Origin of the sequence: Pantoea sp. B65 (genome assembly GCF_047308185.1) — a bacterium.
Lineage (GTDB): Bacteria > Pseudomonadota > Gammaproteobacteria > Enterobacterales > Enterobacteriaceae > Erwinia.
Map to the genome: position 1 here is coordinate 308740 of NZ_JAHXPU010000036.1, position 115343 is coordinate 424082.

The window sequence follows — 115343 nt, forward strand, 5'->3', positions numbered from 1 at the left end:
AATAGTGGCGAAAGGATATTTTCAGCCGGCCAAATAGCTACTCATGATAATTATCACCCCAGGTCACGAAACTGCGCAAAATATTATATCGATTAACGCCAGATGAAAAATTTCAGCCATTGCTGACGGAAAGTTCGTCACTGACGCTGCATTCCCCAGCGTCGCACTGTGGCTTTCTCCAGCGTGGCAAAAACCACCCCCTCCACCAGTAACCCAATCGCAATCACCGTTAGCAATCCGGCAAATACCCGGTCGGTAAATAACTCATTACGGTTCTGGAAAATATACCACCCCAACCCTCCCTGGCCGCTTGAGGCGCCAAACACCAGCTCAGCCGCAATCAGCGTACGCCAGGCGAAGGCCCAGCCAATTTTTAGCCCGGCAAGGATCGACGGCAGCGATGCCGGGATCAGAATCATCAGCACATAGCGCGGGCCTCTCAGCCCATAGTTTTGCCCCGCCATGCGCAGCGTGTCCGGTACGCTACTGAAGCCGGACCAGGTATTTAGCGCAATCGGCCACATCACTGAATGCACCAGCACAAAAATCAGGCTGACGTTGCCCAGTCCAAACCACAAGAGCGCCAGCGGCAGCAGTGCAATTGCCGGCAGCGGATTCAGCATTGCGGTCAGCGTGCTAAGCAAATCGCGCCCGAAGCGGGTGGAAATCGCCAGCGCGCTGGCGACCAGCGCCAGAAGGCTGCCGATAACATAGCCCTTCAGCAAGGTACTCAGTGAGTTAACCACTTTTTCCGGCAGTTCGCCCCTGCGCATATCTTCTACAAATGCGCGGAAGGTTTGTAACACCCCCGGCAGCATTAAATCGTTCTGCTGGATGCGCGCCGCCGCTTCCCAGGCGATCAGCACCAGCAGTACGATCAGTGTTTTGCGTAGCCAGGTCTGATTCCACAGACGCTGTCGCAACGGCAGCGGCACCTCCAGCGGCAAATCGCGCAGGGGAGCCAGTTGATGTTCATATTCAGGACGAATGAAGGGTTGCCGGGACATAAACGCGCTCCTGTGTCTGATGATGGCCGTCCGCAGGCAGCGCCGCCGGGAACAGTAAATGGTGAATATGCCGGGCGGCGTGCTGAAATTCCGCGCTGCCAAAATCATTATGGCTGTACTGATGGCAATTAAGCTCGGCCCGCACCCGTCCGGGATGCGGAGAGAGCACCAGAATGCGGCTACCCACCACCAGCGCTTCCTCAATGGAGTGGGTGACAAACAGCAGAGTAAAATGCTCCTCATGCCATAATGTCAGCAACTCCTCCTGCATGGTGCGCCGCGTCAGGGCATCCAGGGCGGCAAAAGGTTCATCCATTAATAAGATGCGCGGTTTCATCGCCAGCGCGCGGGCGATCGCTACGCGCTGTTTCATGCCGCCGGAGAGCGTATGCGGCATTGCATCGGCAAAACCCGCGAGCCCCACTTTATTGAGAAAATGCAGCGCCCGCTCACGCGCCCCGGCTTTATCTGCTTTGCGACTGGCCAGCAGCGGGAACATAACGTTCTCCAGCACGGTTTTCCACGGCGGTAACTGATCAAACTCCTGAAACACCATCATACGTTCCGGGCCAGGCCCCCTGATGGTGACGCCATCCAGGGTAATATCACCGCTGCGCGGAGTGAGAAATCCACCGGCCGCTTTGAGCAGGCTTGATTTGCCACACCCCGACGGCCCGAGCAAAATAAAGCGATCGCCGGGCCAGACATCAAAACTGACATCGTGCGTGGCGCGCACCCGCCGCTGATGAGTGCGATATTCGATATCCACCGTTCTGACCTGCAACAATGGCGCCACTGGCGTTGTCTGTTCCATTTTCTTCTCCTTCGCTGCGGATTCAGCTGCCGGGATTTTCCCAGGCTTCATTGAAGAAATAGTCTTTCCATGACTGCGCTTTATTTTTCAGCACGCCAAGTTCATGCAGCTGATCGGCATAAACCCAGGTACGTTCGGGTGACACGGTAAAACTGATTTCCGCATCGTTAACAATTTTCTGCACCAGCGGTAACGGCAGGCGCGATTTTTCCACCCGCAGATAGGTTTCTGCCGCCTGGTTTTTATCAGCATTAATTATTTTTGCCGCTTCACTTAACGCGCGATAAAACGCGCGATAGGTTTTCGGATTCTCATCATGAAATTTTTGCGTGGTATACAGCACATTAAACGTGGCCTGACCGCCCAGCACGTCATAGGAGCTGAGAATTTTATGCACGTTGCTGTGCTCCAGCGCCTGATACTGGAAAGGCGGGCTGGAAAAATGCGTGGTAATCTCCGAACCGCCGGCGATCAACGCCGCGCTGGCGTCCGGGTGCGGCAGACTGACGCTGATATTATCAAAGCGTTTGTAGTCGTCTTTGCCGTACAGTTTCGCGGTTTCAATCTGCAACGTACGTGACTGGAAACCGACGCCAGCAGCAGGCACGGCAATACGGTCTTTTTCGCTGAGGTCTTTTACGCTTTTCACCGCCGGATTATTGCTCAACAGGTAATTCGGCATTGAGCCGAGCGCGGCAATCGCCTTCACATTCTGTCGTCCACGGGTGCGATCCCACAGAGTGAGCATCGGCGGCACCCCGGCGGAGGCGACATCCAGCGCATTGGAGAGCAGTGCTTCATTCATCGCGGTAGCGCCTGACAGGGTGCGCCAGTCCACTTCAATATCCAGCCCCTCTTTTTTGCCCTCTTTTTCGATTAGCTGCTGGTCACGCACCACATCAAGAATCAAATAACCAATGCCAAACTGCTGCGCAATACTGATTTTTCCTTCGGCCTGGACCGTTTGACTTAAACCGGCAACTACCAGCGCGATAATACCGCGCCCCAGTATGTTATTTAATTGTTTCACTTATTTTCCCCGGAGATAATCTATTTTCGTCTAAGCAAAAGCTTGTTCGTCCACTGACTAAAAAAGAAATGATTTAATTTGCTTTGCTTATGCAAAAAACAGCAATCACAGCGCAATAGTTTATTCACGCCGTGATTATTGGATGCTTATTCACTCCGCAGTAAAGCTAAGTTATTTTTTATCGTTCTGTTAATAAAACGACGGGACTATAGTCGCTGCGCTCAGTTATTCCCATATTAACCACAGGGTTAATAGTGACGCTAAGGATCCTTATGCCGCTGGTCAGCCATCAAACTATACGCAATCTGCTACCAACCCACCTGATCGATGCCAATACCGCGCCGGAGATAACCCGACAGGTGGCGGATAATGTGGTGGAAGCGTCGCTTAAAGGTCATGATTCTCATGGCGTAACCCTGTTGCCGCGCTACTTAAAGGCCATCCAGAAAGGCCATCCAGGCTGGCGAACTGAATCCACACGGAGAGTTGCGGATCCTGCGTGATGAAGGGCCGTTACTCTCCTTTCACGGTGAGCATGGCTTTGGCCAGCATATCGGTTATCAGGCGATGGTCGCCGGGATCGCCCGCGCGCAGCAGTATGGCGTAGCGATTGTCGGTGTTGCCGAATCACACCATCCGGGACGTATTGGCGCCAGGGCGGAACAGGTCGCGGCGGCGGGACTGGTCTCCCTCCACTTTGCTAACGTCTGCGCCGCGCCGCTGGCATTATGATTGACGATAACAGCTGGCAGCAGTTCCGCGAGCTGGAAAAAAACCGTCCCGGCATTTAGCCCGCTTCAGCATGACGCTGTTGTTGCCAGATGGCCGCGCACTGGCGCGCGAGGGCGTCGGTCGGATCGATAGCATCCTGCAGTAACGGTGAGCGGATGGACTGCAGCGCAACCGGTACTTCAGTACAGGCCAGAATCAGCAGTTCTGCTCCTCGGGCTTTCAGCGCCAGGCCAGCTTCGGTTAGCAATTGCGCGGCTAACGCCATTTCACCGCGTTTCACCGCATAGCATCCGGGGACAAACAGCTGCTGTAGTTCCTGCGGCGTCGGCAATACCGCCGCAATATTGCGCTGCTGCAACCGCTGCTGGAACCATCCTCCGTCCAGCGTGCCCTGAGTGGCGATAACGCCGGCCCGTCGTGGCGGCACGTCGCGCTGCAGCAGCGCCGCTAAGCTGGCATCAGCAATATGCAGGATCGGCGCGGCGCTGGCAGCGGACAGCGCCGCAAACCAGTGATGCGCGGTATTGCAGGCGATCACAATATGTGACGCCCCCGCCTGATTCAGCCGTGCAATTCCCTGCAGCAACTGCGGTAACGGCGAGCGCCCACCCCCTGCCAGCGCTTGCTGGCGATCGGCCACCTGCGGCACGTTCCAGACCACCATCGGCATCTGCTGCTGGTCACTGTCCGCCGGCGTAGCCGCCAGCAGTTTATACATCAGATCGACCGTCGCCAGCGGCCCCATCCCGCCGAGGATCCCCAGCAGGAACCGCTTACTCATGGCTGAGGGCCGACGCCAGTAGCTGGCGGTAGCCAAACAGCCCCGCCGCCCCGCCGGTATGAATAAACACCACATTTTCATCCGGACGGAAGTGGCCTCTGCGGATCAGATCGATCAGCCCGGCCATCCCTTTGCCGGAATAGACCGGGTCCAGCAAAATCCCCTCATGCCGGGCCAGCAGCGTTAATGCTTCCAGCATGGTTTCCGTCGGCAAACCATAGCCGTCGCCGACATAGTCACTGTTCGCCACCACCGCTTCCCGCGGCAACTCACCCGCCACGCCGAGTAATTCACGGGTGCGCGACGCCAGATTCCAGACATTTTCCTCCTGCTGCGCTTTTGGCGCGCGCACGCTGATGCCGAGCACCGGAACCTGGCTATTGGCGGCAGTGAAACCGGCAACCAGCCCGGCCTGAGTACCGGTGCTGCCGGTGGCATGCACCACATGATCGAGCCGTAAACGCCGCTGCGCCGACTGCCACAGCAGCTCTTGCGCGCAGGCAACGTAGCCCAGCGCACCGATCGGGTTCGACCCGCCGCCGGGAATGATATAAGGGCGCAACCCCTGTTCACGCAACCCGCTGGCATACTGTTCCATCGCCTGCTGCATATCACTGCCGGCCGGCAAATGCGCGACAATCTCGCCGCCGAGTAATTGATCCAATAACACGTTGCCGGAGCGCTGATAGTCTTCGCCAAAATCCGTCACGCGCTGTTCCAGTAACACTTTACTGGCCAGACCCAGCCTGGCGGCGCCAGCAATGGTCTGGCGCACATGGTTCGACTGGGTCGCGCCCTGGGTAATAATCACGTCGGCTTTTTTTTCCAGCGCATCCGCCAGTAAAAACTCCAGTTTGCGGGTTTTATTTCCGCCGGTGGCCAACCCGGTGGCATCATCACGTTTAATCCAGATGTGAGGGCCGCCTAATAAACGCGAAAGATTTTCCAGCGGTTCAATCGGGGTGGGGAAATGGCCAAGATGAACGCGGGGAAAACGGGCAAGATGCATAATGACTCCTTAATATAAATAATATCGACCACGGAAATAAGGTGATAGTCCCCCAGTCGTGCTATTAATTAAAAACCGATTTCGCCCACTATAACGCTGCGACAAAAATTGCTAACCACAAAAAACGAAATAGCATTGCCATAAATAACATAAGTTATTTACGTCAGTAATCGGCGTAATAATTCCTTATTTTCGATCAATGATACCCATTTCCGCTTATGCTTTTTATGGCGTTATTTCTGCGTCGGCACGGGTGACCGATGATGATGAATTCCGCTGGCAATAGGCGCAACGAGGATGTGGCGCTATTTCTGTCCAGGCAAACAGCAGCGGAAGCCTCGCCGCCCTTCAGCCCGGATGCGCTGGGGTATAAAGTGATGGGCAAATGTTTGCCACCACCAGTATACAGGCGAAGGCGATCATGCCCTCGATACTGAACAAATAGGGAAATGAACGGTGAGCGCGCGGCCAGTTCCGGCTAACCAAAAACACCCCGGCCAGCAATATCAGCGGCAACAGATAACGCAGCAGGTTTCCAACGCCTCAGCGCCGGGAGGAATGCCTGGCTGCTGATTGGCCGCCTGCAGCACTTGTGCCCCATCACCTAATGACCAGTGGCATAGCAGGCGGATCGCGCTGCTATTGAGTTTAAAATAGTGACCGCTAATGGCATCTGCCAGCATCCATTGCGGCGACCCCTCCAGCGCTGGTGCGGCAGCGGAGATCTGCAGATTCAGCCAGCTGGGCTGAATGACATTGCTCTTCCCGGCATGCTGGCCGGTGATCAGCTGTTTCGCCGCGCGTTCAATAAACAAAGCGATTTGAGCGGTTTTTATTGGCGGATAAAACCGTCGCCATGAGTCCTGGCGATCAAATACAATCGGTTAGGCCGTTCGATAAATAACAGGCGGGTAATAGCATCGAAAGAATAAATCGTGAGGTTAACTCTGGGTCGGCTGGCAGATAATCCGCGCCGCGGCGCGGATGAGTTAATGCAGACAATTAAGGTCGTGCCGCTGAACCATCCGGCAGACGTGCATTGGTCCAGTCCGGCAGACCACCGATAACCGGATAGCGCCGCGCTTTTTCTTCATCAATATCCACGCCCAGCCCCGGGCGGTCGCTGAGATAAGCGTAACCACGATCGATTTCAGGACAACCCGGGAACACTTCCATTAGCGCATCATTAACCGGCGTGTATTCCTGAATACCAAAGTTAGTCACACTCATATCCAGATGCATATTTGCCGCCACCCCTACCGGTGAGATATCCCCCGGGCCATGCCATGCGGTGCGCACGCCGTGGATTTCGGCATAGGTCGCCAGTTTCTTCGCCGGCGTGATGCCGCCGATAGTACTGACATGGCAACGAATATAATCGATCAGTTGCTGCTGAATCAGCGGTTTCCATTCGTTAACGTGGGTAAACAGCTCACCCATTGAAATCGGCGTGCTGCTTTGCGCCCGGATCATTTTTAACCAGTCGAGATTTTCCGGCGCCACCGGATCCTCAAGGAAAAATAGCTGATAGGCTTCCAGACTTTTCGCCAGCTGTACCGATGCCACCGGGGTAATACGTTCATGTACATCGTGAATAAACTCCACGCCAAAGCCGAGCTTATTACGTAAGTGATCAAACAGCCGTGGCACCGCACGCGCATAGGCGTCAGGGTCAAAATAGATACCCGGGGTCTGGTGGCGCGGCGACACCTTTGGCTGAATATTGCGCGCCCGCGCCAGTTTACCGGCAATCAGTTTCAGATCCTCGGTGCCGGCACCGCCATACATTCCCATCTGACAACGTACATACTGGTAGCCCTCTTCCATGCGCGCGCGAATATTATCTTCCACTTCCACTTCATCGGCGCCGTCGCAATGACGATAGAGGGCAATACCGTCACGGCACTTACCGCCCAGCAGCTGATACACCGGCAGGCCAGCGACTTTGCCTTTAATATCCCACAACGCCATATCAATGCCTGACAAGGCGTTGTTCATCACCGGTCCGCTACGCCAGTAACCGCTGACCGCCGCCGACTGCCAGATATCTTCATTGCGTAAGGGATCTTTCCCCAGCAGAAACGGTTTCATATAGTTTTCAATCGCCGCTTCTACCGCGAAGATACGCTGGGTAAAAGTTGCGCATCCCAGCCCATACAGCCCGGGCTGATTAGTTTCCACTTTTACCACCACCAGGTCGATGCCGCCTGGCGCAGTAAGCAGCGCTTTTACATTGGTGATTTTCAACGTTTCCATAGCGATCTCCGGATAAACAGAATCATGTATGATGTCCTACAAGTTCAGAGCAAATAAAAGCCTTTTTACAAGGCTTTTACGAGGAATTATTTATCAATCCGTTTCGCTTCTCCGATAGCATCCAGATTATGTGCCATCGCGCGATTCAGGGTTTCACGGGCGGTGCTTGCATCACGGTTTTTCAACGACATAAACACTTTAATATGCGCTTCCACGCTCTCCAGCGTGATCCCCAGCACCCGGTTGAGCTCTTCAAGGTAGTGAATATAAATATTTTTTAGCGACTCCATCACATGGATAAACACTTTGTTATGGGAGGCTTTAACAATCGCCAGGTGAAAATCGTAGTCAGCCTGCGAGTATTTTTTATAGTCATCTTTACTCACCAGCATACGATTCAGCGCCTGCTCCAGCTGCCTGATATCAGCATCGGTCGCGTTATTTACCGCCAGCTCCATACAGCGGAACTCCACCGTCTGGCGAAACACCCGCATATCTTCAAACTCTTCCTGTGACAGATGCAAAATCGGCTGGTTATCGTTAAAGGCGTCATAACGGGCAATATCGCGCGTCACCCAGGTGCCCTTCCCCTGATGGGTGATCACCACCCCAAGGTCACGCAGTTTCTGAACCGCGCTGCGCACACTCACCCGACTGACATTAAACGTGGCTGCCAGCTCTGCCTCGGACGGCAACTTACAGCCCGGATCCCAGACACTATTCTGGATATTTTGCTTCATTTGTTCATAGATAACGTCTACGACGTTATGCTTTTGCACGCTTTCCAGAGTCACGTTATTCCTTAATCTGCGGTCAGGCTGGCTGTTATCTTACCGCTTTGCCCGTGTTTTGCTTACTGTAAAGCATAAATGGCAGCGGGAGTAAGTAGACTATTCAGACCCTGTCCTACAAGTAAGCGCTATTTTTAGCATTGTCATTTACCCGTTGGCAAGGCTTTATTACAGCCATTTTTATTTTGTGAAGAACGTCACACTTAACAGTTAAGTTAATGTTTTAAAGGAATTAATTTAAGTTACCCGCATAACATACAGTGGATATTTGTGACCTGTGCGACATTTTTTTTATCTTCATATTGCTCATTATCCTTTCATCACGTAAATCTAAATACCACAACTTGTTAGTCATGTTACATGATTACTATCTGGAGCCATTATGCCTTCCCTCTTCTCTCTTGCCGGTAAAACCGCGCTGATTACCGGTTCAACACGCGGCCTTGGATTCGCCTACGCCCGGGGCCTGGCGCAGGCCGGTGCTGCGGTCATTATTAACGGCACTCAGGCGGAACATATGCAAAGCGCGCTGGCCGCACTGGAAACCCAGGGAGCCAGCGCACGCGGCTTTCTGTTTAACGTTGCCGATGAAGCGGCGGTCGAAGCCGTGTTTAAGCAACTTGATGAAGAAAATGTGCACGTGGACATTGTGATTAATAATGCCGGGATCCAGTTCCGCAAACCGATGCTGGAACTGGCGCTCAGCGACTGGCAACGGGTACTGGACGTTAACCTGACCAGCGCTTTTCTGATTGCCCGCACCGCGGCGCGACGCATGGTGGCGCGGCAGCGTGGCGGCAAAATCATTAATATTGGTTCTCTGACCAGCGAGGCCGCCCGGGCCACGGTGGCGCCGTACACCGCCGCGAAAGGGGGAATTAAGCTGCTGACCAAATCCATGGCGGCAGAGTGGGCGCAATACAATATTCAGTCTAACGCCATCGGTCCGGGCTATATCCTGACCGATATGAATCAGGCGCTGGTGGATAACCGCGAGTTTGATCAGTGGGTCCGCAACAGCAATCCATCAGGTCGCTGGGGTAAACCCGAAGAGCTAATCGGCACCGCCATCTACCTGGCATCAGAAGCGTCAAATTATGTGAACGGCCAGATTATTTACGTCGATGGCGGCTGGCTGGCCACGCTGTAACCGGTTTCGGCGGCTGATAACCACAAAGCACTAATGCCGCCTGAAACGCCGACCCTTACCCGCAGCTGAGCGCTAAGACTCGGCTTCGTACCCTACATACTGAGAAATCAGAGGTAAGCCCAATGAACCACACCATTGCAGGCAAATTACCGGCTATCCGCTGGGGGAAACTGATTCCCATCGCCTTTATTACTTACAGTCTTGCCTATCTCGATCGCGCCAACTACGGTTTTGGCGCGGCGGCCGGGCTGGCCGAAGATCTGAATATCACCCCGGCGATCTCCTCGCTGTTAGGCGCGCTATTTTTTCTCGGCTACTTCTTTTTCCAGGTCCCTGGCGGCATTTACGCGGAAAAACATTCGGCCAGGAAACTGATTTTCTACAGTCTGATCCTCTGGGGATTACTGGCGGCCGCGACCGGCATGGTGCATAACATTGCATTGCTGGCGCTGATTCGCTTCCTGCTCGGCGTGGCCGAAAGCGTCGTCATGCCCGCGATGCTGATCTTTCTCAGCCACTGGTTTACCCGTGAGGAGCGCTCCAAAGCCAACACCTTTCTGTTTCTCGGTAATCCGATCACCGTATTGTGGATGTCGATTCTCTCCGGCTATCTGGTACAGGCGCTTGGCTGGCGCGGCATGTTTATTGTTGAAGGTGCGCCAGCCATTCTCTGGGCAGTGATTTGGTGGCTGGTGTATGCCGATCGTCCCCGCGATGCAAACTGGCTGACAGCGGCTGAAAAGGATCAGATCGAAACGGCGCTGGCCGCCGAGCAGCAGAGTATTAAACCGGTCAAAAACTACCGCGAAGCCTTTCGATCCGCCAAAGTGCTGGCGCTGGCCTTTATCCACTTCTTCTGGAATATCGGCATGTACGGTTTCATTATGTGGCTGCCCTCGATGCTGAAGACCGCGTCAGGTCTCGGCATTGTCGCCACCGGCTGGCTCTCCGCCGCGCCCTATTTGCTGGCGGTTCCTCTGATGCTGGCTGCCTCATGGTTTTCCGATAAGTATCAGCAAAGGAAGCTGATTGTGCTGTTGTTCCTCGGCCTTGGCGCGGTGTGCTTTATTGCCTCATTTAGCCTCGGCGCAACCCACTTCTGGCTCTCCTGGGGGCTGCTGGTGATTGCCGGCGGCGCGATGTACACCCCATACGGCCCGTTCTTTGCGGCCATTCCTGAAATGATCCCCCGTAACGTAGTCGCCGGCGCCATGTCGTTTGTTGTCTGCTTCGGCGCATTGGGATCATTCGTCGGCGCCTGGATTGTTGGTTACCTTAACGGACTGACCGGCAGTCCGGCAGCGTCGTATATCTTTATGGGCGGCTCTCTGGTGTTGGCGGTGCTACTGACGGCACTGACCGCTTTTACCAGCCCGCAGTCGGCGGCCCGTACACCTGACACCATTACAGCCTGGAAATGATCATGACGATAAAACCTACGCGTTCCCGCCTGACCATCCTGTTGATGCTGTTTGTGGTGACGGCAATCAATTATATGGACCGCGCCAATCTGGCCGTGGCGGGCTCACATATTCAGGGACAGTTTGAACTGTCGCCTACGCAACTGGGTCTGCTGTTTTCGATGTTTACCTGGTTCTACGCCATGAGCCAGATCCCGGTCGGTTATATTCTCGACCGGGTCGGCTCGCGCATTCTGTACGGTAGCGCCATTGTTCTCTGGAGCATCTTCACCTTTGCGATGGGGTTTTCCTCCCATCATCTGTTCGCGACCGCGACCTCCTCCTTTATTATGCTGCTGGTCTGTCGGGCGCTGATTGGTGTGGCGGAAGCCCCCTCTTTTCCTTCTAACACCAAAATTATTGCGAACTGGTTCCCGGACCACGAGCGCGCACGCGCCACGGCATTTTACTCCAGTGCGCAGTATATTGGTCTGGCGTTACTGACGCCGCTCCTGTCATTTATCGTGGCGGAATATGGCTGGGAGATGTCGTTTTATCTCTCCGGCGGCGTGGGCATTGTGTTTGGCATCTACTGGCTGATTGCCTATCGGGATCCGCAACACAGTAAAACCGCCAATGAAGCCGAACTGACATATATCCGCGAAGGCGGTGGTTACGGCTCAGCCAACCAGCAAGGTTTCAGCAGCCGAGTCAACTGGATCGATGTGAAACACGTGCTGCGTCAGCGCACCATCTGGGGGCTGTTTATCGCGCAGTTCGCCGCCTCTTCTACCCTCTACTTCTTCCTGACCTGGTTTATTGTCTATCTGGAAAAAGGACTTGGCCTGTCGATCGCCAAAGCCGGTATCGGCGCCATGTTCCCATACCTGATGGCGATGGCCGGGGTGCTGTGTGGCGGCACGCTAAGCGATATGCTGCTGAAAAAAGGCCGCTCGCGTACCTTTGCACGCAAACTGCCGGTAATGTCGGGTCTGCTGGTCACCACCTCTATTGCGCTGGTGAACTTTTTCCAGCAGAGCCCAACCATCGCGATTGCGATCCTTTCTGTCGCCTTCTTTGCCAATGCCTTCTCCAACCTCGGCTGGGTGGTGTGCAGTGATGTTATCCCACGTCATATGATTGGCACCCTCGGCGGCTTCCTGAATATTTTCGGTAACCTGTCGGGCATTATCAGTCCGATTGTTATCGGCGTGATCCTCCAGCATACCAACAACTTCCAGTACGCGATGTGGTATATCGCCGCCGTCGCGTTAATCGGTTTCCTCGCCTATCTGTTCCTCGTTGGCAAGATTGAAGTAATTGCCCTGCCGCATAGCAACAGCGCGGAAAAGAACCCGCAGGAACAGTTTAAAACACCGTCGAAAGCATAAGGATTTTCCATGAATCAGAGTAAAGAAATTATCGCCAGTGTCGTCAGCGCCGCCCATGAGGTGCGCAATGAACAGCGGACGCTGGAGTACAGCGATCAACAGGTGCTGGTTAAAGTTGAACGCGGTGGTATCTGTGGTTCCGATATCCATTATTTTCAGCACGGTCGCGCCGGGATGTCGGTACTAAAGCAGCCAATGATTATCGGCCATGAATTTGTCGGGCGCATTGCCGGGGCGCCAGCCGGCAGTGGGCTGCGGGTGGGCCAGGCGGTCGCCGTCAATCCTTCGCAACCCTGTAACCACTGTCAGCTCTGCCTCGAAGGGAAACAGAACCTGTGTCGTGAAATGCGCTTTATGGGCAGCGCGCAATTTTTCCCACATGTCAATGGCGGGTTTGCTAACTATGTCGCGGTCAATGCCTTTCAGTGCGTGCCCTACGCCGACGATGCGGACGCCAGGGTTATCGCCTTTGCCGAACCGCTGGCGGTAGCGATTCATGCTATTCGGCAGGCGGGCGATCTGGTCGGGAAAAAGGTGCTGGTCACCGGCTCCGGACCGATTGGTTGCCTGGTGATTGCTGCCGCCCTGGCGGCCGGTGCGGCGGAAATCGTGGCCACCGATATGAGTGAGCGTTGTCGTAAACTGGCACAGCAAATGGGCGCCACTGCGGCGGTCGATCCCACTGACCAGCAGATCACGGCAAAATGGCAGGAAAACGGCGGTTATTTTGATATCTGCTTTGAAGCTTCCGGCGCGGCGGCGGCGATCGCCTCAACCGTTGGTTTTACCCGGCCAAAAGGACGGATTGTACAACTCGGCATGGGCGCCGCCTCCACCGAGTTTCCGCTGGGCCCGCTGCTGGTGAAGGAGATCGAACTGGCCGGTTCATTCCGCTTTATCCACGAGTTTGAAACCGCTGTACGCTGGCTGGAAAGCGGACGTATTAATCCACTGCCGCTGCTGTCTGCCGAGTTTCCTCAGCAACAGTTGGTAGAAGCGCTGGAGACCGCCAGCGATAAAAATCTGGCGGCGAAAGTGCAGCTGGTATTTGCATAACAGGAAATCCGGCGAACGCAGTGCGCGCTGCGGCAGGGGAATATCATGACTCCCCTGCCGATAGCGGCCGTTACTGCGGCAACGCCACTAATGACTGCCGGCCAATCTCGCTAATTGATTTGGCGCCGGTCAGCGTCATTGCCACGCGCATCTCTTTTTCAAACAGCTCCAGCAGATTAATCACCCCGGCCTCACCGGCGGTGGCCAGCGCATAGACAAATGCCCGCCCCAGCAGCACGCTATCGGCGCCGAGGGCGATCATCCGGACCACATCCAGCCCGCTACGAATACCGGAATCAGCCAGAATGGTGATATCACCTTTTACCGCATCGGCAATAGCCGGCAAAGCGCGCGCAGTCGACAGCACGCCATCCAGCTGACGGCCGCCATGGTTAGAGACCACAATGCCGTCGGCGCCGAATTTCACCGCATCTTTCGCATCTTCTGCATCCAGAATCCCTTTGATAATCATCGGTCCTTTCCAGAACTCGCGGATCCACTCCAGATCCTGCCAGGATATTGACGGATCAAAGTTAGCGCCCAGCCAGCCAATATAATCTTCCAGGGTGGTCGGTTTACCGTGCCAGGCCGAGACATTGCCCAGATCGTGTGGTTTGCCATGCAGCCCAACATCCCATGCCCATTGCGGGTGCATCAGCGCCTGCAACATCCGCCGCGTAGCGGCACCCGGCCCGCTCATACCGGAGTGCGCATCACGATAGCGCGCGCCCGGCACCGGCATATCGACGGTAAAGACCAGCGTGGTAACCCCGGCGGCCTGGGCGCGCTCCAGCGCATGGCGCATAAAACCGCGATCCTTCAGCACATACAGCTGGAACCACATCGGACGACTGATAGCCGGGGCCACTTCCTCAATCGGACAGACGGATACCGTTGACAGGGTAAAGGGGATGCCTTTTGTCGCCGCGGCACGGGCAGCCTGCACCTCCCCGCGTCGTGCATACATGCCGGTCAGTCCGACCGGCCCCAGCACTACCGGCATCGCCAGCAGCTCGCCAAATAGCGTGGTTTCGAGGCTGAGATCCGCCATATTTTTCAGTACGCGCTGGCGTAGGGCGATATCGGCTAAATCGGCGGTATTACGTCTGAGGGTATGTTCGCTGTAGGCGCCGCCGTCAATATAATGAAACAAAAAAGGCGGCAGCCTGCGCTGCGCTGCCGCCCGGTAATCTGTTGATGCAGATATGATCATCGACTCTCCTGCGGTTAAGGGTGCGCTCGCTGGCGGAGGGCATAAGCAGCACCACCGCGAAACAGCATAAAGGTAAAGCACAGGCCGCCGGCAGCGTGGCCGGACGCACATGCCCCATTAGCCAGGTACTGAAAAAACGCCCGACCATAAAGCAAAACATCCCGACCGACCACAGGTAGGAGGCATTCTGACTGGAGAGGTGTTGCCAGTGCTCAGTAGTGTAGTTGATAAAAAAGACGCCGACGCCGACCTGCGCCGCAACATAAAAAAATTGCGCGATCACCCCATCGGTGAAATATCCATGTTGTCAAAGGTTTTTTTCATCGCCACGGCTCTGTTGCGCTTCCTGATCGCGGATATCCGTCTTTATCATCGCGCACCTGCCCGGTCATTGCTATGGCAGCATGTTCAGTAATCTGCATTACACGCCGCAGGCTATGCCGCACCGTTCGGAAACTGAGCATCTGGCGATTCTTAACGCGCTGGAGTCGCGCAATCCACGCGCCGCAAAAAAGGCAATGAAAGATCATCTGGATGCGGTAATTGAGATTTTTGCCCGCGGTGAGTAAACCGCCAGCGATCTGAACGACAAGGGAGCACGCTTTACCGTGCCACTCATTCGTGCGCAATATCAATAAATGTAATCATTCTCCGGTGATGTCTGCCTTTTTTAACTTTATTCGGCTAACCTTAATCAGTTGATAAGCAAAAGACTGTTGCCGATAAAAACCTACCAGCCGGGAATAACAGTATGCATGCCACCCATAGTGAAGCTTCGCGTTTCCGACTGTTTTCTGTCGTCTTGCTGCCCCTTGCCGTACTGCTGGCAGGAACCCTGCTCTCAGCGATCGCCGCGCTGACGCTGTACAATAATATTAAGATTAATGCGGAAACCGAGTTTAACCGCACGGTTGAACGGGTAGCAGGCGAGGTGAAATACCGCTTTACCCAGCCGGTATATGGTCTGAACGGCGCCCGGGGCACTTATGCTGCCGAACAAAATCTGACCCGCAGCCAGTTTAATGCCTATGTCGCCTCACGCAATCTGCCCGTTGAGTTTCCCGGCGTCAGAGGATTTGGTTTTATTCAGCGGGTTCAACGCAGTGATTTACCCGCGTTTCTGGCGGCAACCCGCGCCGATAATGCCCCGGCCTACCAACTGCGTCAGCTGCAGGATACCGACCATGATGATCTGTATTTGATCAAATATATCCAGCCGGTGATCGATAACCAGACGGCCGAAGGGCTGGATATTGGTTCCGAAAAGGTACGCCGCGAGGGGATCGAACGCGCCATTGATAGCGGTAAAGCCACCCTCTCCGGTACTATTCAGCTGGTGCAGAACAAGGCAAAAACCCCGGGAATGCTGCTGTTTGTGCCGGTCTATGATCACGGCGCGCGCCCGACAACCGTGGCCGAAAGGCGCAGCAAATTAGTCGGGGCGCTGTATGCGCCGTTAGTAATAGCCGATCTGCTGAAAGATATTCCGGAGTTTCTCTCCGGACTGGTGGATGTCGAATTATTTGACAGTCCAACGCTACATAATCTCCAGACATTGATTTTCGATGCCGATAACAGCATGTTATCCGGTGATGATCTGACGAAAAAGCATGACGACACCAGGCTGTCCGCGCGGGTATTTCACAGTAATCAGCAGATAGAAGTGCCGGGCCGGGTGATGACGCTGCGCGTCAGCAGTACCCCGCTGTTCGAAAATTTACTGAACTATTACTCGCCGTGGCTGCTGTTTGCTTTTGGAGTGTTACTGAGTGCCGCACTCGCGCTGCTGATCCGTCAGCAGGGCACCGGCCGCTACCGGGCCGAGTTGCTGGCATTAAATATGACTGCCGACCTGGAGCGTCTGGCGCTGGTGGCGCGCAATACCTCGAATGTGGTGATTATTACCGACGTCAGACGCCGGATTATCTGGGTGAATGAAGCCTTCGAACGGGTCACCGGCTACAGCGAGGAGCAGGCGCTGGGCGTCTCACCGGGGAAATTGCTGCAATGCGCGCAAACCGATCAACAGCAGGTGCTGGCGATGCGCCGCGCGCTGGATAAAGGCCAGGCCTTTAAAGGGGAAATCCTCAATCAGACGCGGTCGGGCCAGCAATACTGGGTGGAAATGGAAATTCAGCCGCGCTATGACCAGCAACAGACGCTGGTCGGCTTTATGGCGGTTGAGTCTGATATTACCCAGGCCAAAAATCTGCAGGCCAGCCTGACTATCGCCCGCAATCAGCTGATCAGGGCCGCGGATGTGGCGGAGCTGGGGATTTGGCTGTGGGATATCAAAGAGAACAGTATCACCTTCGATGAACGGATGAATGAGATCTATGATATCCCGGCCGAACTGCGGGCAGCGCCGGTCGCCTATGACTACTGGCGCAGCAAGATCCATCCGGAAGATATCGCCAGTGTCCATGAGCAATTCAATGCAGCCGTGCAGGGCAGCGGCGTGTTCCGTCAGATTTTCCGCATCGTGATCCGCGATAAAATCCATTTTATCGAATCTGCCGGTATGGTGGAGCATGATGAACTGGGCGAAGCCACTATCATGACCGGCATCAATCGTGATATCACGCAACAGCGTGAAGATGAGGAAACCTTAAGACAGGCCAGGCAGAGCGCCGACGAAGCGAACCAGGCGAAATCCGCCTTTCTCGCCAATATGAGCCATGAGTTGCGTACGCCAATGAACGCCATTCTTGGTATGCTGACCCTGCTGCGCAAAACCGATCTCACCCCCCGCCAGGCTGACTACGCGCAAAAAAGCGAGGCCGCCAGCCGCACGTTATTACACCTGCTGAACGATATTCTCGACTTTTCGAAAATTGAAGCCGGGAAGATGGAACTGGACCCGCATCCGTTCGATATCAATGAAATGCTGCGTGATCTGTCGGTGATCCTCTCGGGTAATGTCAAAGTGAAACCGGTGGAAATCCTGTTTGATATTGACCCGATCCTGCCGCAATACCTGCTTGGGGATAGTTTGTGCCTGCAGCAGATTCTGACCAATTTGACCAGCAATGCCCTTAAATTTACCGAACAGGGAGAAATCGTGCTGTTTATCGAGGTACTGCACTACGATAAACAGCAGGTCAGCTTACATATTGGCGTCAGGGATACCGGTATTGGTATTCTGCCGGAGCAACAGGGACGGATCTTTAAAGCGTTCGGCCAGGCGGAAGGTTCGATTACCCGACGTTTTGGCGGCACCGGACTGGGGCTGGTAATTAGCCAGCGTCTGGTGGCGCTGATGGGCGGCGAGCTGGCGATGGAAAGTCGGCCAGGCAAAGGCAGTCTGTTCCATTTTACCATCACTTTCCCGGTAGCTCCCCGCCCGGTCGGCAGCAGCGTGACGCTCACCTCACCGGCCCTGCACAGCGCTATCGCCTCGCTGCATTTACTGGTGATCGATGATAATCCGACGGCGGGCAAGTTAATTAAGAGAATGGGCGAATCCTTTGGCTGGGCGGTCGATGTGGCGTTGGACAATCAGCAGGCGCTGCAACTGCTGCAACAACAGAGCACCCAGGATCGGCATTACGGGGCGGTATTAATTGACTGGCAGATGCCATCCCTCGCCGGCGTGGAGACCATCAGGCAGATACGCCACTGGTTACCCGCCGCACTCGCTCCGTTGCTGGTGATGGTTGCCGCTCATAATCAGGAGACGCTGATGGAGCTGGATGCACAACTGCCGTCGCTGCTGGATGGTTTTCTGGTAAAACCGGTTACCGCATCAATGCTGCTTGACGCGATTTCGGATGCCTATAGCCAGCGCCAGCAGCCCGATAAACAGGCGATCGCAACCTCCGGGGTTAAACTGCTGCAGAGCGTAAAAATTCTGGTGGTGGAAGATAATCTCAACAACCAGCAGATTGCCTGCGAATTGCTGGAAGGCGAAGGGGCAATAATGACCATTGCCGGCGATGGTCAGCAGGCGATTAATCTGCTGACAGAAACGCCAGATGCTTTTGATGTGGTGCTGATGGATCTGCAAATGCCGGTAATGGATGGTCTGAGCGCAACCCGTTACATTCGCGAAACCCTGAATATCCAGGCATTGCCAATTATCGCCATGACGGCGAATGCCATGGCGGCGGATCGCGATGCCTGTCTGGCTGCCGGAATGAATGCTCATATCGGCAAACCGTTCGATGTGCGCCATCTGATCCAAACCCTGTGCAAATATACCGGCAGATCGCGTCCGGAGCCGGTCCAGGAACCGGTTATTGCCGCGCTTCCCGTCAGTCCGCTGAGCCGTTTTTCCGCCGAAACCAGTATTGATATCGACAGCGCCTTACGGCGGCTGGATGGCGATCGGGCACTGTATCAACAGATGTCCGGATTATTTCTTAAGGATCTGACCGATTTTCCCCAACGGCTACAGACGCTGACGGATAATGACGACCGGCAGGCGGCGGCGCGGCTATTACACAATATTAAAGGTATGGCTGCGCAGCTGGGGGCTAATCCACTCGCGCTTGCCGCCGCCAACGGTGAGCTGCAATTACTGACCTCCCCGCCGGTCACCGCAGAGGAGGTCCGCCAGTTAACCGTTAATATCAGTCAGCTGATGGCTACAGTCCATGCTCAGTTTGTTATACTGCTGGAGATGCTGGCGGAAACCCCCATAGCAGCCGCCCCTGCTGAACCACCTGACCGTAATCGCTTATCCCTGATCAAGCCGGTTAAATAAGCGGGAGTAACGAGGGCTGATTCTGATCTGACAGCGTTCCCCACCAGCGCCAGTGCGGGAATAAATTTCGCCCGGCAACCGGAGACCCCGCTGATGCGTGAGGATTTTGCCGCAGGAGCAACACTCCTGACGCAACATAGCGATAAACGCACCTTGCTGATTGTGGATGATCAACCGATCAACATCCAGCTGTTGTCCCGGGCCTTTTCTGCCGATTATCACCTGATCATGGCCGCCAGCGGCCAGCAGGCGCTGCATATCTGCCATACGCACCCGCCGGATCTGATTCTGCTGGATATTGAAATGCCGGAGATGAATGGTTTTGAAGTATGCCGTCATCTGAAAGCGCATGCCGATACACGAAATATTCCGGTTATTTTTGTTACCGCACATATTGATGAACAAACGGAAACCCGTGGTTTGCAGGCTGGCGCGGTGGATTTTATTACCCGGCCGATTAACTTTAATATTGTCAGAGCCCGCGTCAACACGCATCTGACGTTAAAGATCCAGTCCGATTTTTTGCGGCAACTGGCCTGGCGGGATGGCTTAACCGGTGCGTATAACCGCCGTTACTTTGACGAGCATCTGGCGCTTGAGTGGCATAAGGCCTGCCAGCAGCACATCCCGCTCAGCCTGGTGATACTCGATGTCGATGTCTTTAAAAACTATAACGACCGCTATGGCCACCAGCAGGGGGATGAGTGCCTGCGGAAAGTGGCGGCGGCGATTAACCCGGTGCTGAAAAGGCCGGGCGATATGCTGGCACGCTACGGCGGCGAAGAGTTTGTCTGTCTGCTACCCAATACCGTATTGAGTGGGGCGCTGAGTGTCGCGGAGTCGATCCGCAACACTATCCTGGCCTTACAGATCGAACATCATGGTTCTCCCGTCACGTCGTTTGTCACCGTTAGCGCCGGCGTGTGCTGTAAAGAGGCCGCCAGCGCGGGTAATTGTGCCGAACTGTTCCGGCAGGCCGATGAACAACTCTATCTGGCTAAGCAGCATGGCCGGAATCAATGTTTCGCCACCCCGCTGACGCCAGCGGCCACCCCGCCAAAATCACGCGGCGTCTAAGCGCCTGGTTAAGATCAGCGTATTACGCCCATGTTCCGAACGGTACTGCACATTATCCATCAGGGCATAAATCAGCTGTAACCCCATCCCCCCCTCAGGCCAGCTGTCGCTAATCCGCGGATCGGGCACCAGCGTCAAATTTTTTGCGGTCGCAGTCAATACCTCGGGGGGGATCGGCGTACCGGTATCGCTCAGCGCCAGGGTCAGACATTCAGGGCTATAGCTCAGAGTAATCTCTGCGTAACGCTGGTGATCAAGCTGTAATGCATGGCGGATAATATTGCTTAATGCCTCACAGGAGGCGAGATCAACCTGATACAGCAGCGACGGGGCAATAGCATACGGCGCCACAAAGTTATGCAAGGCAGTACTTAGTTGCGCCAGACTTTCCAGCGTGGCGGGTAACGATAAGCTGGTCGTCACACTTTCCATAACGGTTCGCCGGCTGTCGGGGTCAGTGACGCATACTGTGCAGAGCCGCCTGACGATCGCTGTCGATAGTAAAAATCCGGTCCATGCGCGTCAGTTTAAACATACCGCGGATATTATCGTTCAGACCACACAGCGCCAGTTCGCCACGGCCATTCAGGTTCTTCAGGATCGACACCAGCGCCCCAAGACAGCTGCTGTCGATAAAGTCGATATGACTAAAATCCAGCAGAACCCGGCTGTTCCCCTGCTCAATCGCCGACAGAACTTTCTGCTTAAACACCATCGCCACCGCGGCATCCAGACGACGTGCCAGCGGTGCAATAATGACTACCCCATCGCGCGATTCTGTCTCAAAGTTCATATTTGCTCCTTGTTCAGATGAGCACCGGCAGGTAAATCGAGATGTTCGATTACCATCAGTGAAATATCGTCAGCGAAAAGTGACGGTTTATGCCCCCCGCCGTGACGGAGTGTCTCAGGCACCTGACAACGCCACTGGTTCAGCGCCTCCTCCAGCAGCTCAAATAACTGCGACTTGGTTAACCGTCGCTGTTCACACAGCAGGCGCTGTAATCGTTGCTCGCCATACAGTAACTGCAGATGGTTTTCGCATTCGCTGATGCCGTCACTGTATAAATAGAGACGATCGCCGCCGGTCAGGATAAAGTCGCTATCCTGATAGTCCGCATCGACCAGTAACCCGACCGGCATTCCGCCATCGCCAACCACCGTCAGTTCACCATCAGCGCGCACAATAAACGGTGTGGGATGGCCGGCCTGACACAGCACCCCCTTGCCTGTCGCACTCTCTATCACCCCGTAAATCAGCGTGAAGTAGCTGAAAATCTCGTCATTATCCAGACAAAAGCGCTTATTCAGTTCACTCACCACCCGGTGGGGCGCCACCGGAAACAGCGTGCCGTCATCCTGAGGAGCCCGCAACAGGTGACTACTGATGCGCCCGGTAAGAAACTCCCGCGCCACCGCCAGTGAATGCATGGCGGCGCTGACGCCGTGCCCGGCCACATCGAGACTGAAAAACGCGATATGGCGGTCATCAAGCGGAAAGTAATTCAGTAAATCCCCGGACACATAAGCCGAAGGTAAAAACATCCAGTCTGCCTGGAAGCCAGCCAGATCGAGATTATGCGGCGGCAAAACACTGTGCTGCAGTTTTGCCGCCGCCTGCATATCGGCCTCAATCTGCTGATAAGCATAGGTCAGTTTCTCATTACGCGCGGCAAGGGTACTCTCCAGCGACAATACCCGCTCCGCCGCATGCAGACGGGCACGCAACTGGCTCTGATTCACCGGTTTTGACAGAAAATCATCCGCGCCCGACTCCATGCCGATCACCATATCTTCAATCGACTGGCGCGCCGTCACCAGAATCAGATAAATATAGTGGCCAAAATCAGTACTGCGAATGGTTTGACAGAGGGCCAGACCGTCCATCACCGGCATTTCCCAGTCGCTGATCACAATATGAATCTGATGCTGATGAATCAGCTGCAGCGCCTGCTGACCATCTTCCGCTTCCCTGACATCGAATCCACTTTTTGCCAGCATACTGGCCATAAGAAAGCGATAACTCTGTGAATCATCGACAATCAATACGGTCACTGACGCTGCGGGATCAGACTGGCGATCGCCGGACGATTCCATTGACGTTCCTCGGTTATCCACAAGGCGGTTTCCGGCACAGCCGCGGTCAGATCCGCAGTCCCCATATTTCCCTGGCGTAACCGGAAATAGTACGGTCACTGGAGAATGTTCCCATATTACAGATATTTAACAGGGCTCGCCGGTGCCACTCGGCCGGGCGGCTAAAATCTGCCGTCACCCGCTGCTGCTGAGCGCAATAGCTGTCAAAATCGAGCAAATGGCAATAGTGGTCGGCAGCGGTCAGCATATAGAAGATCGGCTGATACAGTGTCCGGTTGCGGTTAAACCGGCCGGAGACCAGGCTTTCCAGCACCCGTTTGCTGGCGTGATGGTGACGCTGATAAATAGCGTTATTCGCCCCGCTATGGCGACTGGCATTAATCTCTGCCGCGCTGGCGCCAAACAGATAGAAGTTGTCTTCTCCGACCGCCTCAAGGATTTCAATATTGGCGCCATCAAGCGTGCCAATAGTTAAGGCGCCATTCAGGGCAAATTTCATATTACTGGTACCAGAGGCCTCGGTACCCGCCGTCGAGATCTGCTCAGAAACATCGGTGGCCGGAATAATATGCTCCGCCAGCGAGACTTTATAGTCTTCAAGAAATACGACTTTCAGTTGCCCCTGCACGCGCGCATCCTGATTAATGGTGACGGCGACATCATTAATCAGCTGGATAATTAATTTTGCCATTGCATACCCCGGCGCGGCTTTCCCGGCAAACAGATGCACGCGTGGCGGCAGCGTCTGACCAGAGTCGACCAGGTTGAGATAGAGATGGATCACATGCAAAATATTCAGCAACTGGCGTTTATACTCATGAATGCGTTTGACCTGACTGTCAAACATTGCGTGTGGATCCAGCTTAATCGCCTGACGTGCCGCAATCAGCTGGCAGAGGCGCTTTTTATTGTCGAATTTAATGGTGCGGATTTCATCAATTATCCCGGCATCGCTGGCCAGCCCGCGCAAATCAGTGAGTTGATTGAGATCGGTGATCCATCCGCGGCCAAGGTGGCGCGTCAGCATCGCCGATAAGCCGAGATTGGCCTGGTGAAGCCAGCGCCGTGGAGTGATGCCATTGGTCTGATTGGTGAATTTTTCCGGGCTGATAAAATAAAAATCAGGTACCAGCTGCTGCTTAATCAATGCCGAATGCAGTTTCGCCACGCCGTTAACTTTATGGCTGCCAATAATCGCCAGATTGGCCATACGTATTTTACGCTCTTCACCTTCGCTAAAAATCGACAGCGAATTGAGCAGATGCGGCTTGCCCGGCCAGGTCTTCGCCACCTGCGACAGAAAGCGGTGATTAATTTCATAGATAATCTGCAAATGACGCGGCAGTAATTTTTTAAACAGCATTACCGACCAGGTTTCCAGCGCTTCCGGCATCAGCGTGTGGTTGGTAAAGGCACAGCACTGCTGGGTGATGATCCAGGCTTTATCCCACTCAACACGGTGTTCATCCACCAACATGCGCATCAACTCGACAATCGCCAGCGCCGGGTGCGTATCATTGAGCTGAATCGCGACATATTGCGGCATCTGGCTAATATCACGATGTAATGCGTTGAAATCACGAAAAATATCGCGCAAGGTACAGGCCACCAGAAAATACTCCTGCGTCAGTCGCAGCTCTTTCCCCGACGCTATCTCATCTGCCGGATAAAGAATTTTCGAGATATTTTCCGAAGCGATTTTCTCTTTCACCGCGCGGATATAATCGCCGTGATTAAAAATATGCACATCAAAAGAGTCGGAGGCGCTGGCGCTGTACAGGCGCAGCGTATTTACCGTTTCACCGCCATAGCCGGTGACAAGGTAATCATGGGGGACACCGACAATGACTTTCCAGTCCAGCCACATCGGATTGTAATTCCCTTCGCTATCTTCGCACTCTTCTATATGACCGCCGAGCGGGATCGACATTAATTGCGAGCGGTGTTCGGTCAGCCATGGCGAATGCATCGCATGCCAGTCATCAGGTTGTTCAACCTGCTGGCTGTGCTGGATGGACTGTTTAAACAGGCCATACTCGTACTTAATTCCATGCCCCGAAGCCGCGATGCCAAGTGTCGCCATGGAATCAATAAAACAGGCTGCCAGACGTCCTAAACCGCCATTGCCCAGCGCCGCATCGGGTTCCTCGTCAAGGATCGGGTCTAAGTCGAAGCCCAGTTGATGCAACACTTGCTGGGCCAGCGACAACATGCCCATATTCATCAAATTGTTACGAAGAGACTGGCCGAGCAAAAACTCCATCGACAGATAATATACCCGCTTGGATTTACTCCTGCGCTGTACAGCCTGCGTATGGATAAATCTGTCCTGCTGGTAGTGACGCACCGCCAGCGCCAGCGCATTAAAGATATCCCCCCGCGAGGCCTGATCTAATTCAACACATAAATTATATCTGAGCTGATTAATCACTCCCTCTTTTAATTCATCGATATCCGGTGTCCCTGCACTGGCAAACTCTGTTTTCATTTCAATTCCCGATATGTTGTTGCCCGGAAGCGCACAACCCGCTGACCCTATGCTTCGTGGGCAATGAAGTTTAAGTACCAGACTTTTTTAAAGTGTAGACGGGTTTTTATTAATTTCTGTTTAATTATCCGGGAGTGAAAAACTATTTTTATTGTTAATATTTGCCATAAATCAAAAACAATATTAGCGCCTTTATCAGCAACAGGCGGGGGGGTACGCAACGCCGGACACAAGGTCACGGCGGTACTGAGGGGGGACCGACGGCGGGAGAAGATGCGCGGATAAAACCTGGCCCCTCCGCCGCGCTAACGGCTGCCGGAGAGACGCCTTAGCCGATTAATATCAGCTAAGGCCGGGTTGCCGGGGATGTGAAACCGGCCAGTGGTTAATCTAAATCCGCACCATTACTGGCAATCACTTTTTTATACCACCAGAACGACTTCTTGCGGGTGCGGGTTAAACTGCCCTGCCCGCGATCGTCGCGATCGACATAGACAAAACCATAGCGTTTACTCATTTCGCCGGTAGACGCGGAGACCAGATCGATACATCCCCAGGAGGTGTAGCCGATCACCGGGATGCCGTCATCAATCGCGTCCGCCATCGCTTTAATATGCTCGCGCAGATAGCTGATACGGTAGTCGTCATTGATTTCGCCCTGCGGATTGATTTCATCCTTTGCGCCCAGTCCGTTTTCTACCAGAAACAGCGGTTTCTGATAGCGGTCATACATCATATTCATGGTAATGCGCAAACCGAGCGGGTCGATACCCCACCCCCATTCACTGGCCTGGATATGCGGGTTTTTTAATGATTTGACGATATTGGCGGCACTGCTGTTATCTTCGTTCATCTCCGCCGAGGCGCAGCGGGAGGCGTAATAGCTGAAAGAGACAAAATCCACACTGTTTTTCAATATCTCGCCGTCACCCGGCTCCATCGCCAGCGTGACCCCTTTCTCGCGGAACAGTCGCCGGGTATAGCCCGGATAAGCGCCGCGGGCCTGGACATCAATAAAGAACAGGTTTTCGCGATCCTTTTCCAGCGCGGCCCATACATCCTCTGGCTTACAGGACCAGGGATAGAAGTTGCCGCCTGCCAGCATGCAGCCTACCTGATTATGCGGGTTCACCTCATGCGCAATTTTAGTGGCTAATGCGCTGGCAACCAGTTCGTGATGCGCCGCCTGATATTTTACCTGCTGCTGATTTTCGCCCTCTTCAAATACCAGGCCGGCGCCGGAAAATGGGCTGTGCAGCAGGATATTAATCTCGTTAAAGGTCAGCCAGTATTTCACCAGCCCGTCAAAGGCTTCAAAGCAGGTGCGGGCATAGCGGGCAAAAAACTCCACCATCTTACGGTTACGCCATGAACCATATTCCGTGACCAGATGCATCGGCACATCAAAGTGGCACAACGTGACCAGCGGCTCAATATGGTATTTTTTACATTCGCTGAACAGATCGCGGTAAAAGGCGATCCCTTCGGCGTTTGGCGTCATTTCGTCGCCGTTCGGATAGATCCGGCTCCATGCAATCGAGGTGCGGAACACCGTAAAGCCCATTTCCGCCATTAAGGCGATGTCTTCTTTATAACGGTGGTAGAAATCGATCGCCTGATGGCTGGGATAAAATTCATCCGCCTGCAACGCAGTGCGCTTCTGCAGACCCAGTTTAACCGCCAGACGTTGCGGCCCGTGAGGGATCATATCAACCGTGGTCAGCCCTTTGCCAGCGGCAAAAGCGGCACCTTCGGCCTGGTTTGCGGCAATGGCGCCGCCCCATAAAAATCCTGCGGGAAATGTTGATGCTGACATACGCGTCCTCTTGTCTTAGTTAACTTTTACTGCGCCCGGCAGCACATCGCCGGATGGGGTCGCCACGCTGTCGCTTTCCGTCTTCTCCAGCGGAATATCCTCAAAGCCCAGCAGCAAGGTGGTAAAGAAAGAGATCACCACCGCCAGTACCATCACGGCAAATACCCAGACAATGCTCATCGGGTTGGCCGGATCGAAGAACTGAACACTGGTAAACAGGCCCGGCGAGGCCATGGAGTGGCTTGCCAGCCCGCCAATCCCGGCGATAGCGCCGCAAATAAACCCGCTAATCAGACAGGCGATAAGCGGACGTTTCAGACGCAGCGCCACGCCGTACAGCGCCGGTTCCGAGATACCGGCAATAATAGCGGAGGCCGCCGCAGCCAGCGCCGTCTGGCGCAGTTCCGGGTTTTTCGTCCGCCATGCCACCGCCAGGGAAGATCCACCCAGCGACAGGTTGGCGCCGATTTCAGATGGCATCACCATCCCTTCTTTACCGGTTTCCGCAATTGTCTGAATAATGGTGGGGGTAAATACCCGGTGCATACCGGTCATCACCAGCAATGGCCAGATAGCGCCCATAATGGCAACCGACAGCCAGCCAAGATAACTGTGCACGGTATAAACCAGCGCCGAGATGCCGCTACCGATCCAGATCCCCAACGGGCCGATAAACATAATGGCGATCGGCGCGGCAATCAGCACGATTAACATCGGTTTCAGGAAGTTTTTGGTTACCGCTGGCGTAATCTGGTCCACCCACTTTTCGATATACGACAGCAGCCAGGTCATACACAGTGCCGGAATAACGGTATAGGTATATTTAACCGCGGTAATGCCGAAACCGATAAATTCAACCTGCTGGCCCTGTGCCGCTTTCGCCATCAGATCAATAAAGTTGGGATGTACCAGCACCCCGGCGATGGCGATGGCCAGCGACATATTGGTCCGGAACTTCACCGCCGCAGAGGCCGCCACCATTACCGGCAGGAAGAAGAACGCACCGTCGCCGATAACATTCAGGATAATTAACGTCGTGGCGCCAGGCGCAAAAATACCGGTCATATTCAGGATCATCGCCAGCAGTTTCACCATTGAGCCACCGATAATCGCCGGGATCAACGGTGACATGGTGCCAATTAAGGCGTCAAGAATACCGGCGCCAATCTGTTTCAGGCTGATGCGCGCCTTCCCGGTCGGGCTAGCGCCCTGGGCGGCGGCGATGCCGGCCGGCAGCAGCTTCAGTACCTCGGCGTAGGCCCGCGAAACATTATTGCCAATAATCACCTGGCACTGATTCTCATTGCGCACCACGCCCATCACGCCTTTGATCGACTTTAGCCGGACACTATCTACGACACTGTCATCATTAAGCACAAAGCGTAAACGCGTCATACAGTGAGTGACGGCAGCGACGTTTCCGGGTCCGCCGATGGCCTCAACTATCGATTTTGATACTGCCATAAAGTTCTGTGACATCAGTTACGACTCTCTGGTTATGACGCGCTTAACGCATAATTATCATAAATTGCATATGGTTATAAAAACCCCGCGCCGGAAGACCGCTGAAATCTGACAGGTTGCAGAAAAATAGGTAACCGGTTCCACACGAGAATGTTCACATATGATAGGGAGTTCAAGAGATCCAATAATTTAATTTTAATTTTGTGATAATGATCGCTATAAGCGCCATTCAGGCGGCGCAGCAGAACTTTTCACCGCCCAGGCGCGGCCGGGTAACTTGACTTATTCTGACTATTTTGTATTTTCAGGACATGAAAACATTCCTGATTATCGTCCCCGAAGGGGGCATGCTATTTGAAGCGGCGGGCATCGCCGATATCCTGACGCAAGCCAACCGCTTACATGCGCAGGATGACGCCCGCCCCCTTTATCAGTTAACTATTGCCACCACTCAGCCGCACCATGTGATTCACGGCCAGTCGGGATTAAATCTGCTGGCGGACTATCGTCTGTTAGATCTCGATCCTAAACAGCCGCGTGACACCATTATGGTCACCGGCAGAGGTGTCAGCGAGGAGGAAGCTGAACAGGTGGTCGACTGGCTACGCTGCGCCGCGCCCTATGCTCGCCGCGTAGTCTCCATCTGCGGCGGCGCGATGCTGCTGGCGCAAAGCGGACTGCTTGACGGGCGTAGCGCCACCACCCACTGGCGTCTGCTGGAAACATTGCAGACGCGTTTCCCTAAAGTGAAAGTCGCCAGCGGTCCGCTGTATGTTCAGGATGGCGCATTCTGGACCTCGGGCGGCGTCAGTTCCGGTTTTGACCTGACGCTTGCGCTGGTGGAAGATGATTACGGCTTTAGTCTGGCGCGCACTGTGGCGCAAGACCTGGTGATGTATCTGCGCAGGCCAGGCGGTCAGGCCCAGTTCAGCCGCTTTCTGCTCAACCAGGCGAAGAGCCCTGGCCCGATCAGCGATCTGCAGAGTTGGATCCTCAGCAATCTCGCAACCGATCTCTCGGTTGAGAAGCTGGCGGAACGGGTCGCCATGAGTCCACGCAATTTTACCCGCGTCTTTACCCGGGAGACCGGCGCGACGCCTGCCCGCTATGTGGCCGAAGCACGTCTTGCCAGCGCGCGCCAGCGGCTGGAGCAGAGTAATGAAGGGCTTGAGCAGGTGGCCAGCGCCAGCGGTTTTGGCAACAGCCTTAACCTGCGTCGGGTGTTCGAACGTAATCTGCAGCTGACTCCGGGCGAGTACCGTGAACGCTTCAGCGCCCGCGCGTTGGCGTAAATTGATAGTTTTTTGTCATTTACGCCACTTCTCTGTCAGCCTAAATTTACATCAGACAGCTAACAAAGGAGTTCATCATGGTAAAGGTAGGCATTAATGGCTTTGGCCGTATCGGCCGTAATGTACTGCGCGCCGCACTCGGCCGCAGCGATTTCCAGGTGGTGGCGATTAACGACCTGACCGACAGCAAAACCCTCGCCCATCTGCTGAAATATGATTCGCTACTCGGCAAACTGCCCGCGGATGTCGAAGCGGCTGAAGGTCAGCTGGTGGTTGACGGCAACAGCATCCGGGTGTTCTCCGAGCGCGATCCGGCCCAAATCCCCTGGAGCAGCGTCGGTGCAGATATCGTTATTGAAGCCACCGGCTTTTTTACCGAGCGGGCAAAGGCTGAGGTGCATATCAGCAAAGGAGGGGCTAAACGCGTCATTATCTCCGCCCCAGGCAAAGACGACGATATTACGGTGGTGATCGGCGTTAACCATGATCGCTACGATCCGACAAAACACCAGGTGGTCAGCAATGGTAGCTGTACCACCAACGGCCTTGCCCCCGCCGCCCAGGTCCTGCATCAGGCATTCGGCATCGAACACGGATTGATGAATACCACCCACGCCTATACCAACAGCCAGGCACTGCACGATCAGCCGGAAAAAGATCTGCGCGGCGCCCGTGCCGCTGCGCTGTCGATTGTTCCCTACTCCAGCGGCGCAGCCAAAGCGCTTGGCAAAGTTATCCCTGAGCTGGATGGACGCCTGACCGGCTATTCATTGCGCGTACCGGTGCCGGTGGTGTCGATTGTTGATTTGACCGTCACCCTGAAGCGGGATGTCACGGTGGATGAAGTGAATGCCGCGTTCCGTCAGGCCGCCGAATCCGGCCCACTGCAGGGTATTCTTGGTTACAGCGATGAGCCACTGGTATCGAGCGACTACCGTGGCGATCCGCGCTCATCAATTATCGATGGTCTGTCGACGCTGGTGATCGGCGGGCGGATGGTAAAAATTCTCGCCTGGTACGATAACGAATGGGGTTTCTCCAACCGTCTGGTCGATCTGGCGTTGTTAATGGAAAAACGCGGGTTGTAAGCGGCTATCCGGCGGCAGAGATTGCCGCCGGTGAAAAACGGCGGCGTATGCCGCCCTTTGCCGTGCCGAAATGTGTAGAATAGCGATAAGGTGAAAAAATTCAGGAAGTAGCGATGTCTACCATGCAAGAAGTGGCAAAGAAAGCTGGCGTATCAAAAGCCACGGTCTCCCGTGTGCTGTCCGGAAAGGGCTACGTCAGTGACGCGACTAAACAGCAGGTTTTCAAAGCTATTGCCGACGCCGGCTACCGCCCAAATTTGCTGGCGCGCAATCTCGCCAGCAATAAATCCCAGTGTATCGGTCTGGTGGTAACCAATACCCTGTATAACGGCAGCTACTTTAATGAGTTGCTCTCGCAGGCGGCACGCAAGTTAGAGGCCAATGGTCGCCAGCTGATTTTAGTGGATGGCAAGCATAGCGCTGAGGAAGAGCAGCAGGCTATTCAGTTTTTGCTGGATTTACGTTGTGATGCCATCATCCTCTACCCGCGCTTTCTCAGCGTCGATGCGCTGGATCAGATTATTGAACAACATAAACAGCCGATTATGGTGGTCAACCGTCAACTGCGAAAGCATCAGAGCCACTGTATCTGCTGCGATCATAAAGGCTCCAGTTACCAGGCCACGCGCTACCTGCTGGAACACGGCCACCGGCAGATTGCCTTTATCAGCGGCTCACTGGATTCACCCACCGCGATTGAACGATTGTCAGGCTACAAAGAAGCGCTCAGCGATGGCGCGGTGAGACTGCAACCGCAACTGGTGGTGGAAGGTAAATGGACTGCCGCCAGCGGTGCTGCGGCCGCGGCCGCCTTGCTGGCGCGTGGCCAGGTTTTCAGCGCCCTGATTGCCAGTAATGATGATATGGCGATCGGGGCGATCAAAGCGCTGGGTGAAGCCGGGTTAAAGGTACCGCAACAGGTTTCCGTTCTGGGATTCGACAATATCCCTAACGGCCCGTTTCTTAATCCGCCATTATCCAGCGTCAAAGATCCGGTTAGCGAGATGATTAATGAGGTCATTAACCGCCTGATCTCGATGCTGGATGGCGGCTATCTGTCAAAAGAAAATATCTTTATCTCCGATCTGATCGTCAGGGAGTCGGTGGGCAACGGCCCTTTTGGTCAGATGCACGCCATTGAACACCCCGCCGAATGATAACCCAATTGCGGCAATCTGTTAGCAGATTCGTTATCATGCCGCTTAACAACCGATTACAGGTTCTGAGCCGGCAACGCCTGGAAAGCTATTGCCTGTACAGGGCATATTTTGCGTCCGGAGATCGTGATGACCGCTGTGTTTACCCCTTCTGCTACTACGGCAGGTTCCGCCGTTTACCGTAAAATCACCTGGCGGCTTATCCCGTTCCTCTGCTTATGCTATCTGGCCGCCTACCTCGACCGCATCAATGTCGGCCTCGCCAAATTACAGATGGCCAGCCAGTTGCAGATGAGTGAAGCCGCCTTTGGCCTTGGCGCCGGGCTGTTCTTTGTTGGCTATATCCTGTTTGAAGTCCCCAGCAACCTGATTCTGCAACGGGTCGGCGCGCGACTATGGATTGCGCGCATTATGATCAGCTGGGGATTGCTGTCGGCGGCGACGCTGTTTGTCGCCAGCGCGGCGCAATTCTATCTGCTGCGTTTCCTGCTCGGTCTCGCCGAAGCGGGATTTCTGCCCGGGGTACTGTTTTACCTGACCAAATGGTTCCCCTCGTGGCGTCGCGGCCGCATCATTTCACTGTTTATGATCGGCCTGCCGCTCTCCAGCGTGATCGGTGGCCCGCTCTCCGGCTGGATTATCACTCACTTCGATCGACTGCACGGCCTGCACGGCTGGCAGTGGATGTTTCTGCTGGAAGGCCTGCCGAGCGTGCTGCTGGGACTGATGGCGATCCGCCTGCTGCCGGACAGCGTACAGCAGGCGCGCTGGCTGAGCGCCGACGAAAAAGCGCTGGTCAGCGCGCAGCTGCACGCCGATGACGCGCAGGCCAGCGGCGTCAGAGAACGCTTTCGCGATGGTTTCTTTAACCTGAAAGTGTGGATGCTGGGCGGTATTGATTTTTCCATTCTGCTCAGCGCCTACGCCATGGGCTTTTGGCTGCCGACGTTTATTCGCAATACCGGTGTCAGTAACCTTGCCGATATTGGCGTGCTGACCGCCATCCCCAGCGTTGCCGCATTGTTTGGCATGCTGCTGATCGGCGCCAGTTCAGACCGCTATCGCGAACGCCGCTGGCATATTATTGTGCCTTTTATTATTGGCGCAGCGGCAATGGCGGGCACCACCCACTATGCTGATAACCTGCTGGCGACAGTGTTGCTGTTTTCGGTTGCCCAGGCGGCGATTATCGGTGCGGTTCCGGTGTTCTTCAGCCTGCCGGCCACTTTTCTGAAAGGGACCGCGGCGGCGACCGGCTTCGCGCTTGCCTGTTCGCTGGCTAATATCGCCGGGCTGGTCAGCAACTCAGTCATGGGGCTGGCGCTCGATCTGACCGGCAGCAGTAGCGGCGCCATGTGGTTTTTCGCTGTCTGCCTGCTGTTAAGTAGTTTACTGGTGGTGGCATTACCGGCAAAACTGGTGAATCGGTGAACCTACATTCGATGACGGGAAGGAGGCCGGCATTGTCAGGCATATAGCTGCCCCATCAGCAAAGCGCAGTTTTTCCGCAGGCAGCAAAAAGGGGCGAACATCCGCCCCGTGACTTACCACACCCTGACTGAACTCGAATTCAGAAGAAACCAAGCGGTTGCACGCTATAGCTCACCAGCAGGTTTTTCGTTTGCTGGTAATGATCAAGCATTATTTTATGGGTTTCACGCCCAATACCGGATTTTTTGTAGCCGCCAAATGCGGCATGCGCCGGATAGAGATGATAACAGTTGGTCCAGACGCGCCCGGCTTTAATTGCCCGGCCAACGCGATAGGCGCGGTTGATATCGCGCGTCCAGACGCCAGCACCGAGGCCATAAATCGAATCGTTGGCAATGGCAATCGCCTCCGCTTCATCTTTAAAAGTGGTAATCCCGATGACCGGTCCAAAAATCTCTTCCTGAAACACGCGCATGCTGTTGTTGCCCTTCAGCAGGGTCGGCTGAATGTAGTAGCCGGTCGCCAGATCGCCTTCCAGCGTCTCAATACCGCCGCCGGTTAACACTTCAGCGCCTTCTTTCCGGGCGATATCCAGATAAGAGAGGATCTTATCGAACTGCTGCTGCGACGCCTGGGCGCCAATCATGGTGTCGCTGTCCATCGGGTCACCGCGTTTAATGGTTTTAACGCGTTTCAGCACGGCGGCCATAAAGGGTTCATAGATCGATTCCTGTACCAGTGCGCGTGACGGACAGGTACAAATTTCACCCTGATTCAGGAAACCCAGCACGACCCCTTCCGCTGCTTTCTCAATAAATGACGGTTCGGCCTGCATAATATCTTCAAAGAAGATATTCGGCGATTTCCCCCCCAGTTCAACGGTGGAAGGAATCAAACTTTTCGCCGCCAGTTGCAGAATATGGGCGCCGGTAGCGGTCGATCCGGTAAAGGCGACCTTCGCAATACGCGGATGTGACGCCAGCGCTTCACCCGCTTCACGGCCTAAACCATGTACGATATTCAGCACGCCAGGCGGCAGCAAATCATTAATCAGTTCAGCAAACAGCGTAATTGACAGTGGCGTCTGTTCCGCGGGTTTCAGTACCACGCAGTTACCCGCCGCCAGCGCCGGCGCCAGTTTCCATGCCGCCATCAACAGCGGAAAATTCCACGGGATAATTTGCGCCACCACCCCCAGTGGCTCATGAAAGTGATAGGCCGCGGTAAATTCATCAATCTCCGCCACGCTGCCTTCCTGCGCACGCAGACAACCGGCAAAGTAACGGAAATGATCTACTGCCAGAGGCAGGTCGGCCGCGAGGGTTTCACGTACCGGCTTACCGTTGTCCCAGGTTTCATTGACCGCCATTCTTTCCAGATTTTCTTCCAGACGATCGGCAATTTTCAACAGGGTCAGCGAGCGCACCTGCACCGAGGTTTTACCCCAGGCTTCCGCGGCAGCATGCGCGGCATCCACCGCGTTATCAACATCTGCCTGACCTGAACGCGGGAACTCGCCAATATTTGAACCATTAATCGGTGACGTGTTGCTGAAGTACTCACCATTCACCGGCGGGACGAATTCGCCGTTGATAAAGTTTCCATAATGTTGCTGGAGGGTAATCAGCGAATCTTTGTATCCGGGATATGCATAACGCATGATCTTCTCCTGTCATTCGACCGGCAGTGCGCAACATTTAAATAACGCACCATTAACATCTCACCCGTGCAGAATCTCAGATTGTTAGCAGCGAAACTGTGAGCCAGGCTAAAATATTGTCGAGTAAAAAAGCAATTTTTGCTGAAATCACAGTAATTTGGGATAAGTAGCGCCAGAAGAAAATGAGCACGCGTGCGACGTGCTCAGGCATCAATACGCGGGGTGAAATGTTAAAAAAGAGATCGGCGACGCATCGCTATTACGTCAGACAGCCTGCACCTGATGCGACTGCAGGTTATGGTAAAATGCTGCCAGCAGGCTGCGTGCCCAGTCGGGTCCCTGCAGTGTGCTACTGACATCCCTGCTCTCTTCGGGCATACAGGCTGCCATAATTTGCGCATCAAACTCCGGATGAAACTGCACTGACAGCGCCAGCGGCGAGTAGCGAATAATCTGGCACTCATCAAGGGCCGATCGCGCCAGCACCTGTGCCCCCGCGGGGGGACGCAGTACCGACTGACGATGGGAGAGCCAGGCGTCAAATTGCACAGGCAGCGCGGAGAGCAGTTCGTCAGCCGGCGCCAGATTTTGCACCGGCTTTAATCCACGCTCCCAGCCACATGGGTTATCGCCAACCTCGCCGCCAAGCGCATACGACATCAGCTGATGACCGTAGCAGACCCCCAGCAGGGGTAACTGATGATCGATGGCGCCACGGATCCACGCAGCGGTGCGTTCACTCCAGTCGGCATGGTCGGTGACCATCGCCCAGGAGCCACTGAGAATGGCGGCGGAAATATGGGTAAAATCGGGGAGTTGTTCACCCAGATGCGGGCGCACCACCCGATAATCTTCCGGCTGTAACTGCAGTGCCTGCACAAACCAGCGGGTCTGATCGCCAACGCGGTCGCTGACGGCAGCGGGAGGAACTTCCAGTTGAATAATCGCTAAACGGGCTATAGAGGAACAGGTCATACCGAATCAGAATCCTTGTTGGTTAACACAATATTCAGTGCCCTGATCGAATCAGGTTTCGGACTGACAGTTTGACATTGACTGCGCCGCCCGTCTCATAACATTTTCTGAGGACCTTATACGGCGTGGCTAAAAAATTACTGTGCCGTTTACTTCGCAAAACGAATATTCGTGTCATGATTAGCGGTGAGTTAACAACGCAAAACTAAGGACTGCGTCGTGGCATTGCGTCATTTTTTTCTGGTTTTACTGGTGGTGTTTCTCTGGGCCTTTAATAACGTGGCGATTAAATGGGGGCTGCTGGATCTCCCGCCGCTGTTTATGACCTGTATGCGGTTTGTGGTGGTGGCGATTCTGCTGATCCCCTTTACCCGTGTGACCCGTGAACAGCTGCGCTATCTGTTGCCGCTGGCGTTTACCTTTGGCTTTCTGCATTTCTCCCTGCTGTTTGTCGGCATTAACTATACCGACGCCGGCACCGGGGCGATTGTGGTACAGCTCGGCACCCCTTTCGCCATGTTGCTGGCGATGGTGGTGCTAAAAGAGAAGCTGACGCTGATCCAGATTCTCGGCATTACCCTCTCGCTGACCGGGGTGGTGGTGCTGACCGGTAGCCCGACCATCCCCAGCGGGTGGGTACTCTGTCTGCTATTAAGCAGCGCCGCGGGCTGGGCGATAAGTAATATGATCGTTAAAAAATCGCCGCCGATTAAACCCCTGGCCATGACCGGCTGGATCTCATTTCTCGCCATCCCGATTGTCGGTCTGGCGTCGTTTCTGATGGAGTCGCACCAGCTCAGCGCCCTGACTCACTCCAGCTGGCGCGGCTGGTTCGGCATTCTCTACAGCGCGATTGGCTCGTCGATTGTCGCCTATTCACTGTGGTATGCCCTGCTGCAAAAATACAATGTCAACCTGATTATGCCCTACTCGCTGCTGACGCCGGTACTGGCGGTGATCATGGGGGTGGTGGTACTGGGCGACAGCATGAATCTGTTTAAAGTGGCAGGGGCATTGCTGGTGATTGCGGGCACGGCGATTTCGGTGATCAATATACGCAACCTGCGGATGCATGCCCGTTTTCCCCGGCTGGCGCGCCGCCGCAGGTCGTAATAACTCCGGGCTGAACCACAGCTTCAGGAAAATCGCGCGATCTGTTGCTACCTTTAATACGGCGTGAACCGAGGGAGAAGGCAATGGATCAGGGCATGGCAGCAGATTTCTGGCAGCAAATGTGGCACAGCTTACGCACTGCCGATACCGCGCTACCGGCAGCGAGTTTTCACGGCGATCAGGCTTTCAGCTCAGCGTATCCGGTAACCGAACTGGCGGCGAGCAGTATCGCCCTCGCCATGCAGGCCTGTGCGGCACTGGTCGACAACCCGCAGCCGGTGGCGGTCGATGTACGCCTGGCGTCACGCTGGTTTCAACAATCTCTGCGCCCGCTCAACCGCGCAGCCCCCGCTCTGTGGGATGCTTTTGCCGGTGACTATGCCACCGCCGATGGCTGGATACGTCTGCATACCAATGCTCCCCATCATCGTCAGGCGCTGGAAAAGGTGCTCGGCCGCCAGCGCGATCGGCAGGCGCTCGCCAGTCAGGTACGCGGCTGGAAAAAGCAGACGCTGGAGGAGGCCATCGTCAGCGCGGGCGGTTGTGCGGCGCAAATGCGCAGCCTCAGAGCATGGCAGCAGCATCCGCAGGGACAAAGCGTGGCGCGTGAACCATTAATTGCCCAAACCCGGCTGGCAGAGGCCAGCGCTCCATCCTGGCGGCTTCCGCCTGCGCGGCCGTTACACGGGATGCGGGTGTTGGATCTTACCCGCATTATTGCCGGCCCGGTGGCGACGCGCTTTCTTGCCGGACTGGGCGCCGAGGTGCTGCGTATTGATGCGCCGGGGTGGGATGAGCCAACGCTGGCGGAAGAGATCACCCTCGGTAAACGTTGCGCACGACTGGATCTGAAATCCAGCGCCGGACGTCAGCAGTTTGAATCGCTGCTCGCTACGGCTGACGTGCTGGTGCATGGCTACCGTGCCGATGCGCTTGAAAATCTCGGTTATGACAGCGAAAAACGCCAGCAGCTGGCGCCGGGATTAGTTGATGTTACGCTTAACGCCTGGGGCTGGAGCGGTCCGTGGCGCAATCGCCGCGGCTTTGACAGTCTGGTACAGATGGGCTGCGGCATCGCCGAAAGAGGACGCCAGTGGCAAGGCGCGCAACAGCCGATCCCGTTACCGGTACAGGCGCTGGATCACGCCACCGGTTATCTGATGGCCGCGGCGGTACTCGAAGGATTGCGTCAGCGCCGACTGCTGCACTGTGGTTTCAGCGCGCGTTTATCCCTCGCGCGCACCGCCTGCCTGCTAAGCGATAATCCTTACCCTGGCCAGGCGCAGCGCGCTGACGCGCTGACGCCACAGCCAGCGGACGAGTCGGACGTGATTGAGTTTTCGCCCTGGGGCATCGGTTACCGCCTGCGTCCGCCGGTCTGGCTGCCCGGCACTGCGCTGATCTGGTCACGTCCACCGGCACCGCTGGGCTCAGAGCCGGCAAAATGGCTGAATGGAGAGCATTAATGCCCGCGCGGCGCGACCGATGACGATAAATATGATCACCATCATCATTTGCCTGTCCGCTCTCCCTTAGTCTCCTGTTGATATGTTCAAAAAACCATCGATAACTCTACGGAGACAGAACCATGATTATTTGTGATAGCAAGGATTGGGCACGGGAACAATACGCCTTTCATCCGGTGATCAATCAGGCTATTAACTGGATTGCCGAAACTGATCTCAGCGCCTTAGCCACCGGCAGATATGAAATTTTACCGGACAATAAAATGTTCTGCCTGCTGCAGGAGATGAATACCGAACCCGCTGCCGACCGGCCCGCCGAGTCGCATTTTAACTATGTTGATATTCAGTATCTGTTGCAAGGCCAGGAGAGTATCGGCGTCGCACGCATCCATGCGGATAATCGGATAACGGAAGACTTTGCTGAAGAACGCGATATTGTGTTCTATGAAAACGCCGTTAATGAGTCGATGATTGCACTTGAACCCGGTATGTTTGCCGTCTTCTTCCCACATGATGTGCATCGTCCCTGCTGTCAGACCCATGGCACATCCGCCATCCGCAAACTGGTGTTCAAGATTCACCTCAGCTTATTTAGCTAAATTTTCGGGCGGGCCAGCTCTCGCCCCTGCGCTTTTTCCTGTCCCTGCCCTCCACATGTGATCAACCCCACATTTTCCTCACCTGGTTTCATTTTTGTTTCCTTCCGTTTTTCACCGCCACATATGATCGCAGTCACTTTTTACCAACAGGCGCTCCCTTAGGCTTTTACTAACTTGCTGAGGTGACAATGTTTCTTGAAGAACGACGCGAAAAAATTATTGATTATCTGGACGATATGGAACGCGTCAGTGTGGCGTGGCTCGCCACCACCTTTGACGTCACCAAAGAGACCATCCGCAGTGATTTAGCGGCGCTGGCGCGCCAGGGACTGGTTCAGCGTTGCCACGGCGGGGCAATTATTGTGCGTCGCAATTTACAGGCGAAGTTAATTACGGAAACCGGTGGCAATTTCGAGGTGCTGCTAAAACGGCTGGAAAGTCAGCGCCATAAAAACCAGCATCAGCGGAAACGGAGTAAAAATATGAAGGGTAAAGTCTGTATTCTGGGCTCATTTAATGTCGATATCGTGGCGAAAGTCGCGCGCTTTCCCAAAGGCGGTGAGTCACTGCTGGCACTCGGCAGTACTTTAGGCCCGGGCGGCAAAGGGGCAAATCAGGCGATGGCCGCCAGCCATGCCGGCGCACGCGTGCACTTTGTCTCAAAGGTTGGCACAGACCAGTTCAGTCAGTTCGCTTTCGACCATTTGTCAGCGTCCGATATTCATTCGTTTAAGCTCTATCAGACCGATATCGAGCCGACCGGCAACGCGATTATTTATGTCTCACAGGAGAATGGCGAAAATATGATTGCCATCTACTCCGGAGCCAATAAAACCATTACCGACGATGAGGTCGCGGAACTGACCCACGAACTGTCGACCTCCGATGTGTTGCTGTTGCAGCTGGAGAATAACTTCTCTGCCACGCTGAATGCGATGAAGCTGGCGAATACCCTTGGGGTGCCGGTGATTATGAATCCGGCGCCGTTTTCCAGCGATATTATTTCCTGCCTGCAATATGCCGATGTGGTGACGCCGAATGAAACCGAAGCCTCGCTGCTCTCCGGCATTGAAGTGACCGATCTGGAGAGTGCCAAAGAAGCGGCGCTGGCGATTGTGCGTAAAGGCGCGCGCCGGGTGATTATCACCATGGGCTCACGCGGGGCGCTGATTTGTGACAACCAACAGTTCCAGCATATTGCCGCCTTCCCGGCTCTGAGCGTCGATACCACCGGCGCCGGCGATGCCTTTAACGGCGCCTTCGCGGCGGCGATTGCCTCCGGTGACAGTATTGCGCAGGCGGCAACCTACGCCTCCGCCTTTGCTTCGCTGGCGGTAGAGCGCGAGGGCGCATCCAATATGCCTGACCATCAGCAGGTCGCGGCACGTCTTGCTCAACGCTAATGCCACGACCATTTAACCATTAGCGACAGTGACACTGTCGCCAGGAGATAAGAATGAAACAAATTGAAGGCATTGTGCCGGTTATGTTGACGCCTTTTACCGATGATAACCAGATTGATTATCCCGGACTGGGGCGCCTGATTGACTGGTATTTACACCAGGGTGTGGACGCGCTATTCGCAGTCTGTCAGTCAAGCGAGATGCAATTTCTCAGTCTGCAGGAACGCGTTGAGCTGGCGCAGTTTGTGGTGAAAAAGGTCGCCGGACGCGTACCGGTTATCGCCTCCGGTCATATCAGTGATGCTATCGACCTGCAGATTGAGGAGCTGACGGCGATGGCCAACAGCGGCATCGATGCGCTGGTGCTGGTGACGAACCACCTTGATGCGAAAAATGAAGGCAGCGAGGTGTTCTTTAACACGCTTAATCAGCTACTGAACGCGCTGCCATCTTCGATGCCGCTCGGCCTGTACGAATGCCCGGCGCCTTACCGCCGCCTGCTGAGTGATGAAGAGTTCAGCTTCTGCGCCAATAGCGGCCGCTTTGTGGTGCTGAAGGACGTCAGCTGCGACCTGCCTACGGTGGTTAAACGCGTCCGTCTGGCGGAAGGCACGCCGCTGAATATTATTAACGCCAATGCGGCGATTGCCTGGCCGGCAATCCAGGCTGGCTCGAAAGGCTTCAGTGGGGTGTTTACGAACTTCCATCCGGAGCTTTATCACTGGCTCTATCATCATGGCGCAGAACAGCCTGAACTGGCCAATGAGCTTTCGCTGTTCCTGTCACTTGGCGCGGTTACCGAAACACTTGGCTACCCGAAAAACGCCAAGATCTACCACCAGCGTCTCGGCACGTTCAACAGTGAGTTCTGCCGGGTAAATAAAGATAACGTGCTGGAAAAATTCTGGGGCCTTGGCGTCTTGCTGGATCAAATCCATCAGGGCACGGCGCTGTGGCAAAAGAAAATCGCGGGCTAACCCTGTGGAAGGATGGCGTAGCGATGCGCCATCCGCTGTACCTGAATACCCGCTAACAATAACGATACGGGAATAAAACCATGATTATTTGCGATCGCCAGGATTGGGCGAGGGAAAAACACGCCCTTCACCCGGTCATCAGCCAGGCCATTGGCTGGATTGCCGACACCGATCTAAGCGCTTTACCTACCGGGAAATATGACATTTTACCGGACAATAAAATGTTCTGCCTGCTGCAGGAGATGAACACCGTCCCGGCCGCGGAAATGCGCGCCGAGTCGCATTTCCGCTATGTGGATATTCAGTATCTGTTACAGGGTGAGGAGAGCATTGGCGTCGCCCGTGCTCATCCGGATCACCGGGTAACGGAAGATCGCGCTGAGCAGCACGATATTGTGTTTTATCAGCACACCATTAATGAATCGATGATTGCTCTTGAGCCCGGCATGTTTGCCGTGTTCTTTCCGCATGATGTTCATCGTCCCTGCTGTCAAACCCACGGCGAATCGGCGATCCGCAAAGCGGTAATCAAAATTCACCTGAGCTTGTTCACCCACGAGAACCCATGATGAAAAACGGTCAATCTACGCTGGCTGCGGAGAATATCGCCTCCGCTGCCGTGGCGGGCACGCCACTGGTCTCGCGCTTGCGCTGGGGCATCATTCTGATTCTGCTGACGGCGGCGGTGGTCAATTACCTTGATCGCGCCAATCTCAGTATCGCCAATACCACTATCGCTGCCGAGTTTGGTTTCTCGCAGACGGAGATGGGTCTGCTGCTGTCGGCATTTCTCTGGCCGTATGCGCTGGCTAACCTGCCCGCCGGCTGGCTGGTGGATAAGTTCGGCCCGCGGCGTATGTTCTCCTGGGCGCTGGGCTTATGGTCCACCTTCACCGTGCTGGCGAGCTTTGTTAACAGCTATTCGATGTTTTACGGCCTGCGAATGATGCTTGGCATCTCCGAATCGCCATTCTTTACCTCCGGTATCAAGATCACCCACCGCTGGTTTGGCGAGAAAGAGCGTGGTCTACCGACGGCCATTATTAATACCGGTTCGCAAATTGCCAACGCCATTGCCCCGCCGATCCTCACCGTTCTGCTGTTGACGCTGGGCTGGCGCGGGATGTTTATCGCCATCGGCCTGATGGGTATTCCGCTGATTGTGGCGTGGCTGAAGTTCTATCGCGATCCTGACGCGCGTGAAGATGCGCTGATCCATGCCGGACACCGTACTGTCGCCAGCGCGGACAGTCGTCGCAAAGTCAGCTGGGGCACCCTGTTTAAGCAGAGAACCACCTGGTTTATGGTGCTTGGTAACTTCTCGATTATGTTTACCATCTGGGTTTACCTGACCTGGCTGCCAAGCTATCTGGAAAAATCACTCGGCTTCAGCCTGAAAGCGACCGGCTGGATCGCTTCAATTCCGTTCCTCGCGGGTATTCTCGGGGTGCTGGTGGGCGGTATGCTCTCCGATCGTCTGGTCCGTCGCGGCATGAAAGCGATTGGCGCACGTAAAATCCCGATCGTAATGGGTGCGGCGCTGGCAGCCTGCTTTGTCGCGCCGATTCCATTTGTCAGCAGTACGCCACTGGCGATTACGCTGCTGTCGCTGGGCTACTTCTGCTCGCAGATGCCGCAAGGGGCGATCTGGACGCTGGCAACGGATATCGCGCCAAAAGAGCAGGTGGCGTCACTGGGGGCAATTCAGAACTTTGGTGGTTTCCTCGGCGCGGCGATGGCGCCGATTGTAACCGGCATTATTCTTGATATGACCGGCAAGTTTACCAACGTGTTCCTGTTGGGGGCGGCGCTGCTGATGCTGGGCGCCATCAGCTACGGTATGTTTGTTAAGAAACCGATTAAGCTGGGTGATTAAACGGTGTTCAGGGCGACATAATGTCGCCCTGATTTTATTCTTCGGCTAACTCATCACGCATTGCCTGTACGGCTTCACGGCTGATGGCCGCCAGCGTACGGTAAAAAGCCGTGCCGGCATGAGCTTCTACTTTGCCAAGAAACTGGCCGCACCAGGGCATCAGGTAGTCATCAAACAACGCAATTTGCGCCTCAATCTCATCCTCTTCGGACTGATCTTCCAGCCAGGACGCCGCCAGCAACAAAGCCCCGAAATGGTCAGCCGGGCCGTCACTTAACGGCATACCGCGCTGCTGTAAAAAGGCGCGGACCGCAACTTCCTGCGGACCGTTTTCCCACTGCGAGCCATACGGCGGCACCTTGCAGTCACTGCCGACAAACAGCGCGTTGTAATCCGCCGCCAGCGCTTGCGGATCGCTGTTCTGCTGCAGACGGGTTAATAACTCATCCTGCTCCAGCGGCCAGTGCTGCTGCAGCTTGCCTTCACGTAGCATGGTAAATAGCGGCACCAGCAACGGATCCTGCGGCTGCCGGTTAAACAGCGAGCCGAGAATACGGCAGATGATGGAAAACTCATTCATTAATATCAATCCATTCAGAGGTTAAGTGTGACAACGTCACAAGTTAGCAAATTCTTCTATTCGCGCGCGTCCACGCATCTCCAGAAAATCCAGCAGACGGCGCGGCGTGACATTTAACACCCGATCTTGCGGAAAATCCACTTCCTGCATAATGCGCAGGCAGTGCTCAAAATTACCGAGGGTGAACGCGGTGTGGGAGTCAGACCCCAACGCAAGACGGCCACCGGCATCACGCACCGCCGCGGCAATCGCGCGACAGTTAGGTTCACTGCCTGCCCGCGAGGTAGTAAATGAGGAGTTATTCAGTTCCAGCGCCACATCATATTTTGCGGCGGCGGCGGCAATCGCCGGAATATCAACCGGGAACTTGGGATTACCGGGGTGCGAGATAATATGCACATCGCCATTGGCCATCGCGGCAATCATCGCCTCGGTATGGGTGGCTTTATCCTGCGGTGGAAATACCGGTTCATGAAAACCGGCAACCACCAGGTCGACCGCATCCAGCATCGGACCGGTACAGTCGATATCACCGCGGGTATTTTTAATATTGGCTTCAATGCCGCGCAAAATACCGATGCCATCCACCACCCGCGGCCAGATACGCATATTAATAAAATGCCAGGCATGCGGCGCATCGGCCATATCGGGGCCGTGGTCAGTAATGGCGAACAGTTTGATATTGCTGGTTTTAGCTTGCACCACGTAATCGTGCAGGGTGCTGTAGGCGTGGGTGCTGGCAACGGTGTGCATGTGAAGATCAACCGGGTACATGATAATTTTCTCCTGACCGAATAAGGCAAGGATAGCATCCCCTGCCCGTTCGGTGATTAGTAACCGCGCGTGATATCGACCTGTCCTTCCGGCATCGCGCCCGCTTCGCGCTGTAAAATCGACTTAGCAATATAGTCCATCGCTTCATCCGGTAAGGTCACCGCCGCATTGTGCGGCGTGATTGTGACACGCGGATGTGACCAGAAGGGGCTCTGCTCCGCCAGCGGCTCGGTAGCAAAAACATCCAGAGCGGCGGCTTTGATCTCCCCGGCATCCAGTGCCGCCAGCAGATCCTCCTCCACCAAATGCGCGCCACGGGCGAGGTTCAGGACAAAGGCGCCGTGGTTAAGCTGACTCAACAGCTGGCGATTGATAATGCCCACGGTTTGCGGGGTATTTGGCAGCAGGTTAATTAATACCTGGGTACCGTGGAGGAAATCACTGAGTTGATCGGCTCCGTGGTAGCTGGTAACCCCCTCGATCTGTTTGGCAGAGCGGCTCCAGCAGCGAATCGGGAAGCCCCAGACCTTCAGACTTTGCGCGACGCTGCTACCCAGCACTCCTGCGCCGAGAATGCCGACAGTAAAGTGGTCACGATGATAATTTTCCAGCCACTGCCACAGTGCCTGCTGCTTTTGCAGATTATAGTCATCAAAGCGCCGGAACCAGCCGAGCACGGTATAGACCGCATACTCCTGCATCTGCCGGCCCATCCCCGTATCTTCGAGGCGGAACAGCGGCACGCCGGGCGGCAGCATTTCAGGATGCTGTTTAAGTTGCGAAAGAATGTCATCAACTCCGGCGCCAAGGGCAAATACCCCTTTCAGCGCGCTGCGCCCCTGCAACATCGCCAGCGGCGGAGTACGGACTAATGCGTAGTCAGCAGGGGAATTATCGCCGGGCAACCATTTACGCACGGTTGCCTGCGGCAGACGCTGCTGTAACCCGTTGATCCAGGTGGTAGCGTCAAACGTTGGGTGATAAAAAATAATGTCCATTTTGGCTCCTGTTTTTTTCTCAAGGCTCGGGGAAAACCGGCGTGCTGGCAAGTGAAAATTTATCAGGGAGCGATTTTCTGCGGTCGAAAATGCGGATGGCCAATGCGATCAATTCATTTTTTGCGCCATTCGCTGGGTTTCGCAGCAAAATGCTGCAAAACTGTCTGTTCGCATGAGAAGATGATGAAAGAATATTGACGCGATACGTGGAAATCCCTACATTAGCGCCCGTCGACAAGCGAGTTGCCGGCAATAATATGGTGAGGTGTCCGAGTGGCTGAAGGAGCACGCCTGGAAAGTGTGTATACGGCAACGTATCGAGGGTTCGAACCCCTCCCTCACCGCCATTTTCTGCATCAGAGCCCGAACTCAGGTTCGGGCTTTTTTATTAAACAGTCGGAAGTGGTCGCCAGCGCGCAAAGCCAGCGCTGAGATTCTGCTAAATATCCATCTGGCAGAACTGCGCGAACATATGAATCTCACCCAGAGCGATATCGCTGCTGCTGGCATCAGGCAACCTACGGATTACTTAATCCCCATCGCCGCGCGCATGGTATAGAACAGATCGGTCTGGTCGGTCAGGCCAACCACATTAGCCGCATGCGGACCATAAGCAGCGATACGCAACTGCGTACCCGTATGCCCCTGCGACTCCTCTTCTGAGTTACCGTAGCTGATGGTCATCAGGCCACCCTCTTTGGTGTTCAGCGTCTGCGTCAGCCCCGGCGCCTTGCTGTCATTGGCGATAATCTGGCTGGAATGCGCATGGTCAGCAGTGACAATCACCAGAGTGTTGCCATCTTTACGCGCAAACTCCAGTGCCTTCTGTACTGCTTCATCCAGATCGACAGTCTCGCCAATCTGCCCGCACGGGTTAGCGGCATGATCCTGTTTATCAATTGAGGCGCCTTCCACCTGCAGGAAGAAACCGTTCTGATTTTTACTTAATAACGCGATAGCTTTATCCGTCATCTGGGCCAGCGTTGGCGTGCCAGCCGGACGCTCAGCATTGACTTCGCAACTGATCGGCTTGCCATCCAGATTGCCGTGATAGCTGGCTTTCGGCCCCTTCCAGCGCACCGGCATATTGCCGTCAGCAAACAGCCCCAGCAGCGGCTTATCCTGACTGACTTCAGTGATGCCATTCAGCGCGTCAAGATCGCTCACCAGTTGCCAGCCACGCAGCTTAGCCTGTTCTTGCAAGGTCTTCCCCTGCCATTCTCCGGCTTTCGCCGTTTCGCTGAAGGTTTTACCGCCACCGCCGAGCGTAACGTCGGCACGGGCATTCAGCAGCTGTTCAGCGATCGAGCCTTTGCCGCCTTTCTCCAGCGCATTGGTCGCGCAGAGTTCACTGGTTTTTTCCGGGCCGTAGCATTTACGGGAAGTGACATGCGCAATCTGCGCCGCCGGGGTCGCATCTTCCAGCTCGGCGGTGGAGACGTTGCCGGTCCCCTTTCCTGCCGCTTTGGCTATTTCCAGAATCGTCGGGTGATCTTTGCCGTTAACATCAACCCCAATGGCGCCGTTATAAGATTTCACCCCGGTGCTCCAGGCGGTTGCCGAAGCAGCGGAATCGGTTACGTAATCAGGTTTGTGGGTTTTTTTATCCAGGGCGTAATGGGTGTACTGACCGGTGAGCGGCAGCGCATCAATCCCCTTAAAGAAGCCGCCCGCGCCTTCAGCATAATTACGCGCGGCAGTAATTTCGGAGTCACCCATGCCATCGCCAATCAGCAGAATGACGTTTTTCGCGGTAGTGTTGGTTAGCGACGCTTTTAATGCTGCGGTTTGATCTTCTGTCAGACGACGCGCGCCGCCGGGCTGAGTGAGGTCGCCCTGCGCAGCACGGCTGTAAGCGGCGATATCAGCATAACCGTGGGCGGAAAACAGCGTGGCGATCAGTGACAGGGTGAACAGGGTGGTCTTTTGCATTAAGTCGTATCTCCGTGAAAAAACTTTGCCAAATATTTCAGGGAGTCAGTCTGCGACACAACCATGACATTTTTGTGTCATGGCTGTGTCATTCAGATGGCAGTGTCATCACTGACCGCTGAGTTACAGAGGTTTATGTGCGGTCTCTTTGGCTTTCCACAGGGCGAAAAAGGTAATCAGCAGCGCCAGTACCACATACAGCGAAACCCACAGCGTACTCCCCAGCTCTTTATACAGGCTGGTAATAATCAGCGGCGCGAAACCACCGCCAATAATTCCCGCCAGGGTATAGGCCAGTGATGAACCGGCGTAGCGGACATGGGTCGGGAACTGTTCCGTAACAAACGCCGCCTGCGGCCCGTACATCATGGCGTGGATCAGTAATCCCCCGATCACCCCAAGGCAGATTAACCACGGCTGAGCGCTATCGAGCAGGGCAAAGAAGGCAAACGCCCAGATCATCGCCAGCAGTGCGCCGGTCATATACACCGGACGCCGGCCAATGCGGTCCGACAGCGCGCCAAACATGGGTACGGTAAGCGCATTCCCCACGGCGCCCAACATAGTGGCCAGCAGCGCCAGCGGACGCGGCAGATTCAGCACCGTAGTGACATAGGTCAGGGTAAATACCACCACCAGCGCATACAACACATCGGAACCGATGCGCGAACCACCGGCAATCAGCAGTGCGCGCGGATGTTGCGTGAATACTTCCTTCAGCGGCGTATGGGTGGTTTTTTTACTTTTCTCCAGTTTAAGGAACGCCGGCGTTTCCCCCACGCCGCTGCGTAGCCAGAGCCCAAAGACCACCAGCAGCAGACTGAGCAGAAAAGGAATACGCCAGCCCCACAGCTGAAATTGTTCGGCCGTCATCAGCAGCGTAATCAGGGTGATCAGACCGGTTCCCAGCAAAGTGCCACAGGAAGGCCCGACCTGAGCAAACGAAGCGTTACGCCCGCGCTGATTCGGTTTACCGTGCTCCATGGACAGTAGCACGGCGCCCGCCCACTCACCGCCAAGGGCGATCCCCTGCATAAAGCGCAACGTCACCAGCAACACCGGGCTCCAGATGCCCCAACTGGCGTAACCTGGCAGCAGCCCCATCAGAGCGGTGGTGACCCCCATAATCACCAGCGTGGTGACAAGCACAAAACGACGACCAAGCACATCGCCCAAATGTCCAAACAACATGCCGCCAATCGGGCGCGACACATAGCCAACCGCGTAGGTCGAAAATGCCAGGATGGTCCCCACCAGCGGATCAAACGACGGGAAAAAAACGTGGTTAAAAATCAGCGCCGCCATAATGTTATAAACGGTAAAATCATACCATTCGAGCGCGGTACCGATAGAGCTGGCTGCCGCCAGACGACCGGTTTTCGGTGGATTATGCTGCGTATTTTGCGCTTGCTGCCGCGGATTATCAGTATTTAACAGCGTCATGATGGCATCTCCTGGCGGGTTAACTGCCAGCTCAGGGCATAAAAACTGGCGCGGGCATCAAGTGACTGACTGGCGAATGCGGCCAGACGCTGACTGGCGTCCAGACTGCTGCTCTCAATCAGCATCATCGGTAACAACTGGCGATTTTCACGCGCCTCTTTCGGTAGCGGCGTACTGAGCTCCGTGTCGGGAACCAGCATGCTGGAGCAGATAAACCCCGCTTCGGCAAACAGGCGTTCTCCCAGATGGCGCACCGTGGCGGCAGAGTGATGCGCCGTCAGCGTCAGAATGGCCAGATGGCTGCCGCTGCCCAATCCCACTTGCGCCTCGATAGCGCATACCCGACGCATCGGGTCGACCATTTTATGCAGATTACTCACCGACCACGCCGTCTGACGGGTAAAGGCGGCATGGTAAGCCGGGCGGGTAAAATCGGCCAGCGCAGTGGTTTTATACAAGCCGAGATATTTACGACTGTCGTCAAGTGCCTGATAGCGCGTACCGCTTAAGAAACCGTCGATCGCCACGCGCTCTGCCACATGCTCACGGTCGTACCATTGGTTAAAATCGGCTTCATCAGCCGGGTTAACGTCGGTCGCAACCAACAGCATTCCCTGGGTGGAACTATTCATCGATTTTCTCCTGCAAGGTGTCCGGTAAATAACACGTTATGCCCGCTTCAGGGCCTGCTCGATACTTAGCGCCCAGCCAATCAGTTGATTGTCCTGCATCGCTAAGGCGGAAATCATCAGCCCAACGGGCGCGCTGCCCGCCAGCTGACAAGGTAGGGAAATGGCGCAACCATCAAGGAAATTGATGATCGCCGGGTTACGCAGCATGGCGCCGTTCACGCGGAAATAGTGTTCTTCGTCCGCTTCAAGTTCAGCGATAGTCGGCGCAATGGTGGGCACCGTCGGCATTAATAACGCGTGATAGCCAGTCAGCCGGGCGCTGACGCGCTGCTGCCAGTCGGCACGCTGCTGTTCAAGGGCGATACGGTCGGAGGCGGTGAGTTCGGCGCCGCGGCGGATACGGGACAGTACCCGCGGGTCATAGTTTTCCGCCTGGCTGGCAATCAACGACTGATGCCACTGCCACGACTCCAGCGCGGTAAACCCGCCGCGCGCATTGATCGCTGCCAGCCCGGCAAATTCGGTAAGCGGCAGGCTATCAACGCGGGCGCCCTGCGATTGCAGCCGCTCAATCGCCTGATAAAATGCGCTGGCTACCGCCTGATCGAGGCCATCCAGCACCAGGGTTTGCGGCACGGCGAAACGCGCAGCGGCTAAATCCTGCGCCACTGGCTGCAACGGCTGGTCGGCGATCACCGCGTCCAGCAGCAGGCAACTGCTGACGTCATGCGCCAGTACGCCAATCGAGTCCAGCGACGGAGATAATGGCTGCATACCGGCGGCATTAATGCGCCGCGCCGTCGGTTTAAAACCGGTCAAACCGCACAGCGCCGCCGGGATACGTACCGAGCCGCCGGTATCGCTGCCAATCGATCCCAGACACATACCATCCGTCAAGGCCACCGCGGCGCCGGAAGAGGAGCCGCCGGGAATACGGCGGCTGGGGCGATCGAAGGCATTGGCTGGGGTGCCGTAATGCGGATTGATACCAAGACCCGAGTAGGCAAACTCGGTCATATTGGTTTTGCCAACTATCACCGCGCCCGCCTGCAGCAGACGATCCACCACCGCCGCATTCGCCGTGGCGGCGTCTGCCGTCGCCAGTACGGTTGAACCGCCGGTCGTCGCCTCGCCAGCAACGTCAAACAGATCTTTAATCGCTACCGGGATGCCATCGAGCGGGCCGAGCGCCTGCTGCCGTGCACGACGGCTGGCGGCAGCCAGCGCCTGCTGACGGGCGCTGGCGTGATACACTCGGGTAAAAGTGCGGGCACCTTCGCCGTCGGCGGCGTCGATCGCACTTAATGCCGGTTCCAGTAATTCACCCGGCTGACAGATACCTGCGGCCAGTTGTTCACTGGCTTGCTGAAGAGTGACGGTTTTCATTGGCGACTCCTCAGGCGACAACCGGCAGCTCAATGCTGCGGTATTGATGAGTAATACTGCGGCCGAGGGTTTCATCCACCAGCTCCATACGGAACTCGCTGGCCGGGCGGATCCCGCCAATCGCCGCCATGGTGCCGCAACTCATTGCCAGACCATTATCAGGCATCGCCCCTGACGCCTCGCCGCTAATATAGCGGTCCAGCAGATCCAGCGGCGTACGCAGACTGGCCAGCGTCCCCTGCTGATAAAGCGTCCATTCCCCCTGCTCGCGGATCCATGAACGTAAAATCAGGCTATCCCAGTGCCCGAGTACCTGTTTCATTGCCCATGCCTGGCGCGCCACCGGTTTGACGCATACCTGCTTTGACAGGGCTACGCTGTAGGTTTCCAGCTGGCGATCGGTATGATCTGAAGCCAGCGACACATAAAGCTCACCTTCAGCGGTAAAGATAAATGGCTCGACTTCGCCAGAGGTCTGGCTGCCCACCACTTCGATGTTTTCACTTTGCGTCAGCTGGTTGGCCGCCACCCGATAAAAGAGCGGAACCGCACCAGGACGGGGCACGCCAATCGCCTCAAGCTCACTGATGTGGTGCAGTACCGCCTGATAATCCCTGCCGGCCCACCCGGCAATAACCAGTTGATTTACGTCGATATTGATAATATCCGCCGTCGCACAGGGTAAGCTAAAGCTCAGTTTCATCACTTTAAATCCTTATTTGAAATTACTGTGAAATTTCACACTAACTCTAAATAAGCGATTTTCGTGCCAGCTTTTTGTGTAGAATGTGGATCAGTTCAAATCGCCGGAGAGAAAAGTGAGCCACGACGCCAGAGAAACGGATGAAAAAACCACGGGTCATCCGCGCGCATTATCGTTGAATGAACTGGCTTATTTGCGTTTTAAGCAGGCGTTAATCACCCTCAGCTACAAACCCGGTGATTATCTGAATACCGCGCAGGTAATGGACGATCTGGAGATGGGCCGTACGCCGATCAACCAGGCGATTCATCGTTTAGCCGGTGAAGGGCTGTTACAGGTGATCCCGCGTAAAGGAGTGATGGTCGCGCCATTGTCGATTGATGATGCGCTGGAACTGATTGAAGTACGCCTGGCAAATGAATCGTTGTGTATCTCCCTCGCCTGCCAGCGCGTTACCGAAAGTGACATTGTGGCACTGCGTACGCTCAATCAGCAGATTGCCGCCGCCAGTGAACAGCGCGATCGTATCAATATGATGCAGCTGGATCGTCAGTTTCATCATTTACTGGCCAGCATTGCCGGCAACAGTCGGCTGATTGATATTCTTAGCGTGATTCATGCTCAGGCACAGCGCTTTTGGGCCACCACCCTGTCGCGAGAAAGCCATATGCAGGAAGTGATTGCCGAGCATGAGGCGATTATTGCTGCGCTGGCGCGCCAGGATCGCCAGGCCGCAGAGGCGGCAAGTCGTGAGCATGTGCTGTCGTTTAAACGCGCTTTACTGGCGGGCTAGAGCGATAATCAGGGCCAGTCACCCTGGCCCTGGGCTTTACTGTTCTGATGGCTAAATTCATTAGCTGCCTCACAATTTAAACCCTGTTTACAGCCAGTCGGCTAAATCTCGTCTAAAGTTTTTCGAATGGTCAATTACTTACAGACCATGTCTGGTCTGGACAAGGAGAACTGCCGATGATGAAACGAGCTGATAGCCAGCAATGGAAAGAGGCATTAATCGTGCCACTGATATTAAGTGGCGCGCTGTTTGGTGTGACTCTGCCTGCCCATGCGGAAGAGACTCAGCGCATGTTAAGCAATGTGCCGCAGCCTCCCGATGTGCGACTGGGGCCACTGTATCATGCCGTGCAATCGGCCAAATTCTTTCCCGATCAAAAAACTTTTGCTGATGCGGTCCCGAAATATAATCCCTCCTCGATCCTCGCTGACTGGCAGATGCAAAAGAGCCAGCGTAATTTCGACCTGCGCCATTTTGTCAGCGCTAACTTTATTCTGCCCGCCGAAGGTGAAAAGTATATTCCGCCGGCCGGACAAAGTTTACGTGAACATATTAACGGGTTGTGGCCAGTACTGACGCGTACCACGGATAAAGCCAGTCAGTATGACTCTCTGCTGCCATTGCCAAAACCGTATGTGGTGCCCGGCGGCCGTTTCCGCGAAGTCTACTACTGGGATAGCTACTTCACGATGCTCGGACTGGCCGAAAGCGGCCACTGGGATCGCGTGCAGGATATGGTGGATAACTTCGCTTATGAACTGGACAAATATGGCCATATCCCCAACGGCAACCGCAGCTACTACCTCAGCCGCTCGCAGCCGCCATTTTTCAGCCTGATGGTCGAGTTACTGGCAAAACATGGCGGCGAACAGGTCTACAGCAAATATCTGCCGCAGTTGCAGAAAGAGTACAGCTACTGGATGGCGGAAGCGGATACGCTGAAAGCCGGTGAAGCCAGGATGCGCGTGGTAAAACTCAACGATGGCACCCTGCTTAATCGCTACTGGGATGCACGCGATGTGCCGCGCAGCGAATCTTATATGGATGATATTGCCACCGCCAACAAAGCGCCGGAACGCAATAAAGCCGAACTGTACCGCGATCTGCGCTCAGGTGCGGCCTCAGGCTGGGATTTCAGCTCACGCTGGTTTGATAAACCTGATGATCTGTCAACCATTCATACCACGCAGATTGTGCCGGTTGACCTCAACGCACTGCTGTTTCATCTGGAAAATACCCTCGCCCATGCCAGCAAAGTGGCGAAGCAGGAGGATGCCAGCCAGCGCTTTAGCGATCTGGCGAAAAAACGCCAACAGGCGATTAACCGCTATCTGTGGGATGAACAGGATGGCTGGTACGCCGACTATGACTGGAAGAAAAATAGCGTACGTAAACAGCTCACTGCGGCAACGCTGTTCCCGCTCTTTTTGCAGGCCGCGACCGATGATAAGGCCAGTCGCACGGCCGCTGCCGTGGAGAAACAACTGGTGAAAGAGGGCGGACTGGCGACTACTAATGTAAATAATGGCCAGCAGTGGGATGCGCCCAATGGCTGGGCCCCGCTACAGTGGGTGGCGGTGGAAGGCCTGAATCACTACGATAAACAGACGCTGGCGAAAGATATCGGCATGCGTTTCCTGAATAATGTACAGAGCACCTATGACCGGCAGCATAAACTGGTAGAGAAATATGTGGTTGAAGGTAAAGGTCTTGGCGGCGGCGGCGGCGGCGAATACCCGTTGCAGGACGGTTTTGGCTGGACTAACGGCGTAACGCTGAAACTGATGGATATGTATTGCCCGAAAAATATCACCTGTAATAACGTGGGGGATATCACGACAACCCACCCCTAAGCGCTAAAGTGATCCCGGGAGCCATGCTCAATGGCTCCCATGGCATCAACCAGCTTGCCGATAGATAAATTATTTTGATATAGCACCTCATCGCCTCCCTTTATCTCTCCTGATCCTTGCTGGTGCCGCATCAGCGTGACCTTTTGACACACTCCTGACGCTTTTTTCACGCCGAAATGCTAATTCCACGCTTTTATTGGGTTAATTCATTAATAAAATCAATGCTTGAAAGCGTAAACGAGAAAGATAATAATTATCATTAGAATTATTACAGTGTGTTTTATCTCACCAGTTATCTGCTCTCTGCCACGATTCACCTGCGACATTGTGGCTTTATAACAATGAAATAAAGGATCGGAAATAATGAGAATGTCTTTTACTTTGAAGCGTTCTGCTCTGCTATGTTCATTTGCCCTCTGCGTTCCAGGCGTCTCTTTTGCACAAGAGACGATGATCGTCAATGCTCAACCCGCAGAAACGGCTGATTCTCCTACCTCTGGCTATACTGCCACGACCAGTAAAGGGGCGACGAAAACCGATCGGCCGCTGATCACCACCGCTCAGTCAGTCTCCGTCGTGACACGACAGCAGATTGAAGATCAGGGCGCGACCAATCTTAATCAGGCGCTGAACTATACCCCGGGAGTCTTCACCAACTTCGCCGGGGCAGCGTCCCGCTTTGATACTGTCTCCCTGCGCGGTTTCCACGGTGGCGATACCGATAACACCTTTTTTGACGGGCTCCGGGTGATGAGTGATGGCGGCAGCCACAACGTCCTGCAGGTGGATCCGTGGTTCCTCGAACGCATCGATATTATTAAAGGCCCCTCTTCGGCTCTGTATGGTCAAACCGTACCGGGGGGGCTGGTCAATATGACCTCGAAGCGTCCGCAGTTCACAGAAGCGGGGCATTTTCGTCTGTCCGCCGGCACGCAGAACACCAAAGGCGGCGCCTTTGACTACACCAATGCGCTTAACGACCAGTGGGCATTTCGTATTACCGGTATGACCCGCAGCAGTGATACCCAGTACGATCATACCCGCGAAGAGCGCTATGCCATTTCACCCGCGCTGTTATGGCAACCCAGCGAAGACACATCATTATTACTGAAGGCTTATCTGCAGAAAGATCCTTCCGGCGGCTATCACGGTTCCGTGCCACTGGATGGCACCACCTATCCGCACAATGGCAAGACCCTCAGCCGCAGCTTCTATGAAGGTGAGAGTTCTCTCGACCAGTACAAACGTACTGAGCAGATTTATAGCTATGAGTTTGCCCATCGTTTTAACGAGACCTGGGCCTTCCGCTCCAACGCCAGCTATACCCATTCCAATATAAAGCTGGATCAGGTCTATCAGGGCGGCTGGCTCAGCGCGACCAGTGATGAGATGGCCCGTTACTATTCCGGTAACCGTTCCAGCCTGAATGCGATGGCGATTGATAACCAGCTGGAAGCCGATTTCGCTACCGCTAATCTGGAACATAAAGTGGTGCTCGGCGCCGAGTATCATCAGTATAAAAATGATATGTGGGATGGTCAGGCAACCGCCAGCAATCTGAATCCCTTTACCGGCGTTTCCGGCGGCACCGCACTGAATTTCTACAACGACGATGATGTCACCCGCCGCTATTACCAGACCGGCCTGTACCTGCAGGATGAGATGAAGCTGGATAAGTGGCATGTTGATTTATCAGGCCGCTATGACCGTATTGTTTCAAAGCAGGTAAATGATACCGATCAGACCTCACGCCGTCGCTCTGACGACCATGTCAGTGGTCGCGCATCGTTACTCTATGCGTTTGATAACGGTATTTCCCCTTACTTCAGCTACAGTCAGGCGATCACGCCGACCTCGCTGGAAGGGCCGGACGGCAACCTGCTGAAACCGACCACCGCCCGGCAGTATGAAGCGGGGGTGAAATATCAGCCAGTGGGTAGCGCGGATCTGTACACCTTCGCCGCTTATGATCTGACGCAAAAAGACGTTGCCAATCGCGACGTGGTGCAGGCGATTTATGTGCCCTCAGGCAAAGTCCATTCGCAGGGCATTGAGCTGGAAGCGCGCAACCAGATTACCCCACGCCTGAGCACCGTTGCCGGTTATACGCTGAACCATGTGCGCTTTAAAGATTCGGTTGATGGTAATAATGGCCATACGCCATACCTGACCCCCAATCAGATGGTTTCCGCCTGGGCGCATTATCAGTTTGATAGCGGGATTAGTGTCGGTACTGGCGTGCGTTACCTTGGCAGGCAGTGGGCGGATAATGAAAATACGACCCGGTTGCCTTCGGTTACACTGTTTGATGCTGCGGTACGCGCCGATCTCGGGGCGTGGGATAACCAGCTGAAAGGCGCCTGGCTGCAGGTAAATGCGAATAACCTGACCGATCGCGAATATGTCGCGGCCTGTTATGGCACCGGTTACTGCTATAAGGGTGCGGAGCGTACTATTGTGGCCACCGTCGGTTATGATTTCTGAGTATTAATCTGCCAGACAAAAGGGAGACATTGCGTCTCCCCTTTTTATCTCGCTGACAGTTAGCTTTTTACTTTACGGTAGATCCACAGCACCACAATGGCGCCAATCACCGCCACCACGAAGCTGCCGAAATTAAAGCCGTCAACCCGGCCAAAACCGAAGAAGGTACTGATCCAGCCGCCGACCACCGCGCCGACCACACCCAGTACCACCGTAATAATCAAACCGCCGCCGTCTCTACCTGGCATAATCCATTTCGCAATAATACCGGCGATCAGACCAAAAATGATCCATGAAAGAATTCCCATTTCCTGCTCCTTATTTTTTACTGATTAATACACCAACTACCAGGCCCAACGCCGCACCGATGCCAACGCCAGCCCATGGATTTTTTTTCAGATAATCACAGGACTCGCCGGCGACACTTTTCAGTTCATCACAGAGTTCACTGCCCAGCTCGCGGGAGCGTTCCTGCACCTGCTCAAGGTTGTTACGGGCTTCACGCTTTGAAAACATTACTCTCTCCTTCATACCGGCTTGCGGATATCCCGTGGCCATTTTCGCCAATAAGTATAGGCGAGATTTCTAACACTGTGATTTGAATCTAAAGTTTGAATAAAAAAACCCACCCCCTCACTTCAGCCACACTAAAGTATGTTGACTTAACGCCGATATTCCTCCCATAAGCGCAATTACCTGTGATTGAGCAACCGTATCGGAGCAGGATGTGAAACTGGAAGATAAAGAGCAATATCTTAAACGAGGCACCCTGGCGGTACTTGGCGTACTGCGTGACCTTGAGAAGCAGCAAACGCCGGTTCGCATTGCCAGTGCACGCGGACAGTTTATTAGTCGCTTGCTGTTTGTCGATCAGGAACAAATAGTGGTCGATTACGGCAGCAATCACTATGACAATCAACTGATGTTGCAATCGGAAGATCTGCATATTTCGGCTGAAACCCATGGCGCCAAAGTGGAATTCTCCCTGCCGGTGCTGACGGCAACCGAGTATGAGGGCTTACCGGCTTTTGCCGCACCGTTGCCAGAATTACTGTGGATGCTGCAGCGCCGCGAGTTTTTTCGCGTCAACGCGCCGCTGGAGCCGGTATTCTTCTGTGAAACACGCTGGCCCGACGGCGGCAAGGCGCGTTTTCGCCTGCAGGATGTCTCTCTCGGGGGTATCGGTGTGCTGGTGGATGATGTACTGCCTGAAGATCTTCACACCGGCGATATTCTGCACAACCTGCGGGTGGAACTGGGAAAATATGGCCGTTTTGAAGTAGATGCCCAGTTGCTGAATATCAGCCAGCGCACCAGTATCAGCAGTAAGAATGAAACGGTGATCACCCCGCGTCTGAGCTTTCGTTTTGTCGCCCTCACGGCGGTGCAGGAGCGCGAGCTACAGCAAGCGATTTTTGCCCTTGAGCGACTGGCACGCGATAAGGCCACCCGTTTTCAGTAACGGCCCGCTACCCGGCGATACCGGGTCAGTACCGCCTGCGTTAACGATAATTTTCATGGGTAAAGAGCATAAACTCGACTTTACCGTCAGCGTAGATCTCCGGCTCGGCAGCGCTGTCGAGATGCTTCAGCATCAGATCGGTAGCCAGCTGGGCATGCTGGCGGGTATTCTGGTCGATGGTCAGAGAAAGCGCTTTTTTCGCCAGGAGTTCACGCGTAGAAGTGTAGAGTTCATGGGTAATAAACACGCACTCATCCAGAATACGGTGGCGCGCCAGCGCCTCACTGATTTCCCGGTTACCCAGTCCGGTATTATAGATGCCACTGACCTTACCCGCCTGAGCGAGTTGCTGTTCCAGTAGTTTACTGATGGTCTCCCGTCGTTCCTGTCCGGCCAGCACTTCGCGCAGACGAACATGCGGGAAATCCTGCTGCAGCACCTCGCGAAATCCCTGAATGCGTAAGCGGTGCGCAGTGTAATCAAAGCGGCCGCTAATCATTACTACCTCGCCGGGGGAATGCAGCATTCTGCCCATCAGCAGCCCGGCGGTGCGCCCGGCCTGCAGTTGATTAATACCAACATGGCACAGCCGCTCGGCGCCGGGCAGATCGCTGACAATCGTGATCACCGGTACGCCACGCTGTTTACACAGCGCCAGCGCCTCATAGATGGCGGCATACTCGTGGGCAAAGACAATCAACCCGTCGCGCGTGGCGCTACAGGCGGCAATATGCGCGGCCAGCTTGTCGGGGCGGGACTCAGGAATAAAGGTACGGTGCAATCTGAGACGCCGGTAGCCGAGTCCATCCGCCACCTCGCTAAAATCCCCTGCCAGTTGCTTAAAGAAAAACGAGTCGTTACCGCTCAGGATCACTTCCAGCTGCCAGGGATGGCGATGCTCCTCCGGCAGAATACGGTTCAGCCCCGCCTGGCGCGCCGCCTCAAGTACTTTACGACTGGTTTGCGGTGATACGCCGCCCCGCTCATTCAGCACCCGATCGACAGTTGCCGCCCCCACCCCGGCGATTTTTGCCAGCGCTTCCAGGGTGACTTTTTTCATTCTGCACTCCGTTGAGGGAATTCCATCAAAAACCACGTTCATCAAGTGTATGCGCTAAAGGTATTTTGGCAATCCACGCTAATCGATAGCGCATACCTTCTTCCCTTTCCGGAGTCAAAAAATGGCAACGAAGCAACGATTTGCCCTGCTGGGCAGCGGTTTTATTGGTCAGGTTCATGCACAAAACCTCGCCGCACACCCTCTGGTCGAGCTGGCCCTGGTCGCCGATCCTGATACTGCGCGCGCGCAAGCCGTCGCCGACCGCTTTGGCGCGCAGGTGGCAACGGTCGCGCAGGCGCTTAACAGCGATGCCATTGATGCAGTATTGATCGCCAGCGCCACGCCGACCCATGCAGAACTGCTGGAGGCCGCCGCACGGGCCGGGAAAGCGATCTATTGCGAGAAACCCATCGACCTGTCGCTTGAGCGGGCGAAACGGGTGGTGGAAAAAGTGCTGCGGTTTAATCTGCCGGTTACCGTTGGCTTTAACCGGCGTTTTGACGCCAGCCATCAGCAACTGAAGCAGCATCTGCAACAGGGCGCCATTGGCCGCGCGGAACTGATTCAGATGGTGTGCCGCTCTTCGGCAATGCCCCCCGTCAGCTATCTGCAATCCTCCGGCGGACAGATGCGCGACCAGGCGATTCACTTTTTCGATCTGCTGCGCTGGCTGACGGAAGATGAAGTCAACACCATTGGCGCGCTGGGCGCTGCGCTGGCACTGCCGGAAATCGCCACATTTGGCGATGTTGATACGTCGGTACTGATTATGCAGATGAACAGCGGTGCGCTGGCGCAGCTGGATAATACCCGGCGTACCGGTTACGGTTACGACGAGCGCATCAGCGTGGTGGGCGCGGGCGGTATGGCGGAGTCCGCCAGCCAGTGCCCGCCGGGGGCCAGCCTGTGGCAGGGATCCAGTGTGACGCGTCCGGGACTGTGGCCGGACTGGTTTAATCGGGTGAAACAGACTTACTATCAGCATCTGGATGCCTTTGTACGCCAGCTCAACGGCGAGCCAGTGTCGGGGCTGCCGGGATTAATCGATGGCCTGCAGGCACAGGCGATTGCCGAAGCCGCCGTACTGTCACTGGCAGAGCGGCGTTTTTATCAGGTGGAAGCGGTCCTGCTGTAATGTCATAAAAAAACCACCCCGCCAGAGGTGGTTGATCAAAAAAAAACCACAATCACCGCTCTTCGTTAAACACAATCCCCATCTGACGACGGGCTTCATCCATCACGGCCAGGGTCTGTAACGATGTATCCAGCGAACGGATCGGCGAATCGGTTATGCCCTGCCCAACGCACCAGGCGAAATGCTCAGCTTCGTGGCTCAGTTGCGCATAACGATTTGTCGGTTCTTCCCAGCGCAACGTCTTACCCCCCTGACTTGCGGTCAACGTAAAGGCGCCAGGGGCGTAAAATTGTCCATCCAGCAGCAGAGTGGCGTCGCGCCCGGCGATCACCGCCGTACCCGGCGTATTGCTGAACAAGGTGGTGTTTAACAGCGAGTGCATACCGTTATCATGGGTCAGCAACATCGAAGCCTGCCCGTTAACCCCAGCGGGGGCAGGCTGACCGCTGGCGATAATGGTCTTTGCGGCACCGCCAATTTTCATACTTAGTCCGATCAGATAGCTGCCGAGATCGAGCATCGGCCCCCCCGCCAGATCCGCATTAAAAATACGGTGATCGGCGGTAAAAAACTCGCCGTGATCGGCAATCAGGGTGTGTAAATCACCCAGCGCGCCATCTGCCAGCAACTGGCCCAGCACATCATATTTCGGCGTAAAATCGCACCACATGGCTTCCATACACAATACGCCCTGCTGTCGGGCGCGCGCCTGCAGCCCGGCGCCTTCACGCGCATTCAGCGCCAGCGGTTTTTCAATCAGCGTATGTTTACCGGCGCTCAGCGCTTTCAGGCCGTCCGGATAGTGGTGGTTATGCGGCGTGGCAATATATACCGCATCAAGATCGGCCAGCGCCAGCATCTCGTCGACACTGCTAAACGCATGGGAAGCCCCCCACCTGGCGGCAAAAGCGTCGGCTTTCTGCTGGCTGCGCGCGGCAACCGCCAGCAGTTGCTGCGAAGTATGCTCACGCAGCGCGTTGGCAAAATGCGCGGCAATCCAGCCGGGACCAATAATACCCCAGCGTAATAGCGGAATGCTGCCGGCCACCGGGCGCCGTGGTACCGGTAATGAGGAAGGAAACATAGTCTCTCCTGTCGTCAGGATAAAAATGAGTCGCCGCTGGCAACCCGGGTCCAGCTGTGTGATACCATTGATTGTTCAATGGCGGTGAGAATCAGCTGATTTTGCAGGCCAAAAGCGAAGTTTGGGTAGCAATCGTGGTCGCTGCAAATGCCCTGTACCAGGTCATGAACTTCAATCACTTTGACATCAAAATAGCCCAACCCGCCGCCGCCAAAATCGAAGCCGAAGAAGCCGGAGTAGGCCGGAATCTGGCTACCGGCGTAGAGCGTTTTAAAACCACGGTCGTGTTTATCGTCGTTGAAGCGATACACCTGCAACTCGTTAAAACGCTCACCGTTCATATACAGGGTGCCTTCCGTACCGGAAACTTCCCAGAAAACGCCAAAGATACGCCCGGCGGCGATACGCGAAGCTTCAATCACCCCCGCAGCACCGCTGTCGAAGTTAACCAGACACTGCACCTGGTCGTCATTTTCCACCGCGCGCATCTCCGCATTCGCATCGATACGGCTGGCGTAACCGGCATCCACCTGCGGCAGCGGGCGCTGACGCAAATAGGTCTGGGCGCTGGCGGCGACCTCACGGATCCCCCCCAGCAAAAACTGTGCGACTGACAACGTATGCGCGCCGAGATCGCCAAGTGAACCGCTGCCGCCGAGGGTTTTCGAACAGCGCCATGACCATGGCAGGGTCGGATCATTGTAGAAGCCCTGATCGAAGGTGCCACGAAAACGTATTGGCGTACCGATATCACCGCGTTCAATGATTTGCTTCGCCAGCAGCGCGGCGGGAGTTTTGATATTGTTAAACGCCACCATGGTTTTCACTCCGGCACGACGTGCGGCGTCAGTCATCTCCTGCGCCTGCCGCGCGGTCACCGCCAGCGGCTTCTCGCAGTAAACGTGCTTACCGGCAGCAATGGCGGCAATCGCCATCTCAAAATGCAGATGATTCGGCGCGGTAATATCCACCACATCCACTTCACTGTCGTTGACCAGCTCACGCCAGTCGCCATAGGCTTTCTGCGCGCCAAAACGCGCTGCCGAACTTTCCGCCATTGGCTGATCCTGATCGGCCAGCGCATACAGTAGCGGACGTTTTGGCAGGTCGGGATAGATCATTGCCGCCCGCCGGTAAGCATCAGCATGGGCCTGCCCCATAAAGCCTGAACCAATCAGACCAATATTCAGTGTATTACGCATTATGCCGTCTCCTTAGCCCGCTGCGGCAAACGGAACTGCTGGCAGACCCAGTGTGCGGCGCGGGTCGCGGTCGCAAGTGGCGGGGCGTGGCGTGGATCCTGCTCCGCTTCAACAATCAGCCAGCCCTGATAGCCGCTGTGCTGCACAAAGGCAATGATCGGCGCGTAATCAATGCAGCCCTCGCCCGGCACGGTAAATATTCCGGCGCGCACCGCCTCGTTGAAACTCAGGTCTTCGTCATAGACACGTTTCAGGATCGCCGGGCGTACATCCTTCAGATGGATATGCACAATGCGCTGACCATATTTCTCCAGCACCCGGGCATAATCCACGCCAGCGGCATAGCCGTGGCCGCTATCCAGCACCAGACCGACGTGATGGCTGGTGTGCTGCATAAAGGCCTCCAGTTCATCGTCATGCTCTACCAGCATCATCAAATGATGGTGATAGGCGATCTGCAGGCCATAATCACGCAGCAGTACATCGGCAAAGGCATTCACCCTGGCGGCATAGTGTGCAAGATCGATACTGCTCAGTGCCGGGGAACGCGATATCGGTTCATCCAGCGGTGAGCTGCCCGGCATCTGACCGCATTCGCCATACACCAGCACGTTGGCGCCCAACTGACGCAGTAAATTAGCGTGATCGCGTACCGCTGCGACCTCCTCATCCACGCTGCGATCGGCGAGAAAACCGCTGTGCCAGCCCGAGGCCAGCTGCAGGCCGACCGCAGATAGCAAAGGCGCCAGTTCAGCCGCGCTGCGTGGAAATTTGCGCCCCAGCTCAATCCCCTGATACCCGGCCGCTGCCGCCTGCTGCAGGCAGGTCTGCAGCGGAATATCGTCGCCGAGATCCACCAATACGTCGTTGGTCCAGCACAATGGGCTCACCCCGAGTTTTACGCCTGTTGCCGCCATCTGATTGCTCCTGACTGGTGATGTTGGCGACAACTATAATCAGCAGCCTGCGAACTTCGGTATCGCTTTAATGATGGAAAACCATCAATAGCCGGCTTCACCGGAAAATGCTGATCAGGCCGGCGGGTTCAGGCAAACTGACGCTATCGGCTATTACCGCACTTTTTATTCAGGATACTGCGCCATGAAAACCCTTCCCGTCGTGACTATTACCTACTGTTCCCAGTGCAACTGGCTACTGCGTGCGGCCTGGATGGCGCAAGAGCTGCTGAACACCTTCAGTACCGATCTGGCCCAGGTCACGCTGATCCCGGCCAGCGGCGGGATTTATCAGATTACCGTCGACGATCGGTTAATCTGGGACCGCAAAAGTATGGGGGGTTTCCCGGATGCGGCGGAGATTAAAAGGCGCCTGCGGGCGCAGTGTTTTCCGGATCGCGATCTTGGACATAACGAGAAAAAAAGCCCCGCCAGCGATGGCGAGGCTTAAGCAAAAAAAAGCCGCGCAGTGCGCGGCTTAGACATGGACCTGCGGCAATCAGAAGTCGACATTGACCCCTAACTGGAAGGTACGGCCCGGCATAACCGCCAGCGCCTGATCGTTAGCATCCTGATTGGTGGAGTCCGTCAGCTCGCGGCTGCTCAGGTAGTCCCGGTATTTGCGGTCGGTGATATTATACAGCCCACCGCTCAGCCTGACGTTTTTGGTTGCCTGCCAGTAAGCGGTCATATCCAGCAGGCCATAGCCCGGCACGCGCAGATATTCGCTACTGGCATCGGTCAGCGCGCTGCCGCTGTTACTGTAGCTTTCGCGATTGGTTTCGGTAGATTGTTTACCTTTGACGAAGGTCGCGGTTAGCGCGGTGCCATATTGCTTCGCCGGGGCATCCCAGGCCAGCCCGACCACCGCTTTCATCGGTGCGACACTGTCGAGATCAACATATTTGTCACCGGAGTATTCCGACTTAGACTCACCTTTGCTATAGCCCAGCGCCAGCCCGGCGCTGAAACCCTCCGCCCGGGCGAACCAGCTGCCGAAGTTGAGGCGGGCGCTGACTTCCCCGCCATAGATAAACGCCTTATCGCGATTCTCCGCCTGATAGGTGGTGTAAATATTTGATGGCACATTGGTGAATCGTTCCGGGTTGCCGGAGCGGGTATAACGGGTATAAGCAATAAAGTTTTTGTAGGTGTTATAGAACAGAGCGGTACGTACCGTCAGACCGTCGGTCACCTCTCCCTTCATTCCCCACTCAAGGTTATTGCTGGTCTCGGTTTTCAAATCGGTATTACCAATCAGCGCATACTGCTGGCTACCGGCATAACTGGAGCCAAGGTTCCATGAACCATACAGCTGACTGGCATTTGGGAATTGCGCGCCACGCTTATACTGAATATATGTCATCAGTTTTGGCGTCAGATCGTAATTAAAGCTGATGGATGGCAGCACCTCAGTATCGGTATTGCTGTCGCCATACAACGTCTCCAGCGCCGATTCAGTCAGCACGCTGCTGCCGCTGGTCAGGCTGCTAAGGTTTTCTGCCCGGGTACTCTGATGCGCGACGCGCACCCCCGGCACCACAGCAAAACCGTGCCCGTTCAGATCAAACTGGATTTTATCCTGCATAAAAGCGCCCAGCGTATAGCTGCGGCTGTCCGCTTCCGGTTGCATAATGGTGCTGTAGATACTCTGCACCGGTTCCTGGCGGAAGGGGCGCGCGGTATCGCTGAGGCGGGCATTGACCCCACCCGTCAACTGGTGACGGCCAAGGGTTTTCGCCAGTTGCGCTTCGAAACCGTAAGTGTCGACATCGTAATCAGAGTAGACGCGCTTCATGCTGCTGCTGTCGGCCGGCATCCAGGTATTATCGTGCGCCTGGGTTTGCTGATAAAACACTTTGGTCAGCAGGCTGTCGATCAAGTCGTTATACGGCGTCCACTCATCCTTCAGGCTGAGGCCCCAGCGACGGGTATTACTCTGTTGCTCTGCAGTACCCAGCACCGCACTGCCGGCGGTATCCCAGCTGTCATAATGGCTGTGGTTAGTTTTATCGTAATAATCCAGCGTAGTGGTCAGTTTATGCGCATCGTTTGGCTGCCAGATAGCGGAACCCTGCAACGCATTGGAGTGCCAGTTAGCCGGGTACGCCGCGACCGTCCCGCTGTTATTGCGGGTTTGCTGACCATCGCGCCGGCTGTAGACCAGCACGCCGCGCAGGATCTCATCGCCAGCCGCGGTGGTAATTCCCTGATGCCAGCTACGGTTGGAAGAGTCGTAGTCGCTCTGGTAACCAAAGTAAGTGGATTTGGTCGGAGAAAGGTAATCATCCGCAGATTTCGGCAGAAACGACACGGCCCCGCCAATCGCGGTATTCGCACGTGAAGTCGCAGTGGCGCCGGATTCAATCTCCACCTGACCATACATATAGGGGTCGAGATAATCCCTGCCGATACCGAAAGTATTCAGACCGGCACGGCTGACATAGCTGCGGCCGGTTGCGTCTGGCTGCGGAATACCGTCAACATCGATACCCACGCGGTTGCTTTCCAGGCCGCGAATATTAAAACCGGTATAGCCACTGCGATCGAAGCCGCTTTTACCTGCCGATGACCCACCCTGGACGCCGGTGGCGCTGACCAGCGTCTCATAACGCATCACCGAACCGAAATCACTGGCGCCTTTCTTCTGCAGCTCTGCCGCACTGTAGCTAACCTTGCTGCCGGCCTCTTTTTCCGGTTCCCGTGCGGTAACGGTCATCACCGTTTCACTCTGCCGCTGGGTGGAAATTTTCAAGACGGGTTTTTTATTACTGTTGCTGACGTTTTGTTGATCGGACGTCGTATTAGTGGTTTTTTCGTCAGCGCGGGCGATATTGACGTTAAAGGTGGCCGTCAAAAATACCCCGGTTAATAACGATGTTTTTATCAGCATCTGGTGCGGTGAAAATGTGCGCATAGCAATACCCTGCTTAATTATTGGTATCTGCTCAGCGACTGCTTCCCTGGAAAAAAGACAAATAAAATGCGCCTTCTGCGCGATGGTGCAGAAAGTTAACCCTGACGATCTGTTTTTATGAGCGCTATCATATCCAAATGATAATGATTATCAATACATTTATAAGCGTGATAAACATCCTTTACACAAAACGGTAAAACACCCGGAATGATGGAGAAATTCGGCAGAGAGAAGATGGCGCTGGCAGCGGGTATGCCGCCGGCGGGAGCGGGCGTCAGATTAGATGGTGCGGTAAGCGCTGGTCACTTTCCACAAATAGCGTGGCGCCTGGGCTGCCGGATGTTTTGCCTGTACATGCTGGTAAAACTCCTGCGGCGTCATCTGATTGATCATGGCAATCGCCCGGTCGCGGTTGCGTGAAAAGGTACGCAGCAAAGCCCCGGAACCATTGGCGTAAGAGACGATTGTGGCATAGCGTAAGGTTTCCGGATCACGAATACCGGCCAGTTCCTGTGACTGCAGGATACGTAAATAGGCGGTGCCGATATCAATATTACGCGCCGGGTCGCGCAGTTCCGAACCGCTCGGCTGGCCGTGCTGTCCGCGGGCGCGCCAGACTTCGCGACCGGCGGTAGAGGCTTTGATTTGCATTAAACCAATGGCATTCGAACGGCTCACTGCCGTTGGATTGCCACCGGACTCGACGCTAATAATGGCATTAATCAGTCGTTCATCAACACCATAGTGGCTGGCGGCATCCTCGGTGAACATTGACCAGGCCTGAGAGATTTTTTGCGGCGGCGCCTGAGTTAATGGCGTTTGGCGCTCGGGTGGTGCTTGTTTCGGCGGTTTACTGGCGCATCCCGCCAGTAACAGCACACATAACATCAGCGATCGGGTTTTCACGCTATTCTTTTCCTCGCAGCCACTTGTTCGCGCTCAATCATACTGACTGGCCTAAAGTTAAAAATTGCCGTTTATCTGAATTACCGCTAAATTCCGGCCCGGAGGTGACTTCATGTCAACTTTTCGTCATCATCAGTTGGTTAGGACACCATGGATAGGGAAATGATTCAAAATTCATTGACTAAAAAACCGACACCGATCACACATCGTTGATCGAAAAACGCTCTGCTATGGCGTATGTATTCAAACCGTTGGTCGTCATTGACCGCTTAGAGGGAGATAACTGAGCATGAGGTCTGCAACTTCCCGACTTTTTCATCTGGTTGCGCCATCAGGTTATTGCCATAACCAGGCTGCCGCCCAACGCGGTATTGAGCGGCTGTCGGCTGCCGGGCATCGCGTGGAAAATCAGACGGTTATTTCGCGCCGTTACCAGCGCTTCGCCGGTAGCGACAGTGAGCGGCTGCACGATATTAATGCGCTCGCCAGTCTGCACCCGCTGCCGGATATCGTGCTGGCGGTACGTGGCGGCTACGGCGCCAGCCGGTTACTCGACCAGATCGATTATCCGGCGCTGCAGCAACTGGCCGGAAAGCCGCTGGCGATCTGTGGTCACAGTGATTTCACCGCCCTGCAGCTGGCGCTGCTGTCGCAAAGCGGCCTGATAACCTTTAGTGGCCCGATGCTGTGCGGTAATTTTGGCGCTGAGCAATTGTCTGATTTTACTGCCGAACATTTCTGGCGGGCAATCACTCAGTCTGAATTCAGCGTAACATGGCAGACAATGGCCGCAGATGCGCAAGTCAGCGGTACGCTGTGGGGCGGCAATCTGGCGATGATTGCATCACTGGTGGGAACGCCATGGTTGCCAGCCGTCGATGACGGTATTCTGGTGATTGAAGATGTCAATGAGCATCCGTTCCGCACTGAACGCATGCTGCTGCAACTGCATCAGTCCGGGATTCTGGCCCGCCAGCGTGCGATTATCACCGGTAGTTTTACCGGCGCGGCGCTGACCGATTACGATAATGGTTTCGATTTTTCCTGCGTCTGGCAGCGGATCCGCGAACTGACCGGTGTGCCGGTGATTACCGATCTGGCATTTGGCCATGATCAGGACACCGTCACCCTGCCCATCGGGGCACAGGCCAGATTACAGGTCACTCAGGGCCGTAGTCAGCTGAGTATCAAGGGACACCCGACGCTCAAATAATTTTTTACGCATCAGGAAAATGATGATGAAGCCGCTGTACGAGGATCTCTGGATCTCCACCCCTGAATTTCCCGCGGCTGAAGACCAGCCTGAACTGATGATGCATGGTTTTTTGCTGAAGCATCCGCGCGGTAACCTGCTGATCTCGCGGGTAGAACATCCGGCCGATCAACAGGCGCTGGTCGACCTGGGGGGAGTGATGCGTCACTATCTTACCCACTGGCACGATGCCGCTCCCGGCGCGGTGGCGATTCAGCAGCGTTTTAATAGCGCGCTCTATTGCCATAGCCGGGCGCTCGGACCGGTGAGCCGGATCCTCGAACCGGATGCCACCTTTAATAGCCTTGAGAGCCACTTTGGGGATTTCCATATCCTCCCCTCACCCGGCCATACCCCCGGTAGCTGTAGTTTTTTCTATCATTCGCCGTATGGCAAAAGCTACCTTTTTGTCGGCGATACGCTAACCCAGGATAAAGGCCGCTGGATCACCGTCACCGTTGCGGACAGCAACAGCGGTGATTTACAGCGTACCCTGGCGCACTATCGCACCCTGCGCCCGGATGTGGTGTTAATGAGTACCACCCGTGGTCACCTTTCATGGCAGGAAGTTAACGGCCGCCAGTGGCAGGCGGCCATTGACCAGGCGCAGTATTCGCCGCTGGATATGCGTGAAGCAGTGATTTACTGATAGCGGCGGTAGTGTGGCGCTAATGAACGCTACAGGGATTTCGTCAGATAGTGACGCTGATGCTCACGCGGATAATTATCCAGCGAGAAACGTAGCTGATAGCCCAGTTTTTCATAGAAGGGACGCGCCTGAAAACTGGCAGTATCCACCTGCGCATAGATACAACCACGGTCGCGCGCTTCCTGTTCCGCCGCCCGGATTAACTGGCTACCCACCCCCTGGGCGCGCAACGCCTCACTGACCCACAGCATATCGATTCGTAGCCAATTTCCGGTGGTAGAACCGGTTAAACCCGCCAGCTTTTTACCCTGATTATCACTGACAAATACCGCCAGCGATTTCACTTCATTGATATCAATATATTGCGCATTAAACGCCATCAGCCCCGCTTTTACTTCATCCAGATCCTGATGCGTCGGCGTGGCAGTAATGATCAGTTCCATTTAATACTCCATAACGTCAGGGAAAACCGCTCTGATTATTAATCACTACGCTATCACGCGTTGCAGCGAAATAGCGAGGCGGTAAACAACAAAATAAAAGACATCATTCTCATCTCTTGCCGCCAATGCTTTCATATTGAATTTATTCAATATTTTACTAAAAATCAGATCATAAGCAAAAAATATCTCAGGAAATTCCTAAAAGCGAAAAATAAGCTAGAATTAATGAGCAAAAATTGATCGGTGTTAAGACATTGAGCCGCGCAAGGTCACAGGATCAAAGCATGGCAAATTACAAGGAGGAAAATGTATGAAACGGCGTAATGTTAATTCATCTAAAATTCATACTGTTGGCTACGATATGGATAATAAGCTGTTGGAAATAGAATTCCAGCAGCGAGAAGTCTATCGTTATCAACAGGTCCCGCTGACGGTTTTCCATTTACTGATGGCGGCACGGTCAAAAGGACAATATTTTGATGAAAATATTAAAAATCAGTATCCGTTCAGGAAGGTTGCCTGATCAGCATATAACCGACCGATGGCTGCTGACGCGGACGGGTAAAGCAGCGTGATAATCTTTGCCCGCCTCCGGTAGCGGAAAGCGTCGCCAGGCCTCTCCGCTACCCTTCTCTTCTGCTCTGCTCTGCACGCCGCGGCTGACGACTTCTCTGACCGTCATTTAACTAGCTTACTGACAATATTATTTATTCTGCCGTTTGCTTTTCCGCAGGCTTAACTGTTGGTAAAAGCGCCTGAAGAAAGCTTTTCGCACCGAAATGACATTTTTCTGTTGCTGCAATGGTCACAATGTTTCACGTTATCGAGCGTGACTTCTCTGCCCGGCGCCAGGAGTGATGGCCCACTTCTGCCCCGGCGGCATAGATAAAATGGCATTGATGACTTCAGGAGCAGTTTTTGATGGCGAAGGATTCAGAAATAGTTCTGCAGTTGCGTCGCATACTGGCAAGTGACCAGGTGCTGACCCGTGAGGACGACAAGGCATATTACACAAAAGGTTTTCGTGTCGGTAAAGGACAGGCGCTGGCAGTGGCGATCCCGCAAACGCTGCTGCAACTCTGGCAGGTGCTACAGGCCTGTGTCGCCTGCGACAAAATCATTTTAATGCAGGCCGCCAATACCGGCGTAACCGGCGGATCAACCCCGGACGGCAACGATTATGACCGTGAGGTGGTGATTGTCAGCACCCGGCGAATTAAAGGCGTACAGGTAATCGATAATGCACAGCAAGTGATCGCCTTCGCCGGCAGCACCCTGACCGAACTGGAAAATGCGCTCAGGCCACACCATAAAGAGCCACACTCGGTGATTGGTGCATCCTGTATCGGCGCTTCGGTAGTGGGGGGCGTGTGTAATAACTCCGGTGGTTCGTTAATTCGTCGTGGTCCGGCATTTACCGAAAAATCACTGTTCGCACAAATTAACCATGATGGCAGCCTGTCACTGGTTAACCATTTAGGTGTCGAACTGGGGGATACGCCGGAAGAGATGATTAGCCGGCTGGAGCAGCAACAGTACGTCACCGGCGGGGCCGCCGACTGGCAGGGGAAAATCTGGGCGGATGATTATGCCGCGGTTCTGCGTGACGTCAGCGCGAACACCCCCACCCGTTATAACGGTAATCCGCAGTACCTGCATGACAGTTCCGGCAGCGCCGGGAAGATAGCGGTATTTGCCGTACGACTCTCCACCTTTGATGCCAGCGATACCACCGCGACTTTTTATATCGGTACCAACCAGGAGAGTGAACTGGTGGCGTTGCGTCGCTATCTGCTGGAGCATCTTCACGAGCTGCCACTGCAGGCGGAGTATATCCACCGCAACGCTTTCGATCTCACCGTCACCTATGCCAAGCATATGTACTGGGCGATTAAACGACTGGGTCCGGAAGCATTGCCGTCATTAATGGCCGGTAAGGCAAAATGGGATCTGCGGGTGAAAAGGATGCGTATCCTGCCGCTGAATTTTGTCGATAAGCTGCTACAGCTGGCGAATAATCTGACGCCGAAATTAGTGGCCAAACGCATTCTCGACTATCGCCATCGTTACGAACATCACCTGATGATTAAAGCTGAAGCCCCCCATGCCGCACAACTTCAGCAGCTGTTGACCCACTTTTTCGCTACCCGGTCCGGGGCGTTTTTCCGCTGCGACCCGCGCGAGGAGAAGGATGCCTTTCTGGTACGTTTTGGCGTCGGCGGCTGCACCATCTCCTACTGTGACTATTACGGTATTAACACTGACGAACGGCTGATCGCCTTTGATGTCGCACTGCGCCGCAATGACAGCCAATGGCGCATTGATCTGCCGCCGCATCTGCAAGCACAGGTGCAGGAAGAGTCATGCTGCGGCCATTTCTTCTGCTTTGTTAATCATCAGGACTATATTCTGAAACCGGGAGTGGATGCGCAGGCATTTAAACATCAGGTACTGGAGTATCTCGACCAGCGCGGGGCGCGCTACCCGGCCGAGCATAATGTCGGTCATCTGTACCATGCTTCCGCCGAATATGAACAGCATATGCGCCATCTTGACCCGACTAATAGCTGTAATCCGGGGATTGGTAAAACCAGTAAGAAGAAATTCTGGCAGTAACGGGGTTGCCTGGCAGTAAGCCGGCTACCCGCCGTCAGCGGCGGGTAGCCGGCCCCGGTATTTCATCCAGGTTACCGCAGGCGATGGCAGATTACTCTGAAAGCGGTAACAGCCAGGCAAACTGATACACAGATGGCAACAACGGATAATACAATTAAAGTCAGATACAGGGCGACCGATAACCTGACAAAGTCGACAAAACGAGGCATCGGTGAGAGAAATGAATCATAAAATAGAGGTGGCGCTGATCGCGCTGTTACTTTCTGGTTGCGCTTTAAAGCAGTATCCGGAATCGGTGAAAGTCAGTGCGGTAGAGACCAGTTCACTGGATTGTCCGGCGATTGAACGCGAGATTGCCGCCTCACATAACGTTCAGCAGAAAATAGCCCACACCGGCTCATTCGATGTGTTAACCGTTCTGGGATTTGTCGGTGATCTTGGTATCGGCAATGGTATTGCCAAATACCGCGCAACAAGCAAAGCTCAGGAAAGGCTGGATCAGCTGGAGGCACTCAAGGCGGCCAGATGTCCGGTGGTGGGCTAAATCTGACGTTACTCTGCCGCCACTTCCGCTGCAATCAACATCAGGGCAATACCGGCATCTTCAGGGTCGTACTGCCCCATCACATCACGAATAGCACTGATGCAGCCGGTCACCCGCTGCTGTTGATCTTCTGGTAATGACGCCACGGCATTACGGATTATCATCAAACTTGCTTCTTCTTCTTTCATGCGGTCGCTCCCTATAAAACACCCGGCACAGAACCCTGCCAGCATACCGTTTCCGGCTGCTGTTCGTCATCATTTATCCGCGCCAATCTTTACTCGTTTTTACCGTTCTGCGGCGAAATAACATCGGGATCTGGTGTGGCAAGATTTATCCGCTACGCTATACATGAGAGGGTATATATTCTGATGTTGTTTTGCGTTAAAGGAAGAGATCATGAAGCTGTTGCAGATAACCCTTGTCGTCGGAACCCTGGCGCTGACAGCTTGCTCCGCAGATTATCAGGGCAGAGAGTGTGTCGGAAAGGTACAAAGCTTATCAGGGCAGCCGCTGGGACAGACCCAGGCGCTGGTTATTGACCGCTTTGACTCATTTACCGTCACGACTGCAGATAAGAGTATTCACAGCGGCCCGCTGCAAACCGCCGATCGGCGTTTATATTTGCCCTCAGCGGTTACCCGTGAAGGCTATCTCGCCCAGCGTCTGTCGGATAACAGTTTCTGTCTGATCGACTCACCGAAAAACCAGATGGTGACCTATATATGTCATTGATCAAGCCCATCGTTAGCCGTCTGCTGCGCAGTGATCCCGATAACAAACGCTGCTTTAACGCCTTCTGTTGCGCCCCGCCTTAGCGCTGCGCATGGCTGCCCGAGACATGCCGCCGCGCAGTAGCACAAAATGATCAAGTAAAAATTGTACATAATTGGTTTTACTGTATAAGTTCATTGCGCATTACCAATTCACCTTCTGACAAACTTTACTGTTCTCATCTTTTATTGAGATGTCATGAATTAATGCCTGCTCAGGCTGTTTTACCGCTGCTTTAAACTTGTGGATCTGCCCTGCGCTTCGCAGTGGAATCGGAACCCTGTTGCCCAAAACAATATTTCAGAGGCTCTACACATGCACAATATGACCACCACCGCATCGAACATCGCCGAGTACTTCACGCAGCAGCATGAGCTGATGAAAAATGGGGCGGATGTTATCACGGCAGTTGTGGGGGAACTTTCGGCCAGCCAGCAATTCGTAAACAATAAAGCGATTATTCTGAAGTTGCTGGAGAAGCTGGAGAGCGAAACCGATGAGGTTAAACTGGATATCTATCGTCAGGCTTTAGAAGCAGTAGTGCAGCGCACGCCTGACGATATTATCTCCTGAAACATGGCCGTAGCGCCGGCGACAGACCGCGATTTACGCCGATCATTAGCCACCGGCCGTGGCTAATGACTCCCCTGCACACCCGCTGCGCGACCTTCCGGCCCTTACTCTGGCAACCGCTATTCGTCCGTTTTAGGGGGAATATGAATTTCATGTCCGCAATTACCGGTATGGGTGATGGCGGGAAAAACCGAGCTGTTGGCGCGCTCTGGTGCAACATGCTCAACGGGAGTGAGTCCCGACGGAGGTGTGGTTCTTTCGATAGAGGTCATAACAAGCTCCATTTGTTATTGATAACAGGTCAGATAAATTAAGGCCTTACTGGCTAATGTTTTGCCTTATGCCACGCATTTTTGCCGCTATTAGCGTGAGTGTCTTATGGCATGCCTGCATCGGGCATCGGAAACCATCAGTACGGAAAAATGCGGCCGGCTTTTCCGGCGTAATATTCATGCTCTGCAGATAAATAACCGGGCTGGATAGTCGCGGGAGATTTTAGCAAGCCGCCGCCACAGGCGATATCAATTTCCGCTCAATACGCGCCTCAAAGAGGCGCGCCGGTAACAATATTAGTTGTCCAGATGGTACTCAAGGGTAATTTCCGCCTTCAGCAATTTTGACACCGGACAGTTGGCTTTAGCCTGATTGATAATCTTGTCAAAGCTGCCGTGATCAATGCCCGGCAGTTTAACCTGGCTTTTTAGCGCCACTTTGGTGATAGCAAAGCCGCCGTCAACTTTATCGAGCGACACATCGGCCGTGGTATCAATACTCGTGACAACAAAACCGGCATCTCCCAGCATCAGTGACAACGCCATCGAAAAGCAGGCCGAGTGTGCGGCCGCAATCAGTTCTTCAGGGTTGGTGCCGGTTTTACCCTCAAAACGGGTGTTAAAACCGTAGGGCTGCTGCTCCAGCGCCCCGCTCTCCGTCGAAATATAACCTTTGCCTTGTTTGATATCGCCTTCCCAGTGAGCCTGTCCCTTTTTATGAATGGTCATCTGATCCTCCGGTTGCTACTGAATGAACTTTCAGTATAGATAGTTCTCAGCATAATGATGGCGTCAGCGGGAAAGCGCCCAGGCCTGACTGCGGTAACACTACGCCATCACCGGTCTGGGCCGCAGTGCGACGAAAATGGTCACAGCAGCAATCAGCAGCGCCAGCGCACTGGCAATAAAAACGCCTTTCGCGCCGCCAAGATTAAATATTGCGCCGCCGGCAGCCGCACCGACAGTAATCGCCAGCTGCACCGCCGCCACCATCAATCCGCCACCACTTTCAGCATCATCCGGCATGGTACGCGTTAGCCAGGTTGACCAGCCGACGGGTACCGCGCCGAACGCCATGCCCCAGAGCGCAATCAGCAGCGCGTCGACAAACGGGGCAAATCCCAGCAGCACCAGCGCCAGCGCCATGACGCCCATCACCAGCGGCGTCATCATCAACGTCAGGTGCAGATTACGCTCCAGCAGGACCCCGGCGAGCAGCGTGCCGGCGAAATTGGCGACGCCAAAACCGAGCAGGATCGCCGATAGCCCATTGACGCCGATGCCGGCGACATTTTCGAGGAATGGTCGCAGATAAGTGAAAAAGGCGAAATGTCCGGAGAACACCAGGATAACGGCAAACATCGCCGTCTGAATGCCGGGACGTTTTAACACGGTAAAAATATTACCTGCCGTTCCGCTGGCCAGCGGCGCCATTTTCGGCAGGCTGGCGATCTGCCAGATCAACGCCAGCACGCCAATCGCGGCGGCGGCGATAAACACATTCCGCCAGCCAATCAATTCGCCGAAATAGCTTCCCAGCGGCGCAGCCGCGATGGTCGCCACGGAGACGCCGCTAAAAATAATTGATAATGCCCGCGGGATTAATGCCGCAGGCACCAGCCGCATCGCCGTGGCGGCAGAGAGCGTCCAGAATCCACCAATCGCAACCCCCAGCAGCACCCGTCCGATAAAAATAAATGACAGCTGTGTGGCGAAAGCCACCAGCAAATTTGAGGCGATTAGCATCACCGAGAACGCCAGTAAAACCCAGCGGCGGTCAATATTTCTGGTTACGCTGACGCTGACGATGCTGCTTAGTAATGCCACTGCGGCGGTAATGGTGACCGCCTGTCCGGTTAATGCTTCACCAACGCCAAGGCTGGTCGCCATCGGCGTTAGCAGGCTGGCAGGGAGAAATTCAGCGGTAACCAGGCCAAAAACCCCCAGCGTCATGGAGAACACCGCTCCCCAGGCTGGCTTCTGCCCGGTCGCCGCAGTTGCACTCAGGTGATTTGCACGGTTCATTGGTCATATCCCATCTGGTTTAGATTAAGCCACAGCGTAAAAGGCTGGCGCCGGATGGTCTATGATGTAAAATCCGTAATTATTGATTATTCGTCCGGAATAAGTGAGCGCGCGATGTCAGAGATAACCGATAGCCATGATCTGGCCAGTGAACTGCTGCTGGGCATGCGCCTGCTGGGGGTGCAGTACAAACGCATTGAGATGGCCGGGCCGTTTGGCATGCACTTTGCCAATGCGCCGGGGCGTGCACAATTTCATTTTATCAGTCGTGGTCCGGTATTGCTGCGTACCGGCAGTGGCAAACTGTGGACGTTGAACAGCGGTGATGCCGTGCTGTTACCACAGGGGGTCGATCACCTGCTGCTCTCTTCCCCGGATGTTCCGGCGACTGATATCACCGCCTTCGATGCGATAGCGATATGCAGTAATGTCTGCTGTATCAACGCCTGTGCAGAAAAATCCGCCAGCGCGCCAGCCAGCCTGATTTTCAGCGGTTGCATGGAGTTTGATTTAGGCGGTATGCAGCCGCTGATCAGGGCGATGCCGGAATTGATGCTGGTGAGTACCCTGATACATCAATACCCCGAAGTCCAGCCGATGCTTGACGCCATGGAGCGCGAGTCGCAGGCCAGACGTGCGGGTTATGCTGGTATTCTTTCCCGGCTGGCGGATGTGGTAGCGGCTTTTATCGTGCGTGGATGGGTAGAGAATGGCTGTGGCAACACCGCCGGCTGGCTGCAGGCGCTGCGCGACCCGCGGCTGGGGAAAGCGCTGGTGGCGCTCCATCGCGACCCGGGGAGAAACTGGACGGTGGCGCAACTGGCAGCGGAAATGGGTAGTTCACGCAGCGTGTTCGCGGAAAGGTTTTTAACCGTCACCGGTATGACGCCACTGCGCTATCTGACTGAACTGCGTATGCAACTGGCGGTACAGTGGATTAGTCAGGATGGCGAAGCGATTGACACGGTAGCCTGGCGTCTGGGCTACGGTTCGCTGGCCGCTTTTAGCCGTGCGTTTAAACGTATCAACGGTAAAAACCCTGGCGCCTTACGGACGAAGTCAGCGGCCCCGCAGTTCTGACCGGCGCCATGCAATGCTACAGGGGTTTTCGGTTAATCAACTCGATGCCAAGGCCAATGGCGTTGGCATAATATTGCGCGTCAATGATGGCGCCATGGTTGCCACTTCGGACAAATTCCATCCCGCGCTGTTGATAAATATTCTGCAGGTGATCGCGCTTTAACGGATATTGATGACAGATATCCGTCATTCGATTTTTTGTTGCCGCCGATAACGACGAGATTTTATTTCTGGCGTCATCACTGCCGCGAAAATTATTTATTGCCGTGACGCTGATGCCGACCAGCCTGTAGCGGTCAGCCGCGCTGGTGGTCTGATCAATGCTGGCAATTTGGGCTAATTGCCGATTAGTTCTGATTTCAGCGCTTAGCTTCACGTCGATGGCGGCCGGGGCATTCACTATCTTTCTGATTTCAGCAAACAGGCTATGGGTCATATTATTGCAGATTCGCCCCATCGCCATCAGCGGCGATAGCATATTATGGTTAATATAGGGCACCCGGTGTATTGGCATACTGCGGCTCCGGTAGAGGTATTTTTTTTACGCTAACACAGCGCCCGCCGGGTGACTTTTAAAAAACGCTCACGCCATCAGCATTAGCGCCAGATAAACGCTGCGGATCAGATGAATTAATGGCTATCTGCAGCGTTTTCCATTACAAGGAGGGATATGACGTATCTATGCAACACTCAGCGACCCGGGACAATACCTTGATTCAGCACAGTTTAACATTACGACTTTCCTGGGGTGTCAGCGAGGTACTGTTGCCAGACCTTCGCGCACTGCTGCCTGCCGCATCCATCCAGTTTTTTTCCAATGAACTGGATGAACGCTGGCATTACACTCTGCTTTGTATGCAGAGCGATGAACATTGTTCACTGATTGTGCCGGCGATTATTGTCTGGCGCCAGTTAGGCAGAGTGACGTCGCTACAATACAGTAGTGCCACTTTTACCCGGGATATTTCCGCGGTAAGTCAGATCGAGCTGTTTGATTTACTGAAGATCCCCGGCGCGGTGCTGCATATTGCCTGACGGCGTGCAAACCAAGGGTGTTATTCGGCGAATGCTGGCAGCGGAACAGAGGTTGCGCCTGGCGCCGAAGGTGACGCAAAACCGCCAGGGACACAGGATAATTAGCCAGCATAAATACCCCATGGAAAATAGTGATATTAATGAATAACGAACAGCGATTTACAGTGCGGACAGACCATCGTCTGCTCTTTCGCCAGCTTAGTTATCGACTGTTTGGATTTTTTCCCACATACAGGACATGTTGTATTGGTACTCATTGTCTTGATGCGTGCCATCACGTCAGTGAAGTACGACATATATTCAACCTTTTCAAGGAATGCGGGTCATTATATCATCATTGTACGTAAGTTAATCAAATAACCTTGCTTTATATATGTGTTTTCAGGCTTATCGCTATGCGCTAAAGCCGCAGCAGTCTGTGATTTGTATCGATAGCGCGCCGGCAGCTGGTTATAATGATGTTCACTGAAGCAGCTATGCTGGCATGGAGCAAAAATTGAAACGTAAAAATCACGCTTATCACGTTGATGTGATCTGGAGTGGCAATACCGGTTCAGGCACCCGCAGTTATAAAGAATACAGTCGCGACCATCTGCTGCGCGCGGCGGGCAAACAGGATATTGCTGGCTCCTCCGATCCCGCCTTTCGCGGCGATCCCTCGCGCTGGAATCCGGAGGATCTGCTGGTCGGTTCCCTCTCCGCCTGTCATAAACTATGGTATCTGGGACTGTGCGCCGCATCAGGCGTTAACGTGCTGGCGTATGAAGACCATGCTGAAGGGATTATGGAAGAAGAAGCGGGCGGCGCGGGACAATTTATTCAGGTGACACTCAATCCTGCCATCACCATCAGTGCCGACTCCGATCCAGATGTCGCTATCGCGCTGCATCACAAAGCCCATGAAATGTGTTTTATTGCCCGCTCGGTTAATTTCCCGGTAGAGCATAACCCGACGATCGTGAAGTCCGGGGATTAACCCCGGCCTGGCGTGGATAGCGGTGATAGCAACAAGACGCGATGTCTTACTGGTACTGCTGCCCCACCCGTTGCGTTGATGCCGGAAAGCTGGCCAGTTTATTCGCCGGTCTGATCGGCCGGCGCACCAATTCACCGCCGCAATTGGGGCAGGCGCCCTGCAGATGCCCGTCACAGCAATCCACGCAAAAGGTGCATTCAAAAGAACATATTCTTGCTGATGGCGACTCCGGCGGCAAGTCTTTGTCACAGCTTTCACAATTAGGTCTTAGCTCCAGCATTTCATCTCTCCTCAACAGGCGGTAGACAGATAATTACGCCAGCGGCGCTATTTTACCAGTCCAGATTAAGACAATAACCGGTGGAAAAAGGACGATATGGCTAAAAGCCGAATGGGCGAAGTGACCCGATGCCAATTAACTAATATATCGCCATGTTATGCCTACCCCTCACTGATAGCCGCCTGTTCGTGCTGGCTAAAAGCGGCTATCTGGCAGAAGTGAACTTTGCTACCATCACATTGTGTTAATAATGTATGAGGGGCAGGTCATTTAGCCTTTCCAGCCCTGACTGGAAATTATTTCCTGAATAGATTCATATATTCGCATCTACAGAGTGGTTTTTACTGCTCTCTTGCTCATCGCCAAAACAGTTTCTTCCCTTAGTGCCACGGTAAAACAACAACCACACAGACATTGCGATACAAGAAAGAATAATCAGCGTGAGAAGTAATAGCCTCGCATCAATGTTATCGGTGATGCCGATAGCAATACCGAAGATAAATATCATTGAGTAAGGGAAAAACAGCCACCAGGCGGATTTGTTTAAATCATGTACGCGGCGGACAGACACAGCGATGCCTGGCATAAAAATAAGCAAGCCAAATATCCAATTAAAAACAGGAATAAAAGAAAAAACAGTAGATAACACCGTGTTTACAATAGTAAAAACAGAATATTCCTTGCGATTAGAACGCCCGGTGAAAGTGGCATATTTTCGGAAGCAATTGAGGTAACTTTCAATAATCGTATTCATACAATTCCTTATGTGATCTCTTCTCGTTAACCTGTGGTAAGGCTGAGAACGATTGAATAGTCATTTATGATACAGGCGCTGTTGCGTAACACATATACCATTGCGCTATTTTACGCGGTAGCGTCATGACGGTACATTTATTAACTCGTTTTTTTAGGGGGGATTTTGGCGGAGTTTTGGCAAAAGCAGATAAAACACCTGCGGCCAGCCGGAAATGACTTTTCCAACCGGCCGCAGGTGGGTGCAGCAATCTTACATATGCTTAATCATCGCATCGCCAAACTCTGAAGATTTCAGCAGTTTAGCGCCGTCCATCTGGCGTTCGAAATCGTAAGTCACGGTTTTCGCCGCGATAGCGCCTTCCATACCTTTCACGATCAGGTCGGCCGCTTCGAACCATTCCATATGACGCAGCATCATTTCTGCAGACAGGATGATTGAACCTGGGTTCACTTTATCCTGACCGGCATACTTCGGTGCGGTACCGTGGGTGGCTTCAAACAGCGCACACTCGTCACCAATATTAGCGCCCGGGGCAATACCAATACCGCCAACCTGTGCCGCCAGGGCATCAGAAATGTAGTCACCGTTCAGGTTCATACAGGCGATAACGTCATATTCGGCCGGACGTAACAGGATCTGCTGCAGGAAGGCATCGGCGATCACGTCTTTTACTACGATATCTTTGCCGGTATTAGGGTTTTTGATTTTCAGCCATGGGCCGCCGTCGATCAGCTCACCACCAAACTCTTCACGAGCCAGCTGGTAACCCCAATCTTTAAACGCACCTTCGGTGAATTTCATGATGTTGCCTTTGTGCACCAGGGTCAAAGAGTCACGATCGTTAGTGATCGCATACTCGATGGCCGCACGCACCAGACGTTTGGTTCCTGCTTCTGAACATGGCTTAATACCGATACCACACTGCTCAGGGAAACGGATTTTCTTCACACCCATTTCGTCTTTCAGGAATTTGATCACTTTGTCCGCTTCTGCAGAACCCGCTTTCCACTCAATACCCGCATAGATATCTTCTGAGTTTTCGCGGAAAATAACCATATCGGTATCTTCCGGACGTTTAACCGGGCTTGGCGTGCCCTGGTAGTAACGTACCGGACGCAGACAGATATAGAGATCAAGTTGCTGGCGCAGGGCAACGTTCAGAGAACGAATACCGCCACCGACCGGGGTGGTCAGCGGGCCTTTAATCGCCACGCGATATTCTTTAATCAGATCGAGGGTTTCTTCTGGCAGCCAGACATCCGGACCATAGAGCTGGGTAGATTTCTCGCCGGTATAGACTTCCATCCAGGAGATTTTTCGCGCGCCGTTGTAGGCTTTCTGCACAGCGGCATCAACCACTTTGATCATCACTGGTGAAACATCAATCCCAATACCATCACCTTCAATAAAAGGAATGATCGGGTTATTGGGTACAACCAGTTTTCCCTGATCCAGGGTGATTTTTTGACCTTCCGCCGGAACAACTACTTTGCTTTCCATTAACCTCTCCTTCGAGCGCTTTTTTGTTAATGACTTGTAAGATGCGCGTCAATACTACTCGAATATTAACTCCGCGCCAATCACCACAGGTTTTGCGTTATAATGCGCTAATTGTCATAAACTGCAAAGACCATGCGTAAAACTCCTGTTAAAAATCACCGCGTTAAACGATTCAGCCATACCGCTGCGACTCCACGAGCCACTCAAGGCCCGCGCCGGGTGCTGGTTTTTAATAAACCTTTTGATGTGCTGCCCCAGTTCACCGACGAGGCCGGACGCCCTACTTTGCAAAATTTTATTCCGGTTTCCGGCGTATATGCCGCAGGTCGTCTCGACCGCGACAGCGAAGGGTTAATGGTGCTGACCAATGATGGCGCGCTGCAGGCCAGGCTGACGCAGCCGGGTAACAACAGCGGTAAAATCTATTATGTCCAGGTTGAAGGGGCGCCCGCAGAGCAGGATCTGCAGCCGCTGCGTAACGGGGTTACGCTGAAAGATGGCCCGACCCTGGCGGCGGGTGTTGAACTGGTCGCGGAACCGGCATGGCTATGGCCACGTCATCCACCGATTCGTGAACGCCGGGCGATTCCTACCCGCTGGCTGAAAATAACGCTGTATGAAGGCCGTAATCGCCAGGTACGGCGTATGACGGCGCATATCGGCTTCCCGACGCTGCGCCTGATTCGTCAGGCCATCGGCACGTTACAGCTGGGGGATCTGCAGCCCGGCGAATGGCGTGATATCACCGCTGAATTTAACGGCTAAAAGCGCTGACATCGTTAGCCACAGCCTAATCATTATGGAGAAACCATGTTCAAACCGCATGTTACCGTCGCCTGTGTGGTGCACGCAGAAGGTCAGTTGCTGGTAGTGGAAGAGACCATTGACGGCGTGGCCACCTGGAATCAACCGGCGGGACACCTGGAGGCGGATGAAACCCTGATCCAGGCCGCCGAACGCGAGTTGTACGAAGAGACCGGCATTCAGGCGTCGCCGCAGTGGTTACTGCGGATTCATCAGTGGATTGCGCCCGATAACACGCCGTTTCTGCGCGTGCTTTTCGCCCTCGATTTGCCCTCCCGGCTTGCCACCGCGCCACAGGATAGCGATATTGACCGTTGCTGGTGGCTGCCGCCTGAGCAGATCCTGCAGGCGGACAATTTACGCTCACCGCTGGTAGCAGAAAGCGTGCGTCTCTGGCAGAGCGCTGAACGCTATCCGCTGAGCGTGTTACAGGCGTTTCAATGGCCGTTTTGCGAGGGTGCGCCCGCCCGCGACGCGTGCTAGAATACGCCGCTTGTTTTATTCCTTATCGTGAGTACGTGATGTCTGACAACAGCCAGAAAAAAGTGATCGTCGGGATGTCCGGCGGCGTCGACTCTTCCGTTTCCGCCTGGTTACTGCAACAGCAGGGCTATCAGGTCGAAGGCCTGTTTATGAAAAACTGGGAAGAAGATGATGGTGAGGAGTACTGCACCGCTGCTGAAGATCTGGCTGATGCGCAAGCGGTCTGCGACAAACTGGGGATGCGCCTGCATAAGGTGAACTTCGCCGCTGAGTACTGGGATAATGTGTTCGAACATTTCCTTGAAGAGTATAAAGCAGGCCGGACGCCAAACCCGGATATCCTGTGCAATAAAGAGATTAAGTTTAAAGCCTTCCTTGAGTTTGCCGCAGAAGATCTTGGCGCCGATTTCATTGCCACCGGCCACTATGTGCGCCGCCAGGACGTGGACGGAAAAAGCCAGCTGCTGCGTGGTCTCGACGGCAATAAAGATCAGAGCTATTTCCTCTATACCTTAAGCCATCAGCAGGTGGCGCAAAGTCTGTTCCCGGTTGGCGAACTGGAGAAACCGGAAGTCCGCCGCATTGCGGAACAGCTGGATTTGATCACCGCCAGGAAAAAAGACTCTACCGGTATCTGTTTTATCGGCGAGCGCAAATTCCGCGACTTTTTAGGCCGCTACCTGCCGGCGCAGCCGGGCGCGATTGTCACCACTGAGGGGCAGACCGTCGGCGAACACCAGGGGCTGATGTATCATACCCTTGGTCAGCGCAAAGGGCTGGGCATTGGCGGCATGAAAGAGAGCAACGACAATCCATGGTATGTGGTGGACAAAGATGTCCCCCGTAACCTGCTGGTGGTGGCGCAGGGCGCCAGCCATCCGCGTCTGATGTCGGTCGGCCTGATTGCCCGCCAGCTGGACTGGGTGGATCGTGAGACCCTGCGTGAACCGTTGCGCTGCGTGGTGAAAACCCGCTACCGTCAGGCGGATATTCCTTGCCTGATCACGCCGCTCGACGACGATGGTATTGAAGTCCGTTTTGACGAACCTGTTGCCGCGGTTACCCCCGGCCAGTCAGCCGTCTTTTATCTGGGTGATGTCTGCCTCGGCGGCGGCATTATTGAAGAGCGCTTACCGCTACTGTAGGGGCGGCATTTATGCCGCCCGTGCAAAAAATTGGCAATGTACATATTGGCGGCATTTATGCCGCCCGTGCAAAAAATTGGCAATGTACATATTGGCGGCATTTATGCCGCCCGTGCTAACGATTTGCCTGGCATGTAAGAAGCGCCGACGCGTAAACAGGAGTCACCGTGGCTAAGAATTATTACGATATTACATTAGCGATGGCTGGCATTTGCCAGTCGGCGCATCTGGTGCAGCAACTGGCGCATCAGGGACATTGCGACAGCGAAACGCTGCAAGTTTCGCTGCAAAGTTTACTCGATTTAAATCCGGCTTCGACCCTGGCGGTGTATGGTAATCACGAAGCCAACCTGCGCCTCGGTCTGGAAAGCATGCTGGCGATCCTTAACACCAACACCCGGCAGGGGCTCGGCGCCGAACTGACGCGTTATACCCTGAGTCTGATGGTGCTGGAGCGCAAGCTGAATAGTAATAAATCGGCGCTGGATGAACTGTCGCGGCGCATCTCCCAGCTTGACCGCCAGCTGGCGCATTATGATCTGGCGTCTGACACCATAATGAGCGCCATGGCGGCGATTTATGTCGATGTGATCAGCCCGCTCGGACCGCGTATTCAGGTTACCGGCTCACCGGCGGTGTTGCAGAATACCCAGATTCAGAGCAAAGTGCGCGCCACCCTGCTCGCAGGCATTCGTTCTGCGGTGCTGTGGCAGCAGGTTGGCGGTGGCCGCCTGCAGTTAATGTTTTCCCGCAATCGCCTTGCTGGCGAGGCAAAAAGAATTTTAGCCAATATCAGCCCGGCCGAATAGCGCCGGGTTGTTCAGCCCAATACCTTGTTAAACGATCCAGGAGTTGCACTGATGGAATTATCCTCTCTGACCGCCGTCTCACCTGTCGATGGTCGTTACGGCGACAAAGTCAGCCCGCTGCGCGCTATTTTCAGCGAATACGGTTTGCTGAAGTTCCGCGTTGAGGTTGAAGTTCGCTGGTTACAGAAACTGGCCGCGACCGCAGAGATCAAGGAAGTTCCTGCATTTGATGCCGACGCAAACGCTTACCTTGACGCCATTGTCGCCAATTTCACTCAGGATGACGCCGCGCGTATCAAAACCATCGAGCGCACCACCAACCATGATGTCAAAGCGGTTGAATACTTTCTGAAAGAAAAAGTCGCCGCGGTGCCCGCCCTGCATGCCGTATCGGAGTTTATCCACTTCGCCTGTACTTCAGAAGATATCAACAACCTGTCGCACGCACTGATGCTGGAAACCGCGCGCCGCGATGTGGTAGTGCCGTACTGGCAGCAACTGATTGCCGCAGTGAAAGACCTGGCGCAGCAGTATCGCGATATCCCCCTGCTCTCGCGTACCCATGGTCAGCCCGCCACCCCGTCGACCTTAGGCAAAGAGATGGCGAACGTGGCGTACCGTATGGAGCGTCAGCTACGTCAGCTGGAGCGCATTGAAGTGCTGGGTAAAATCAACGGCGCGGTCGGCAACTACAACGCGCATATTGTTGCCTACCCGGAAGTTGACTGGCATCAGTTGAGTGAAGCCTTTGTCACCTCGCTGGGTATCACCTGGAACCCCTATACCACGCAGATTGAACCGCACGACTATATTGCCGAGCTGTTTGACTGTATGGCGCGTTTTAACACCATCCTGATCGATTTCGATCGCGATGTCTGGGGGTATATCGCCCTAAGCCACTTTAAGCAGAAAACCATTGCCGGTGAGATTGGCTCTTCCACCATGCCGCATAAAGTTAACCCGATTGACTTCGAAAACTCTGAAGGCAACCTCGGTCTGGCCAACGCCGTGATGCAGCACCTGGCCAGCAAACTGCCGGTATCCCGCTGGCAGCGCGACCTGACCGACTCGACGGTACTGCGTAACCTCGGCGTTGGCGTCGGTTATGCGTTGATCGCCTATCAGGCCACGCTGAAAGGTATCTCCAAACTGGAAGTGAACCGCGACCATTTGCTGGATGAGCTGGATCATAACTGGGAAGTGCTGGCGGAGCCGATTCAGACCGTGATGCGTCGTTACGGTATCGAAAAGCCTTATGAGAAGCTGAAAGAGTTAACGCGCGGCAAACGCGTTGATGCGGCAGGTATGCAAACCTTTATCGACAGCCTGGCGCTGCCGGAAGAGGAAAAAATCCGCCTGAAGCAGATGACGCCGGCTAACTATATTGGACGCGCTATTCAGATGGTTGACGATCTGAAATAATCCCTGACGGGCCGGCGCAAGTCGGCCTGTGTTAACCTCTGGTTTAGCTGCCTTAACCTATACTCAGCACATTAATCATATTTTCTTCATTTAGCCTGAGATAAAGGAAATTCCTATGCGCGTGTTGGTTGTGGAAGACAATGCCCTGCTGCGTCATCACCTGGCAGTACAACTGCGGGATATGGGACATCAGGTTGATGCCGCGGAAGATGCCAAAGAAGCGGACTATTTTCTCAATGAACATACCCCGGATATCACCCTGGTTGATTTAGGTTTACCCGATGAAGACGGTATGACGCTAATCCGCCGCTGGCGTACCCAGGAAGTCAAACAACCGATCCTGGTACTCACCGCCCGCGATGGCTGGCAGGCCAAAGTCGCCGCGCTGGAAGCCGGTGCTGATGACTATGTCACCAAGCCATTCCATATTGAAGAGGTGGTGGCGCGGATGCAGGCATTGATGCGCCGTAACAGCGGCCTTGCCTCGCAAATTATCACCCTGCCGCCGTTTCAGGTCGATCTCTCGCGTCGTGAACTGACCATCAATGAACAACAAATTAAACTGACGGCCTTTGAATACACCATTATCGAAACACTGATCCGCAATAACGGCAAAGTCGTCAGTAAAGATTCACTGATGCTGCAACTCTATCCCGATGCTGAACTGCGTGAAAGCCATACGATTGATGTATTAATGGGGCGTCTGCGTAAGAAGATCCTCGCGGAATATCCGCAAGATGTGATCACTACTGTTCGCGGTCAGGGCTACCGCTTCGACCTCTGAGTATGTCGCTGCTGCGTCGTTTTATCCCTTACTCCCTGCGCGCACGTTTTTTACTGGCTACCGCTGCGGTGGTGCTGGTGCTGTCACTCTCCTACGGTATGGTGGCGGTGGTTGGCTACGTGGTGAGCTTTGACAAAAATACCTATCGGGTGATGCGCGGCGAGAGCAATCTGTTTTTTACGCTGGCGCAATGGCAGGACAATAAGCTGTCCATCGCTCAGCCGGAGCGGATGACGCTCAACTTCCCGACGCTGGTGTTTATCTATGACGAGCGCGGCCACCTGCTGTGGCAACAGCGTGATGTGCCGGAAATTCGCCGCAAGATTAAACCTGAGTGGCTGAAAAAACCCGACTTCTACGAAATCGATACCAATAACAGTACCAGCCGCGAAGCGCTGGGCAATAACCAGGATGCTCAGAGCAGGCTGCATGCCTACGACGATGACGGCAGCAGTGTCTTTACCCACTCCGTGGCGGTCAACCGCTACGACGCCACCACCAACCTGCCTGCGCTGACCATTGTGGTGGTGGACTCCATTCCGCAAGAGCTGCAACAGTCGGATATGGTGTGGGTATGGTTCAACTATGTCTTACTGGTTAACCTGCTGCTGGTGATCCCGCTATTATGGCTGGCCGCCCACTGGAGTCTGCGACCGATTGGCGAGCTGGCGGCGCAGGTACGCGAGCTGGAAACCGGCAGCCGCGAGACGCTCGATCCCTGGCCGCCGCAGGAGCTGCGCAGCCTGGTACGAAACCTTAATTTATTGCTGGATAACGAACGCCAGCGCTATACCCGCTACCGCACCACTCTGTCGGATCTCGCGCACAGCCTGAAGACGCCGCTTTCCGTGCTGCAAAGCACCCTACGCTCACTGCGCGGCAACAAAAACTGGTCGATTGAACAGGCAGAACCGCTGATGCTGGAACAAATCAGCCGCATCTCGCAGCAGATTGGCTATTATCTGCATCGCGCCAGCATGCAGGCCGATCATAATCCGCTTAAGCGTGAACTGCATTCGGTATCGGCGCTGCTCGACAGCCTCTGCTCGGCGCTGAATAAAGTTTACCAGCGTAAAGGCGTCTCGCTGTCGCTCGATCTGTCGCCGGAAATCACCTTTGTTGGCGACCCGACCGACTTTATGGAAGTGATGGGCAATGTGCTGGATAACGCCTGCAAATATTGTCTGGAATTTGTTGAGATCTCCGCACGTCAGACGGATAACGCCCTGCATTTATTGGTTGATGATGATGGCCCGGGCATTCCGGAAAGTAAGCGCGATTTGATCTTTCTGCGCGGTCAGCGCGCCGATACCATGCGCCCCGGTCAGGGTTTAGGCCTGGCGGTGGCGCGTGAAATTCTTGAACAATATGATGGTGATATTCTCACCGACACCAGTGAACTGGGCGGCGCGCGTATGGAGGTAGTGTTCCAGCGTCAGGAAGTGGTGCATAACGGCGAATAGAGAAAGCGCCACTGCAACTTCAGATACTAAGGTATATACTTCCTGCAAATTACCGCCTGAACTGGAATGTCATATGGATTATCATCTCGATATTAACTGGCCCGATTTTATACAGCGCTACTGGCAAAAACGCCCGGTGGTGCTGAAACGCGGCTTTAAAAACTTTGTCGATCCCATCTCTCCCGATGAACTGGCCGGTCTGGCGATGGAAAATGAAGTCGACAGCCGTATCGTCAGCCATCAGGATGGTAAATGGCAGGTCAGTCACGGCCCCTTTGAAAGCTATGACCACTTAGGCGAAAACAACTGGTCGCTGCTGGTACAGGCGGTGGATCACTGGCATGAGCCTTCCGCTGCGCTAATGCGTCCGTTCCGCTTTCTGCCTGACTGGCGCATTGATGATCTGATGATCTCCTTCGCGGTGCCGGGCGGCGGCGTAGGGCCCCATTTTGATCAATATGATGTGTTTATTGTGCAGGGCACCGGCCGCCGCCGCTGGCGGGTTGGCGAGAAGCTGCCGCTGAAACAGCACTGCCCGCATCCCGATCTGCTTCAGGTTGAGCCGTTTGACGCCATTATCGATGAAGAGCTGGAACCTGGCGATATTCTCTATATTCCGCCGGGTTTCCCGCATGAGGGTTACTCGCTGGAAAATGCCATTAACTATTCGATTGGCTTCCGCGCCCCAAGCGGGCGTGAACTGATTAGCGGCTTTGCCGATCACGTACTGGCGCGGGAACTGGGCAGCTATCGCTTTAGCGACCCGGATATCGCCGCGCGCGATCGCCCGGCAGATATCCTGCCAGAGGAGATCGAGGGTATCCGCCAGATGATGGTGGATGTGATTAATCAGCCAGAACACTTTGAACAGTGGTTTGGCGAATTTATTTCACAGTCGCGTCATGAACTGGATGTGGCGCCGCCGGAGCCGCCGTATCAGCCGGATGAAATTTACGACGCGCTGCAGCACGGCGATAAGCTGACGCGTCTTGGCGGGCTGCGGGTACTGTGCATCGGTAAGGCGGTATTTATCAACGGTGAACAACTGGAGAGCGCGCACAGTGAAGCTCTGGCCGCACTGGCTAATCAGCTGACGCTGGGGCTGGACGCCTTTGGCGCGGCGCTGGACGACCCGTCATTTCTTGCCCAGCTGGCCGCACTGGTCAACAGCGGCTACTGGTATTTCGGCGACGAATAATAGCAGGACCGATAAATGGCGTACGGGCGGCAGCAATGCCGCCCGTGTTAATCCTCTGCCGCCGGTGGCTATTTACGTACCGCCGCCAGTTCAGCAATGCGCATAATCACGGCGACCGCCTTCTCCATATTATCCAGCGAAGCAAACTCATGCTTGCCGTGGTAGTTATAACCACCGGTAAAGATATTCGGGCAAGGCAGTCCCTTAAACGACAGGCTGGCGCCATCGGTACCACCACGAATCGGTTTAACTTCTGGCTCAATATCGCAATCGCGCATCGCCTGCAGGGCCAGCTCGATAATATACGGATGGGCTTCCACTTTCTCGCGCATATTGTAATAGCTGTCTTCCAGTGTCACTTCAATCGCGCAATTCGCCGCTAACCCTCTGCCCAGCCGTTTACCAATATCCTGCAGCGTTTTTTTACGCGCCGCAAAATTGTCCGCATCAAAATCCCGCACAATATAGTGCAGTTCGGCACGTTCAACGCTGCCTTTAATCTGATGCAGATGATAAAAGCCCTCGTAACCGGAGGTGTGTTCCGGCGTTTCATGCGGCGGAATTTCCGCATGAAAGCGCATCGCCAGCTCCAGCGCATTCACCATCACACCTTTAGCGGTGCCCGGGTGAACATTATTACCGGTAATTTTCACCGTCGCCGAAGCGGCATTAAAGTTCTCAAACTCAAACTCACCGACGCCGCCGCCATCCATGGTATACGCCCAGTCGGCGCCAAAACCGGCCACATCAAAGTGGACGGTGCCTTTACCAATCTCTTCATCCGGGGTAAAAGCGACACAGATCTTACCGTGCGGCTTACTGCCCTGCGCCAGTCGCGCCATGGCGGTCATAATCTCAGCCACACCGGCTTTATCATCAGCGCCGAGCAGGGTTTTACCGTCGGTGGTGATCAGCGTATGCCCGGTCAGCTGATGCAGCACCGGAAACATTACCGGCGACAGTATCTCTTCCCCACTACCCAGCGCGATATCGCCGCCGCGATAATTTTCCACAATCTGCGGATTGACATTTTTTGCCGTAAAATCGGGCGACGTATCCATATGCGCAATAAAACCGATCGCCGGGGTTGGCCAGTCAACATTTGACGGCAAGCTGGCCATCACGCAGCCATATTCACTCAGCGTGACATCCTGAAAACCCAGTTCCCGCAACTCGTTCTGCAGCACTTCCGCCAGCCGCGATTGCCCGTCGGTACTGGGAACCTGACGGGCATGACTTTTTGATTGCGTATCGTAAGAAACGTAGTTTAAAAAGCGATCGAGTAATCTGTCCATCTGTCGTCCCTCTGAGTGCCTGCGGTTATTATGGTGAGCCTTGATGGTGAAAGTATTGCGTAAGGTCATAACCGGCTTACGTTAGTAACGATTTATCAGAGTAATTGTAGTGGCTATAACCAAAGTAACCGATGTTACAGGCTATACTGTGGCGATCTTCCGCCCTGAGAGTTCAGTATGAAGAAAAAAGAGTTTGTGACGCAGGATCTGCTGAGCAAAATTTATCAGCAAAACTCGCCGCAACTGCACAAATTGCCGCCGGAACGTCAGCTGGCGGAAGAGTATGGCGGCAGCGGTAAACCAATTATTCAGCGGGTTGGCGGCACGGACGATATTAATAAAGTCTGGCACTGCATGACACTGCTGCTGGTAGGGAAAAATAACCGCGGCTGAACCACCCGCGCCGGGCGGTGGTGGCGACACCCGGCTTAACCCCTGGCGGGAGCGCGTCGAACCGCCAGGCCAGGCGCGCCGTTTCGCTGCTTTGGTTATTAATATTCACCCATCAGCTGATGACAGAAAGTTACAATAGTAAGATTTACTTAACTGACACTCTTTTCCTTGCGGCGCGTTATCTGCTAAGAGATAGACTCCCCCTTCGACAACCACCCAATTAAACCAATACTATCAATAAGATATAACAAAACCATCATAACATCATCCCGCTAAACCGCCCCACCCTCCGGTCAAGTCAGCTGTTTTTTGGTAAGTTTTTGGTAAAGAAACGGCAGTTTTGAGACAAATCTTAGCAATAAAATTGTTAACGTATGTGGCTTCAAACCGGGCCAATAACAAATCAATAATCAGGATCACCCCATGCCAAGGATTGCGTCATTCTCTGACGGAAAAATACCTGCACGCTTTAGTCAGCTGGCACTATTTGTTTTATTCAGCAGCGCAATAAACACCCAGGCCGCAGAGAGTTTAGTGACGCAAGCGGCGGTTCAGGCCACACCTGAACGTTTAAATGAACAACAAAATATTAATCAGCAGGAGCGTCAGCGCGCCGTAGAGCAGCAACTGGCGCCGCACACCCCGGATGTGCGTCTGCAAACCCCTGCGTCCTTTTTCACCCGGCTGCAATTCCCGCAGGAACAGAACTGTTTTGTGCTCAATGATATTCAGCTGGAGGGAAAAAACGATTTTCCTTCCTGGCTACATATCCCGTTGCAGCAGCTGGCCAGCCAGGCGCGCGGCCACTGTCTCGGCGGCCAGGGCATTAACCTGCTGATGAGTGCCCTGCAAAACCGCCTGATTGATCATGGTTTTGTCACTTCCCGCGTGATGGCTCCGCCGCAAAATTTAAAAAGCGGCACCCTGCGCATTGCGCTGATCCCGGGGAAAACCCGCCATATCCGGCTCAGCAAACAGAGTGAACGCTATGTGCAGCTGTACACAGCCCTGCCTGCGCGCGCAGGCGAGATGCTGGATCTGCGCGATATTGAACAGGGTCTGGAGAATCTGCAACGCGTGCCGACGGTACAGGCCGATATGGCGATTATTCCCGGCGAGCAACCGGGTGAAAGTGATATTGAAGTCAGCTGGAAGCAACAGAAACACTGGCGTCTTGGCGCCTCGCTGGATGATTCCGGTACGAAGACCACCGGTCGTTATCAGGGAGGGCTGACGCTGTATATCGATAACCCATTCTCGCTTAGCGATCTGTTTTATATCTCTGGCGGTCACGACTTGCAGCCCGGCAGCGAAAAAGGCAGTAAAAGCTATCTGGCGCACTATTCCGTGCCCTTTGGTTACTGGATGGCCGGGGTTACCGCCAGTGGCTATGACTATAACCAGAATATCGCCGGTCTGAACGAAGACTATCGCTACAGCGGTAACAGCGAAAACCTTAATTTCCAGCTGAGCCGCGTATTGCACCGCAGCGGCAGTCAGAAAACCTCAATGAGCTATGAGATCCTGACGCGCGAATCACAGAACTTTGTTAACGATACCGAGGTCGATGCGCAACGTCGTAAAACCAGCGCCTGGCGCCTGGGAGTGCAACATCGCCACTATTTCGGCAGCACCACCTTTGACGCTGCAGCCAGTTACCAGCGCGGCACCCGCTGGTTTGGCGCGATTCCGGCACAAGAAGAGTATTTCGATGAGGGCACTGCGCTGGCGAAAATCTACCAGATCAATGCGCAGCTGGACGTGCCGTTTAATCTCTTCGACCACGCTTTCCGCTACAACGTGCAGTATCTGCGCCAGCTCAGTCATACCCGTTTAACCCCCCAGGATCAGCTATCCATCGGTAATCGCTGGACGGTACGCGGCTTTGACGGCGAGCGTACCCTTACCAACGATAACGGCTGGTTTGTGCGTAACGATCTTGCCTGGCGTACCCCGGTGCCAAATCAGGAACTCTATCTCGGCGCCGATTACGGTGAAGTCAGCGGTGGCGGCAGTGAACAGCTGCCGGGCAAACATCTGGCGGGCGGCGTGATCGGTATCCGTGGCAATGCCTTCACCGTCGGCTATGACCTGTTTGCCGGCGTGCCGTTCTCCAAACCTGACGGTTTCGCCACCAGCCCGGTCACCCTCGGCTTTAACCTCAGCTGGCAGTACTAAGGAGCCACGCGATGAAAATTCCGGTGAATGATTTTCAGCTGACTGCGCCGATGCTGGGCGGTCAATTCAGTGAAGCGGAAGCGCTCGGCGCCGCGGTATGGCTGTGGATGCACTCTGCGCAGCATCGCGATATTCCCCTCAGTGTGCTGCCGACCCTGCTGCTGCCGGCAATTAAACATCACCAGTTTGCGATTGCCAGTCGCAACGATCGGCCACTGTTTTTCCTTAGCTGGGCATGGATGGATGAAGTGGCCGAACAGCGCTACCTCACCGGCCCGGGCATTCTGGTGCAACCTGAGGACTGGACCAGCGGTAATCGCCTGTGGCTACGCGACTGGGTGGCGCCTTTTGGCGAGCAACAGGCATTACGCCGGCTGGTTGGCAGCACCCTATTCCCCCATCTATGTGGCCGCGCGCTCTGGCACCGCGGCGCCGAACGCGGACAACGCGTGATGCAGTTTCGTGGCGATGACGTCACCCTGCAGCAATTCAGACACTGGCAGCAGAACACGCCGCTGGTCGGCTAGTCGCACTTTTTGAATGGATAACTCCTGTGAATAAGAACCTGTATCGCGTCATTTTTAACCGGGCTCGTGGCCTGCTGATGGTGGTTGCAGAAATCAACCGGGGCCAGGGCAAAAGCAGCCGCGCCCCTGGTGCCGGCCATACCCTGAGTCAACTGATCGGCCGCATCTCGCCTGTCGCCTTCTTCACCATGGCGGTAACGGGTATGGTCACGCTGGCGCCAACGGCGCTGGCGGCCGGTATTGTCGCCGACAAAGGCGCCGCTGCCGCTCAGCAGCCCACCATTATGCAGAGCGCCAATGGCACGCCGCAGGTTAATATTCAGACACCGAGCGCTGGCGGTGTTTCCCATAATAAATACACCCAATTCGACGTCGCTCAGCAAGGTGCGATCCTCAATAACGCCCATAGCCAGGTACAGACGCAGCAAGGGGGCTGGGTCGCCGGCAATCCATGGCTGGCGAAAGGCGAAGCGAAAGTGATTCTCAACGAGGTTAACTCGCGCGATCCGAGCAAACTTAACGGTTATATCGAAGTCGCCGGTCGTCAGGCGCAGGTGGTGATCGCTAACCCGGCGGGTATCACCTGCGACGGTTGCGGTTTTATTAACGCCAACCGCGGCACGCTGACCACCGGCAAGCCGCAGCTGGAGAACGGCGAACTGCGGGGTTATCGCGTCGGCAACGGTGAAATCGTGGTGCAGGGCCGCGGCATGGACAGCAGCCGCCAGGATTACACCGATCTGATTGCCCGCACGGTTAAAGTCAACGCCGGGATCTGGGCGAAAGATCTGCAGGTCACCACCGGGCGTAACCAGGTTTCCGCCGACCAGCAGGCCATTAGCGCCAGCGCCGACGACGGCAGCGCTAAACCGCAGCTGGCGATTGATGTGGCCCAGCTGGGCGGTATGTATGCCGGTAAAATCCGGCTGGTGGCGACGGAACAGGGCGTTGGCGTCAGCAATAAAGGCAATATCGGCTCACAGGCGGGGAATATCACCCTTAACGCCAATGGCGATATCGTCAACAGCGGCACCGTCAGTGCCGGGCAGGATCTGCAACTCAGCGGCAAACAGCTTGATAATAGCGGCCTGATTGCCGCCAAAGCGAATACCAGTCTGCGTGCTGACAGTATCAGCAACAGTAAAAATGCGGCGCTGGTGGCCGGGATCAACAGTGATGGCAGCCTGGCGAATCACGGTGATTTAACGCTGACCAGCAGCGGTAAACTGATAAGTCACGGGCAGAATCTGGCCGGGGGCAAACTAACCGCCAGCGCCAGTCATCTGGATCTGAGTAACAGTGAGACCAGCGCGCAGAGTGCCAGCCTCAGCAGCCAGAGCGAGATGATTAATGACCATGCGCTGCTGCAAACCAGCGGCGATCTGCAGCTTACCGCCGCCGGTAAACTCAGCAACAATGGCGGCACCGTCGCCGCCAAATCACTCCGTCTGACCACGCCGCAGCTCAGCAATCGCGCGGGAAGCATACTGCAAACCGGCGACAGCGAACTGCTGCTCAGCAGTAACAGCATTGACAACCAGAGCGGCCAGATTGCCAGTAACGCCACGACGATGACGCTGCAGGCCGATAGCCTGAACAATCAGCAAGGCAACATTGTTGCCGCCAGCGACGGTTCCCTCAACCTGAGGGTAAACGCTGAGCTGAATAATCAGGGCGGTACGCTGGCGGCGGCGAAAAACCTTACCAGCACCAGCGCCACGCTGCTTAACAGCGCTGGCAGCCTGTCGGCGCTAAAGGGCGATCTGCAGGTCAGCAGCGCGCAGTTACTGGATAACAGCGCCGGACGTCTGGAATCCACCGGCGATATCGCCCTGCGCGCCAACGAGATCAATAACCAGAGTGGTGTAATAGTCGGCGCCGGCGTGGCAGTCAGCAGCGCAAGCTTTCGCAATCAGCAAGGCACCCTGCTCGCCAATCAGGGGCTGGTACTGGATGCTGCCAGCCTGGATAACCGTAGCGGTAGCCTGTTGTCGGCCAGCGATAGCACAATTCGCGCCACAAACCTTGATAACAGCCACGGTCAGCTGCTGAGCGAAGGCAATTTGAGCGTGGCTGGCGATGAAGTCAGTAACCAGCAAGGTCAGATGCAGACCAGCAACAACCTGCTGGTGAATGTTGTCGGTAGCTTAAATAACACCCTCGGACTGTTGCGCGGCGGCGCCGCGCTAACCCTGAAGGCCGCATCGTTGCTTAACAGCCAGACCAGCGGTGACGATCAGGGGGTGCAGGGTAAAGATCTGCACATTACCAGCGCACAGATTGATAATCAGCAGGGAAAACTGGCGGCATCCAACGATCTGACCATTGCCAGCAGTCAGTTGAACAATACCCAGGGGCAGATTTCCGCCAGCGGGCAACTGACCCTCGATCAGACGGATAATACCCTCGCTCGCAGCAGCAGCAGCGATCTGAATATCAGTAACCACGGCGGGCGGCTGATTGCCGGCCAGCAGCTGACTTACCGCGGACGCGAGATTAGCGGCAGCGGTGAAATCCTGTCGCTCGGTAATATGGATCTGCGCTTTGCCGACGGCTTCAGCAACGGCGGCAAGACGCTGGCGAATGGCGATCTGACGCTGACGGTTAACCATGCGCTGACTAACAGCGCACTACTGGCGGCGGGCGGCCTGCTTAATGTCCGGGCGGGCAATATCGATAACCAGGCAAGCGGCGAGTTAAGCGGCCAGCGCACCACCCTGACCGCTGGCGATACGCTGACCAATCGCGGTCTGATCGATGGGGTACTGACCACCCTGGTTGCCAGTACCCTGAACAATATTGGCAGCGGTCGCCTGTATGGCGATGGCCTGGCAATCAGTGCCGCCACCCTGAATAACCTCGCCGAAAATGGTCAGAGTGCGACCCTGGCCGCCCGTCAGCGTCTGGATATTGGCGTGGGTACGCTAAATAACAGCGGCCACTCGCTGATTTACAGCGATGGCGATATGGCGATCGGCGCTGCGCTTGACGCTAATCAGCAGGCCAGCGGCAAAGCCGGAGTGATTAATAATCACAGCGCCACCATTGAGTCCGCAGGCAATATGGCACTCAGCTTTGGCACCCTGAACAACATTAACGATAACTTTGCCACCGCGATGGTGCAGCTCACCCGGGAGCAGATCAGCGAATATATGGTGGTCGATCTGAACAATGGCGTGCACTACAGTCCGGACGACTACAACATCAGCTTCTATAAAGATGAAGTGCGCCATATTTGCATCGAAGGGGTGGTTTGCGGGCGCGACCATTATTACGAGTACAACTATACCCGGACCATCAGTGAACAGCAGATCACGCAAAGCGATCCGGGGCAGATCCTCGCGGGGGGATCGCTGACGCTCTCCGGCGATAAGGTACTGAACGATAAAAGCCGGATTATTGCCGGTGGCGATCTGGTGACCGCCGGGGTTGGCGAGATTGAAAACAGTGAAGTGGCCGGCCAGCGTCTGACGGAAAAAAGCGGTCAGGTTATTGAATGGGATCGTATCCATAAAAAGGGCAGCGACAGTCAGAAACACCGCGCATCCGCTTATACCCCGCCGACGGAAATTCAGTCAATTACGCTGCAACCCGGCGTAATACAGGCCAATACGCAGGTTACCGGCAGCGCGCCGGCACTGAATAACTTCACCGCCAGTCAGGTTAGCGGCGGCCTGGCGCATACCGCTGACTTTAACGCCCTGCCCGCTGGCCAACGAATTGAAGTCAACGGCAACGCCGACGATGTCGTGCGCTCAATGGTACCGAATAGCGCACTGCCGGCCGGTAGTCTGTTTACCACCCTGCCCGATGCCAGCAGTCACTACCTGATTGAAACCGATCCCCGCTTTACCAATCAGAAAAGCTGGCTCAGCTCCGACTATATGCTCAGCCAGCTCGCCCTCGATCCGGACCAGACGCAGAAACGTCTCGGGGATGGTTTCTACGAGCAGCGACTGATCAGGGAGCAGATTGTCGAACTGGTCGGCCAGCGTTACCTCGCTGATTACCATAGCGATGAAGATCAGTACAAAGGCCTGATGGAAGCCGGTGTCAGCTTTGCCAGAGAGTTTAACCTGGTGCCTGGCGTTGCGCTGACGGCTGAGCAAATGGCGCAGATCACCAAAGATATGGTATGGCTGGTGGCGCGCGAGGTGGCGATGCCGGACGGCTCAACGCAGAAAGTACTGGTACCGCAGGTGTATACCCAGGTTAAGTCAGGTGATATTGATGGCAGCGGCGCCCTGCTGGCCGCGAAGAATGTCAGCCTCGGCCTGAGCGGCGGCATGCTTAACAGCGGGCGCATCAGCGCCAGCCAGCTGGTCACGATCTCCGGCGACAATATCGTTAATGTCGGCGGTACCATCGCGGCAAAATCCGTGGCGCTGCAAGCCGGTAATGACGTGATTAACAACGGCGGTATTATCCGCGCCAGCGATACACTCATGGTGGATGCCGGTCGCGATATCAGCGTCGCTTCGAATACCGTCCATGCAGAAAGCCAGAATGGCGGCAACCGCTTCACCAGTGACAATATTGATCGGGTGGCGGGTCTCTATGTACAGGTTGACAATGGCAAACTGTTGTTGCAGGCAGGGCGTGATGTCAATCTGCAGGCAGCTCAGGTCGTGACTTCCGGCGTCAACAGCCAGACCGTGGTCAGCGCCGATCACGATATAAACCTGAGCAGTCTCACCACCGGCAGTAGTGATCAGGTGATCTGGGATAATGATAACCATCTCAGCCAGACGCGCTCCCGGGTGACAGGCAGCGAACTGACCAGCACTGGTGGTATCGCGCTGACCGCCGGCAATAATGTTACTGCGCGCGCAGCGAAGCTCAATGCCGGTGAGCAACTGAGCCTGGCGGCAGGTGGCGATATTACGCTGGGCAGCGCCAGCAGTCAGGAGTCGCTGGATATGCACGCCAAAACTAAAGGTTCAGGTTTCCTCTCCTCTTCAACCAAAACCACCCGCGTCGGTTATGACGCCACGCTGGCGCATGGCAGCAGCCTCGGCGGGGAAAATATCGCGATTTCCGCCGGACACGATATTGCAGTGGTGGGTAGCGATCTGGCGGCCAGCCAGGATCTGACGATGCGCGCCGGTAACGATTTAAATGTCAGCGCCGCGGAAGAGCATCGTGACAGTTGGTCGCTGAAGAAAACCACCAAATCAGGTCTGATGAGCAGCGGCGGTATTGGTTTCAGCGTGGGTTCGGTAAAAGAAAAATCCACCGAAGATAGCGCCAAACTGACGCAGAGCAAGAGTACGCTCGGCAGCGTGGCGGGCGATACCAGTCTGGTCGCCGGTAATCATATCGCCATCCAGGGTTCTGACGTTATCGCCGGGAATGATATCAATATGGTGGCGAAAAATATCACGCTGGATGCCGCCGCTAACCAAACCACCACTGACTCGACCTATGAACGCTCGCAGAGCGGCCTGACGCTGGCGCTTTCCGGCGCGGTCGGCAGCGCTATCAATGCCGCGGTCGCCAGCGCACAGCAGGCGGAGGATCAGCAGGATGGCCGTATGGCGCAGTTGCAAACGGTGAAGAGCGCCCTCTCCGGCGTGCAGGCAGCCCAGGCGATGATACTGGCGGCACAAAATACCACTGACCAGAATGCCATTGGCGTCAGTCTGTCACTCAGCACCTCGAAATCGAAAAATGAGGCGCACCGCGAGCAGACTGAAGCCTTCGGCAGCGCGCTGCAGGCCGGCAATAATATCAATCTGTTGGCTACCGGCTCTGACAACAGCGGCAGCGATGGCGATATCACCCTCGGCGGCAGCAAGCTGCAGGCGGGAAATGACATCCTGTTGTCCGCCAATCGCGATATTAATCTGCTGTCGGCAGCCAACACCGGGTTGCAGAGCGGGAATAACAGCAGCAGCGGTGGCGGCGTGGGGATCAGTATCGGCGCCGGCCAGGGTGGCGCGGGGATCAGTATCTTTGCCAATGTCAGTAAAGGTTCCGGCAATGAGAACGGCACCAGCATCAGCCACAGCGAGACCACGCTGGATGCCGGTAATAATCTGACAATCAATAGCGGACGCGATACCACTCTGCGCGGCGCGCAGCTCAGTGCCGATCGGGTGCTGGCGAATGTTGGCCGTAATATGACGCTGCAGAGTGAGCAGGACAGCGACCGTTATGATTCAAAGCAGCAGAACAGCAGCGCGGGCGCCAGCTTTACCTTTGGCTCAATGACCGGCAGTGTCAGCGCCAGCGTCACGAAAGATAAGATCCACAGTAATTACGATAGCGTGCAGGAACAGACCGGTATTTTTGCCGGCGACGGCGGGTTTGCTATCCGTGTCGGAAATCATACCCAGCTGGATGGCGCCGTGATTGGCAGTAGCGCCAGCGCCGATAAAAACCGTCTGGACACCGCGACGCTCGGTTTCAGCAATATTGAGAACAGCGCCGCGTATCAGGTGTCGCACACCAGCGTCGGCATCAGCACCAGCGGCCTCGGCGCGCAGGATCTGCTGAAAAATGCGGTGCAAAACCTTGCGGCGAATGGTTTAGGCATGGATGGCAACGATGGCAATGCCTCGGGGACCACCTATGCCGCCATTTCGCAGGGGATGATCACCGTGCGCGATGGCGCGCATCAGCAGCAGGACATCAGCCAGCTCAGCCGCGATGTGGAACATGCGAATCAAAGTATCAGTCCGATCTTTGATAAGGCGAAAGAGCAGCAGCGTCTGAGTAAACTACGCCTGATGGGCGAAATCGTTAACCAGGGGGTCAGTATTACCCTGACCCAGGGCGAGATCCTCGCCAACAGCGCCGGGATTCAACAGGCCGGTGAGTGGGACGAAAGTAAAGAGACGCGGAAAGAGTACTGGGAACGGGTAAAAGACACCGATGCCTATCAAAACATTGACGACCAGTATAAAGCCGGCGGCGATTTGGATCGCGGCATCCGCGCCGCGGCAGCGGCGGTAACCGCCCTCGCGGGCGGCGATCCGGCAAAAGCGCTGGCCGCCGGCGCCGCGCCTTATATGGCAGGGGTAGTCAAAGGCATGACGGTAGGTTTTGATCAAACGCCAGGTGCCGGACAGATTGCCGCCAATGCTATCGGCCACGCGCTGCTGGGCGGCGTGGTGGCCGAGCTGTCAGGTACCAATGCGGCAGCCGGGGCGATTGGCGCCGCCAGTGGCGAGCTGGCTGCGCGTGCGATTCGCGAATACCTCTACCCGGGGAAAAGCACTGAAGATTTACAGCCCGCTGAGCGCAGCAAAATCAGTAATCTGGCTTCGCTGGCTGGCGCGCTGGCCGCCGGTCTGGCCAGCGATAGCTCTGCGGGCGCAGTAACCGGCCATGATGCCGGTAAGAACGCGGTGGATAATAACGATCTGCTGCCACCAGGCCTGATGTCCTGGGGGGCCGGGGCATCCTCGCTGGCAAAATATGAAACTGCGCAAGGTAAAACGCCGGAGCAGGTCAGTGAGGCGGTGCGTATCTACAGCCGCGGCACCATACCGGAAGGCCAGGACGCGGCGAAAGGCTTACTGCAGGCCTGGGGCTTCTTTATGGGCAACGCATTGACGCTCGGCGGCGGTTCAGCCGTTTCCGGCAGCGCCGTCGCGCTAAGCGGACTGGTTGGCGGCGCAGCGAATGTCAACAATCAGTATCTGACGATGAAGCCCGGCGAAAGCTTAAGCTACACTGACGCCATTCTTGCCACCGGCATCAGCGCCATTACTACCGGTAAAAGCTTTATTGCCACGCAGGTATGGGGGATGAGCGGCGCTTATGTTGGCAGCAAGATCAAGGGCGAGGACGCCACCGGCGCGGTGACCGGTGCCGGCGTCGGCAATGTGGCTGGCAAGCTAACGGCCATCACCATTGAGAGCGCAACGAAAAAAGTCCTGCCAGCACCCGCAGCCGAATTATTAGGCAGCGTGGCTGGCTCAATGACCTCCGAAGCATCGGGTTCGGGGATTCAGAAAGCGATTGATAAACAACCGCAACAGACCCAGGGGAAATAAATGACCGCCAGTGAAAAACCGAGTGTCAGATATCTGCTGCTGTTGATCGGCTGCTGTGTCTGCGCGATGTTCTGCACTATCGCGCTGGTCGAGCTGGGAATATGGCTCTACTACCGGCTGATTTTAGCGATACCGTCGGGCATGAGCTGGCAGTTATCGCTGATGAAATCATTGCGCAGCGCAGTGGCGGTTGGTCCGATTGCCGGGCTTGGCGTCTGGCTGCATGCATGGCTGGCATACCGGGAAGGAAAGAAAAAATGAACCGATTACTGCGTGTCACCAGCCTGTTGGCCGCGCTGGGCGCCAGCGGCTGCGCCATTATGCCTCATAACAGCTTTTTTACGCCGCCAGCGCAAACTGCCGATGCGCCCTGGGTGCGGGTGGTGGATAACACCGAACAGACCAGTATCTGGCAAACCATTGATGGCCAGCGGCGCGGCGGTTTAATCCGCGCCAGTGAATGGGTGCTGCAAAATACCCGGGATGGCGGAATGCCAAAAGTGGCCGGAGAGAAATACAATATCGATTATTATGAAACGCCGCTGGTTGCCGGCGTGGAAACCGCGATTGAAAATGTCTATGTCAGGGATAACAACCAGTGTCTGATTTCCACGCGTTTCGTTGCGGAAGCGGGTAAGAAATATCAGTTCCGCCTGGAGGCCGATACCCTGCACTACCGTTGTCTGGCCCACGCTGATGAGATAGTGCAGGACAGCAATGGCATGTGGATACTGAAGCCGCTGGCGGCCGTACGCTACAGCGGCAAAGAGGGCAGTGGCTGGCACAAGATGCATAGCAGCCGGTAATTTCTGCCAGCGGATATGGGCGGAATATAGATGTGTACCAGCAGCGTCGGAGTCATAATCGTGCAAGCCCGGCGGACGGGCGTAACAATATCAATGCCAATACAATATCTTAAATGACATTATTAAAAAGGAATTAATATGCATTATGGATTAAATATTAGTGGCGATACCATTGAAACACCGCTAGTTAGCCAGACTGCCGACGCCTGCCCGCAGTTAACGCTATTAAAAAAACCATTAGCAGAAAATCTGAATTGTCAGGAAGAAAAAGACTTCTACCGGGAAAAATCAGCGGCGCTACAACAGCTGTTAAGCGCTCATCGTCTGGATGCGCCGCTTGATTTAAGCAATACGGATTTAAGCGGGATGGATATTTACGATGTTGATCTCAGTTACGTCATTTTTACCGACGCCAAATTGGTAAAGGTTAAAATGTCCAATGTGAATCTTCACGCTGCGGTTCTGGAAAATGCCAATTTCAACGGCGCCTTTTTACGAAAAATAGATTTAACGGATGCCATACTTAACGGCGCCAGCCTTGAGTCAGTCACCCTTATCAGCTCTACACTGTGCAATGCCCGCCTTGAGAAGACCCGGCTGAAGTGGGCCACGCTGCTATTTGTCGATTTAAGCCTCGCGCAACTGACGGAAACCCATCTCGGTTTCAGTCAGATTACCGAATGTAAAGTCACCGGCTGCGACTGGCGCTGGACGATTCTGAATGGCGCCATAATGGAAAATATCGATCTGAGCAGACATGATTTGTCGGCAACGCAAATGACCGGCGCAACGTTTAAACATGTCCGGATGGATGGCATTATTCTGACCGGCGCGGATATGTATGGTATTAAAATTGAAGACTGCTCAATGAAAGGCGCCATGCTCTATGGCGCGACACTCACCGCTGCCACATTGAAAAATGTCAATCTGAATGACGCGGAAATGAAATTTGCCCACCTGCAGTGGGCAACGATTTCCATGTCCAGTATGCGCAATGTTGATTTAAGCTGGGCAAATATTAGTGAAATAAAACTGACAGATAGCGATTTAACCGCCGCTGATTGCCACGCGGCAGCAATGGATAATATTAATATTTGCGGCAGTAACTTAACCAATACTCAACTAAGCAGTACTTTCTCGCTGGCGTTGCCCGCCAGATGGCACGACCAGGCGATGCTGGAAAGCTGGCTGGTCTCCCACCATCAGTTGCATGGCAACCTGCTGAGCGCCATCGACAGTATCGATATCAATTATGACAGCATTAAGCTTGCCGGGGTGATTAAACTGATCGACTCACTGCAGTCTGCGGCGATCAATCTCTCAGCTGTGATTGTCCCCTTAACCCTTTTCCTGTCAAAACCCCCCTACAATAGCGATCCCCGCCTTAAGCAATTTATCGCCACACAGGGCAATGGACAGTTACCACCCGCTCCCCAGCATATCCTCTAACCTCGGTGTTCCGTAGTCCGCCGCAATATATTAACGCCCTGTGCCAGAGAATTTATAATGCAGACCAGCAAAATGACCGCAGCGGCGAAATTTGAAAGTCTGCGCTATTATTTCCAATTACTCTTCCTTTTCCCATATAGAAATTCTCTAAGGAGGAGAATTTGTTTTTATCACCAATCGCCTCTTCATCTGTTTCTCCCGACAGCGACAGCAACCCGCTGGCTCCGCCTTCCGATCTCGCAATACTTCAACGCCCGATGCCAGAGAATGCCGGTGCTGTTGAAACAGAAGAGCTGCAGATAGCCAAATATCAGGCGCTGGAAAACAGACTAAAAGACCACTCAATTAATTATCCGCTCAGGCTGTCGAATATTGATTTGAGCGGCATGGATTTAAGCAAACTCGATAAAAAACTTGAAGGAATAATTATCGAGGATAGCCAACTGCAGAATACCATAATGAATGGCATATCATTGCTGTATTGCAGATTTGAAAAAGTGGATCTGAGTAACAGTCAGTTAACCGGTTGTGACATGCAGTCGGTCGTTTTCATTGATGTCAATATGCAAAAATCCAGGCTGGAAAATGTCAATTTTGCCAATGCTGACCTACAGAGAGTCGACTGGCTGGGGGCCCATTTACAGGATATCCGTAACCTGCAGTTTTGTCAGAATATTACCCTGGCACTTCCCAACGAATGGGACAACGACAGTCTGGATCTCTATTTCAACACGCACAGAGCGCAGGGTTGTTTACTGTCGAATATTGATCAGCTTACCAATGAGAGCGACAGTGATTCTGCCAGTGACAGCAGCAGCGGCATTAATTACTTTCCGCATCGAACCTTTTATGTCGGCCAGGTAAATAACCACGATCTGGCGAATATCGATGACTTTAGCGACGTTGAAGATATAGACGTTTTTTACAATACCGACGGCACGGACGATGACGATAATGATAACGATGACAAACACAGCAGCAACTTTTCTGATATACAGGACAATCGCCGATTCAGTACGGATTTTAATGTCGTCATCGACATTGAGGATAACTATGCCAGAGCAAAACAGATTCTGGTCAGGCAAATGATTAGCGCATTAAACTGGGGAACGCCGCAGGCTCCGTTAGATATTTCATCGGTGGCTGAACAGATTAAAGAGCGATTAGCGAAACCACTGTATCGCGAGGATGAAGAACTGAATACTCTACTTAAAGAGCTCAATGTCACCCCCTCGCTATTACCCGATGACGATTCAGCAAACGGGGATAACCTTTTTTGACTTTTCGGGTCGCGCGAAAAGCGGCTAGCAGCTACGGGCGGCATACTGTGCCGCCCACAGCGCATAATTACTTATATAGCCCGAGTAAAAAGGTACGCACATACAGCGGCACCACTTCGCTGGCCAGTCCGTATTTCTTCTCCTGAAACTCACTGCCTACCTGGCTGGGTTCCAGATTCAGCTCGACGGTGTGCGCCCCATGCAGGCGCGCTTCATGGACAAAACCCGCCGCCGGATAAACATGGCCTGAAGTACCAATCGCGATAAAGTAATTGGCCTTTTCCAGCGCGCGATAGATCTCTTCCATCTGCAGCGGCATCTCGCCAAACCAGACGACATGGGGACGTAACCGTTCCGGGAACTGGCAACAATGACAGTGGTCGCCGACATTAATATCCTCATTCCATGCAAAAATCTGCCCGCTGCCCGGACAACGCACCTTAAGCAGTTCGCCATGCATATGGATCACCCGCTGACTGCCAGCGCGCTCATGCAGATTATCAATATTCTGCGTCACCAGCAGAAAATGGTCGCCAAGCACCGATTCCAGTTCCGCCAGTGCCTGATGCGCCGCATTCGGCTGGATCTCCGGCTGCTGCAACTGACGACGACGCGCATTATAAAATGCCTGCACCAGATTCGGATCGCGTCTGAAACCTTCCGGTGTCGCCACATCTTCAACCCGGTGCTCTTCCCATAACCCGTCATGGGCACGGAAAGTGCGGATGCCGGATTCAGCGGAAATCCCCGCGCCGGTCAGGACGACGACGTGCGGCAACGGATTAGCCAGCAGCTCCGCACTGCGATCGCGCTCGAAAATGCGCTGGCGAAAACGTTGATGGATCTGGCGCTTAGTCTTCTTGTAGCGTGCAAGTCGCAGTCGGCGACGGGGTGTGCGCATAAAAGCTCCTTAAGTTACCTGAGGTGGAGGAAAGCGGCGCCGCGCATTCCTCCGGCATCACCATGGCGGGCTTTGGCGAAACGAGGTGTTCTGGCAACCGGTAACAAGTACTTCGCCACACGCCGTTCCAGTCCTTCATAGAGTGCATCGAAATTGGAAAGCCCCCCACCCAACACCACCAGATGCGGATCGATCAACGTCAGCAAATTGCCAAGACAAACGGCTAACAGCTCGCAATAACGTTCGGTATGGGCCCGTGCCTGCTGATCCCCCTGATAATAACGGGTGATGATGTCAGGCGCACTGAGAGTCTGCTTATAGTATTGCTGCCACAACCATGAAAAACCGGTTCCGGAAAGATAGGATTCAATACAGCCGCGTTTGCCACAGCCGCACTGTTGCAGAGGGATGTCACTGCCGAGTACCTCAAGGGCATCCACCGGCAGGCGCAGATGACCAAATTCGCCGGTGATAAAATTGCGTCCGGTAACCGGTTTGCCGTCAACAATCAGCCCGCCCCCGACTCCGGTACCGAGGATCAGGCCAAACACCACCGGAAAGGCCTGAAACTCGTCATCCCAGGCTTCGGAAAGAGCAAAGCAGTTGGCATCGTTATCAATCCGCACTTCACGCCCCAGCCGCTGCGACAGATCGGCGCCCAACGTTTTCCCGCGGGCAGCCGGAACATTGGCGGTAAACAGCGTGCCGTCATCCGGCACCGGCAACCCCGGCACCCCGATGCCGACGCTGCCCGGCACACCGCTACGCTGATCCGCAGTGCGCACCAGCTGCTCCAGTACCGTCAGCAGTTGCTGATAGTCGTCACGCGGGGTAGGCACCCGCGTACTCCACAGCTGGCGGCGCTGTGAGTCATAGACGCCAAGCGCGATTTTACTGCCGCCCATATCGAGGCCATAGTACATAACGATTATTGTCCGCTTAACACCCGCGCCGGGTCGATACGGCTGGCGCGCCGCGCCGGATACCAGCTTGCCACCAGGCTCAGGACAATTGCCGTCGCCAGCACCGAAATGACATCCAGCCAGTGCAATTCTGATGGCAGGAAGTCGATAAAATAGATATCGCCGGAAAGAAACTGATGGCCGAGCAGGGTTTCAATGCCGCGCATGAGCGGCGTAAGATTGAGCGCCGCCAGCACCCCAACCACCACGCCGCTGACGCTGCCCAGCAGGCCCGCCATCAGTCCATACCAGACAAAGATAGCGCGGATCAGTCCATCTTTGGCGCCCAGCGTTCGCAGCACCGCAATATCACCGCTCTTATCTTTCACCGCCATCACCAGCGTTGAGACGATATTAAAACAGGCGACACCAATCACCAGTACCATCGCCAGATACATAATGGCGCGGATCATCTGGATATCACGATACATATAGCCGTAAGTACCAATCCAGCTACGGATATAGACATAGGACTGGGTCACCTGGCCGGCATCACGCACCAGTTTATTGGCGCTAAACGGGTCGTTAACTTTAATCGCAATACCGGTGACATTATCACCCATCGCCAGATACTGCTGCGCATCCGCCAGCGGCACCATCGCCAGACTGTGATCAAGCATCCCGCTCAGTTGCAAGATACCGCTTACCTGCAGGCGAATACGTTTCGGCTGCAGCAGCTTATGCTCGCTGTCGCTGTTAGGGATCATGATCGTCAGCCAGTCACCCGGTTTCAGGTTTAGCGATTTTGCCACGCCACTGCCGATAATCACCTGCTGTTGACCGGCGGCGAAACTGGACCAGGCATTATGCTGCACAAACTTCGGCAGTGCGCTTAGCCGTGTTTCCAGCTGCGGATCGACGCCTTTAACCTGAATCGCCTGCAGTTTGGCGCCGCTTTCAATCAGACCGGTAAAATTGATATAGGGCGCCGCAGCGGCAATGCCGGCAACCTGCTCAATGCGCGGCAACATGCCCTGCCAGCCACTCATCGGCTGATTCACCGGTTCAATCTCTCCGTGCGGCACCACCGCCAGAATACGGTTGTTCAGCTCGCGCTCGAAACCATTCATCGCGCTCAGACCGACAATCAGTACCGCCACCCCCAGCGCAATACCGACGGTTGAGATCACCGAGATCAGCGACACCATTCCGCCGCGACGACGGCCGCGACTAAAGCGTAACCCCAGCAGCAGGGATAAAGAAGCAACCATTACAGGGCTCCCGCCAGCGTTAGCTCGCCGCTAAGCTGCCCGTCACGCATCTCCATCTGTCGCTTCAGACGCTTCGCCAGATGCAGGTCGTGGGTCACCACCAGAAACGCGGTGCCCTGACGCACATTCAGTTCGCCGAGCAGATCGAAAATAGCATCCGCGTTGCGTGCATCAAGGTTGCCGGTCGGCTCATCCGCCAGTACCAGACGCGGGTTATTCACCAGCGCCCGGGCAATCGCCACGCGCTGACGCTCACCGCCGGAAAGCTCAGAAGGACGATGGGCGGCACGTTTTTCCAGCCCTACCGCCGCTAACATCGCGCGCGCTTTCTCCTGCGCGTCGTTTTTATGCATTTTGCCAATCAGCAGCGGCATCGCCACATTTTCCAGCGCGGTAAAGTCCGGCAGCAGATGGTGAAACTGATAGATAAAACCCAGTTCGCGATTACGCAGTTCGGCCTTAGCCGCAGAAGATAAACTGTTCAGCGATTTCCCGTTAAACACCACTTCGCCGGAAGTGGGCGAATCGAGCCCGCCCAGCAGATGCATCAGGGTACTCTTACCGGAGCCGGAGCTGCCGACAATCGCCATCATTTCACCCGGTTCGATGCTAAAAGAGACATTGCGCAGCACATCTGTCTGCACGCTGCCTTCCTGGTAGCGTTTGCACAGATCGTTACACTGCAACAGGATCGAATTACTCATAGCGTAAAGCCTCAGCGGGTTGTACGGCGGCGGCGCGCCAGGAAGGATAAAGCGTCGACAGTAACGCCACCGCCATCGCGGTGAACGCAATCGCCACCACTTGCCATGGCGAAATCGCCACCGGCAGCGCAGCGCCATCGAGGAACAGACCAATGATCGGCATCAGATTATTCAGCTGGCTGGCCAGCAGTACCCCCAGTAAGGCGCCGAGCAGCGCACCAATAATGCCCGCGCTGGCGCCCTGCACCATAAACACCAGCATAATCTGACGGCGCGTCAGGCCCTGGGTTTGCAGAATGGCCACTTCGCCCTGCTTTTCCATAATCAGCAGGCCAAGGGAGGTAATGATATTAAACGCCGCCACCGCCACAATCAGGCTAAGCAGCAGGCCCATCATATTCTTCTCCATGCGCACCGCCTGGAACAGCTCGCCTTTACGCTCGCGCCAGTCTTTCCACACCATGCCGTCAGGCAGTTTTTGCTGACTCAGAGTGTCGACGCTTAACGGCTCATTCAGCCATAAACGCCAGCCGGTGATATTCCCTGGCGGATAGCGCATCAGACGTGACGCGTCCTGCTGGTTGACCAGAATCTGGTAACCATCCACTTCGCTGTTGGAGGCAAAGGTACCGATAATATTGAACAGGCGCTGGCTCGGCACCCGTCCCATAGGTGTAAACTGACTGGCAGATGGCACCATCAGGCGCAGGGAGTCACCACGTTTGACCCCCAGCTGCCCGGCCAGCTGCTCGCCAAGGATGACGTTATACTGACCCGCCTGCAGCGCCTGCTGTTTCACGTTGACCAGATAGGGCGTCAGCGGATCCTGCTCGTCAGGCTGCACACCGAGCATAACGCCAACCGCCACGCTGCGCGCGCTCTGCAACACCACATCACCGGTGGTCAGCGGGGCAACGCGGCTGATACCCTGAAGTTTCAGGCTGTCGGCGCTAATTTGCCCGGGATTAATCGATCCTTTATCGCTGGTGACCAGCGCTTGCGGCATCAGACCGAGAATATTGTTTTCCAGCTCGCGTTCGAAGCCGTTCATTACCGACAATACGGTAACCAACGCCAGCACCCCGAGCGTAATGCCGATGGTGGAAAGCCAGGAGACAAACCGACCAAAGCGGTCTGAGGCGCGTCCACGCATGTAGCGCAGACCAATAAATAAGGCAACAGGTTGATACATGTAATCCGTCTTGTGGCGCTTGCTGATGCAAAGTGATCAAGGATGATAAAGGACCGGCTCGCTTTATGGAACCTCTAAGCCTCTGAGTCTGCGGCAAAGCCTGTAAAGATAACGCAGCAAACGGCTAAGCGGCGAAAAAAACCACAACAACACTGCGTTAATCAGCTAATCACACGGGCGGCAGATGGCGTAAACTATAATGCTATACAGCGGAATGATATACAGTGGCTGAGTATTACTGCCGTTTTAACGGCGCTGGAGTGGTACGATGTTCAGATATCCCAAAGGCAGTATTGTGAAACATAAATCCGGTGATATCAAAGGCGAAGTGGTTAACGTTTTTGAGCAGGGAGATGCGCCAACCGGATACTACGTTAAATGGGACGACGGCAATCACAGCTATCATGTTGAGCAGGAGTTATGCTGGGCGAATATTGACCGGCCCAAAATGCATTACACTCAGCAATCAACAAAGTAACGACTGCCCGTAGCATGGTTTTACCTTCTCCCGGCGATGCCCGGCATTTTGTGTCGCCTGTTGACCACAAAAATCCGTTCGCGATCAGGTGACCCCTGGCGCGTTCTGTGAAATCATTACGCCATATGGATAATTAAGAGAACGTCGAACCGACTATGCCAGAACAGACTCGTTATTCCCTGCCTGTGAAAGCCGGCGATCGCTCCCTGCTTGGGCAGCTGACCGGTGCGGCTTGTGCCGTTGAGTGCGCTGAAATCATTGAACGTCATCGTGGGCCGGTGATGTTAATTGCACCCGATATGCAAAATGCCCTGCGCCTGCAGGATGAAATTCAGCAGTTTACTGACCAGCCCGTTGCCAGCCTCGCCGACTGGGAAACACTGCCTTTTGACAGTTTCTCACCGCATCAGGAAATTATCTCCTCACGTCTTTCCACGCTGTACCAGTTACCCTCGCTACAGCGCGGCGTGCTGATCCTGCCGGTTAACACCCTGATGCAGCGCGTTTGCCCGCACAGCTTTTTACATGGCCATGCGCTGGTGATGCAGAAAGGCCAGCATCTGTCGCGTGATACCCTGCGCAGCCAGCTGGAACAGGCCGGTTATCGCAGTGTCGATCAGGTGATGGCCCATGGCGAATATGCCACCCGCGGCGCCCTGCTCGATCTCTACCCGATGGGAAGTGAACAGCCGTACCGCATTGATTTTTTTGATGATGAAATCGACAGCCTGCGCCTGTTTGATGTCGATACCCAGCGCACGCTGGAAGAAGTGGCGGCGATTAATTTGCTGCCCGCCCACGAGTTCCCGACGGATAAAGGCGCCATTGAGCTATTTCGCAGCCAGTGGCGCGAGCAGTTCGATGTCAAACGCGAAGCCGAGCATATCTATCAGCAGGTCAGTAAGGGCACATTGCCTGCCGGCATCGAATACTGGCAACCGCTGTTTTTCGACCAGCCGTTGCCGGCGCTATTCAGCTATTTGCCGGATAATACGCTGGTGATCAATACCGGCGACCTGGAAAGCAGCGCCGGGCGCTTCTGGCTTGATGTCACTACCCGTTATGAAAACCGCCGCGTCGATCCGATGCGCCCGCTGCTGACGCCGGAAAAACTCTGGCTGCGTACCGATGAGTTGTTCAGTGAGCTAAAAAAATGGCCGCGCATTCAGCTCAGTAGTGAAGTGCTGGCGGATAAAGCGGCTAATACCAATCTGCACTACCAGCCGCTGCCCGATCTGACGGTGCAGGCGCAGGCCAAAGCGCCGCTCGATAACCTGCGACGCTTTCTTGAAAGTTTTAGCGGCTCAGTGATCTTCTCCGTAGAAAGCGAGGGCCGGCGCGAAACCCTGCAGGAGCTGCTGGCGCGTATTAAAGTGCTGCCGAAAACCATTTCACGGCTGGATGAGGCCAGTAAAGCCGGTCATTACCTGATTATTGGCGCCAGTGAACGTGGTTTTATTGATGGTCTGCGCCAGCGTGCGCTGATTTGCGAAAGTGATTTACTCGGCGAACGCGTCAGCCGCCGCCGTCAGGACAGCCGCCGGACCATCAACCCGGATGTGCTGATCCGTAACCTCGCGGAACTGCACGCCGGTCAGCCGGTGGTGCATCTGGAGCATGGGGTGGGCCGCTATATCGGTCTGACGACGCTGGAAACAGGCGGCATTACCGCTGAATACCTGATGCTGGCCTACGCCAACGATGCCAAACTGTATGTGCCGGTCTCCTCACTGCATCTGATTAGCCGCTATGCCGGTGGCGCCGATGAAAATGCGCCACTGCATAAACTCGGTAGCGATGCCTGGTCGCGTGCCCGGCAAAAAGCCGCCGAGAAGGTGCGCGACGTGGCGGCTGAATTGCTGGATATCTACGCCCAGCGCGCGGCGAAGACCGGTTTTGCCTTTAAACATAACCGCGAGCAGTATCAGCTGTTCTGTGAAAGCTTCCCGTTTGAAACCACCCCGGATCAGGCGCAGGCGATCAATGCGGTACTTAGTGATATGTGTCAGCCGCTGGCGATGGACCGTCTGGTGTGTGGCGATGTCGGCTTCGGTAAAACCGAAGTGGCGATGCGCGCCGCGTTTCTGGCTATCGAGAACCATAAGCAGGTGGCGGTGCTGGTGCCTACCACCCTGCTGGCCCAGCAGCACTTTGATAACTTCCGCGACCGCTTTGCCAACTGGCCGGTGCGTATTGAAATGCTGTCCCGCTTTCGCAGCGCCAAAGAGCAGGCACAGATCCTCGAGCAGGCCGCCGAGGGCAAGATCGATATTCTGATTGGCACCCATAAGCTGCTGCAAAACGAAATTAAATGGCGTGATTTGGGGCTGCTGATTGTCGATGAAGAGCACCGTTTTGGCGTCCGCCATAAAGAGCGCATCAAAGCGATGCGCGCAGACGTTGATATTCTTACCCTCACCGCCACGCCAATCCCGCGAACGCTCAATATGGCCATGAGCGGCATGCGCGATTTGTCAATTATTGCCACGCCGCCGGCGCGGCGCCTGGCGGTAAAAACCTTTGTCCGCGAGTATGACGACCTGGTGGTGCGGGAGGCGATTCTGCGTGAAGTCCTGCGTGGCGGCCAGGTTTACTACCTGTATAACGACGTGGAAAACATTGAGAAAGCCGCGCAGCGGCTGGCGGAACTGGTGCCGGAAGCGCGTATCGCCATCGGTCATGGCCAGATGCGCGAACGCGATCTGGAACGCGTGATGAATGATTTCCACCACCAGCGGTTTAATGTGCTGGTATGTACCACCATTATTGAAACCGGTATAGATATCGCCACCGCCAATACCATTATTATCGAACGCGCCGATCACTTTGGCCTGGCGCAGTTGCACCAGCTACGCGGTCGCGTTGGCCGTTCGCACCATCAGGCTTATGCCTGGCTGCTGACCCCGCATCCGAAAGCCATGACCACCGATGCGCACAAACGTCTGGAGGCGATTGCGTCACTGGAGGATCTCGGCGCCGGCTTTGCGCTGGCGACCCACGATCTGGAGATCCGCGGCGCCGGCGAACTGCTGGGCGAGGACCAGAGCGGACAGATGGAAACCATCGGTTTCTCGCTGTATATGGAGCTGCTGGAAAACGCTGTCGAGGCGCTGAAAGAGGGGCGCGAGCCGTCACTGGAAGATCTGACCAGCAACCAGACCGAAATCGAGCTGCGGATGCCATCGCTGCTGCCGGATGACTTTATCCCTGACGTCAATACCCGCCTCTCTTTCTACAAGCGTATCGCCAGCGCCCCAGGCGAAAACGAACTGGAGGAGCTAAAAGTCGAGCTGATCGACCGCTTTGGGCTGCTGCCGGATGCCGCGCGTAATCTGCTGGATATCGCCGCCCTGCGCCTGACGGCGCAGAAACTGGGCGTACGCCGCATCGAAGGCAGTGAAAAAGGCGGATTTATCGAATTTGCCGAGAAAAATAAGGTTGACCCTGGCTGGCTGATTGGCCTGCT

At 54.8% G+C, this 115343-nt stretch carries 102 protein-coding genes, 1 tRNA gene and 2 pseudogenes (1 of these 105 running past the window's edge); 56 read left to right on the forward strand and 49 right to left on the reverse strand.

Features of this window, described 5'->3' with window-relative positions:
• Nucleotides 1–137: 137 nt before the first annotated feature.
• The 3 genes from JWF83_RS15625 to JWF83_RS15635 are packed head-to-tail and all read right to left on the reverse strand — an operon-like array spanning nt 138 to nt 2833.
• Nucleotides 138–1007, reverse strand: a complete 870-nt coding sequence (locus tag JWF83_RS15625) for an ABC transporter permease (RefSeq protein ID WP_413651261.1) — start codon at nt 1005–1007, stop codon at nt 138–140.
• A complete protein-coding gene (locus JWF83_RS15630; protein ID WP_413651263.1) occupies nt 979–1821 on the reverse strand; it encodes an ABC transporter ATP-binding protein in 843 nt (280 codons plus the stop codon). The genes JWF83_RS15625 and JWF83_RS15630 overlap by 29 nt, the downstream gene beginning before the upstream one ends.
• Nucleotides 1822–1843: 22 nt before the next feature.
• Nucleotides 1844–2833 carry an ABC transporter substrate-binding protein gene (locus JWF83_RS15635; protein WP_413651499.1) on the reverse strand — a complete coding sequence of 330 codons (990 nt, stop codon included), beginning with the start codon at nt 2831–2833 and terminating at the stop codon, nt 1844–1846.
• Between the two features lie 272 nt (nt 2834–3105).
• Here JWF83_RS15635 and JWF83_RS15640 point away from each other — a divergent pair, with 272 nt between their 5' ends.
• Nucleotides 3106–3354: an Ldh family oxidoreductase gene (locus JWF83_RS15640; RefSeq protein WP_413651264.1), complete on the forward strand. Its 249-nt coding sequence runs from the start codon at nt 3106–3108 to the stop codon at nt 3352–3354.
• Nucleotides 3338–3583, forward strand: coding sequence for an Ldh family oxidoreductase (locus JWF83_RS15645; protein WP_413651266.1), 246 nt, complete (start codon nt 3338–3340; stop codon nt 3581–3583). Before JWF83_RS15640 ends, JWF83_RS15645 begins: the two co-directional genes overlap by 17 nt.
• Nucleotides 3584–3638: 55 nt before the next feature.
• Here the strand turns inward: JWF83_RS15645 and JWF83_RS15650 are convergent, their stop codons facing one another.
• From JWF83_RS15650 to JWF83_RS15670, 5 genes are all read right to left on the reverse strand, one after another.
• Nucleotides 3639–4364, reverse strand: coding sequence for an aspartate/glutamate racemase family protein (locus tag JWF83_RS15650; protein ID WP_413651267.1), 726 nt, complete (start codon nt 4362–4364; stop codon nt 3639–3641).
• Nucleotides 4357–5373, reverse strand: a complete 1017-nt coding sequence (locus JWF83_RS15655) for a D-cysteine desulfhydrase (protein ID WP_413651268.1) — start codon at nt 5371–5373, stop codon at nt 4357–4359. The genes JWF83_RS15650 and JWF83_RS15655 overlap by 8 nt, the downstream gene beginning before the upstream one ends.
• A 506-nt stretch (nt 5374–5879) precedes the next feature.
• Nucleotides 5880–6188: a hypothetical protein gene (locus JWF83_RS15660; protein WP_413651269.1), complete on the reverse strand. Its 309-nt coding sequence runs from the start codon at nt 6186–6188 to the stop codon at nt 5880–5882.
• A 187-nt stretch (nt 6189–6375) separates the two neighbouring features.
• The gene (locus tag JWF83_RS15665) at nt 6376–7629 is read right to left on the reverse strand and encodes an enolase C-terminal domain-like protein (protein ID WP_413651270.1); all 1254 of its coding nucleotides are present in this window, start codon (nt 7627–7629) and stop codon (nt 6376–6378) included.
• A gap of 86 nt (nt 7630–7715) precedes the next feature.
• The gene (locus JWF83_RS15670; protein ID WP_413651272.1) at nt 7716–8423 is read right to left on the reverse strand and encodes a FadR/GntR family transcriptional regulator; all 708 of its coding nucleotides are present in this window, start codon (nt 8421–8423) and stop codon (nt 7716–7718) included.
• 379 nt (nt 8424–8802) lie between these two features.
• Between JWF83_RS15670 and JWF83_RS15675 the strand changes: the two genes are divergently transcribed.
• The 4 genes from JWF83_RS15675 to idnD all read left to right on the forward strand — a co-directional run bounded on the left by JWF83_RS15675 (nt 8803) and on the right by idnD (nt 13417).
• Nucleotides 8803–9570 carry an SDR family oxidoreductase gene (locus JWF83_RS15675; RefSeq protein ID WP_413651273.1) on the forward strand — a complete coding sequence of 256 codons (768 nt, stop codon included), beginning with the start codon at nt 8803–8805 and terminating at the stop codon, nt 9568–9570.
• Nucleotides 9571–9692: 122 nt separating this feature from the next.
• A complete protein-coding gene (locus tag JWF83_RS15680) occupies nt 9693–10991 on the forward strand; it encodes an MFS transporter (protein WP_413651275.1) in 1299 nt (432 codons plus the stop codon).
• A gap of 8 nt (nt 10992–10999) precedes the next feature.
• Entirely contained in the window at nt 11000–12361 is a 1362-nt protein-coding gene (locus JWF83_RS15685) for an MFS transporter (protein WP_413651500.1), read from the forward strand.
• Between the two features lie 9 nt (nt 12362–12370).
• Nucleotides 12371–13417 (forward strand): L-idonate 5-dehydrogenase, encoded by a 1047-nt coding sequence (gene idnD, locus JWF83_RS15690; protein WP_413651276.1) that lies wholly within the window; start codon nt 12371–12373, stop codon nt 13415–13417.
• Nucleotides 13418–13487: 70 nt separating this feature from the next.
• On the opposite strand, the gene lldD is transcribed toward idnD, so the two are convergent.
• A complete protein-coding gene (gene lldD / locus JWF83_RS15695; RefSeq protein WP_413651277.1) occupies nt 13488–14630 on the reverse strand; it encodes an FMN-dependent L-lactate dehydrogenase LldD in 1143 nt (380 codons plus the stop codon).
• 73 nt (nt 14631–14703) lie between these two features.
• Nucleotides 14704–14937: pseudogene (locus JWF83_RS15700) on the reverse strand (glucose/galactose MFS transporter); the annotation flags it as partial.
• On the opposite strand from JWF83_RS15700, the gene JWF83_RS15705 reads away from it, so the two are divergent.
• From JWF83_RS15705 to JWF83_RS15720, 4 genes are all read left to right on the forward strand, one after another.
• Nucleotides 14839–15045 carry a hypothetical protein gene (locus tag JWF83_RS15705; RefSeq protein WP_413651279.1) on the forward strand — a complete coding sequence of 69 codons (207 nt, stop codon included), beginning with the start codon at nt 14839–14841 and terminating at the stop codon, nt 15043–15045. The pseudogene JWF83_RS15700 and the gene JWF83_RS15705 sit on opposite strands and share 99 nt — an antisense overlap.
• On the forward strand, nt 15035–15199 hold the full coding sequence (locus JWF83_RS15710) for an FCD domain-containing protein (RefSeq protein WP_413651280.1): 165 nt from the start codon (nt 15035–15037) through the stop codon (nt 15197–15199). Before JWF83_RS15705 ends, JWF83_RS15710 begins: the two co-directional genes overlap by 11 nt.
• Before the next feature lie 182 nt (nt 15200–15381).
• On the forward strand, nt 15382–19335 hold the full coding sequence (locus JWF83_RS15715; RefSeq protein WP_413651282.1) for a CHASE domain-containing protein: 3954 nt from the start codon (nt 15382–15384) through the stop codon (nt 19333–19335).
• A 93-nt stretch (nt 19336–19428) separates the two neighbouring features.
• Entirely contained in the window at nt 19429–20412 is a 984-nt protein-coding gene (locus JWF83_RS15720) for a diguanylate cyclase (RefSeq protein WP_413651283.1), read from the forward strand.
• Here JWF83_RS15720 and JWF83_RS15725 read toward each other — a convergent pair.
• From JWF83_RS15725 to ascF, 6 genes are all read right to left on the reverse strand, one after another.
• On the reverse strand, nt 20398–20844 hold the full coding sequence (locus JWF83_RS15725) for an ATP-binding protein (protein ID WP_413651285.1): 447 nt from the start codon (nt 20842–20844) through the stop codon (nt 20398–20400). The genes JWF83_RS15720 and JWF83_RS15725 overlap by 15 nt on opposite strands.
• A 22-nt stretch (nt 20845–20866) precedes the next feature.
• Nucleotides 20867–21205, reverse strand: coding sequence for an STAS domain-containing protein (locus tag JWF83_RS15730; protein ID WP_413651287.1), 339 nt, complete (start codon nt 21203–21205; stop codon nt 20867–20869).
• Nucleotides 21202–22509 (reverse strand): PP2C family protein-serine/threonine phosphatase, encoded by a 1308-nt coding sequence (locus JWF83_RS15735; RefSeq protein ID WP_413651288.1) that lies wholly within the window; start codon nt 22507–22509, stop codon nt 21202–21204. The genes JWF83_RS15730 and JWF83_RS15735 overlap by 4 nt, the downstream gene beginning before the upstream one ends.
• Nucleotides 22510–22555: 46 nt before the next feature.
• The gene (locus JWF83_RS15740; protein ID WP_413651289.1) at nt 22556–24997 is read right to left on the reverse strand and encodes a glycogen/starch/alpha-glucan phosphorylase; all 2442 of its coding nucleotides are present in this window, start codon (nt 24995–24997) and stop codon (nt 22556–22558) included.
• Nucleotides 24998–25382: 385 nt separating this feature from the next.
• On the reverse strand, nt 25383–26813 hold the full coding sequence (locus JWF83_RS15745; protein ID WP_413651290.1) for a 6-phospho-beta-glucosidase: 1431 nt from the start codon (nt 26811–26813) through the stop codon (nt 25383–25385).
• Between the two features lie 15 nt (nt 26814–26828).
• Nucleotides 26829–28292 carry a PTS cellobiose/arbutin/salicin transporter subunit IIBC gene (ascF, locus tag JWF83_RS15750; RefSeq protein WP_413651291.1) on the reverse strand — a complete coding sequence of 488 codons (1464 nt, stop codon included), beginning with the start codon at nt 28290–28292 and terminating at the stop codon, nt 26829–26831.
• Between the two features lie 296 nt (nt 28293–28588).
• Between ascF and JWF83_RS15755 the strand changes: the two genes are divergently transcribed.
• The 4 genes from JWF83_RS15755 to JWF83_RS15770 all read left to right on the forward strand — a co-directional run bounded on the left by JWF83_RS15755 (nt 28589) and on the right by JWF83_RS15770 (nt 33245).
• Nucleotides 28589–29569, forward strand: coding sequence for a GlxA family transcriptional regulator (locus JWF83_RS15755; protein ID WP_413651292.1), 981 nt, complete (start codon nt 28589–28591; stop codon nt 29567–29569).
• A 77-nt stretch (nt 29570–29646) separates the two neighbouring features.
• Nucleotides 29647–30657, forward strand: a complete 1011-nt coding sequence (gene gap, locus JWF83_RS15760) for a type I glyceraldehyde-3-phosphate dehydrogenase (RefSeq protein WP_413651294.1) — start codon at nt 29647–29649, stop codon at nt 30655–30657.
• Nucleotides 30658–30770: 113 nt separating this feature from the next.
• Nucleotides 30771–31814, forward strand: coding sequence for a LacI family DNA-binding transcriptional regulator (locus JWF83_RS15765; protein WP_413651295.1), 1044 nt, complete (start codon nt 30771–30773; stop codon nt 31812–31814).
• Between the two features lie 129 nt (nt 31815–31943).
• Complete coding sequence (locus JWF83_RS15770) at nt 31944–33245, forward strand: MFS transporter (RefSeq protein WP_413651296.1); 1302 nt, start codon at nt 31944–31946, stop codon at nt 33243–33245.
• 139 nt (nt 33246–33384) lie between these two features.
• On the opposite strand, the gene JWF83_RS15775 is transcribed toward JWF83_RS15770, so the two are convergent.
• Together JWF83_RS15775 and JWF83_RS15780 are read right to left on the reverse strand one after the other, a co-directional pair.
• Nucleotides 33385–34905: an aldehyde dehydrogenase family protein gene (locus JWF83_RS15775; RefSeq protein WP_413651297.1), complete on the reverse strand. Its 1521-nt coding sequence runs from the start codon at nt 34903–34905 to the stop codon at nt 33385–33387.
• A 264-nt stretch (nt 34906–35169) separates the two neighbouring features.
• A complete protein-coding gene (locus JWF83_RS15780) occupies nt 35170–35880 on the reverse strand; it encodes a glutamine amidotransferase (RefSeq protein WP_413651298.1) in 711 nt (236 codons plus the stop codon).
• 219 nt (nt 35881–36099) lie between these two features.
• Between JWF83_RS15780 and JWF83_RS15785 the strand changes: the two genes are divergently transcribed.
• The 7 genes from JWF83_RS15785 (at nt 36100) to JWF83_RS15815 (ending at nt 43314) form a co-directional block, all read left to right on the forward strand.
• Complete coding sequence (locus JWF83_RS15785) at nt 36100–36993, forward strand: DMT family transporter (RefSeq protein WP_413651299.1); 894 nt, start codon at nt 36100–36102, stop codon at nt 36991–36993.
• Between the two features lie 83 nt (nt 36994–37076).
• Entirely contained in the window at nt 37077–38459 is a 1383-nt protein-coding gene (locus JWF83_RS15790; protein ID WP_413651300.1) for a CoA transferase, read from the forward strand.
• Nucleotides 38460–38581: 122 nt separating this feature from the next.
• Complete coding sequence (locus tag JWF83_RS15795; protein ID WP_413651301.1) at nt 38582–39058, forward strand: YhcH/YjgK/YiaL family protein; 477 nt, start codon at nt 38582–38584, stop codon at nt 39056–39058.
• 188 nt (nt 39059–39246) lie between these two features.
• Complete coding sequence (rbsK, locus tag JWF83_RS15800) at nt 39247–40461, forward strand: ribokinase (protein WP_413651302.1); 1215 nt, start codon at nt 39247–39249, stop codon at nt 40459–40461.
• Nucleotides 40462–40514: 53 nt separating this feature from the next.
• Nucleotides 40515–41438: a dihydrodipicolinate synthase family protein gene (locus tag JWF83_RS15805; protein ID WP_413651303.1), complete on the forward strand. Its 924-nt coding sequence runs from the start codon at nt 40515–40517 to the stop codon at nt 41436–41438.
• Nucleotides 41439–41518: 80 nt separating this feature from the next.
• Nucleotides 41519–42007: a YhcH/YjgK/YiaL family protein gene (locus JWF83_RS15810; protein ID WP_413651305.1), complete on the forward strand. Its 489-nt coding sequence runs from the start codon at nt 41519–41521 to the stop codon at nt 42005–42007.
• Nucleotides 42007–43314, forward strand: a complete 1308-nt coding sequence (locus tag JWF83_RS15815) for an MFS transporter (protein ID WP_413651501.1) — start codon at nt 42007–42009, stop codon at nt 43312–43314. Before JWF83_RS15810 ends, JWF83_RS15815 begins: the two co-directional genes overlap by 1 nt.
• 34 nt (nt 43315–43348) lie before the next feature.
• Here JWF83_RS15815 and JWF83_RS15820 read toward each other — a convergent pair whose 3' ends face one another.
• The 3 genes from JWF83_RS15820 to ghrA are packed head-to-tail and all read right to left on the reverse strand — an operon-like array spanning nt 43349 to nt 45666.
• The gene (locus JWF83_RS15820) at nt 43349–43894 is read right to left on the reverse strand and encodes a molecular chaperone (RefSeq protein WP_413651306.1); all 546 of its coding nucleotides are present in this window, start codon (nt 43892–43894) and stop codon (nt 43349–43351) included.
• 36 nt (nt 43895–43930) lie between these two features.
• On the reverse strand, nt 43931–44668 hold the full coding sequence (locus tag JWF83_RS15825) for a phosphatase (RefSeq protein ID WP_413651307.1): 738 nt from the start codon (nt 44666–44668) through the stop codon (nt 43931–43933).
• A gap of 56 nt (nt 44669–44724) precedes the next feature.
• On the reverse strand, nt 44725–45666 hold the full coding sequence (gene ghrA / locus JWF83_RS15830) for a glyoxylate/hydroxypyruvate reductase GhrA (RefSeq protein ID WP_413651309.1): 942 nt from the start codon (nt 45664–45666) through the stop codon (nt 44725–44727).
• Between the two features lie 259 nt (nt 45667–45925).
• On the opposite strand from ghrA, the gene JWF83_RS15835 reads away from it, so the two are divergent.
• A tRNA-Ser gene (locus JWF83_RS15835) sits at nt 45926–46013 on the forward strand.
• 178 nt (nt 46014–46191) lie between these two features.
• Here JWF83_RS15835 and phoA read toward each other — a convergent pair.
• The 5 genes from phoA to JWF83_RS15860 form a co-directional block, all read right to left on the reverse strand.
• Nucleotides 46192–47598, reverse strand: coding sequence for an alkaline phosphatase (gene phoA, locus JWF83_RS15840; protein WP_413651310.1), 1407 nt, complete (start codon nt 47596–47598; stop codon nt 46192–46194).
• A 123-nt stretch (nt 47599–47721) separates the two neighbouring features.
• On the reverse strand, nt 47722–49041 hold the full coding sequence (locus JWF83_RS15845; protein ID WP_413651311.1) for an MFS transporter: 1320 nt from the start codon (nt 49039–49041) through the stop codon (nt 47722–47724).
• A complete protein-coding gene (locus JWF83_RS15850; RefSeq protein WP_413651313.1) occupies nt 49038–49673 on the reverse strand; it encodes a hypothetical protein in 636 nt (211 codons plus the stop codon). The genes JWF83_RS15845 and JWF83_RS15850 overlap by 4 nt, the downstream gene beginning before the upstream one ends.
• Nucleotides 49674–49709: 36 nt before the next feature.
• Nucleotides 49710–51059: an amidase gene (locus tag JWF83_RS15855; RefSeq protein ID WP_413651314.1), complete on the reverse strand. Its 1350-nt coding sequence runs from the start codon at nt 51057–51059 to the stop codon at nt 49710–49712.
• A 10-nt stretch (nt 51060–51069) separates the two neighbouring features.
• A complete protein-coding gene (locus tag JWF83_RS15860; protein WP_413651315.1) occupies nt 51070–51762 on the reverse strand; it encodes a DUF2848 domain-containing protein in 693 nt (230 codons plus the stop codon).
• Between the two features lie 115 nt (nt 51763–51877).
• Between JWF83_RS15860 and JWF83_RS15865 the strand changes: the two genes are divergently transcribed.
• From JWF83_RS15865 to JWF83_RS15875, 3 genes are all read left to right on the forward strand, one after another.
• Nucleotides 51878–52555: a GntR family transcriptional regulator gene (locus JWF83_RS15865; protein WP_413651316.1), complete on the forward strand. Its 678-nt coding sequence runs from the start codon at nt 51878–51880 to the stop codon at nt 52553–52555.
• Between the two features lie 176 nt (nt 52556–52731).
• On the forward strand, nt 52732–54408 hold the full coding sequence (gene treA, locus JWF83_RS15870; RefSeq protein WP_413651317.1) for an alpha,alpha-trehalase TreA: 1677 nt from the start codon (nt 52732–52734) through the stop codon (nt 54406–54408).
• Nucleotides 54409–54771: 363 nt separating this feature from the next.
• Nucleotides 54772–56892, forward strand: a complete 2121-nt coding sequence (locus JWF83_RS15875) for a TonB-dependent siderophore receptor (protein WP_413651319.1) — start codon at nt 54772–54774, stop codon at nt 56890–56892.
• Nucleotides 56893–56951: 59 nt separating this feature from the next.
• On the opposite strand, the gene JWF83_RS15880 is transcribed toward JWF83_RS15875, so the two are convergent.
• Together JWF83_RS15880 and JWF83_RS15885 are read right to left on the reverse strand one after the other, a co-directional pair.
• Nucleotides 56952–57200 carry a GlsB/YeaQ/YmgE family stress response membrane protein gene (locus JWF83_RS15880; protein WP_413651320.1) on the reverse strand — a complete coding sequence of 83 codons (249 nt, stop codon included), beginning with the start codon at nt 57198–57200 and terminating at the stop codon, nt 56952–56954.
• 10 nt (nt 57201–57210) lie between these two features.
• On the reverse strand, nt 57211–57408 hold the full coding sequence (locus JWF83_RS15885) for a DUF883 family protein (protein ID WP_413651321.1): 198 nt from the start codon (nt 57406–57408) through the stop codon (nt 57211–57213).
• A gap of 211 nt (nt 57409–57619) precedes the next feature.
• Between JWF83_RS15885 and JWF83_RS15890 the strand changes: the two genes are divergently transcribed.
• The gene (locus JWF83_RS15890; protein ID WP_413651322.1) at nt 57620–58354 is read left to right on the forward strand and encodes a flagellar brake protein; all 735 of its coding nucleotides are present in this window, start codon (nt 57620–57622) and stop codon (nt 58352–58354) included.
• Nucleotides 58355–58394: 40 nt separating this feature from the next.
• Here the strand turns inward: JWF83_RS15890 and JWF83_RS15895 are convergent, their stop codons facing one another.
• Nucleotides 58395–59414 (reverse strand): LacI family DNA-binding transcriptional regulator, encoded by a 1020-nt coding sequence (locus JWF83_RS15895; RefSeq protein ID WP_413651324.1) that lies wholly within the window; start codon nt 59412–59414, stop codon nt 58395–58397.
• Between the two features lie 121 nt (nt 59415–59535).
• On the opposite strand from JWF83_RS15895, the gene JWF83_RS15900 reads away from it, so the two are divergent.
• A complete protein-coding gene (locus JWF83_RS15900) occupies nt 59536–60549 on the forward strand; it encodes a Gfo/Idh/MocA family oxidoreductase (protein WP_413651325.1) in 1014 nt (337 codons plus the stop codon).
• Between the two features lie 52 nt (nt 60550–60601).
• Here the strand turns inward: JWF83_RS15900 and JWF83_RS15905 are convergent, their stop codons facing one another.
• From JWF83_RS15905 to iolE, 3 genes are read right to left on the reverse strand one after another with little or no spacing between them, the layout of a single operon-like run.
• Nucleotides 60602–61633: a Gfo/Idh/MocA family protein gene (locus tag JWF83_RS15905; protein ID WP_413651326.1), complete on the reverse strand. Its 1032-nt coding sequence runs from the start codon at nt 61631–61633 to the stop codon at nt 60602–60604.
• Nucleotides 61634–61647: 14 nt separating this feature from the next.
• Nucleotides 61648–62835 (reverse strand): Gfo/Idh/MocA family protein, encoded by a 1188-nt coding sequence (locus tag JWF83_RS15910; protein ID WP_413651327.1) that lies wholly within the window; start codon nt 62833–62835, stop codon nt 61648–61650.
• Entirely contained in the window at nt 62835–63752 is a 918-nt protein-coding gene (gene iolE, locus JWF83_RS15915) for a myo-inosose-2 dehydratase (protein ID WP_413651328.1), read from the reverse strand. The genes JWF83_RS15910 and iolE overlap by 1 nt, the downstream gene beginning before the upstream one ends.
• Before the next feature lie 184 nt (nt 63753–63936).
• Here iolE and JWF83_RS15920 point away from each other — a divergent pair, with 184 nt between their 5' ends.
• Nucleotides 63937–64242, forward strand: coding sequence for a SelT/SelW/SelH family protein (locus tag JWF83_RS15920; protein WP_413651330.1), 306 nt, complete (start codon nt 63937–63939; stop codon nt 64240–64242).
• A gap of 48 nt (nt 64243–64290) precedes the next feature.
• On the opposite strand, the gene JWF83_RS15925 is transcribed toward JWF83_RS15920, so the two are convergent.
• Together JWF83_RS15925 and emtA are read right to left on the reverse strand one after the other, a co-directional pair.
• Complete coding sequence (locus JWF83_RS15925) at nt 64291–66708, reverse strand: TonB-dependent receptor domain-containing protein (RefSeq protein WP_413651332.1); 2418 nt, start codon at nt 66706–66708, stop codon at nt 64291–64293.
• Between the two features lie 279 nt (nt 66709–66987).
• Nucleotides 66988–67614, reverse strand: a complete 627-nt coding sequence (gene emtA / locus JWF83_RS15930; RefSeq protein WP_413651333.1) for a membrane-bound lytic murein transglycosylase EmtA — start codon at nt 67612–67614, stop codon at nt 66988–66990.
• Between the two features lie 289 nt (nt 67615–67903).
• Here emtA and ldcA point away from each other — a divergent pair, with 289 nt between their 5' ends.
• Both ldcA and JWF83_RS15940 read left to right on the forward strand, forming a co-directional pair.
• Nucleotides 67904–68827 (forward strand): muramoyltetrapeptide carboxypeptidase, encoded by a 924-nt coding sequence (gene ldcA, locus JWF83_RS15935; protein WP_413651335.1) that lies wholly within the window; start codon nt 67904–67906, stop codon nt 68825–68827.
• Nucleotides 68828–68852: 25 nt separating this feature from the next.
• Nucleotides 68853–69515 carry an MBL fold metallo-hydrolase gene (locus JWF83_RS15940; protein ID WP_413651502.1) on the forward strand — a complete coding sequence of 221 codons (663 nt, stop codon included), beginning with the start codon at nt 68853–68855 and terminating at the stop codon, nt 69513–69515.
• Between the two features lie 29 nt (nt 69516–69544).
• Here the strand turns inward: JWF83_RS15940 and JWF83_RS15945 are convergent, their stop codons facing one another.
• Nucleotides 69545–69958, reverse strand: coding sequence for a GNAT family N-acetyltransferase (locus JWF83_RS15945; protein WP_413651337.1), 414 nt, complete (start codon nt 69956–69958; stop codon nt 69545–69547).
• A 310-nt stretch (nt 69959–70268) separates the two neighbouring features.
• On the opposite strand from JWF83_RS15945, the gene JWF83_RS15950 reads away from it, so the two are divergent.
• From JWF83_RS15950 to JWF83_RS15960, 3 genes are all read left to right on the forward strand, one after another.
• Nucleotides 70269–70481 carry a KTSC domain-containing protein gene (locus JWF83_RS15950; RefSeq protein ID WP_413651339.1) on the forward strand — a complete coding sequence of 71 codons (213 nt, stop codon included), beginning with the start codon at nt 70269–70271 and terminating at the stop codon, nt 70479–70481.
• 398 nt (nt 70482–70879) lie between these two features.
• Nucleotides 70880–72574, forward strand: coding sequence for a D-lactate dehydrogenase (dld, locus tag JWF83_RS15955; protein WP_413651341.1), 1695 nt, complete (start codon nt 70880–70882; stop codon nt 72572–72574).
• 220 nt (nt 72575–72794) lie between these two features.
• On the forward strand, nt 72795–73118 hold the full coding sequence (locus tag JWF83_RS15960; protein WP_413651343.1) for a hypothetical protein: 324 nt from the start codon (nt 72795–72797) through the stop codon (nt 73116–73118).
• A gap of 8 nt (nt 73119–73126) precedes the next feature.
• On the opposite strand, the gene JWF83_RS15965 is transcribed toward JWF83_RS15960, so the two are convergent.
• Nucleotides 73127–73306: a hypothetical protein gene (locus tag JWF83_RS15965; protein ID WP_413651344.1), complete on the reverse strand. Its 180-nt coding sequence runs from the start codon at nt 73304–73306 to the stop codon at nt 73127–73129.
• A gap of 211 nt (nt 73307–73517) precedes the next feature.
• Here JWF83_RS15965 and JWF83_RS15970 point away from each other — a divergent pair, with 211 nt between their 5' ends.
• Together JWF83_RS15970 and JWF83_RS15975 are read left to right on the forward strand one after the other, a co-directional pair.
• A complete protein-coding gene (locus JWF83_RS15970) occupies nt 73518–73853 on the forward strand; it encodes a hypothetical protein (RefSeq protein WP_413651346.1) in 336 nt (111 codons plus the stop codon).
• A gap of 354 nt (nt 73854–74207) precedes the next feature.
• Nucleotides 74208–74465: a biofilm/acid-resistance regulator YmgB/AriR gene (locus JWF83_RS15975; RefSeq protein WP_413651347.1), complete on the forward strand. Its 258-nt coding sequence runs from the start codon at nt 74208–74210 to the stop codon at nt 74463–74465.
• A 569-nt stretch (nt 74466–75034) separates the two neighbouring features.
• On the opposite strand, the gene JWF83_RS15980 is transcribed toward JWF83_RS15975, so the two are convergent.
• Both JWF83_RS15980 and JWF83_RS15985 read right to left on the reverse strand, forming a co-directional pair.
• Complete coding sequence (locus JWF83_RS15980) at nt 75035–75466, reverse strand: OsmC family protein (protein ID WP_413651348.1); 432 nt, start codon at nt 75464–75466, stop codon at nt 75035–75037.
• A gap of 99 nt (nt 75467–75565) precedes the next feature.
• On the reverse strand, nt 75566–76762 hold the full coding sequence (locus JWF83_RS15985) for an MFS transporter (RefSeq protein WP_413651350.1): 1197 nt from the start codon (nt 76760–76762) through the stop codon (nt 75566–75568).
• Between the two features lie 123 nt (nt 76763–76885).
• On the opposite strand from JWF83_RS15985, the gene JWF83_RS15990 reads away from it, so the two are divergent.
• Nucleotides 76886–77842 (forward strand): AraC family transcriptional regulator, encoded by a 957-nt coding sequence (locus tag JWF83_RS15990; protein ID WP_413651503.1) that lies wholly within the window; start codon nt 76886–76888, stop codon nt 77840–77842.
• A gap of 16 nt (nt 77843–77858) precedes the next feature.
• On the opposite strand, the gene JWF83_RS15995 is transcribed toward JWF83_RS15990, so the two are convergent.
• Nucleotides 77859–78356 (reverse strand): hypothetical protein, encoded by a 498-nt coding sequence (locus JWF83_RS15995; RefSeq protein WP_413651352.1) that lies wholly within the window; start codon nt 78354–78356, stop codon nt 77859–77861.
• Nucleotides 78357–78523: 167 nt separating this feature from the next.
• Between JWF83_RS15995 and JWF83_RS16000 the strand changes: the two genes are divergently transcribed.
• Nucleotides 78524–78877 (forward strand): hypothetical protein, encoded by a 354-nt coding sequence (locus JWF83_RS16000; RefSeq protein ID WP_413651353.1) that lies wholly within the window; start codon nt 78524–78526, stop codon nt 78875–78877.
• A 137-nt stretch (nt 78878–79014) separates the two neighbouring features.
• Here the strand turns inward: JWF83_RS16000 and JWF83_RS16005 are convergent, their stop codons facing one another.
• Nucleotides 79015–79173, reverse strand: coding sequence for a YnfU family zinc-binding protein (locus tag JWF83_RS16005; RefSeq protein WP_413651355.1), 159 nt, complete (start codon nt 79171–79173; stop codon nt 79015–79017).
• Nucleotides 79174–79373: 200 nt separating this feature from the next.
• On the opposite strand from JWF83_RS16005, the gene JWF83_RS16010 reads away from it, so the two are divergent.
• Nucleotides 79374–79853 carry an OsmC family protein gene (locus JWF83_RS16010; RefSeq protein WP_413651357.1) on the forward strand — a complete coding sequence of 160 codons (480 nt, stop codon included), beginning with the start codon at nt 79374–79376 and terminating at the stop codon, nt 79851–79853.
• 46 nt (nt 79854–79899) lie between these two features.
• On the opposite strand, the gene JWF83_RS16015 is transcribed toward JWF83_RS16010, so the two are convergent.
• The 3 genes from JWF83_RS16015 to icd all read right to left on the reverse strand — a co-directional run bounded on the left by JWF83_RS16015 (nt 79900) and on the right by icd (nt 82390).
• Entirely contained in the window at nt 79900–80133 is a 234-nt protein-coding gene (locus JWF83_RS16015) for a DUF1272 domain-containing protein (protein WP_413651359.1), read from the reverse strand.
• Between the two features lie 313 nt (nt 80134–80446).
• Nucleotides 80447–80887, reverse strand: a complete 441-nt coding sequence (locus tag JWF83_RS16020) for a DUF805 domain-containing protein (RefSeq protein WP_413651360.1) — start codon at nt 80885–80887, stop codon at nt 80447–80449.
• A 252-nt stretch (nt 80888–81139) separates the two neighbouring features.
• Nucleotides 81140–82390: an NADP-dependent isocitrate dehydrogenase gene (gene icd, locus JWF83_RS16025; RefSeq protein WP_413651362.1), complete on the reverse strand. Its 1251-nt coding sequence runs from the start codon at nt 82388–82390 to the stop codon at nt 81140–81142.
• Between the two features lie 132 nt (nt 82391–82522).
• On the opposite strand from icd, the gene rluE reads away from it, so the two are divergent.
• The 8 genes from rluE to JWF83_RS16065 all read left to right on the forward strand — a co-directional run bounded on the left by rluE (nt 82523) and on the right by JWF83_RS16065 (nt 90498).
• Nucleotides 82523–83155, forward strand: coding sequence for a 23S rRNA pseudouridine(2457) synthase RluE (rluE, locus tag JWF83_RS16030; protein ID WP_413651363.1), 633 nt, complete (start codon nt 82523–82525; stop codon nt 83153–83155).
• Between the two features lie 45 nt (nt 83156–83200).
• Entirely contained in the window at nt 83201–83677 is a 477-nt protein-coding gene (locus tag JWF83_RS16035) for an NUDIX domain-containing protein (protein ID WP_413651365.1), read from the forward strand.
• Between the two features lie 38 nt (nt 83678–83715).
• Nucleotides 83716–84822: a tRNA 2-thiouridine(34) synthase MnmA gene (gene mnmA / locus JWF83_RS16040; protein WP_413651366.1), complete on the forward strand. Its 1107-nt coding sequence runs from the start codon at nt 83716–83718 to the stop codon at nt 84820–84822.
• A 167-nt stretch (nt 84823–84989) separates the two neighbouring features.
• On the forward strand, nt 84990–85631 hold the full coding sequence (hflD, locus tag JWF83_RS16045; RefSeq protein WP_413651367.1) for a high frequency lysogenization protein HflD: 642 nt from the start codon (nt 84990–84992) through the stop codon (nt 85629–85631).
• A 51-nt stretch (nt 85632–85682) separates the two neighbouring features.
• Nucleotides 85683–87053: an adenylosuccinate lyase gene (gene purB, locus JWF83_RS16050; RefSeq protein ID WP_413651368.1), complete on the forward strand. Its 1371-nt coding sequence runs from the start codon at nt 85683–85685 to the stop codon at nt 87051–87053.
• Between the two features lie 115 nt (nt 87054–87168).
• Nucleotides 87169–87837, forward strand: a complete 669-nt coding sequence (gene phoP / locus JWF83_RS16055; protein WP_017801911.1) for a two-component system response regulator PhoP — start codon at nt 87169–87171, stop codon at nt 87835–87837.
• A 2-nt stretch (nt 87838–87839) separates the two neighbouring features.
• Entirely contained in the window at nt 87840–89300 is a 1461-nt protein-coding gene (gene phoQ / locus JWF83_RS16060; protein WP_413651370.1) for a two-component system sensor histidine kinase PhoQ, read from the forward strand.
• Between the two features lie 73 nt (nt 89301–89373).
• Nucleotides 89374–90498, forward strand: a complete 1125-nt coding sequence (locus JWF83_RS16065) for a JmjC domain-containing protein (protein WP_413651371.1) — start codon at nt 89374–89376, stop codon at nt 90496–90498.
• Between the two features lie 68 nt (nt 90499–90566).
• Here the strand turns inward: JWF83_RS16065 and pepT are convergent, their stop codons facing one another.
• Complete coding sequence (gene pepT, locus JWF83_RS16070; RefSeq protein WP_413651373.1) at nt 90567–91793, reverse strand: peptidase T; 1227 nt, start codon at nt 91791–91793, stop codon at nt 90567–90569.
• A 177-nt stretch (nt 91794–91970) separates the two neighbouring features.
• On the opposite strand from pepT, the pseudogene JWF83_RS16075 reads away from it, so the two are divergent.
• The 8 genes and pseudogenes from JWF83_RS16075 to JWF83_RS16110 form a co-directional block, all read left to right on the forward strand.
• Nucleotides 91971–92087: pseudogene (locus JWF83_RS16075) on the forward strand (GntR family transcriptional regulator); the annotation flags it as partial.
• A 522-nt stretch (nt 92088–92609) separates the two neighbouring features.
• Nucleotides 92610–94364 carry a ShlB/FhaC/HecB family hemolysin secretion/activation protein gene (locus tag JWF83_RS16080; protein WP_413651375.1) on the forward strand — a complete coding sequence of 585 codons (1755 nt, stop codon included), beginning with the start codon at nt 92610–92612 and terminating at the stop codon, nt 94362–94364.
• An 11-nt stretch (nt 94365–94375) separates the two neighbouring features.
• Nucleotides 94376–94891, forward strand: a complete 516-nt coding sequence (locus JWF83_RS16085) for a toxin-activating lysine-acyltransferase (RefSeq protein ID WP_413651376.1) — start codon at nt 94376–94378, stop codon at nt 94889–94891.
• A 26-nt stretch (nt 94892–94917) separates the two neighbouring features.
• Nucleotides 94918–102894 (forward strand): hemagglutinin repeat-containing protein, encoded by a 7977-nt coding sequence (locus JWF83_RS16090; RefSeq protein WP_413651378.1) that lies wholly within the window; start codon nt 94918–94920, stop codon nt 102892–102894.
• On the forward strand, nt 102895–103155 hold the full coding sequence (locus tag JWF83_RS16095; protein WP_413651380.1) for a hypothetical protein: 261 nt from the start codon (nt 102895–102897) through the stop codon (nt 103153–103155).
• Complete coding sequence (locus tag JWF83_RS16100; protein ID WP_413651382.1) at nt 103152–103700, forward strand: hypothetical protein; 549 nt, start codon at nt 103152–103154, stop codon at nt 103698–103700. Before JWF83_RS16095 ends, JWF83_RS16100 begins: the two co-directional genes overlap by 4 nt.
• A gap of 138 nt (nt 103701–103838) precedes the next feature.
• Nucleotides 103839–105149 carry a pentapeptide repeat-containing protein gene (locus tag JWF83_RS16105; RefSeq protein WP_413651383.1) on the forward strand — a complete coding sequence of 437 codons (1311 nt, stop codon included), beginning with the start codon at nt 103839–103841 and terminating at the stop codon, nt 105147–105149.
• Nucleotides 105150–105310: 161 nt separating this feature from the next.
• Nucleotides 105311–106429, forward strand: a complete 1119-nt coding sequence (locus JWF83_RS16110; protein ID WP_413651384.1) for a pentapeptide repeat-containing protein — start codon at nt 105311–105313, stop codon at nt 106427–106429.
• 67 nt (nt 106430–106496) lie between these two features.
• Here JWF83_RS16110 and cobB read toward each other — a convergent pair whose 3' ends face one another.
• From cobB to lolC, 5 genes are read right to left on the reverse strand one after another with little or no spacing between them, the layout of a single operon-like run.
• Nucleotides 106497–107330 carry a Sir2 family NAD+-dependent deacetylase gene (gene cobB, locus JWF83_RS16115; protein ID WP_413651385.1) on the reverse strand — a complete coding sequence of 278 codons (834 nt, stop codon included), beginning with the start codon at nt 107328–107330 and terminating at the stop codon, nt 106497–106499.
• 14 nt (nt 107331–107344) lie between these two features.
• Entirely contained in the window at nt 107345–108253 is a 909-nt protein-coding gene (nagK, locus tag JWF83_RS16120; protein WP_413651387.1) for an N-acetylglucosamine kinase, read from the reverse strand.
• A gap of 5 nt (nt 108254–108258) precedes the next feature.
• The gene (gene lolE / locus JWF83_RS16125; protein ID WP_413651389.1) at nt 108259–109503 is read right to left on the reverse strand and encodes a lipoprotein-releasing ABC transporter permease subunit LolE; all 1245 of its coding nucleotides are present in this window, start codon (nt 109501–109503) and stop codon (nt 108259–108261) included.
• Nucleotides 109503–110207: a lipoprotein-releasing ABC transporter ATP-binding protein LolD gene (gene lolD / locus JWF83_RS16130; protein WP_413651390.1), complete on the reverse strand. Its 705-nt coding sequence runs from the start codon at nt 110205–110207 to the stop codon at nt 109503–109505. Before lolD ends, lolE begins: the two co-directional genes overlap by 1 nt.
• The gene (gene lolC / locus JWF83_RS16135) at nt 110200–111399 is read right to left on the reverse strand and encodes a lipoprotein-releasing ABC transporter permease subunit LolC (RefSeq protein WP_413651391.1); all 1200 of its coding nucleotides are present in this window, start codon (nt 111397–111399) and stop codon (nt 110200–110202) included. The genes lolD and lolC overlap by 8 nt, the downstream gene beginning before the upstream one ends.
• Nucleotides 111400–111667: 268 nt before the next feature.
• Between lolC and JWF83_RS16140 the strand changes: the two genes are divergently transcribed.
• Entirely contained in the window at nt 111668–111877 is a 210-nt protein-coding gene (locus JWF83_RS16140) for a hypothetical protein (protein ID WP_413651393.1), read from the forward strand.
• A 155-nt stretch (nt 111878–112032) separates the two neighbouring features.
• Nucleotides 112033–115343, forward strand: partial view of a transcription-repair coupling factor gene (mfd, locus tag JWF83_RS16145; RefSeq protein ID WP_413651394.1) — the 5' portion only. It continues 133 nt past the right edge of the window; only the first 3311 of its 3444 coding nucleotides appear in the window; it begins with the start codon at nt 112033–112035; its stop codon lies beyond the right edge, outside the window.

What these genes read in the sequence shown, in the direction of transcription:
- lldD (WP_413651277.1), bottom strand. Translation starts at nt 14,630, where the DNA reads ATGATCATATCTGCATCAACAGATTACCGGGCGGCAGCGCAGCGCAGG.
- JWF83_RS15885 (WP_413651321.1), bottom strand. Translation starts at nt 57,408, where the DNA reads ATGTTTTCAAAGCGTGAAGCCCGTAACAACCTTGAGCAGGTGCAGGAA.
- JWF83_RS16020 (WP_413651360.1), bottom strand. Translation starts at nt 80,887, where the DNA reads ATGAATACGATTATTGAAAGTTACCTCAATTGCTTCCGAAAATATGCC.
- JWF83_RS15680 (WP_413651275.1), top strand. Translation starts at nt 9,693, where the DNA reads ATGAACCACACCATTGCAGGCAAATTACCGGCTATCCGCTGGGGGAAA.
- cobB (WP_413651385.1), bottom strand. Translation starts at nt 107,330, where the DNA reads ATGCGCACACCCCGTCGCCGACTGCGACTTGCACGCTACAAGAAGACT.
- JWF83_RS16080 (WP_413651375.1), top strand. Translation starts at nt 92,610, where the DNA reads ATGCCAAGGATTGCGTCATTCTCTGACGGAAAAATACCTGCACGCTTT.
- mnmA (WP_413651366.1), top strand. Translation starts at nt 83,716, where the DNA reads ATGTCTGACAACAGCCAGAAAAAAGTGATCGTCGGGATGTCCGGCGGC.
- JWF83_RS15725 (WP_413651285.1), bottom strand. Translation starts at nt 20,844, where the DNA reads ATGGAAAGTGTGACGACCAGCTTATCGTTACCCGCCACGCTGGAAAGT.
- JWF83_RS15655 (WP_413651268.1), bottom strand. Translation starts at nt 5,373, where the DNA reads ATGCATCTTGCCCGTTTTCCCCGCGTTCATCTTGGCCATTTCCCCACC.
- JWF83_RS15855 (WP_413651314.1), bottom strand. Translation starts at nt 51,059, where the DNA reads ATGAAAACCGTCACTCTTCAGCAAGCCAGTGAACAACTGGCCGCAGGT.
- JWF83_RS15995 (WP_413651352.1), bottom strand. Translation starts at nt 78,356, where the DNA reads ATGCCAATACACCGGGTGCCCTATATTAACCATAATATGCTATCGCCG.
- JWF83_RS15735 (WP_413651288.1), bottom strand. Translation starts at nt 22,509, where the DNA reads ATGGAATCGTCCGGCGATCGCCAGTCTGATCCCGCAGCGTCAGTGACC.
- JWF83_RS16000 (WP_413651353.1), top strand. Translation starts at nt 78,524, where the DNA reads ATGCAACACTCAGCGACCCGGGACAATACCTTGATTCAGCACAGTTTA.
- lolD (WP_413651390.1), bottom strand. Translation starts at nt 110,207, where the DNA reads ATGAGTAATTCGATCCTGTTGCAGTGTAACGATCTGTGCAAACGCTAC.
- ascF (WP_413651291.1), bottom strand. Translation starts at nt 28,292, where the DNA reads ATGTCACAGAACTTTATGGCAGTATCAAAATCGATAGTTGAGGCCATC.
- JWF83_RS16005 (WP_413651355.1), bottom strand. Translation starts at nt 79,173, where the DNA reads ATGTCGTACTTCACTGACGTGATGGCACGCATCAAGACAATGAGTACC.
- rbsK (WP_413651302.1), top strand. Translation starts at nt 39,247, where the DNA reads ATGTTTCTTGAAGAACGACGCGAAAAAATTATTGATTATCTGGACGAT.
- JWF83_RS15790 (WP_413651300.1), top strand. Translation starts at nt 37,077, where the DNA reads ATGGATCAGGGCATGGCAGCAGATTTCTGGCAGCAAATGTGGCACAGC.
- dld (WP_413651341.1), top strand. Translation starts at nt 70,880, where the DNA reads ATGGCGAAGGATTCAGAAATAGTTCTGCAGTTGCGTCGCATACTGGCA.
- phoA (WP_413651310.1), bottom strand. Translation starts at nt 47,598, where the DNA reads ATGCAAAAGACCACCCTGTTCACCCTGTCACTGATCGCCACGCTGTTT.
- JWF83_RS15920 (WP_413651330.1), top strand. Translation starts at nt 63,937, where the DNA reads ATGAAAACCCTTCCCGTCGTGACTATTACCTACTGTTCCCAGTGCAAC.
- JWF83_RS16015 (WP_413651359.1), bottom strand. Translation starts at nt 80,133, where the DNA reads ATGCTGGAGCTAAGACCTAATTGTGAAAGCTGTGACAAAGACTTGCCG.
- JWF83_RS15795 (WP_413651301.1), top strand. Translation starts at nt 38,582, where the DNA reads ATGATTATTTGTGATAGCAAGGATTGGGCACGGGAACAATACGCCTTT.
- JWF83_RS15780 (WP_413651298.1), bottom strand. Translation starts at nt 35,880, where the DNA reads ATGACCTGTTCCTCTATAGCCCGTTTAGCGATTATTCAACTGGAAGTT.
- JWF83_RS15825 (WP_413651307.1), bottom strand. Translation starts at nt 44,668, where the DNA reads ATGTACCCGGTTGATCTTCACATGCACACCGTTGCCAGCACCCACGCC.
- JWF83_RS15880 (WP_413651320.1), bottom strand. Translation starts at nt 57,200, where the DNA reads ATGGGAATTCTTTCATGGATCATTTTTGGTCTGATCGCCGGTATTATT.
- JWF83_RS15745 (WP_413651290.1), bottom strand. Translation starts at nt 26,813, where the DNA reads ATGTCAGCATCAACATTTCCCGCAGGATTTTTATGGGGCGGCGCCATT.
- gap (WP_413651294.1), top strand. Translation starts at nt 29,647, where the DNA reads ATGGTAAAGGTAGGCATTAATGGCTTTGGCCGTATCGGCCGTAATGTA.
- JWF83_RS16035 (WP_413651365.1), top strand. Translation starts at nt 83,201, where the DNA reads ATGTTCAAACCGCATGTTACCGTCGCCTGTGTGGTGCACGCAGAAGGT.
- JWF83_RS15650 (WP_413651267.1), bottom strand. Translation starts at nt 4,364, where the DNA reads ATGAGTAAGCGGTTCCTGCTGGGGATCCTCGGCGGGATGGGGCCGCTG.
- JWF83_RS15720 (WP_413651283.1), top strand. Translation starts at nt 19,429, where the DNA reads ATGCGTGAGGATTTTGCCGCAGGAGCAACACTCCTGACGCAACATAGC.
- JWF83_RS15900 (WP_413651325.1), top strand. Translation starts at nt 59,536, where the DNA reads ATGGCAACGAAGCAACGATTTGCCCTGCTGGGCAGCGGTTTTATTGGT.
- phoQ (WP_413651370.1), top strand. Translation starts at nt 87,840, where the DNA reads ATGTCGCTGCTGCGTCGTTTTATCCCTTACTCCCTGCGCGCACGTTTT.
- JWF83_RS15960 (WP_413651343.1), top strand. Translation starts at nt 72,795, where the DNA reads ATGAATCATAAAATAGAGGTGGCGCTGATCGCGCTGTTACTTTCTGGT.
- JWF83_RS15710 (WP_413651280.1), top strand. Translation starts at nt 15,035, where the DNA reads ATGTTCAGTAATCTGCATTACACGCCGCAGGCTATGCCGCACCGTTCG.
- idnD (WP_413651276.1), top strand. Translation starts at nt 12,371, where the DNA reads ATGAATCAGAGTAAAGAAATTATCGCCAGTGTCGTCAGCGCCGCCCAT.
- JWF83_RS15815 (WP_413651501.1), top strand. Translation starts at nt 42,007, where the DNA reads ATGAAAAACGGTCAATCTACGCTGGCTGCGGAGAATATCGCCTCCGCT.
- lolC (WP_413651391.1), bottom strand. Translation starts at nt 111,399, where the DNA reads ATGTATCAACCTGTTGCCTTATTTATTGGTCTGCGCTACATGCGTGGA.
- JWF83_RS15845 (WP_413651311.1), bottom strand. Translation starts at nt 49,041, where the DNA reads ATGACGCTGTTAAATACTGATAATCCGCGGCAGCAAGCGCAAAATACG.
- JWF83_RS15805 (WP_413651303.1), top strand. Translation starts at nt 40,515, where the DNA reads ATGAAACAAATTGAAGGCATTGTGCCGGTTATGTTGACGCCTTTTACC.
- treA (WP_413651317.1), top strand. Translation starts at nt 52,732, where the DNA reads ATGATGAAACGAGCTGATAGCCAGCAATGGAAAGAGGCATTAATCGTG.
- JWF83_RS15905 (WP_413651326.1), bottom strand. Translation starts at nt 61,633, where the DNA reads ATGTTTCCTTCCTCATTACCGGTACCACGGCGCCCGGTGGCCGGCAGC.
- JWF83_RS15675 (WP_413651273.1), top strand. Translation starts at nt 8,803, where the DNA reads ATGCCTTCCCTCTTCTCTCTTGCCGGTAAAACCGCGCTGATTACCGGT.
- JWF83_RS15895 (WP_413651324.1), bottom strand. Translation starts at nt 59,414, where the DNA reads ATGAAAAAAGTCACCCTGGAAGCGCTGGCAAAAATCGCCGGGGTGGGG.
- JWF83_RS16100 (WP_413651382.1), top strand. Translation starts at nt 103,152, where the DNA reads ATGAACCGATTACTGCGTGTCACCAGCCTGTTGGCCGCGCTGGGCGCC.
- icd (WP_413651362.1), bottom strand. Translation starts at nt 82,390, where the DNA reads ATGGAAAGCAAAGTAGTTGTTCCGGCGGAAGGTCAAAAAATCACCCTG.
- phoP (WP_017801911.1), top strand. Translation starts at nt 87,169, where the DNA reads ATGCGCGTGTTGGTTGTGGAAGACAATGCCCTGCTGCGTCATCACCTG.
- pepT (WP_413651373.1), bottom strand. Translation starts at nt 91,793, where the DNA reads ATGGACAGATTACTCGATCGCTTTTTAAACTACGTTTCTTACGATACG.
- JWF83_RS15925 (WP_413651332.1), bottom strand. Translation starts at nt 66,708, where the DNA reads ATGCGCACATTTTCACCGCACCAGATGCTGATAAAAACATCGTTATTA.
- ghrA (WP_413651309.1), bottom strand. Translation starts at nt 45,666, where the DNA reads ATGGACATTATTTTTTATCACCCAACGTTTGACGCTACCACCTGGATC.
- JWF83_RS16085 (WP_413651376.1), top strand. Translation starts at nt 94,376, where the DNA reads ATGAAAATTCCGGTGAATGATTTTCAGCTGACTGCGCCGATGCTGGGC.
- JWF83_RS15965 (WP_413651344.1), bottom strand. Translation starts at nt 73,306, where the DNA reads ATGAAAGAAGAAGAAGCAAGTTTGATGATAATCCGTAATGCCGTGGCG.
- JWF83_RS15875 (WP_413651319.1), top strand. Translation starts at nt 54,772, where the DNA reads ATGAGAATGTCTTTTACTTTGAAGCGTTCTGCTCTGCTATGTTCATTT.
- JWF83_RS15980 (WP_413651348.1), bottom strand. Translation starts at nt 75,466, where the DNA reads ATGACCATTCATAAAAAGGGACAGGCTCACTGGGAAGGCGATATCAAA.
- JWF83_RS15755 (WP_413651292.1), top strand. Translation starts at nt 28,589, where the DNA reads ATGAAAACATTCCTGATTATCGTCCCCGAAGGGGGCATGCTATTTGAA.
- JWF83_RS15625 (WP_413651261.1), bottom strand. Translation starts at nt 1,007, where the DNA reads ATGTCCCGGCAACCCTTCATTCGTCCTGAATATGAACATCAACTGGCT.
- JWF83_RS15630 (WP_413651263.1), bottom strand. Translation starts at nt 1,821, where the DNA reads ATGGAACAGACAACGCCAGTGGCGCCATTGTTGCAGGTCAGAACGGTG.
- lolE (WP_413651389.1), bottom strand. Translation starts at nt 109,503, where the DNA reads ATGGTTGCTTCTTTATCCCTGCTGCTGGGGTTACGCTTTAGTCGCGGC.
- JWF83_RS15770 (WP_413651296.1), top strand. Translation starts at nt 31,944, where the DNA reads ATGACCGCTGTGTTTACCCCTTCTGCTACTACGGCAGGTTCCGCCGTT.
- nagK (WP_413651387.1), bottom strand. Translation starts at nt 108,253, where the DNA reads ATGTACTATGGCCTCGATATGGGCGGCAGTAAAATCGCGCTTGGCGTC.
- JWF83_RS15910 (WP_413651327.1), bottom strand. Translation starts at nt 62,835, where the DNA reads ATGCGTAATACACTGAATATTGGTCTGATTGGTTCAGGCTTTATGGGG.
- JWF83_RS15740 (WP_413651289.1), bottom strand. Translation starts at nt 24,997, where the DNA reads ATGAAAACAGAGTTTGCCAGTGCAGGGACACCGGATATCGATGAATTA.
- JWF83_RS15730 (WP_413651287.1), bottom strand. Translation starts at nt 21,205, where the DNA reads ATGAACTTTGAGACAGAATCGCGCGATGGGGTAGTCATTATTGCACCG.
- JWF83_RS16095 (WP_413651380.1), top strand. Translation starts at nt 102,895, where the DNA reads ATGACCGCCAGTGAAAAACCGAGTGTCAGATATCTGCTGCTGTTGATC.
- JWF83_RS15715 (WP_413651282.1), top strand. Translation starts at nt 15,382, where the DNA reads ATGCATGCCACCCATAGTGAAGCTTCGCGTTTCCGACTGTTTTCTGTC.
- JWF83_RS16140 (WP_413651393.1), top strand. Translation starts at nt 111,668, where the DNA reads ATGTTCAGATATCCCAAAGGCAGTATTGTGAAACATAAATCCGGTGAT.
- JWF83_RS15765 (WP_413651295.1), top strand. Translation starts at nt 30,771, where the DNA reads ATGTCTACCATGCAAGAAGTGGCAAAGAAAGCTGGCGTATCAAAAGCC.
- JWF83_RS15985 (WP_413651350.1), bottom strand. Translation starts at nt 76,762, where the DNA reads ATGAACCGTGCAAATCACCTGAGTGCAACTGCGGCGACCGGGCAGAAG.
- purB (WP_413651368.1), top strand. Translation starts at nt 85,683, where the DNA reads ATGGAATTATCCTCTCTGACCGCCGTCTCACCTGTCGATGGTCGTTAC.
- JWF83_RS15945 (WP_413651337.1), bottom strand. Translation starts at nt 69,958, where the DNA reads ATGGAACTGATCATTACTGCCACGCCGACGCATCAGGATCTGGATGAA.
- JWF83_RS15950 (WP_413651339.1), top strand. Translation starts at nt 70,269, where the DNA reads ATGAAACGGCGTAATGTTAATTCATCTAAAATTCATACTGTTGGCTAC.
- JWF83_RS15940 (WP_413651502.1), top strand. Translation starts at nt 68,853, where the DNA reads ATGAAGCCGCTGTACGAGGATCTCTGGATCTCCACCCCTGAATTTCCC.
- JWF83_RS15850 (WP_413651313.1), bottom strand. Translation starts at nt 49,673, where the DNA reads ATGAATAGTTCCACCCAGGGAATGCTGTTGGTTGCGACCGACGTTAAC.
- JWF83_RS15860 (WP_413651315.1), bottom strand. Translation starts at nt 51,762, where the DNA reads ATGAAACTGAGCTTTAGCTTACCCTGTGCGACGGCGGATATTATCAAT.
- JWF83_RS15970 (WP_413651346.1), top strand. Translation starts at nt 73,518, where the DNA reads ATGAAGCTGTTGCAGATAACCCTTGTCGTCGGAACCCTGGCGCTGACA.
- JWF83_RS15975 (WP_413651347.1), top strand. Translation starts at nt 74,208, where the DNA reads ATGCACAATATGACCACCACCGCATCGAACATCGCCGAGTACTTCACG.
- JWF83_RS15810 (WP_413651305.1), top strand. Translation starts at nt 41,519, where the DNA reads ATGATTATTTGCGATCGCCAGGATTGGGCGAGGGAAAAACACGCCCTT.
- rluE (WP_413651363.1), top strand. Translation starts at nt 82,523, where the DNA reads ATGCGTAAAACTCCTGTTAAAAATCACCGCGTTAAACGATTCAGCCAT.
- JWF83_RS15665 (WP_413651270.1), bottom strand. Translation starts at nt 7,629, where the DNA reads ATGGAAACGTTGAAAATCACCAATGTAAAAGCGCTGCTTACTGCGCCA.
- ldcA (WP_413651335.1), top strand. Translation starts at nt 67,904, where the DNA reads ATGAGGTCTGCAACTTCCCGACTTTTTCATCTGGTTGCGCCATCAGGT.
- JWF83_RS16065 (WP_413651371.1), top strand. Translation starts at nt 89,374, where the DNA reads ATGGATTATCATCTCGATATTAACTGGCCCGATTTTATACAGCGCTAC.
- JWF83_RS15820 (WP_413651306.1), bottom strand. Translation starts at nt 43,894, where the DNA reads ATGAATGAGTTTTCCATCATCTGCCGTATTCTCGGCTCGCTGTTTAAC.
- JWF83_RS15775 (WP_413651297.1), bottom strand. Translation starts at nt 34,905, where the DNA reads ATGCGTTATGCATATCCCGGATACAAAGATTCGCTGATTACCCTCCAG.
- iolE (WP_413651328.1), bottom strand. Translation starts at nt 63,752, where the DNA reads ATGGCGGCAACAGGCGTAAAACTCGGGGTGAGCCCATTGTGCTGGACC.
- JWF83_RS16105 (WP_413651383.1), top strand. Translation starts at nt 103,839, where the DNA reads ATGCATTATGGATTAAATATTAGTGGCGATACCATTGAAACACCGCTA.